94 protein-coding genes and 1 pseudogene (1 of these 95 only partly in view) are annotated in these 115343 nt (G+C 49.7%); 56 read left to right on the top strand and 39 right to left on the bottom strand.

All coding sequences use genetic code 11. The features are described 5' to 3' along the window. The 7 genes from ACJJIO_RS07875 to ACJJIO_RS07845 all read left to right on the top strand — a co-directional run. Positions 1 to 244, top strand: partial view of a DUF3450 domain-containing protein gene (locus ACJJIO_RS07875; RefSeq protein WP_252083573.1) — the 3' portion only. It extends 539 nt beyond the left edge of the window; only the last 244 of its 783 coding nucleotides appear in the window; its start codon lies beyond the left edge, outside the window; it ends in the stop codon at positions 242 to 244. After that, complete coding sequence (locus ACJJIO_RS07870) at positions 241 to 1611, top strand: MotA/TolQ/ExbB proton channel family protein (RefSeq protein WP_444882981.1); 1371 nt, start codon at positions 241 to 243, stop codon at positions 1609 to 1611. Before ACJJIO_RS07875 ends, ACJJIO_RS07870 begins: the two co-directional genes overlap by 4 nt. A gap of 14 nt (positions 1612 to 1625) precedes the next feature. Beyond that, a complete protein-coding gene (locus tag ACJJIO_RS07865; protein WP_152455321.1) occupies positions 1626 to 2153 on the top strand; it encodes a MotA/TolQ/ExbB proton channel family protein in 528 nt (175 codons plus the stop codon). 116 nt (positions 2154 to 2269) lie between these two features. Further along, positions 2270 to 2671 carry an ExbD/TolR family protein gene (locus ACJJIO_RS07860; protein WP_444887391.1) on the top strand — a complete coding sequence of 134 codons (402 nt, stop codon included), beginning with the start codon at positions 2270 to 2272 and terminating at the stop codon, positions 2669 to 2671. Between the two features lie 5 nt (positions 2672 to 2676). After that, the gene (locus tag ACJJIO_RS07855; RefSeq protein WP_444910674.1) at positions 2677 to 3294 is read left to right on the top strand and encodes an energy transducer TonB; all 618 of its coding nucleotides are present in this window, start codon (positions 2677 to 2679) and stop codon (positions 3292 to 3294) included. Between the two features lie 12 nt (positions 3295 to 3306). Continuing rightward, on the top strand, positions 3307 to 4659 hold the full coding sequence (locus tag ACJJIO_RS07850) for a tetratricopeptide repeat protein (RefSeq protein WP_444910673.1): 1353 nt from the start codon (positions 3307 to 3309) through the stop codon (positions 4657 to 4659). Between the two features lie 231 nt (positions 4660 to 4890). Next, positions 4891 to 5541 carry a TonB family protein gene (locus ACJJIO_RS07845; protein ID WP_444910672.1) on the top strand — a complete coding sequence of 217 codons (651 nt, stop codon included), beginning with the start codon at positions 4891 to 4893 and terminating at the stop codon, positions 5539 to 5541. A gap of 44 nt (positions 5542 to 5585) precedes the next feature. Here the strand turns inward: ACJJIO_RS07845 and ilvD are convergent, their stop codons facing one another. From ilvD to ACJJIO_RS07810, 7 genes are all read right to left on the bottom strand, one after another. Further along, positions 5586 to 7421, bottom strand: coding sequence for a dihydroxy-acid dehydratase (gene ilvD, locus ACJJIO_RS07840; RefSeq protein WP_444910671.1), 1836 nt, complete (start codon positions 7419 to 7421; stop codon positions 5586 to 5588). A 126-nt stretch (positions 7422 to 7547) separates the two neighbouring features. Beyond that, positions 7548 to 8870 carry an amino-acid N-acetyltransferase gene (argA, locus tag ACJJIO_RS07835; protein WP_444899645.1) on the bottom strand — a complete coding sequence of 441 codons (1323 nt, stop codon included), beginning with the start codon at positions 8868 to 8870 and terminating at the stop codon, positions 7548 to 7550. 82 nt (positions 8871 to 8952) lie between these two features. Then, a complete protein-coding gene (argE, locus tag ACJJIO_RS07830) occupies positions 8953 to 10116 on the bottom strand; it encodes an acetylornithine deacetylase (protein ID WP_444887387.1) in 1164 nt (387 codons plus the stop codon). Continuing rightward, positions 10094 to 10972: a carboxylate/amino acid/amine transporter gene (locus tag ACJJIO_RS07825; RefSeq protein WP_444903303.1), complete on the bottom strand. Its 879-nt coding sequence runs from the start codon at positions 10970 to 10972 to the stop codon at positions 10094 to 10096. The genes argE and ACJJIO_RS07825 overlap by 23 nt, the downstream gene beginning before the upstream one ends. Positions 10973 to 11149: 177 nt before the next feature. Next, on the bottom strand, positions 11150 to 12850 hold the full coding sequence (locus tag ACJJIO_RS07820) for a thiamine pyrophosphate-binding protein (protein ID WP_444910670.1): 1701 nt from the start codon (positions 12848 to 12850) through the stop codon (positions 11150 to 11152). 198 nt (positions 12851 to 13048) lie between these two features. Beyond that, entirely contained in the window at positions 13049 to 14323 is a 1275-nt protein-coding gene (locus tag ACJJIO_RS07815) for an inorganic phosphate transporter (RefSeq protein WP_252083562.1), read from the bottom strand. Between the two features lie 10 nt (positions 14324 to 14333). After that, a complete protein-coding gene (locus ACJJIO_RS07810) occupies positions 14334 to 15011 on the bottom strand; it encodes a TIGR00153 family protein (RefSeq protein ID WP_252083561.1) in 678 nt (225 codons plus the stop codon). A 144-nt stretch (positions 15012 to 15155) separates the two neighbouring features. Here ACJJIO_RS07810 and tfpB point away from each other — a divergent pair, with 144 nt between their 5' ends. The 4 genes from tfpB (at position 15156) to ACJJIO_RS07790 (ending at position 22535) form a co-directional block, all read left to right on the top strand. Beyond that, positions 15156 to 16931 (top strand): type IV pilus assembly ATPase TfpB, encoded by a 1776-nt coding sequence (gene tfpB, locus ACJJIO_RS07805; protein WP_252083560.1) that lies wholly within the window; start codon positions 15156 to 15158, stop codon positions 16929 to 16931. 98 nt (positions 16932 to 17029) lie between these two features. Further along, on the top strand, positions 17030 to 19873 hold the full coding sequence (glnE, locus tag ACJJIO_RS07800) for a bifunctional [glutamate--ammonia ligase]-adenylyl-L-tyrosine phosphorylase/[glutamate--ammonia-ligase] adenylyltransferase (protein WP_444910669.1): 2844 nt from the start codon (positions 17030 to 17032) through the stop codon (positions 19871 to 19873). A 59-nt stretch (positions 19874 to 19932) separates the two neighbouring features. Continuing rightward, positions 19933 to 20895: a branched-chain amino acid transaminase gene (locus ACJJIO_RS07795; protein ID WP_444899651.1), complete on the top strand. Its 963-nt coding sequence runs from the start codon at positions 19933 to 19935 to the stop codon at positions 20893 to 20895. Between the two features lie 266 nt (positions 20896 to 21161). Continuing rightward, positions 21162 to 22535 (top strand): O-antigen ligase family protein, encoded by a 1374-nt coding sequence (locus ACJJIO_RS07790; RefSeq protein WP_444910668.1) that lies wholly within the window; start codon positions 21162 to 21164, stop codon positions 22533 to 22535. Positions 22536 to 22582: 47 nt separating this feature from the next. Here the strand turns inward: ACJJIO_RS07790 and ACJJIO_RS07785 are convergent, their stop codons facing one another. Further along, a complete protein-coding gene (locus ACJJIO_RS07785) occupies positions 22583 to 23914 on the bottom strand; it encodes a UDP-glucose dehydrogenase family protein (protein WP_444910667.1) in 1332 nt (443 codons plus the stop codon). A 178-nt stretch (positions 23915 to 24092) separates the two neighbouring features. Between ACJJIO_RS07785 and ACJJIO_RS07780 the strand changes: the two genes are divergently transcribed. Continuing rightward, positions 24093 to 24983 carry an ELM1/GtrOC1 family putative glycosyltransferase gene (locus ACJJIO_RS07780; protein WP_444910666.1) on the top strand — a complete coding sequence of 297 codons (891 nt, stop codon included), beginning with the start codon at positions 24093 to 24095 and terminating at the stop codon, positions 24981 to 24983. Here ACJJIO_RS07780 and ACJJIO_RS07775 read toward each other — a convergent pair. Continuing rightward, positions 24980 to 25645 carry a YrbL family protein gene (locus ACJJIO_RS07775; protein ID WP_252083554.1) on the bottom strand — a complete coding sequence of 222 codons (666 nt, stop codon included), beginning with the start codon at positions 25643 to 25645 and terminating at the stop codon, positions 24980 to 24982. The two genes, ACJJIO_RS07780 and ACJJIO_RS07775, sit on opposite strands and share 4 nt — an antisense overlap. Beyond that, positions 25642 to 26760: a glycosyltransferase family 4 protein gene (locus ACJJIO_RS07770; protein WP_444910978.1), complete on the bottom strand. Its 1119-nt coding sequence runs from the start codon at positions 26758 to 26760 to the stop codon at positions 25642 to 25644. Before ACJJIO_RS07770 ends, ACJJIO_RS07775 begins: the two co-directional genes overlap by 4 nt. 174 nt (positions 26761 to 26934) lie before the next feature. Here ACJJIO_RS07770 and waaA point away from each other — a divergent pair, with 174 nt between their 5' ends. Then, entirely contained in the window at positions 26935 to 28233 is a 1299-nt protein-coding gene (gene waaA / locus ACJJIO_RS07765) for a lipid IV(A) 3-deoxy-D-manno-octulosonic acid transferase (protein ID WP_444910977.1), read from the top strand. 46 nt (positions 28234 to 28279) lie between these two features. Here the strand turns inward: waaA and ACJJIO_RS07760 are convergent, their stop codons facing one another. After that, positions 28280 to 29812: a TolC family outer membrane protein gene (locus ACJJIO_RS07760; protein WP_444910665.1), complete on the bottom strand. Its 1533-nt coding sequence runs from the start codon at positions 29810 to 29812 to the stop codon at positions 28280 to 28282. 355 nt (positions 29813 to 30167) lie between these two features. Between ACJJIO_RS07760 and ACJJIO_RS07755 the strand changes: the two genes are divergently transcribed. Genes ACJJIO_RS07755 through ACJJIO_RS07740 form a run of 4 tightly spaced genes read left to right on the top strand, consistent with a single transcriptional unit; the run spans position 30168 to position 34442 of the window. After that, a complete protein-coding gene (locus ACJJIO_RS07755; protein ID WP_444899656.1) occupies positions 30168 to 30818 on the top strand; it encodes a paraquat-inducible protein A in 651 nt (216 codons plus the stop codon). After that, the gene (locus ACJJIO_RS07750) at positions 30815 to 31495 is read left to right on the top strand and encodes a paraquat-inducible protein A (RefSeq protein WP_252083550.1); all 681 of its coding nucleotides are present in this window, start codon (positions 30815 to 30817) and stop codon (positions 31493 to 31495) included. The genes ACJJIO_RS07755 and ACJJIO_RS07750 overlap by 4 nt, the downstream gene beginning before the upstream one ends. Continuing rightward, positions 31488 to 33872, top strand: coding sequence for a PqiB family protein (locus tag ACJJIO_RS07745; protein ID WP_444882965.1), 2385 nt, complete (start codon positions 31488 to 31490; stop codon positions 33870 to 33872). Before ACJJIO_RS07750 ends, ACJJIO_RS07745 begins: the two co-directional genes overlap by 8 nt. 21 nt (positions 33873 to 33893) lie before the next feature. After that, positions 33894 to 34442 (top strand): DUF4136 domain-containing protein, encoded by a 549-nt coding sequence (locus ACJJIO_RS07740; RefSeq protein ID WP_252083548.1) that lies wholly within the window; start codon positions 33894 to 33896, stop codon positions 34440 to 34442. A 187-nt stretch (positions 34443 to 34629) separates the two neighbouring features. Here ACJJIO_RS07740 and ACJJIO_RS07735 read toward each other — a convergent pair whose 3' ends face one another. Together ACJJIO_RS07735 and ACJJIO_RS07730 are read right to left on the bottom strand one after the other, a co-directional pair. Further along, complete coding sequence (locus ACJJIO_RS07735; protein ID WP_444910664.1) at positions 34630 to 35685, bottom strand: glycosyltransferase; 1056 nt, start codon at positions 35683 to 35685, stop codon at positions 34630 to 34632. 38 nt (positions 35686 to 35723) lie between these two features. Then, entirely contained in the window at positions 35724 to 36764 is a 1041-nt protein-coding gene (locus tag ACJJIO_RS07730; RefSeq protein WP_444910663.1) for a glycosyltransferase family protein, read from the bottom strand. A 116-nt stretch (positions 36765 to 36880) separates the two neighbouring features. Between ACJJIO_RS07730 and ACJJIO_RS07725 the strand changes: the two genes are divergently transcribed. The 10 genes from ACJJIO_RS07725 (at position 36881) to ACJJIO_RS07680 (ending at position 45579) form a co-directional block, all read left to right on the top strand. Then, on the top strand, positions 36881 to 37579 hold the full coding sequence (locus tag ACJJIO_RS07725; protein ID WP_444882961.1) for an NUDIX domain-containing protein: 699 nt from the start codon (positions 36881 to 36883) through the stop codon (positions 37577 to 37579). A gap of 85 nt (positions 37580 to 37664) precedes the next feature. Further along, positions 37665 to 38186 carry a DUF1249 domain-containing protein gene (locus tag ACJJIO_RS07720; protein WP_444910662.1) on the top strand — a complete coding sequence of 174 codons (522 nt, stop codon included), beginning with the start codon at positions 37665 to 37667 and terminating at the stop codon, positions 38184 to 38186. 41 nt (positions 38187 to 38227) lie between these two features. Further along, positions 38228 to 39052: a phosphodiesterase gene (locus ACJJIO_RS07715; protein ID WP_252083544.1), complete on the top strand. Its 825-nt coding sequence runs from the start codon at positions 38228 to 38230 to the stop codon at positions 39050 to 39052. Positions 39053 to 39490: 438 nt separating this feature from the next. After that, positions 39491 to 40141 (top strand): hypothetical protein, encoded by a 651-nt coding sequence (locus tag ACJJIO_RS07710; RefSeq protein WP_444889227.1) that lies wholly within the window; start codon positions 39491 to 39493, stop codon positions 40139 to 40141. 73 nt (positions 40142 to 40214) lie between these two features. Continuing rightward, entirely contained in the window at positions 40215 to 40838 is a 624-nt protein-coding gene (locus ACJJIO_RS07705; RefSeq protein WP_252083542.1) for a YqiA/YcfP family alpha/beta fold hydrolase, read from the top strand. Positions 40839 to 40850: 12 nt separating this feature from the next. Then, entirely contained in the window at positions 40851 to 42737 is a 1887-nt protein-coding gene (gene parE, locus ACJJIO_RS07700) for a DNA topoisomerase IV subunit B (protein WP_286036993.1), read from the top strand. A gap of 83 nt (positions 42738 to 42820) precedes the next feature. Further along, on the top strand, positions 42821 to 43591 hold the full coding sequence (locus tag ACJJIO_RS07695; RefSeq protein ID WP_252083528.1) for a hypothetical protein: 771 nt from the start codon (positions 42821 to 42823) through the stop codon (positions 43589 to 43591). A 529-nt stretch (positions 43592 to 44120) separates the two neighbouring features. Then, positions 44121 to 44609, top strand: a complete 489-nt coding sequence (locus ACJJIO_RS07690) for a hypothetical protein (protein WP_252083527.1) — start codon at positions 44121 to 44123, stop codon at positions 44607 to 44609. Next, complete coding sequence (locus tag ACJJIO_RS07685; protein ID WP_444910661.1) at positions 44606 to 44980, top strand: FAD-binding oxidoreductase; 375 nt, start codon at positions 44606 to 44608, stop codon at positions 44978 to 44980. The genes ACJJIO_RS07690 and ACJJIO_RS07685 overlap by 4 nt, the downstream gene beginning before the upstream one ends. Positions 44981 to 45105: 125 nt before the next feature. Continuing rightward, positions 45106 to 45579: a hypothetical protein gene (locus ACJJIO_RS07680; protein ID WP_444889230.1), complete on the top strand. Its 474-nt coding sequence runs from the start codon at positions 45106 to 45108 to the stop codon at positions 45577 to 45579. A gap of 46 nt (positions 45580 to 45625) precedes the next feature. Here the strand turns inward: ACJJIO_RS07680 and ACJJIO_RS07675 are convergent, their stop codons facing one another. After that, positions 45626 to 46543 (bottom strand): LysR family transcriptional regulator, encoded by a 918-nt coding sequence (locus ACJJIO_RS07675; RefSeq protein ID WP_444889231.1) that lies wholly within the window; start codon positions 46541 to 46543, stop codon positions 45626 to 45628. A 121-nt stretch (positions 46544 to 46664) separates the two neighbouring features. On the opposite strand from ACJJIO_RS07675, the gene ACJJIO_RS07670 reads away from it, so the two are divergent. Then, positions 46665 to 47387 carry an SDR family oxidoreductase gene (locus tag ACJJIO_RS07670; RefSeq protein ID WP_252083523.1) on the top strand — a complete coding sequence of 241 codons (723 nt, stop codon included), beginning with the start codon at positions 46665 to 46667 and terminating at the stop codon, positions 47385 to 47387. Positions 47388 to 47422: 35 nt separating this feature from the next. Here the strand turns inward: ACJJIO_RS07670 and mmsB are convergent, their stop codons facing one another. Next, positions 47423 to 48322, bottom strand: a complete 900-nt coding sequence (gene mmsB, locus ACJJIO_RS07665; RefSeq protein ID WP_252083522.1) for a 3-hydroxyisobutyrate dehydrogenase — start codon at positions 48320 to 48322, stop codon at positions 47423 to 47425. 39 nt (positions 48323 to 48361) lie between these two features. Next, positions 48362 to 49873 (bottom strand): CoA-acylating methylmalonate-semialdehyde dehydrogenase, encoded by a 1512-nt coding sequence (locus ACJJIO_RS07660; RefSeq protein WP_444910660.1) that lies wholly within the window; start codon positions 49871 to 49873, stop codon positions 48362 to 48364. A gap of 299 nt (positions 49874 to 50172) precedes the next feature. On the opposite strand from ACJJIO_RS07660, the gene ACJJIO_RS07655 reads away from it, so the two are divergent. Further along, entirely contained in the window at positions 50173 to 51228 is a 1056-nt protein-coding gene (locus ACJJIO_RS07655; RefSeq protein ID WP_444910659.1) for a hypothetical protein, read from the top strand. A 95-nt stretch (positions 51229 to 51323) separates the two neighbouring features. On the opposite strand, the gene ACJJIO_RS07650 is transcribed toward ACJJIO_RS07655, so the two are convergent. Together ACJJIO_RS07650 and ACJJIO_RS07645 are read right to left on the bottom strand one after the other, a co-directional pair. Then, a complete protein-coding gene (locus tag ACJJIO_RS07650; RefSeq protein ID WP_444910658.1) occupies positions 51324 to 52328 on the bottom strand; it encodes an alpha/beta hydrolase in 1005 nt (334 codons plus the stop codon). 384 nt (positions 52329 to 52712) lie between these two features. Next, complete coding sequence (locus ACJJIO_RS07645) at positions 52713 to 53315, bottom strand: GNAT family N-acetyltransferase (RefSeq protein WP_444882947.1); 603 nt, start codon at positions 53313 to 53315, stop codon at positions 52713 to 52715. Between the two features lie 446 nt (positions 53316 to 53761). Here ACJJIO_RS07645 and ACJJIO_RS07640 point away from each other — a divergent pair, with 446 nt between their 5' ends. Both ACJJIO_RS07640 and ACJJIO_RS07635 read left to right on the top strand, forming a co-directional pair. Continuing rightward, the gene (locus tag ACJJIO_RS07640; RefSeq protein WP_444910657.1) at positions 53762 to 55228 is read left to right on the top strand and encodes a DEAD/DEAH box helicase; all 1467 of its coding nucleotides are present in this window, start codon (positions 53762 to 53764) and stop codon (positions 55226 to 55228) included. Between the two features lie 329 nt (positions 55229 to 55557). Further along, on the top strand, positions 55558 to 58458 hold the full coding sequence (locus ACJJIO_RS07635) for a PKD domain-containing protein (RefSeq protein WP_444910656.1): 2901 nt from the start codon (positions 55558 to 55560) through the stop codon (positions 58456 to 58458). Positions 58459 to 58499: 41 nt separating this feature from the next. Here ACJJIO_RS07635 and ACJJIO_RS07630 read toward each other — a convergent pair whose 3' ends face one another. Next, the gene (locus ACJJIO_RS07630; protein ID WP_444887357.1) at positions 58500 to 59801 is read right to left on the bottom strand and encodes an amidohydrolase; all 1302 of its coding nucleotides are present in this window, start codon (positions 59799 to 59801) and stop codon (positions 58500 to 58502) included. Positions 59802 to 60637: 836 nt separating this feature from the next. On the opposite strand from ACJJIO_RS07630, the gene ACJJIO_RS07625 reads away from it, so the two are divergent. From ACJJIO_RS07625 to ACJJIO_RS07615, 3 genes are read left to right on the top strand one after another with little or no spacing between them, the layout of a single operon-like run. Beyond that, a complete protein-coding gene (locus tag ACJJIO_RS07625) occupies positions 60638 to 62995 on the top strand; it encodes an efflux RND transporter permease subunit (RefSeq protein WP_444910655.1) in 2358 nt (785 codons plus the stop codon). Further along, on the top strand, positions 62976 to 63791 hold the full coding sequence (locus ACJJIO_RS07620) for an outer membrane lipoprotein-sorting protein (RefSeq protein ID WP_444887356.1): 816 nt from the start codon (positions 62976 to 62978) through the stop codon (positions 63789 to 63791). Before ACJJIO_RS07625 ends, ACJJIO_RS07620 begins: the two co-directional genes overlap by 20 nt. An 11-nt stretch (positions 63792 to 63802) precedes the next feature. Then, on the top strand, positions 63803 to 64987 hold the full coding sequence (locus tag ACJJIO_RS07615; RefSeq protein ID WP_444889241.1) for a hypothetical protein: 1185 nt from the start codon (positions 63803 to 63805) through the stop codon (positions 64985 to 64987). 69 nt (positions 64988 to 65056) lie between these two features. On the opposite strand, the gene ACJJIO_RS07610 is transcribed toward ACJJIO_RS07615, so the two are convergent. Further along, the gene (locus ACJJIO_RS07610; protein WP_444887354.1) at positions 65057 to 65650 is read right to left on the bottom strand and encodes a TetR/AcrR family transcriptional regulator; all 594 of its coding nucleotides are present in this window, start codon (positions 65648 to 65650) and stop codon (positions 65057 to 65059) included. A gap of 340 nt (positions 65651 to 65990) precedes the next feature. Here ACJJIO_RS07610 and ACJJIO_RS07605 point away from each other — a divergent pair, with 340 nt between their 5' ends. The 6 genes from ACJJIO_RS07605 to ACJJIO_RS07580 all read left to right on the top strand — a co-directional run bounded on the left by ACJJIO_RS07605 (position 65991) and on the right by ACJJIO_RS07580 (position 73380). Then, on the top strand, positions 65991 to 66287 hold the full coding sequence (locus ACJJIO_RS07605) for a hypothetical protein (RefSeq protein ID WP_444910654.1): 297 nt from the start codon (positions 65991 to 65993) through the stop codon (positions 66285 to 66287). 60 nt (positions 66288 to 66347) lie between these two features. Then, a complete protein-coding gene (locus tag ACJJIO_RS07600) occupies positions 66348 to 66659 on the top strand; it encodes a cupin domain-containing protein (RefSeq protein ID WP_444910653.1) in 312 nt (103 codons plus the stop codon). A 412-nt stretch (positions 66660 to 67071) separates the two neighbouring features. After that, entirely contained in the window at positions 67072 to 67380 is a 309-nt protein-coding gene (locus tag ACJJIO_RS07595) for a DUF1272 domain-containing protein (protein WP_444887351.1), read from the top strand. A gap of 227 nt (positions 67381 to 67607) precedes the next feature. Next, complete coding sequence (gene glk, locus ACJJIO_RS07590; RefSeq protein ID WP_252083507.1) at positions 67608 to 68570, top strand: glucokinase; 963 nt, start codon at positions 67608 to 67610, stop codon at positions 68568 to 68570. 314 nt (positions 68571 to 68884) lie between these two features. Next, positions 68885 to 71725 (top strand): TonB-dependent receptor, encoded by a 2841-nt coding sequence (locus ACJJIO_RS07585; protein WP_444910652.1) that lies wholly within the window; start codon positions 68885 to 68887, stop codon positions 71723 to 71725. A gap of 134 nt (positions 71726 to 71859) precedes the next feature. After that, positions 71860 to 73380, top strand: a complete 1521-nt coding sequence (locus tag ACJJIO_RS07580; protein WP_444910651.1) for a tryptophan halogenase family protein — start codon at positions 71860 to 71862, stop codon at positions 73378 to 73380. Between the two features lie 151 nt (positions 73381 to 73531). Here the strand turns inward: ACJJIO_RS07580 and ACJJIO_RS07575 are convergent, their stop codons facing one another. The 5 genes from ACJJIO_RS07575 to ACJJIO_RS07555 all read right to left on the bottom strand — a co-directional run bounded on the left by ACJJIO_RS07575 (position 73532) and on the right by ACJJIO_RS07555 (position 81459). Beyond that, positions 73532 to 73831: a hypothetical protein gene (locus ACJJIO_RS07575; RefSeq protein ID WP_444910650.1), complete on the bottom strand. Its 300-nt coding sequence runs from the start codon at positions 73829 to 73831 to the stop codon at positions 73532 to 73534. A 55-nt stretch (positions 73832 to 73886) separates the two neighbouring features. Beyond that, entirely contained in the window at positions 73887 to 75773 is a 1887-nt protein-coding gene (locus ACJJIO_RS07570; protein ID WP_444910649.1) for a VCBS domain-containing protein, read from the bottom strand. 323 nt (positions 75774 to 76096) lie between these two features. Then, a complete protein-coding gene (locus ACJJIO_RS07565; protein WP_444910648.1) occupies positions 76097 to 78280 on the bottom strand; it encodes a hypothetical protein in 2184 nt (727 codons plus the stop codon). Positions 78281 to 78283: 3 nt separating this feature from the next. Next, on the bottom strand, positions 78284 to 80281 hold the full coding sequence (locus tag ACJJIO_RS07560) for a DUF3857 domain-containing transglutaminase family protein (RefSeq protein WP_444910647.1): 1998 nt from the start codon (positions 80279 to 80281) through the stop codon (positions 78284 to 78286). A gap of 323 nt (positions 80282 to 80604) precedes the next feature. Then, complete coding sequence (locus tag ACJJIO_RS07555) at positions 80605 to 81459, bottom strand: DUF3014 domain-containing protein (protein ID WP_444882929.1); 855 nt, start codon at positions 81457 to 81459, stop codon at positions 80605 to 80607. Between the two features lie 280 nt (positions 81460 to 81739). On the opposite strand from ACJJIO_RS07555, the gene ACJJIO_RS07550 reads away from it, so the two are divergent. Further along, on the top strand, positions 81740 to 83386 hold the full coding sequence (locus tag ACJJIO_RS07550; protein WP_444910646.1) for an alpha-amylase family glycosyl hydrolase: 1647 nt from the start codon (positions 81740 to 81742) through the stop codon (positions 83384 to 83386). 79 nt (positions 83387 to 83465) lie between these two features. Here ACJJIO_RS07550 and ACJJIO_RS07545 read toward each other — a convergent pair whose 3' ends face one another. Further along, positions 83466 to 84308: a universal stress protein gene (locus ACJJIO_RS07545; protein WP_252083498.1), complete on the bottom strand. Its 843-nt coding sequence runs from the start codon at positions 84306 to 84308 to the stop codon at positions 83466 to 83468. A 315-nt stretch (positions 84309 to 84623) separates the two neighbouring features. On the opposite strand from ACJJIO_RS07545, the gene ACJJIO_RS07540 reads away from it, so the two are divergent. The 8 genes from ACJJIO_RS07540 (at position 84624) to ACJJIO_RS07505 (ending at position 91658) form a co-directional block, all read left to right on the top strand. Continuing rightward, positions 84624 to 85346, top strand: a complete 723-nt coding sequence (locus ACJJIO_RS07540) for a thermostable hemolysin (protein WP_444882927.1) — start codon at positions 84624 to 84626, stop codon at positions 85344 to 85346. Further along, positions 85337 to 86815 carry an AMP-binding protein gene (locus ACJJIO_RS07535; RefSeq protein ID WP_444910645.1) on the top strand — a complete coding sequence of 493 codons (1479 nt, stop codon included), beginning with the start codon at positions 85337 to 85339 and terminating at the stop codon, positions 86813 to 86815. The genes ACJJIO_RS07540 and ACJJIO_RS07535 overlap by 10 nt, the downstream gene beginning before the upstream one ends. Then, on the top strand, positions 86812 to 87483 hold the full coding sequence (locus ACJJIO_RS07530; protein WP_444910644.1) for an iron-containing redox enzyme family protein: 672 nt from the start codon (positions 86812 to 86814) through the stop codon (positions 87481 to 87483). Before ACJJIO_RS07535 ends, ACJJIO_RS07530 begins: the two co-directional genes overlap by 4 nt. A gap of 1 nt (position 87484) precedes the next feature. Beyond that, positions 87485 to 88330, top strand: a complete 846-nt coding sequence (locus tag ACJJIO_RS07525) for an SDR family oxidoreductase (RefSeq protein WP_444910643.1) — start codon at positions 87485 to 87487, stop codon at positions 88328 to 88330. A 147-nt stretch (positions 88331 to 88477) separates the two neighbouring features. Continuing rightward, a complete protein-coding gene (locus tag ACJJIO_RS07520; RefSeq protein WP_444910642.1) occupies positions 88478 to 89146 on the top strand; it encodes a response regulator in 669 nt (222 codons plus the stop codon). Further along, on the top strand, positions 89143 to 90486 hold the full coding sequence (locus tag ACJJIO_RS07515; RefSeq protein ID WP_444910641.1) for an ATP-binding protein: 1344 nt from the start codon (positions 89143 to 89145) through the stop codon (positions 90484 to 90486). The genes ACJJIO_RS07520 and ACJJIO_RS07515 overlap by 4 nt, the downstream gene beginning before the upstream one ends. Continuing rightward, positions 90479 to 90865, top strand: coding sequence for a cupredoxin domain-containing protein (locus ACJJIO_RS07510; RefSeq protein WP_444910640.1), 387 nt, complete (start codon positions 90479 to 90481; stop codon positions 90863 to 90865). Before ACJJIO_RS07515 ends, ACJJIO_RS07510 begins: the two co-directional genes overlap by 8 nt. A 10-nt stretch (positions 90866 to 90875) precedes the next feature. Beyond that, positions 90876 to 91658 carry an FTR1 family protein gene (locus tag ACJJIO_RS07505; RefSeq protein ID WP_444910639.1) on the top strand — a complete coding sequence of 261 codons (783 nt, stop codon included), beginning with the start codon at positions 90876 to 90878 and terminating at the stop codon, positions 91656 to 91658. 718 nt (positions 91659 to 92376) lie between these two features. Here ACJJIO_RS07505 and ACJJIO_RS07500 read toward each other — a convergent pair. The 6 genes from ACJJIO_RS07500 to ACJJIO_RS07475 all read right to left on the bottom strand — a co-directional run bounded on the left by ACJJIO_RS07500 (position 92377) and on the right by ACJJIO_RS07475 (position 95736). Continuing rightward, the gene (locus ACJJIO_RS07500) at positions 92377 to 92826 is read right to left on the bottom strand and encodes a GNAT family N-acetyltransferase (RefSeq protein WP_444910638.1); all 450 of its coding nucleotides are present in this window, start codon (positions 92824 to 92826) and stop codon (positions 92377 to 92379) included. A 444-nt stretch (positions 92827 to 93270) separates the two neighbouring features. Then, positions 93271 to 93579 carry a hypothetical protein gene (locus ACJJIO_RS07495; RefSeq protein ID WP_252083487.1) on the bottom strand — a complete coding sequence of 103 codons (309 nt, stop codon included), beginning with the start codon at positions 93577 to 93579 and terminating at the stop codon, positions 93271 to 93273. A gap of 95 nt (positions 93580 to 93674) precedes the next feature. Then, positions 93675 to 94061, bottom strand: coding sequence for a Rid family hydrolase (locus ACJJIO_RS07490; RefSeq protein ID WP_444910637.1), 387 nt, complete (start codon positions 94059 to 94061; stop codon positions 93675 to 93677). Between the two features lie 75 nt (positions 94062 to 94136). Then, complete coding sequence (locus tag ACJJIO_RS07485) at positions 94137 to 94436, bottom strand: hypothetical protein (RefSeq protein ID WP_444910636.1); 300 nt, start codon at positions 94434 to 94436, stop codon at positions 94137 to 94139. 82 nt (positions 94437 to 94518) lie between these two features. Next, entirely contained in the window at positions 94519 to 95037 is a 519-nt protein-coding gene (locus ACJJIO_RS07480; RefSeq protein WP_444910635.1) for a hypothetical protein, read from the bottom strand. Between the two features lie 459 nt (positions 95038 to 95496). Next, positions 95497 to 95736 (bottom strand): hypothetical protein, encoded by a 240-nt coding sequence (locus ACJJIO_RS07475; protein ID WP_444910634.1) that lies wholly within the window; start codon positions 95734 to 95736, stop codon positions 95497 to 95499. A gap of 495 nt (positions 95737 to 96231) precedes the next feature. Here ACJJIO_RS07475 and tnpA point away from each other — a divergent pair. Further along, positions 96232 to 96645, top strand: a pseudogene (gene tnpA / locus ACJJIO_RS07470) (IS200/IS605 family transposase). An 80-nt stretch (positions 96646 to 96725) separates the two neighbouring features. Here the strand turns inward: tnpA and ACJJIO_RS07465 are convergent. After that, positions 96726 to 98246 carry a hypothetical protein gene (locus ACJJIO_RS07465; RefSeq protein ID WP_444910633.1) on the bottom strand — a complete coding sequence of 507 codons (1521 nt, stop codon included), beginning with the start codon at positions 98244 to 98246 and terminating at the stop codon, positions 96726 to 96728. A gap of 51 nt (positions 98247 to 98297) precedes the next feature. Continuing rightward, a complete protein-coding gene (locus tag ACJJIO_RS07460; RefSeq protein WP_444910632.1) occupies positions 98298 to 99848 on the bottom strand; it encodes a hypothetical protein in 1551 nt (516 codons plus the stop codon). Positions 99849 to 101359: 1511 nt separating this feature from the next. Between ACJJIO_RS07460 and ACJJIO_RS07455 the strand changes: the two genes are divergently transcribed. Next, positions 101360 to 103906, top strand: coding sequence for an alpha amylase C-terminal domain-containing protein (locus ACJJIO_RS07455; protein ID WP_444910631.1), 2547 nt, complete (start codon positions 101360 to 101362; stop codon positions 103904 to 103906). A gap of 73 nt (positions 103907 to 103979) precedes the next feature. Here ACJJIO_RS07455 and ACJJIO_RS07450 read toward each other — a convergent pair whose 3' ends face one another. Further along, positions 103980 to 105881 carry an alpha-amylase family protein gene (locus ACJJIO_RS07450; protein WP_444910630.1) on the bottom strand — a complete coding sequence of 634 codons (1902 nt, stop codon included), beginning with the start codon at positions 105879 to 105881 and terminating at the stop codon, positions 103980 to 103982. Between the two features lie 51 nt (positions 105882 to 105932). Then, positions 105933 to 108374, bottom strand: a complete 2442-nt coding sequence (locus ACJJIO_RS07445; RefSeq protein ID WP_444910629.1) for a glycoside hydrolase family 31 protein — start codon at positions 108372 to 108374, stop codon at positions 105933 to 105935. A gap of 185 nt (positions 108375 to 108559) precedes the next feature. Here ACJJIO_RS07445 and ACJJIO_RS07440 point away from each other — a divergent pair, with 185 nt between their 5' ends. Together ACJJIO_RS07440 and ACJJIO_RS07435 are read left to right on the top strand one after the other, a co-directional pair. After that, the gene (locus ACJJIO_RS07440) at positions 108560 to 110065 is read left to right on the top strand and encodes an MFS transporter (RefSeq protein WP_444910628.1); all 1506 of its coding nucleotides are present in this window, start codon (positions 108560 to 108562) and stop codon (positions 110063 to 110065) included. Between the two features lie 177 nt (positions 110066 to 110242). Then, positions 110243 to 111649 (top strand): alanine/glycine:cation symporter family protein, encoded by a 1407-nt coding sequence (locus tag ACJJIO_RS07435; protein WP_444910627.1) that lies wholly within the window; start codon positions 110243 to 110245, stop codon positions 111647 to 111649. Positions 111650 to 111733: 84 nt separating this feature from the next. On the opposite strand, the gene ACJJIO_RS07430 is transcribed toward ACJJIO_RS07435, so the two are convergent. Continuing rightward, positions 111734 to 112141, bottom strand: coding sequence for a L,D-transpeptidase family protein (locus ACJJIO_RS07430; protein WP_252083479.1), 408 nt, complete (start codon positions 112139 to 112141; stop codon positions 111734 to 111736). Then, positions 112138 to 112377 carry a hypothetical protein gene (locus ACJJIO_RS07425; protein WP_444910626.1) on the bottom strand — a complete coding sequence of 80 codons (240 nt, stop codon included), beginning with the start codon at positions 112375 to 112377 and terminating at the stop codon, positions 112138 to 112140. Before ACJJIO_RS07425 ends, ACJJIO_RS07430 begins: the two co-directional genes overlap by 4 nt. Before the next feature lie 627 nt (positions 112378 to 113004). On the opposite strand from ACJJIO_RS07425, the gene ACJJIO_RS07420 reads away from it, so the two are divergent. From ACJJIO_RS07420 to ACJJIO_RS07410, 3 genes are all read left to right on the top strand, one after another. Then, positions 113005 to 113340, top strand: coding sequence for a gamma-glutamylcyclotransferase family protein (locus ACJJIO_RS07420; RefSeq protein ID WP_444910625.1), 336 nt, complete (start codon positions 113005 to 113007; stop codon positions 113338 to 113340). A 135-nt stretch (positions 113341 to 113475) separates the two neighbouring features. Continuing rightward, a complete protein-coding gene (locus ACJJIO_RS07415) occupies positions 113476 to 114012 on the top strand; it encodes a hypothetical protein (RefSeq protein WP_444910624.1) in 537 nt (178 codons plus the stop codon). Between the two features lie 51 nt (positions 114013 to 114063). Beyond that, positions 114064 to 114378, top strand: coding sequence for a hypothetical protein (locus ACJJIO_RS07410; protein ID WP_444910623.1), 315 nt, complete (start codon positions 114064 to 114066; stop codon positions 114376 to 114378). Positions 114379 to 114443: 65 nt separating this feature from the next. Here the strand turns inward: ACJJIO_RS07410 and ACJJIO_RS07405 are convergent, their stop codons facing one another. Continuing rightward, positions 114444 to 115109: an outer membrane beta-barrel protein gene (locus tag ACJJIO_RS07405; RefSeq protein WP_444910622.1), complete on the bottom strand. Its 666-nt coding sequence runs from the start codon at positions 115107 to 115109 to the stop codon at positions 114444 to 114446. Between the last annotated feature and the right edge of the window lie 234 nt (positions 115110 to 115343).

The raw sequence follows: 115343 nt of genomic DNA, 5'->3' as shown, positions 1-115343 counted from the left end.
TACCCTGAACGTAAATGGCCAAGAGCGCCAGGTGAACGTGCTGCAGATCGGCCGTATCGCCCTGCTGGCTCAGACCACCGACTCCTCGATCTCCCTCGCCTATGACAAAGGCCAGAAAGCCTGGGTTGAGATCGATGCTGGCGAATACCGCCGCGCTCTCATGAACGGTCTGAAAATCGCCAAGAAGCAGGCCACTATCGATATCATGACTATGCCGATCGCGGCTCCGGAGGCAGCGCAATGAAATCCTCTATCGCCAAACGCGTACTAGTTGCAGCAGCGGCTGGCCTGATCAGCTTCTCTGCTGTCGCCCAGGAAAAAGCAGCTTCTCTCGATGACCTGCTGAAAATGGTTCAACAATCCAAGGTTGCTGAATCCAAAGAGCACAAGCAGCGTGAAGCTGAGTTCCGTCGCCAAAAGGCCAATCAGCAATCTTTGCTGAAAAAGGCTAAAGACACTCGCACTGCAGAAGAAAAGCGCTCTGCTGAACTGGAAAAGAAATACCAGGAGCAGGAAGTTGCTGTAGATCAGAAACGCCAGCAATTGGACGAGCGCCTGGGCTCCCTGAAAGAGCTGTTCGGCCATATGTCTTCTACTGCGGCAGATCTGCGTGCGAATATCGGTTCCTCCCTGGTTTCCGCCCAGTACCCCAACCGTACCGAATTTATCGACGGTCTGCTGGCCAAGATGAACAGCGCTACCAAGCTGCCGACAATCGAGGAAATCGAGCGCCTGTGGTTTGAGGTTCAGCGCGAAACCGTGGAATCCGGCAAAGTAGTTAAGTTCAACGCTACCGTGATCAAGCCCAATGGTGAGCAGGTTCAGCAGGAAGTTGTCCGTGTTGGTAACTTCAACCTGGTTTCCAGCGGCAAATACCTGGAAATGAACGACGCCTACCAGCTGGCCGAGCTGATTCGCCAGCCAGATGCCAGCTTCCAGAAGATGGCGGAAGGTTTACAGGCCTCTACCGCAGGCTTCAGTGCTTTTGGTATCGACCCGACTGGTCCTACCGGCGGCTCCTACCTGAAAGCCATGATCAACAGCCCCGATATTGTTGAGCGTTGGCACCAGGGTGACATCGTTGGCTATATCATCACTGCCGTTGGTGTATTCGCCATGCTGTTGGCTATCTTCCGCCTGATCGTACTGACTGGCGTGAGCGCCAAGGTAAGTGCTCAGCTGCGCTCTTCTACCCCGAACACCAATAACCCGCTGGGTCGTGTATTGGCTGTTGCGGAAGAGAACAAAGGTGTCGACGGTGAAACTCTCGAGCTGAAGATGGAAGAGGCGGTCCTGAAAGAGCGTCCGGCCATCGAGTCCGGCCTCAACCTGCTGAAGATTATTGCCATGGTAGCTCCGCTGCTGGGTCTGTTGGGTACCGTTACCGGTATGATCGTAACCTTCCAGGCAATTACCATCTTTGGTGCTGGTGACCCCCGCGCAATGGCTGGTGGTATTTCCTCTGCCTTGATCACCACCGTTCTCGGTCTGTGTGTGGCTATCCCCACTGTACTGATGCACACCATTGTTAATGCTCGTGCTAAGCGCGTCCTGCATATTCTTGAAGAGCAGAGCGCTGGTATCGTGGCGGAAAACGCCGAGCGTAAATAAGAGGAGGCGGCAACATGCACGCATTAATCGACGCATGGGCCGCCGTCAACGCCTTTATGGCGTCGGGCGGGCCAGTACTGTTCCTGATCGCCGGCCTGACCTTCTTTATGTGGACGCTGATTTTTGAACGTGTTTTCTACTTTAACAAAGCGTTAAAGAGTGACGTTCAGGGTGCGGTAGACCAGTGGGAAGAGCGCAGTGAGCGCAAATCCTGGGCCTCCCACCAGATCCGCTACGCGATGATCTCCCGGGTTTCCGAGAAGATTCAGGACAATATGGACATGATCCAGGCCTGTGTTGCCCTAGCACCCCTGTTCGGGTTGCTGGGCACGGTTTGGGGCATGATCAACGTGTTCGATGTTCTCGCAATTACCGGTGGCGGTGACGCTAAGCAGATGGCCAGTGGTGTATCCATGGCAACTATCCCGACGATGGCGGGTATGGTTGCGGCCCTCTCCGGAGTATTCGCCAACACCTACCTCGCCCGTAAGGCCGAGCGTGAGACCCAGTTGTTGGAAGATCATCTGACCATGGATCACTAAGCACACATCAGCGAATAGGCCAGCTTATTTGCTGTGAAGGTTTAGCCAAGCCAGAAATTTTCGCCAGGGGCGCTCCCTGAGGGCCCCTGACGAGAAAGTTCGCTAAGAGAGTTGCTATGAGCAAAAGACAAAATACGGCAGAAGAAGAAGCCGGCGCTATTGACCTCACGCCCATGCTGGACGTGGTGTTCATCATGCTGATCTTCTTTATCGTCACTGCGACCTTTATTAAGGAACCGGGTGCTGATGTTGTTAAGCCGGAAGCGACAACCGCAGAACTCAAAGCCACCTCTATTCTGGTAGCGATCAACAATAGTGATGAGATCTGGATTGCCAAAGAGAAAGTTGATGAGCGCCAGGTAAGAATTGTCCTGGAGCGCCTCTACTCGGAAAACCCGAAGGGGTGGTTGGTGATTCAGCCCGATAAGGAAGCGAGTATTGAAAAGATCGCCCTGATTGCGGAAGCAGCCAGGAAGATTGGTATCAAGAAAGTTTCGGTCGCGACAGAAAAGAGTTAACAGCTATGAATCCGGTAAGACTTCTTGGGGCAGGTACGCTGGCAGTAGCCACAACCTTTGGCCTCATCTTCACCATGCATCAGCTGATTCAGGCAAATATGGGCGCTCCAGAGGAAAAGGAGCAGTTCAAAGTTGCCGATGTGGTGATGCCTGAGCAGAAGATTGAAACACAATACGACACGACCAAGCCGGTGAAACCGGAGGATCCTGAAACTCCGCCGCCGGAAATGCCTGAGCCGGAGTTTGAGGAGCCGGACATTGATGGCGGTATCAGTATCTCTGCGCCCAAGGCGTCTGGCGGTGTCAAGCTGTCTGGGTTTAGCTTTGGTGAGGGTGATTACCTACCTATCGTTAAGGTTCAGCCCCAGTATCCGCGCCGTGCCCTGCAGCGGGGCCTGGAAGGCTATGTAATCGTTGAGTATACGGTGACCACCAATGGTTCTGTGCGCGATCCAATTGTGATCGAAGCCTTTACTCTGAATGGTAAGCCCACCTCTGTTTTTAACAGGGCCGCACTCAAGTCCGCGCTGAAATATAAATACAAGCCACGAGTAGTGGATGGCAAGCCGACAGAAGTCCCGAATGTGCGGACTAAGATCAGCTTTAATATGGCTAAGGACTAAGGAGGAAGCACTATGAAGTTGACAAGCATTAGCAAAAGTTTGTCCAAGTTCGCGCTGCGCACTTCAGTAGCGATGCCCTTGATCCTGGCACCAGCGATCAGTGTCACCGTGCTCGAAGCAGCGGGTGTTTCTGCACCTTTCGCCTCTGCCCAGGCGCAGGAGCAAAAAAAGCCTAGCCAGCAGAAGAGCCGCAAAGTTCCAGCTATGCGCGAAGTCGCGTATAAAAAGTTGGAAAAAGCCCAAGAAGCTGCTGATGCAGAAGACTGGGCGGCTGCTTTGGCTGCGTTGCAAGAGATGGATGCGAGCAAGAAACGGTACAATGGCTATGAGATAGCTCAGATGTACAATTTCTTTGGTGTGGTTTACTACAGTACCGAACGCTACAAAGAGGCGATTCCCTACTTTAAGAAAGTGCTGAATCAGGGTGAAAAAAACCTGCCAGTCGCTCTTGAAGTGGGTACCTTATTTACCCTTGCGCAGCTCTACTTCGTTACCGAGGACTACAAACAGGCGATTAATTACCTGAACAAATGGTTTAAGGTTTCCGATCGCATTACTGCTGAGTCTTACGCATTGCGTGCTCAGGCTTATAACCAGGTTGGCAATCAGAGCAAGGCACTCGCGGATATCAATGTTTCGGTATCCATGTATGAGAAAGAAGGTAAAGTGCCCAAGGAAGGTTGGTACGGTCTCCAGCAATACATCTATTTCGAACGCAATGACTACCAGAAAGTAGCCGGTGTGGTGGAAAAGTTGGTTCAGCACTATCCCAAGCCCGTGTACTACAAGACACTGGCGGCCATGTACGGCGAACTGAAGCGTGAAAAAGACCAGCTGCATATGATGGAAGCCGCTTATCTGGCAGGGGCGCTGGAGAAGGATCGGGACCTGTTGAACATGGGGTATCTCTTTATGGGGCACGAAATGCCTTATAAAGGTGCCAAGGTGATTGCCAAAGGCATCCAAGAGAAGAAGATCCCTCGCACTGCTAAGAACTTGGAAACGCTTGCTCAGGCTTACCAGATGGCCCAGGAGTTGCAAAAAGCGATTCCCCAGCTGGAAGCTGCAGCTCAATTGTCTGATAAGGGTGAAATCTACTCGCGCCTGGCAGGGATCTACCTGGACCTGGATCAGAATGAGAAAGCCATATCTATGGGCAAAAAGGCCCTGCAGAAGGGCAAAATCAAGCGTGTTGATACCCTACATATCGTAATGGGTATGGCGAATGCCAACCTGAAGCGCTATGACGCGGCAATAAAGAGCCTCAAAGAAGCCTCGAAGGATGAGCGTTCTCAAAAGTTTGCTAAACAGTGGATGGAGTTTGTAAAGGGCGAGCAGGAGAGGGAAAAGCAATTAGCAATTTAACTGCTTAATTACTTTTTACTTTTCAATCCTCTAGAAGCCGTGCAGAAATGTGCGGCTTTTTTTATGCCTTTGTTTCCTCTTTCAATAATATTAAATGTCGCTATAACCTGTATTTACGAACTATTTGCATTTTTTTGTGAATTGGCTAATGATTAAAGTCAGCTGATCAGCTTTTTCCATTTCGGCACTTGGATGCCTTTTACGCACCCTAATAACAATAGGAGAGGTGTTATGGATAGAGCTTGCACGCCATTTTCCAGCCCCGATTTTTTCCCTACCCATTTGCTTACTGGTTATGCCAAAGGCTTGGCTTACGCAGCCCTGATTACTCTCGGTTTGATTTTTGCAATGAGTCAGTTGATCTCCACTAATTTCGTGGAGCCGGTGGCCAAGCCGCTACCGACAATTCAACCTATAGATATGACCGACAAGAAAGTGGTTACCCAGCAGGAGTATCAGGCTCCACCGAGCCCTCAGGATATTCCTCCACCGCTTGAGCGTACTGAGACGATTAGAAAAGTGGAGACTATAAATACCGTCCCAACGATTACTCCTCCGGTTACTGAAACTGGTAATAATCCAGCTATCGTATCGAGAGAGCCTGTGCCTGTTTATAAGGCTACACCGCGTTATCCGAGCACGGCTATACGCAGAGGTATAGAAGGTTATGTAGTTGTGGAGTTTACGATAAGCAAAACCGGTGCGGTGCGCGATGTGCGTGTTGTTGCTGGCTATGACAGCGCCGGCAATCCAACCAATGTATTTAATCGTTCGGCACAGGCTGCGGCAGAGCGGTTTAAATATCAGCCACAAGTGGAAGATGGCCACCCCGTCGAGCGGTATGGTGTTCGCAATCGGATCACCTATAAACTTGCACAATAAAAAAACGGCCCGTTTGGGCCGCTTTTTAATTTCTGTATATCTGCTTAATCAATTTCCCTTACCGCACCGCGATCGGCGCTGGTGGCGAGTAATGCATAAGCTTTTAGGGCCTTGCTGACTTTTCGGGGGCGCTCTTTTTGGGGTTTCCAGCCCTGCTGGCCGAGCCCTTCCATTTCCTGGCGGCGATTCTCAAGCTCCTCTTCACTGAGGGCAATCTCAATTTTGCGCGCTGGTATATCGATTCGGATTGAATCGCCATCCTGTACCAGCGCGATATTCCCTCCAGATGCAGCCTCTGGAGAAACGTGGCCTATAGAGAGGCCAGAGGTGCCCCCGGAAAAACGTCCATCGGTAATCAAGGCACAGTGTTCCCCAAGTCCCTTGGATTTTAGGTAGCTGGTGGGGTATAGCATTTCCTGCATACCGGGCCCGCCTTTAGGGCCCTCATAGCGAACAATTATCGCTTGGCCTTTCTGTACTTTACCTTCGAGAATATGGGCAACCGCCTCCTCCTGGCTCTCGACAACATGGGCCGGGCCCTCAAATTGCCACAGTATCTCGTCCACACCGGAGGTTTTTACTACACAGCCATTAGGGGCCAGGTTGCCGAATAAAACTGCCAGCCCGCCCTCAGCAGAATAAGCATGCTCGGCTGAGCGAATGCACCCTTGCTGACGATCGGCATCCAGAGTTGGCCAGCGGCAGGCCTGGCTAAATGCGGTCTGTGTGGGAATACCTGCGGGACCAGCTCGGTAGAAGTCATGCACCGATTGCTGATCGGTGCGAGAAATATCCCATTGCCTTAATGCATCGGCCAGTGAACCGCCGTAGGCGGTGGGCAGGGAGGCATCAATTAAACCAGCAGATTCCAATTCGCCGAGAATCGCCATTACCCCACCGGCTCGGTGGACGTCCTCCACATGGTACTTCTCTGTGTTAGGTGCGACTTTGCACAGTTGCGGCACCTCGCGTGAGAGTCGATCGATATCCTGTAAGTTGAAGTCGATATCGCCCTCCTCGGCTGCGGCGAGTAGATGCAATATCGTGTTGGTCGAGCCACCCATGGCGATATCCAGAGCCATCGCATTCATAAAGGCTGCGCGGTTGGCGATATTGCGAGGCAGGGCGCTCTCGTCATTTTCTTCGTAGTAACGCTTGGTCAGCGAGACGATTTCTCGTCCGGCGCGCAGGAACAATTCTTTGCGGTCAGCATGGGTGGCCAACAGGGTGCCGTTGCCTGGCAGTGAGAGGCCCAACGCCTCAGTCAGACAGTTCATGGAGTTGGCGGTGAACATGCCGGAGCAGGAACCGCAGGTTGGACAGGCAGAGCGCTCGTACTCCGCAACCTCTTCGTCAGAGGCTGTATCTGTGGCGGCGATCACCATGGCATCCACCAGATCGAGCTTGTGGTCGGCCAGTTTGGTCTTGCCAGCCTCCATTGGTCCGCCGGATACAAAAATAACCGGTATATTCAGGCGCAGGGCAGCCATCAGCATGCCCGGAGTGATCTTGTCACAGTTGGATATACATACCAGGGCATCAGCGCAGTGGGCGTTGACCATGTATTCCACCGAGTCGGCGATAATCTCACGGCTGGGCAGGCTGTAGAGCATGCCATCGTGGCCCATGGCGATACCATCGTCTACGGCGATGGTATTGAATTCCTTGGCGACACCGCCGGCTCGCTCGATCTCCCTTGCCACCAGCTGCCCCATATCTTTGAGGTGTACGTGCCCGGGTACAAACTGAGTGAATGAATTGGCGATGGCGATAATCGGCTTGTGGAAATCCGCATCGGTCATACCTGTGGCACGCCACAGGGCACGGGCGCCGGCCATATTGCGTCCGGCGGTGGAGGTACGGGAACGATATCTGGGCATGGTACAAGCATCCGGCTGTGTAAATTAGAGCGTCAGCTTAGCAAAAAAAGCCTATATCTGGGATGTTTTCGCGCAGTGCGGATCCACTGCGCTACTTACTAGGATAGGTATTGCGATAGGAGAGAGTTAAGACGTACCGTCCTGGCCGAGCTGTTTGCGCAGAATGCGTGAATTGCGCTGGATGTTGTACAGGGATTTACGTGAGGCTGGCAGATCACTCACCCCGACCTGATCAAACCCCTGTTCGATAAACCAGTGTTCGGTTTGGGTGGTGAGCACATAGAGCTCGCGGATATTGACCGCTCGGGCTTGGCGTTCGAGGTGGCGCATCAGCTTGGCGCCGCGCCCACCGCCACGAAAATCTGGGTGGCTTGCCACGCAGGCAATCTCAGCGGCAGAAGTATCGTCGCTGTCGTCTCCAATAGGGTAGAGAGCGGCACAGGCTACGGGTGTACCATCGACCTCCACCAGGGTGAAATGATCTATCTCGGCTTCGAGCTTTTCCCGTGAGCGTCTTACCAAAACGCCCTGCTTCTCCAGTGGGCGAATCAGGCCGAGAATCCCCCCCACATCGGTGATTCGCGCCCGGCGCACCACTTCATAGCTATCCCGGTAGATCATGGTACCGGCGCCCTCACGGCGAAAAAGCTCCTGGATCAGAGAACCATTCTGGCAGTAACTGAGCAGGTGGACCCGGGCTATACCTGAATTGCAGGCCTGAATGGCACACTGCAGGGTTTTGCTCTGTATTCGGGTGGCGGCTTGCTCGGCCTGAACAATACTGAGCTCGTTGATTGGATTACCATCAAGCATCAATTGCGCCGGCTCGCGGAACAGCACCAGTTTCTCGGCTCGCAGGACTCTAGCGGCCTCTGCGGCTAAGTCCAGGTAATTAATATTGAATAGTTCGCCGGTCAAAGAGGTCCCCAGGGGGGATAGTAGCACCAGTGCGCCCTGGTCTAGTGCCTGTTCAATAGTGTTGACTTCCATGCGCCTCACTGTGCCGGTCCAGCCCAGGTCGACACCATCCAGAACGCCGCATGGGCGTGCAGTAACCAGATTTCCAGAAATTACCTTCAGCGCTGAGCGCGCCATGGGGGAGTCGGGGAGCCCCTGGGAAAAGGCCGCTTCGATATCGAAGCGCAATCTGCCCACTGCGGCTTTTATCACTTCCAAGCTTTCCCGGTCGGTAACACGCTTGTTGCCGTGAAAACGGCCCTCAATGCCGCGCTCTTGCAGGGCGCGGTTGACTTGTGCACGGCAGCCATGCACCACTACCAGGCGGACTCCAAGGCTGGCGAGCAGCGCAAGATCGTGGACCAGGTTGCGAAAGTTGCTGTGTTCGAGCCCGTCGCCGGGAATGCCGACTACCAGAGTGCGACCGCGCAGGTCATTGATATAGGGCGCCGCATGGCGGAACCAATTGAGGGAGGCGTTCTCGTCGGTCACTAATACCTTTCCGTCTGTCGATATATTTGCTTGTGTAAGGGGCGGATAAAAATTTAACTGAAGCCAGGCTGGCCTGAATGGTTTAGAGGCAGAAGCGTCCGATCAGGTTGCGCAATATTTTTACCATCGGCTCTATACGATCGAGCTCCAGGTATTCATCCGGTTGGTGAGCCTGATCTATATCACCGGCGCCAAGCACGATAGTGTCAATATTCATGCTCTTCAAGTAGGGGGCTTCAGTGCCGAAGGCGACACTCTGGGCGCTGTAACCGGTGAGCTTTTCCGCAACCTTGACCAACTCAGAATTAGGATCCTGTTCGAAGGGTTCGGTACCGGGAAACAGAGAAACCATATCGAGATGAATTCTACTGTTGTCGATACATGCCTGCAGCCTTGTATTTAACTCACGGCGCAATTCCAGCAGTGACATACCGGGTAGTGGGCGTACGTCAAACTGTAATTCCGCATGGCCGCAAATTCGGTTGGGGTTGTCACCACCGTGGATGCAGCCAAGGTTGAGGGTAGGTACGGGGACGACAAATCCGGGGTTATTGTACTTTTCCTGCCACTCCCCGCGCAGACGTAATAACTCCCCAATAACCAAGTGCATAGCCTCCAGGGCGTTGGCACCGAGGCTAGGATTGGAGGAGTGCCCCGATTGTCCCGTGATACGCACGGCCTCCATCATCACACCCTTGTGCATGCGAACCGGGCGCAAGCCAGTCGGCTCGCCAATTACCGCGTAGCGTCCTTGCGGTCGCCCTGCTTTGACCAACTCTCTGGCGCCGGTCATTGAGGTCTCTTCATCGGCGGTAGCGAGAATGGTCAGGGGCTGGCGCAGAGGTTTATCGATAAAGCTACGGGCGGCTTCGATGGCCAGTGGGAAAAAGCTTTTCATATCACTGGTGCCCAAGCCATAGAGGCGATTGTCGCGCTCCTGCAGGATGAACGGGTCTGAATGCCAGCGCCCATCGTCGAAGGGAACCGTGTCGGTGTGTCCGGAAAGGATCAGGCCGCCTTCAGCGCCCTCATGTGCGCCGAGGGTGGCAATCAAGTTGGCTTTATTCGTGCTGTCTGGCAGGGGCATCAATTCCACGGTGAACCCTAGGGTATCGAGCCAGTCTGCGAGTTTTTCCACCACCGGGCGGTTGCCCATGTCCAGCGCTGGATCGGTGGCGCTGACACTGGGGCAGGCGATTAATTGTCGAAGCTGGGTCTTTAACTCAGGTACTGCGATAGGCGCCATGGGAATTGTCCCCTATTTTGTTGCGTCGCTCGTTGAGGATAACCGCCAGTGCGATTGCGCATCCACCCAGAGCGAGTCTGGGAATATCCGCATCGCGGTTCCAGATTAACAGGTTTACCAGTAGGCCGGCGGGTACCAGGGCATTGTTCATAGCCGCGAGAGTCGCCGCGGAGACTAGGGTGGCGCCCTTATTCCAGAGGAAATAACCGAGGCCGGAGGCCACAAGGCCGAGCCACAACAATACTCCCCATTGGGTTAGGGTTTGTGGATACCTGGGCTCGCCCAAAAAAGCCCATGCGCATACCGTAATGACTGCCGCACCTAGAAAAAACCAGCCAAATGTCTGCCTGGGCGGGAGAGATTGATCCCGCTGCATAAATTGCTTGTAAGCAACCTGGCCGACGGCAAAACACAGGTTGGCCCCCTGAACCACGGCAAAGCCTAACCAGTAATCGCCACTAGGGGAGTCCCAGCGGATAATGGCCGCCCCGCAGACTGCCAGCATTGCGATGGCCAAATTCCACAGTGATAGGCGTCGCTCAATCAGATCATAAAGCAGTGCAATGTATAGAGGGGTAAATATGGTAAACAGCAGCACCTCAGGCACACTCAGCAGCAGGAATGACTGATAGTAAAAAAGGTACATGGCCCCCAGCTGTAAGGCACCAATGGCCATTAGAACAATGGCGTCGCGAGCACTAGAGCGTCGCCACTTTAACAGGGGCAGAAATACCAGAGCGGCCAATAAAACCCGAGTCATCGCCGAGAAATAACTGTCGACCTGACCGGCGAGGTAAACTCCGATCAGGCTGAAAGAAAAGGCCCAGAGCAGGGTGACAAGGATCAATAAAGGCATGGGAATGCTTTCTCGGGAACGGATGATATGCGGCAAATAGCTAGTGGCTGGTGAGTATTGCGCGGGCGAAGAATAAATGGAAGGGGTTGCCACTTACTGCGATGAGTAGCGTTCAATGAAGCTTGCTCAATCGAAAATGGGGGACAAAAACATCGCCCTCACTGTTTGGAATGGCTGTCATATACTACGATGCGCCCGGCTGTTATTGCGGGCAACTTGGTTGCCCCAACGCAGTAGGTTTACATTGCAGTCGTTGCGGTCGATCAGCACTTCGATCAGGCACAGGCCACTACGCTTCTTGGCCTCAGTGATTGCCTGATCCAGCTCGCCCTGGGTGGTGACCCTACACCCCCAGGCGTTGCCTTCCCCTGCACTAAAAGTCTCGATCAGCTTGGCGTAATCCCAATTCTTAATCGTGTTATAGGGGCCATCGTGGATCTCCACCTCAATGGTATAACCACCATTGTTGATCAGGAAAATAATCGGGTTAACCCCGTAGCGAATCATGGTGGATATTTCCTGGGCAGTGAGCTGGAAGGAGCCGTCGCCAATGCAGGAGATCAGGCGCCCTTTGCTCATTCCGAGGGCGTAGCCGAGGCTGGCTCCCACAGACCAGCCGATGCTTCCATATTGCATCTGAATCTCAAACTGTGCTCCCTCGGGCAATGAAAGCTCCATACCGTTAAACCAGGAGTCCCCAGTCTCCACTAGTAAGGTACTTTTGCGATCGAGCAGCTTCTGTATTCGTGCGAACAGTTGTCTACTGGTGAGTGGTGTGTCGGGTTTACCGGGTTTGGGGATATGTTTAGGGCTGCTCACCCTGTGGTAGGCCTTCAAGGCCCCATCGTTTGCACTTAGTTGTCCTACAAGGGCATTTAGCAGATCCCTCATATGCACATTGCTGTAGCAGGTGTCCCCCAGTTGAACAGAAGTAGGTTGCACCAGGATGGCTTTATCACCCTGAAAACACAGCTGATGGCCCGTTGTTGTGTAATCGGTAAACAGGGGACCTGCAAATAATAGAGCATCTGCTGTATCCACAATCTCACTGCATCCAGGGGTGCTCACAGGGCCCCAATAGATACCCATAAAGCTCTCAAGGGTCTCGGGAAGTAGACCCTTGGCATCGGGCATTGAGGCGAGACCATATTTACAGCTATGGGCCAGATCGCACAGGGCTTTTTGCGCACTGGCTGCACGCACCCTGCTGCCAGCAATTAAAACCGGGCGCTCGGCACCATTTAAGAAATCGACGATATGCTTCACAGCGGCGGCGAGGGAGTCGGGATCGCTGGTAGGGCGCCGGGCAAAGCCGCGCGGAATTGGCGCCGAGGTTGGGGCATTGGCGACATTGGCGGCGACCTCTATATACACTGGTTTGCGCCGCAACATGGCGGTATCCAGTGCGCGATCTATAGCGGCCGGTGCCAATTTGGGGTGGTGGATGATTACGGTCTCGGCGGTGACGTAAGAGTACATCTCGCGCTGATAGCTGTAGTTCACTTCGCCCAGAGTGTGGTGCAGGTACTCCCACTCGGCTTCCGAATTGGTATTCGGGCCCCCGGAAATGGCAATCAGAGGGAGATCCTCCGCATAGGCTCCTGCGACTGCGTTGATCATGCTGAGCCCGCCAACAGAAAATGTGACCACGGCTGCGGCGGGTCCCTGGGTTGCCCGAGCGTAGCCGTCAGCGGCATAACCTGCATTCAGCTCATTGCAGCAACTGATCATCTTCAGGTCTGGCTCCAGCAGTAGCTGGTCGAGCAATACCAGATTGTAATCGCCAGGCAGGGCAAAATAGTGGCGAATACCCACATCCTTCAAGCGCTGTGCCAGGTAGGTGCCAACGGTCCAATGTCTAATGTCACGTGTCGTCATGTGGCGATATTCATTCTCAGCCGGTGATCGCTACTCGGCTGGCGGGACGGTTTCGGATAGATCTGGGACAGCTTAGTTCAGTTTCTGAGAGGGTGATGAGGGGGGGCTCTGGCCAGGTAGCAGAACAAGAGCGGTTCGCTTGAAATAAAAAAGGGAAGCTGAGCTTCCCTTTTTTTGATGGATATTGCGCAGCCGCAATTAGCCAAACAATCCCTTGAAGAAGTAGAAGAACAGGATTGCAATTCCAGCGCCAGCGGGCAGGGTAACTACCCAGGAAGCGGCGATGGTGGTAATCATACGCAGGTTCAGCGCACCGATGCCACGGGCTAGGCCAACACCCAGTACCGCGCCCACCAGGGTATGGGTGGTGGAGATGGGCAGGCCGGTGCCGGAGGCCATAACCACGGTAGCAGCGGCGCCGAGTTCTGCAGCAAAGCCGCGGCTGGGCGTTAGCTCAGTAATTTTACGGCCAATAGTCGCCATTACTTTAAAGCCATAGGTGGCGAGGCCCACCACAATACCCAGGCCCCCAAGCAACAGAATCCATGAAGGCATAGTTGCCTTGGCGGTTACTGCACCCACTTGGATGGTATTGACTACCGCCGCCAGTGGACCAACGGCATTGGCCACGTCGTTAGAACCATGGGCGAAGGCCATGGCACAGGCGGTGAAAATCATCAGGATCGCGAAGACACGCTCCACATTGGCAAAGCGGTTTTCTGCTTCGATGGAGGTGTCACGCTTGATACGCTTGAGCATGGTGACGCCAACGCCTGCGACCAACAGACCTACAATCGCGGCAATACCGGCGTCCTGCAGGAAACTGAGCTTGATATCTGCGTCTTTGAGAACGTGCTTCAGACCCTTGGTCAGGGTCACCATAGCGATCATCCAGCCCACGGCGAACATATAAAAAGGAATGTAGCGCTTGGCGTTGGCAAATGGATCCTCGGTATCGAGGATCAGGCGTTGCACGCTGCGGAACAGCAGGAAGGAAATAGTACCTGCCAGCAGAGGGGAGACTACCCAGCTCGCTACAATGCTACCCACCTTGCCCCAAGCCACCGCATCGGGGGAGATACCCACTGCGGAAAAACCGACAATAGCGCCGACAATGGAGTGGGTGGTGGATACCGGCCAGCCTAGGATACTGGCCACCAGTAGCCAGGTGCCGGCGGCGAGCAGGGCGGACAACATGCCGTAGACGAGCAGTTCGGGCTGCGAGGCAAAGATTTCAGAATCGATAATGCCTTTGCGGATTGTGGCGGTTACCTCACCACCGGCTAAATAGGCGCCCGCAAACTCGAAAATCATGGCGATGACAATCGCCTGTTTGATAGTCAGTGCTCGCGAGCCGACTGAAGTGCCCATGGCGTTGGCGACATCGTTGGCACCAACACCCCAGGCCATAAAAAAGCCCGCGACACAGGCCAATATCAACAGAATATGGCCATATTGACTAAGAATTTCCACGTTGAACCCCCTAACGTGCCAACAACAACTGCAAACGGTTACCCACGCTGTGGGCACGATCGGCCAGTTCGCCGATCCATTCAATCACTCGGTAGAGGAACATCACATCCACCGGCGGTAGGTCTTTCTCAATAGTGAACAGGGAGGCGCGAATTTCGACTTCCAATTTATCCGACTTACGCTCCAGTTCATCCAGCTCTTCGGTCATACGCTTGGCGATGGTCACCTCGCGCCCGGCAAAGCCGCTCTCCAGCAACTCATCCAGTTCATTGATCGCGCGCAGGGCCTGGGCGGAAGTGGCCACGGCGCTCTCTACAAAAGTGGTCATCAGAGACTGCAGACTCTCAGGGATCTGCATTTTTCTACCGACCGCCAGCCCGGCAATATCCTGCGCTGTGTTGGCCACTTCGTCTTGGGCGTGCAGCAGCTCTAGCAGGTCGGAGCGGGAGACAGGCATAAACAGGCTGTCTGGCAGGTGCAGACGCAGGTCTCTCTTGATGTCATCGGCGCGATTCTCTGCTGCAGAGATACGCAATTGAATCTGCTCCGCTTCTTTCAGGTCGCCTTTGATGAGGGCGTCGAAGAAGGGGATCAGGTCGGCTGAAGCCTCGTGGGCCGTAGCCATATGCTTCTCGATCGGCTTGATCGGTGAGCGGCCAAACAAATTGGCAATATTCGACAGGGCCATGGTTAGCTCCATTGCTCAGGGTGCGAAACGGCGGCATGGTACCCCAATCGGAGCCACTTCGGTATTAGTGCGTTAACGATGCACTGTCGGCTTTGATTGATAGGGCTACAATGCGTCGTCATATGAGAATAAGGGGGCATGCCGATGACAGAGAGTAGAGCGGCGGACAGGCTGCTGGATTTACGTGGATTACTGGAGGACCTCGTTGCCCAGGGCTACGTGAGCAGGCTGGATGCGAACCGTATTGTGGGTACTCCGCGCACTGCGGAGCAGGCACAGATGCATCCGCTCAGCTATATCGCCAGCTGCGATCTGGCCAGCCAGAAGAGCCCAGGCACTTTACTGGGCGACGAGCTACTCAGTGCCTGGCTGGCGGAGTGTGCGGACCACCCCCTCTATCATATCGACCCGCTCAAAGTGAATGTGAGCGCGGTAACCGAGGTAATGAGTTTCCAGTTCGCCAAGCGTCACCAGATTTTGTGTGTCGAGGCTGGTGCAGAAGAGTTAACCGTTGCCACGGCCCAACCCTTCACCCACGGCTGGGAGGAGCAGCTGGAACATACTAGTGGGCGTCGGGTGCGGCGGGTGGTGGCAGATCCTGCAGATATCAAGCGTTACTGTGTGGAGTTTTACTCCCTGGCGAATTCCATTTCCGGCGCTAGTGGACTGCAGGGTACCTCTGCAGCGAATAATTTTGAGCAGCTGCTGGAGTTGGGCAGCCTTAAAGACCCGGAGGCCAATGACCAGCATATCGTTAATATCGTCGACTGGTTGTTACAGCACGCTTTCGATCAGCGCGCCAGTGATATTCACATCGAGCCGCGGCGTCAGGTGGGGCGTATTCGTTTTCGTATCGATGGGGTACTTCATCCGATCCATGAACTGCCCGATCAGGTCAATGCGGCGGTAACCAGTCGTCTAAAAATCCTTGGACGAATGAATGTGGCGGAGAAGCGCAAACCTCAGGACGGCCGCATAAAAACCAAACGGCCCGATGGCAGCGAGGTGGAGCTTCGCCTCTCCACTCTGCCCACCGCCTTTGGCGAGAAGCTGGTGATGCGTATTTTCGATCCCGAGGTACTGGCGCGCTCTTACAGTGACCTGGGGCTCTCCGGCACCGATTTGGCCCGCTGGCAGACGATGCTGGCGCGGCCCAACGGCATTGTGCTGGTTACGGGCCCTACCGGCTCGGGTAAGACCACTACCCTATATACCGGCCTCAAGCAGCTCGCCACCAGTGCAGTGAATGTCTCTACCGTGGAAGATCCTATCGAGATGGTGGAGGAGAGTTTTAATCAGACTCAGGTCCACCATTCTATCGGCTTCGATTTTGCCGCGGGCATCCGTACCCTGATGCGCCAGGACCCGGATATCATCATGGTGGGGGAGATTCGCGATCTGGAAACCGCGCAGATGGCGGTACAGGCAGCGCTCACCGGCCATTTGGTGATCTCCACTCTACACACCAACGATGCTCCCACGGCGGTTACTCGTCTGTTAGATTTGGGATTGCCTCACTACCTGCTTAAGTCCACCATCCTCGGTGTGATGGCCCAGCGCCTGGTGCGGACTCTCTGTCCTTCGTGCAAACGTGAAGACACCATCAATGAGGCAGACTGGCATTCTCTGGTTCGTCCCTGGAAAGCGCCTCTACCCGAAAAAGTGTATGCCCCCGAGGGCTGCCTGGAATGTCGTAACACTGGCTACAAGGGCCGCCAGGGGATCTATGAAATCCTACCGTTTAGCGAAGCGGTGCAGACCATCGTCACCCCCGATTGCGACCTACAACAGCTGCGTCGCCAGGCTATGCGCGAGGGTATGAACAGTCTGCGTCTGTCGGGGGCCAAGAAGGTGGCTACTGGCCTGACTACGGTGGCGGAAGTATTGCGTGTGGCACCGCCTCCGGATATCGCTTTTTAATTGGGCCCAAATTCCCCAAGTAGTTTGAGTTTAAAAATTGTGGGGCGGGAGAGCTGCCCCTGCAGAATTCCACTTTTGGAAATAAGGATCGATTTCCCATGATTGATAGCGCCATCTGCCCCGAACCCCTGCGCCCGCAACTGCAGAGTCTGTGGCAAGACTGGCGCGAGGCGGCGGGCCCGGCATTGGCGGCTGAGGCAGAGGCGTTGTTACAAGATAAAGCGCTTGGGTTGGCACTGGCACGCAGTTTTATCGGTTCTGAATTCTTTTATCGACAGTGCTGCCGCCAACCGGATTTCCTCTTGGAACTACTGCAACAGGATGATCTGGGCCTGCAATTGCCTTGCTTTGATAGCGATGAAACTTTAGATCTGGCCCTGCGGCAGCTGCGCAACCGAGCGACCGCCGAGGTTATTTTCCGCGATTTTGCCGGTCAGTGGGATATTCCCAGGGCCTGCCTGCGTCTCAGTGAGCTGGCAGAGCTCGCTATTAGCACGGCTTTGCAGTGGCACCACCGCCAGCTGGCACAGCGTTATGGTGAGCCCCGGGATAAAAGTGGGAGGGCGCAGTCTTTGGTGGTGCTGGGTATGGGTAAGCTGGGCGCGCGCGAGCTGAATCTCTCCTCGGATATCGATCTGATCTTCGCCTATCCCGACCCCGGTCATACCGATGGCGATCAATGTGTGGAAAACCAGAAGTTTTTCCAGCGCTTGGGTCAGCGTCTGATTAAATCCCTGGATGCCATCACGGCGGAGGGCTTCGTGTTTCGTGTGGATATGCGCTTGCGCCCCTATGGTGACAGCGGCCCATTGGTGAGCCATTTCGCCGCTCTGGAAGATTATTATCAGACCCAGGGGCGCGAGTGGGAGCGTTACGCCATGGTCAAGGCGCGTCCGGTGGCTGGCGATCAAAGCGTTGCCGCCGAGTTGATGGAGCTGTTGCGGCCATTCACTTACCGTCGCTATATTGATTTCAGTGCTATTGATGCCTTGCGCGAGATGAAAGCGCTGATACAGCGACAGGTACGCGCCCGTGGGTTGATTGACAATATCAAGCTGGGGCGCGGAGGTATTCGCGAACTGGAGTTTATCGTGCAGGCTTTCCAGTTGATCCGCGGTGGACGTGTGCCGGCGTTGCGAGAGCGCAATTTGTTAACAATCCTGCCTTTGCTGGAAGCTGACGGCCATGTGGAACCTGGTGTCGCCGATGAGTTGGGCAACTGCTACCTGCTGCTGCGTCGGGTGGAGCACGCCTTGCAGGCTTATAAAGACCAGCAGACCCAAGCGCTGCCGCAGGACCCAGCAGAACGCGAGCGGCTCGCATTCGCCCTTGGCCGCGACAACTGGGATCAGTTGTCCAGGGAGTTGGCTGGCGTTCGCAATGTGGTGGAGCGAGAGTTCGACACGGTTATTGCACCGCCGGAGGAGATTGCCGAGCCTCATGTGGCGGAAGAGTGGCAGGGATTGTGGAGTAGCTGTGGCGATGAGAGTAGTGAAGAGATCAATCTGCAGACTCTGGAGAATGCAGGTTTTAGCCCGGCGCCGGAGGCTCTGGAGGTGCTGCGGGATCTCAATCACTCTCCAATGGTAGTGGCACTGCCTGCATCTTCGCGTGAGCGCCTGGATCACTTTATGCCCTTGTTGCTGGCCGCAGCCAGTTTGCAGGAAAGGCCGCTGTTGGTGCTCGGTCGGGTACTCCCTCTGGTGCGCTCAGTGTTGCGCCGCAGTGCTTACCTGGTGCTCATCAATGAGAACCCCCCGGTACTCAGCCAGCTGGTACAACTGTGCAGTGCCAGCCCACGAATCGCCGAGCAGCTGGCGCGTCACCCCATCCTGTTGGATGAACTACTGGATTCTCGCCGCCTGCTGGCACCGGCCACGGCTGAAGATATTGCCGATGAGCTTCGCCGCGAACTGCTGCGTGTCGATCCAGCAGATCTGGAGCTGCAGATGGAAACACTGCGCTATTTTAAGCAGAGCCAGAGTCTGCGTATTGCCGCTCAAGAGGTCAGCGGGGCATTACCACTGATGAAGGTAAGCGACTCTCTCACCTGGCTGGCGGAAGGCATATTGCAGCAGTCACTCAGCCTAGCCTGGGCGCAAATGGTGGATAAATATGGACAGCCGGCCGGCGCCACAGCTGAAGATATGCACTTTGCCATTGTCGCCTACGGTAAGCTTGGGGGGCTGGAATTATCCCACGGCTCCGATTTGGATATTGTTTTTGTGCACGATGCGGACCCCCAGCTTGCTACCGACGGCGCAACCAGTATCGACAATTTGCGCTTCTATACCCGCCTTGCGCAGCGCCTGATTCATATCCTGCAAACCCGTACCCTGAGCGGACCGCTATATGAGGTGGATACCCGTTTGCGCCCTTCGGGCAATTCGGGCCTGTTGGTCACCTCAATGAAAGCCTTTGAAAAATACCAGCGCGAGAGCGCCTGGACCTGGGAGCATCAAGCGTTGGTGCGCGCCCGCCCGGTTGCGGGTAGCGAACAGCTCTGCAAGGACTTTGAGGCCCTGCGCCTGAAATTGCTTTGCGAGCAAAGAAATGAGGGGAAATTGCGCGAGGAAGTGGTTGGGATGCGCGATAAAATGCGCTCTCACCTGGATAAAAGCAATGATCAAAATTTCGACCTCAAGCACGGCCCGGGCGGTATTGTCGATATTGAATTTTTGGTTCAATATGCTGCTCTGGCCTGGGCGCAAACTGCGCCCTCGATCGTGCGATATACCGATAACATTCGCATTCTCGAAAGTCTGAATGACGCGGGCCTGATGCCGGCCAAACAGGTCGAGCATCTGATCGACGCCTACAAAGCCTACCGATCTGAAGGTCATCGCCTGGCACTACAACAACTGCCAGGGACAGTGAGCGATGACCGTTTCACAGCGGAAAGAAAGACCGTTCTAACAAACTGGCAGCAATTACTCGGTTAAAACCGGCTTGGTCCTGCTGCCCGATTAAACTGTTTTTCAGGATTAGTGGGAGTTGCCCTATGTCTTTTGCCGACCGTGATGGCGTTATCTGGTTTGACGGTGAGTTGGTTCCCTGGCGCGATGCGCGCGTGCACGTCCTAACCCATACCCTGCACTACGGCATGGGTGTTTTTGAGGGGGTGCGCGCTTATGAGACCGATCGCGGAGCCAGTATCTTTCGCCTGCAGGATCATACCCGTCGTTTATTTCGCTCCGCGAAGATCATGAATATCCCTATGCCCTATGAAGCGGATGAGCTGAATGAGGCTCAGCGTCTTGTAGTCAGGGAAAATAATCTCCAGCACGCCTATTTGCGCCCAATGGTATTTTACGGCTCTGAGGGGATGGGGTTGCGTGCAGAGGGCCTTAGTACCCACGTAATCGTCGCCTCCTGGGAGTGGCCCAGCTATATGAGCCCAGAGGCATTGGAGCGTGGCATCAAGGTCAATACGTCCTCTTATACTCGTCACCACGTCAACATCAGCATGTGCAAGGCGAAGGCCAACGGTAATTACATCAACTCAATGCTGGCCCTGCAGGAGGCGATTCGCAACGGTTGCGAAGAGGCGTTATTGCTCGATCCAGAGGGCTATGTGGCCGAGGGCAGTGGGGAAAACTTTTTCATCGTCAGGGATGGGATTATTTATACCCCGGAGCTGACCTCCTGCTTGGATGGCATTACCCGGGATACGGTGATTGAGTTGGCTAGGGAGTGCGGTTACCGGTTGGTGGAGAAGCGTATTACACGCGATGAGGTTTATATCGCCGATGAGGCCTTTTTTACGGGTACCGCCGCAGAGGTGCTGCCTATCAGTATGCTCGATGGCCGCTCCATCGGCAGTGGTCGCCGCGGCCCAATCACCGGTCGTTTGCAGGGACTTTATTTTGATGTAGTGCATGGTCGCAGTACTGCGCACCGGGGTTGGCTGAGTGATGTAGATGACACCGGCCTTCATGACACAAGCCATATTGCTGTCGCCTAGCCCACCAGATTTGGGCTAAGTCCAGATCCTCCCAACTTCAGGTGGAGGGCACTTTAGAGTGCCCTCCCTGATCACTCTCCAGGGGAAAGTAGTACCCTGCTTGTTGTTCTCGTAGAATGTTCAAGTAAATTATCCCTTTGTACTCAATGGGTGTCTGCCCATTACAGACTTGGTGTGAATCGAAAGCGTTGCATAGCGAATTCAATCTTTGCCCTTGTTTAATAGAGTGCTGGTTAATAAGTCATTAAGGACTGTGGGAGTTATTGGTGTTACCAATTAAAAACTTTGCGAAGGATTGGAAAGGCATTTTTGCTCAATTTTGGCAGCGCAATGAGCTGATCGATATATCTACAAACTTGCAAATGCTAGGAGGTGCTCTGCTGCTTTTATATGCAGCACTATTTCCTTTGGGGAGCGATTTTGCAGATACCGCTAAAACTCTATTTATTATTCTTACTTTTTGGGTACTTTTTACCCGCGGAAGAAACTGGCTCAACTCACCAGTCGGATGGTTCTTCGCTGCTGCTTTATTAGTTCAGATGTTGTCCTGGACTGGTATGTTGATGGCATACCCAGAATGGGCTGAGTCTTCCCCGAAATTTCACCGCCTGGGGCAGTGGTTTGTATTCGCTGCCATAGCCTGCTGGTTGGGCGGCAGTACTCGCAATACTTTAATTCTCTGGTTGACGGCACTACTAGCTCTCCTTTTGGCTCCCTGGGTAGCGGGAGGGGGATTTGCTGAGTGGTTAGATGGGGCTAGGGGACAGCGAGTCGAATTTGGTTTCCATAATGCCCAGCATACCGCCATTCTTTTTGGTGTTGCACTGTTGGGCCTAGCCGTTTTCTCTCGTCGCTTATTTAGATATTCAGGACTGTTATCCATATCGAGCTTAACCTGGGCCGTTGCTGTTGGTATATGTGCTCTGGCTGTGCTTTATTCACAGACTCGTGCGATTTGGTTTGCTTTAGCGGTATCTCTATTCACTCTCTTAATCGTTTGTGTGGTTATAGTTCTTCGCAAGCAGGGTAAGGGAGTTTGGTTGCGCCTAATAGCTTGGGGGACGGTTATCGGTGTGGTCATGATCGCCCTTTGGGTGAAAGTTGGGGATGTGGTGAGCAAGCGCCTCGGGCTTGAGAGGAACACCATTGATGCTTTACTTTCAGGAAATCTTGAGTCGATACCTTATTCTAGTATCGGTGTCAGGATCCATAGCTGGCACTCTGCGATGAATTGGATAGCTGAGCGCCCATTGCTTGGCTGGGGCGGTAAAGGTCGACGTCTCGTTATTCAAAATCTGCAAGGTATGCCATCGGAGTTCAAAAATACTATTGGGCATCTACACAATAGTTATCTTGATTTACTGGTGAACTATGGAGTTCTGGGCGCGTTGGTATGGGGAGTCCTCAATTGCTGGGTATTCATATTGGCTTATAAAAGCTGGCGCAGGGGTGTTTTACCTGGCGACTTCTTCTTATTTTATATCGGTTTTATGATTCTCTGGCTGATTGCGAATTGCTTTGAATCCTATCTTTTTTACTCCAGTGGCCATTTTATTTTTGGCATAGTGGTTGCTGGTATTGCAACCCATATTTTTCGCTGCAGGAGTGAATTTAGGTCTGAACCTGGCCGGAACCTCTAAGAGAGAACCTGAGGGGCTAAGCCCCTCAATGTCTTCTTGTAGGGCACTTATACTTTCGGGCGTCCCACACAATAATAGTCCATGCCACTCTCGGCCATGTGCTGGGGTTCATAGAGGTTACGGCCATCAAAAATAACCGGACTATTTAACGCATTGGTAACAGTCTTAGCATCAATGGCCTTAAATTGCTGCCACTCGGTAGCGATAATCAGGGCATCTGCCCCAGATAACGCAACTTCTTTAGTGCCACAGAGTTGCATGTCTTCGCGCACACCGTATATCCGTTGGCACTCCTCCATTGCCTGAGGATCAAAGGCTTGAACCTTTGCCCCGAGCTGCCAGAGCTGCTCCATCAAGATACGGCTGGGCGCTTCGCGCATATCGTCGGTATTGGGTTTAAAGGCAAGCCCCCATAATGCAAAGGTTTTTCCTCTAAGGTCCTCGCCAAAATGCTCGGTAATTTTTTGTAGCAGGTAGCTTTTCTGGGTTTGGTTACGCTCCTCCACAGCATTCAAAATACCCGGGAGTACCCCCATTTGAGTTGCTGTAGAAATCAATGCTTTCACATCTTTGGGAAAGCATGAACCACCGTAACCGATACCGGCGTAGATAAACTGGTAGCCAATGCGGGGGTCAGAGCCAATACCCTGGCGTACCTGCTCGATGTCTGCGCCCACATGATCGGCGATTTGTGCCATCTCATTCATAAAACTGATTTTGGTGGCCAGCATGCAGTTAGCTGCGTATTTGGCCAGCTCCGCACTGCGAACATCCATGGTGATGATCTTTTCATGGTTTCGGTTGAATGGCGCATAGAGCTGGCGCAGTGCATTCTCTGCGGTGGTGCTGCGAGTACCAATAATGATGCGATCTGGTCGCATGCAATCGCTCACTGCAGAACCTTCTTTAAGGAACTCTGGGTTTGATACGACTTCGAAGGGAATATCTTCGGCATTACGTGCAGCCAGCCGATCGGCAATGGCTTTGCCCACTAAGTCTGCAGTGCCAACGGGAACCGTAGACTTATTGACGATCACCTTGGTGTCGCTCATATAAGTGGCGATAGATTCGGCCACTGCCAGCACATGGCGAAGGTCGGCTGAGCCGTCCTCGTCAGGAGGGGTTCCAACGGCGATAAAGATGACTTCCCCGTGCTCAACGCCCTGTGACGCATCAGTGCTGAAATTCAGCGTTCTATTTTTTAAGTTGCGCTCAATCAGCGGGGATAGACCGGGTTCATAGATGGGAATGATCCCTTTTTTCAGATCCTCGACTTTCTTCTCATCGATATCAATGCACAAAATATTATGGCCAACTTCAGCCAAAACTGCGGCCTGAACCAAGCCGACGTAACCGCTGCCAAATACCGTTACATTCATGAGTATCCAATTTCCTGTCACTGGAGGGGCTGTGCCGCCCAAAAATATGCGCGCTAGTGTACCAGATATTTGCCCCTAGGCCTTGGGGCACAATCGGCATATCCCGTGCCCTCATATTCGCCGACAAGTGGGCAATAAGCTATGCTTGCGGCCTTTTATAGGTAGGGGTTCATTGGCTTTGCAGCTGAAGATATGGCGTTTTCTCGATGGTAACCGGGCGCATGAGAAACAGAGTGCGGCACTGGTTTGTGGCCTGGGTAAAAGTTTTGCTGGGCAGGTACAGAGTTTTGATATCCCTGCAGAGTTGAGCGCTTCGCGCATATTCCTGGGATGGGCACAACAACTCGATCAGCTGCCTAAACCGGATTTCCTAATTGGAACCGGCCGCAAGAGCCGTATGCCGATGTTGGCCGCGCGCCGCCGTTACGGTGGTCGCGCAGTGTCGATAAATCGTCCGCAGCTACCTTTTGGCTGGTTTGATTTTGCGATTGTGCCGGAGCACGATCGGCCACCACCTCTGGAGAACATTATCCTAAGCCAGGGTGCCCTAACGGAGCCTCTACCCGATATTGGTCCTCAGGCTGGGAAGGGATTAATTTTGCTCGGTGGACCGAGTAAACACTACTCCTGGGATCTTCAGGCTATCCGGGCACAGATAGAGCCATTGATAAGACAACCCCTTGATTGGCAGATTTCCAATAGCCGCCGAACGCCAGGTGGTACATTGGAAGCCTTGTCCGAGGGCAATGCCTGCTTTATCGATTGGCGCTCATGTCCTCCCGGTTGGATTCAGGAGCAGATGGCCACGACTGAGCAGATTTGGGTGAGCGAAGATAGTGTTTCCATGCTGTTTGAGTCCTTACAGAGCCGCGCGAGGGTGGGGGTAATTCGGGTTCCCGGCCGGGATAAGTCCAATAAGGTCCGAGCTGCGGTACAGAGGTTGATCGATCAGGGGGTCGTCAGTGAACACTTGGAAGAAGTGTTAGCGCAGCCGCCTCGCCAGCCTCTGGATCAGTACCTTTTATGTGCCAGGGCACTATTGCGCCGCTGTGGACTATTGGCCAATTAGCCTTTCAGGCCGCGGGCTTCAAACTTTCGCCAGGGTATCTTCTTATCGGAGACTTCCCACTCCACGCGCAACCACATACGTTGGATACGGCGGTGGATATAACGCCTGGCAAAGAAACTGGAAAATTTCGGTAGTGGCAGGAACGAGGCGCAGCCCAAGCCATCGATAAGGTAAATCTGCAAACGCCCGTTTTCTCGGCGTAAGACTAGGTTGTGCGCGATCAGGTTTTTGGTCAGTACGCCGTATTCCAAGAGCCAGCTGGCAAACTCTTGTAGTGCTATACGCACCTCTTCATCCAGGCCGTGTTTGTTTAAATATTGGCGTAGGGTAGGTGCCGGAGTTCCGCTCTCATCTAAGATCATATCGGTCACTGCGGCGGGGCCGAGACTGGTCTGCTGGATTCCATACCAGCGGGGTAGGTGCTGCCACAGTCCGGCGCTATCCCGTTGAAGGGCACTTTGGCTATAGCCCTCCTGCTCACGCAAGTTATCGTCAAAGCTATCCAGGCCGCGTCCACGCTTATACCAGGGGGCCCTATCCAATAGTATTTGAGTGCGTCCAGGGCGCATCACTTTGACGCACAAGTGAGGCTCCTGGGGATGCTGATAGCAAAAGCGATTGCCTCCACTGGCGAAGGGTTCACGATTGTTCAAATCTATCATGGCGCCATATTTCTCTTATTGTTGTTAAGCATAGTGCGATAGATTTCCATGGTGTGGGCGGCTTGTCGCTCTAAGGTAAAGGCTTCTGTGAGCTGGGGTCTTTGTTGAGGAGTGTCTAGTATCTCCAGGGTCTTCTTGAGGAGCATTTGCCTGTCCCCTTTATTGACCAGACCCTGTGGGAAGCAGGCCTGCAGGGATTCCGCCGGGCCGCCGATATCATAACCAATAATCGGTGTGCCTATTGCGGCGGCCTCGATAACGGTGCGGCCAAATGGCTCCGGGCGTTGTGAGAGATTGAAAACCAAATTGGACTGCTTGTACCAGTAGCGAATATCAGAGCGATGCCCAACAAAGCTGACACGATCCTCTATCCCCAGATTTCGTACTTTTTCTTTTAGTTCTTCTTCGTAATGGGCTTTATTCGCTTCGCTGCCACCGAGGATTACTCCATGAATATGGGGGTCTAAGGGGGCGAGTTTAGCAATTAGCTCAATAAAATCTTCCTGACCTTTCCAGCGGGTCAAGCGTCCCGGCAATAACAACCAGCGTTTCCCTTGGAGCTGTGGAAACTTCAGACAAGTCCGCTCCATCCAGTCAGCTGGGAGACAAATTTGGGGGTGAAACTCTTTGGTATCGACCCCGCGATAGACAATCTGAGGGGGCCTCTGTAGGTCATTAGGGTAGTTCTCCAGCAGGTAATCGTTTACGCACTGTGAGATAGCGATAACCTGCTCGGTTTTTGCCATGATCGCACTGTAGCGGTTGGTCGAGTAGAGCCCGTGCGCTGTGCTCAGCAGCCGGGGACGTTTGTCCACGGGCATTTTTTTCCAGGCCAGGTAAGTAAGCCAGGCGGGTACCCGGGAGCGAACGTGCAAGATATCTGCATTTAATTTCTGCAGCAGATTACGCAAAGGGCGCACTTGTAGCAGGCTGGTGAGGGACTTTTTATGGATTGGCAGGGTGATATGCTGTGAGCCTTCACGCTGTAGCTGCTCCACCATACGGCCGCCACTGGAAATGACAATGGATTCATGGCCGGCATGGACCAGTGCACGGGCAAAATCCAGGGTTCCCCGCTCAACTCCGCCCGAGTTTAAGGCGGGCAGTAGTTGCACAACTTTCAAGTGACCAGCTCCGAGTTACCAAGAAGAAAATGTTCTGCCAATGATATGATGGCCAGGTTTTGGCTTCCTGGCAGGGAACTCATTATATGCAGTGAAGCCTGACCCAGTACAGCTGGCGGTACGTCTTGCCAGTATTTGTTTTCTCCCCGTGAAGCACTTTTGTCGATGCGAGTTCTGTATAACGTTATTTTTCGAGCGGCGATGCCACTTATTTTGCTGCGTCTGTGGTGGCGCGGTCGCAGCCAGCCTGAGTATCGGCTGCGCCTTGCTGAGCGCCTGGGAAAAGTGCCGAAGCGTCTTAGTTCTGCGCCTTTACTCTGGGTGCACTCAGTGTCCGTGGGGGAAACGTTGGCGGCGATACCGGTGATTACCCAGCTGGCGGCTCGCTACCCTCAGTGGCAGTGGCTGGTGACGACGAGCACCCCCACAGGTTCTGAGCGGGTGACTGAGGCGCTGCGCCCTATTCTTGGCGGCCGTTTACTGCATTACTACCTGCCTTACGACCTACCTGAGTGTCTGACGCCATTCCTGCAGGCTTTGCGTCCGAATATGCTTGTCATTGTGGAAACTGAGTTGTGGCCGAATCTCCTGCACTTTTGCAGAAAGCGCAATATACCGACGCTGCTGGCCAACGCTCGGCTCAGCGAGAAATCTGCGCGCGGCTATGGAAAGTTTCCAAGATTTACCCAATCGATGTTGGCAAATCTGGATAAGGTCGTCGCTCAGTATGATGTGGATGCTCAACGCTTTGTTAAGTTGGGCTTGCCGGCACCGCGGGTGCTGGCCAGTGGCAATATCAAGTTCGATCTGGATATCGGTTTAGGACTGGTTAGTGAGGCCCAGGCCCTGGCTCACCAGTGGCGTGGGCCTGAGGGGCGCAAGGTGTGGCTGGCTGCCAGTACCCATACCGGTGAGGATGAAATTATTCTGGATGCCTATCGGGCATTGCTAAAGACCAGTGAAAATTTACTGCTGGTGTTGGTTCCCCGGCACCCACAGCGCTTTGCAAGTGTTGCAAGGCTCTGTCAGGAAAGGGGCTTCCAGGTGGTTAGGCGCAGTGAAGGCCGGGTGCCATCTGTCTGTGATCAAATACTCCTGGGGGATACGATGGGAGAGCTGCTGAGCTTCTTTGGAGCGAGTGATATGGCCTTTGTGGGTGGCAGCCTGGTTCCTGTGGGTGGGCACAACATGATTGAGCCGGCAGCCTGGGGGATACCGGTGGTATGCGGGCCTTTCCTGCATAACTTTTCCACCGTTGCCCAATTGCTAAAAGATGCTGGCGGCATGGTGATTGTCAAAGATGCAGCGAGCATAGCTGAGCAGCTGGGTCTTTGGTTGAAAAATGATCGCCAACGTATGGCTGCAGGGCAGAATGCCAGAGTGGTGGCGCAGGAAAATAGTGGTGCTTTGCGACGTCTGCTGGATGAAATTGAGATTCTGATGCCTGATTTGGAAGATCAGTGAGTGGCTCAGAGTCCACTCACTGGTAGAAGTATTACTGATAAAGTGCTTACTTAGAAGGAGCTGGAGTGCCGGGAGGACTGGACTCGCCCACACGGAACACATTGTGTGCCGGATTCAGCATACTATCCAACTCCTGAAGATCTTTTGGTGACAATAGCCCCGCCACCTGTTTGAGATTCAGGGTGTTGATGATGTAGTCGTAGAGGGCGTTGGCATAGTCCGTCTGAGACTGAAACAGGGTACGCTGGGCCAGCAGTACATCGACGATATTACGCGTGCCTACCTCGTAACCTGCCTGGGTGGCATCCAGTGCACTCTTGGCAGAGACCACCGCCTGTTGCCGCGCCGCCACACGGGAGACATCGGTTACTACCGCACGGTGCAGGGTGCGGGTCGACTGAATAGTGTTGCGTTCGGTCAGATTGCGCAGATCCTGGGCCTGGAAGGACAAGTTGCGCGCCTCGCGGCGATTGGCGCTAATCAGGCCGCCGGTATAGATGGGAATATCCAAGGTAATTGCTACGGTAGTATCGCGGTTGTCTAAATCGCGAGGAAATGTCGTACTTCGGTTTCGGGTTCGAAATTCTCCATCAAAAATTGCCCTCCTGGTTTGGTCACCTTCCGAGGTGAATTTATTGTATGAGACTGAACCGGTAAGTGTAGGCAGGTGCTCACTGGCAGCCGAGCGGGCGCTGTAGCGAGCTGCCTCGGCATTCAATCGCGCAGCTTTGAGGTCGAAATTATTGGCCAGGGCAAAGTCGACCCAGTCGGCACGATCCGCCGGGACCGGCGGCGCCACCTGGAAACTCTCTATTAACGGAGCAACCTCATCGTGATAGCCGCCAGTTAATACAGAGAGGGCGTCAAAGGAAGAGAGTAAGTTATCCTGTTCCGTTAAGCGGCGGGCAACCGAGCTATCGAAAGCCGCTTGGGAATCATAAACGTCGGTGATTGCCGTCAGCCCCACCTCGAAGCGCTGCTGGGTCTGTTCCAGCTGCTTGGCCAGAGCCTTTTCCTCAGAGACGGCCGCTTCCAGCACATCATAGGCGCGTAATACATCGAAGTAGGCAGTCGCTACGCGGATCATCATATCCTGCTGGTTGGCGCTGTACTCTGCTGTGGCCCGTTCAGTTAGTTTCTTACCTTGCTGATAGCCAAACCAAGCGGGGGCATCAAATATCGCTTGGCTCAGGGTGGCATTGTAAATCCTATCGTCAAAGGTGCCTGTGTCTTTTTGAAGAAAATCAATGAGTTCAACATTCTCAACGTCATCTACATCGTCATTAACGGGTTCTGCTTGACCTGATTGATAATACTCGTGATTTCTCGCCGCCTGGATTTGAGCGTTCACCTGCGGTAACAAAGGTGCACGCAGCTGGTTTTTTGCCTCTATTCCAGCATGGTAGGCGGCGCGGTCTGCAGCCAGCTGGGGATCGTTATCCAGCGCCTGCATATAAATATCCCACAGGGTGTCGGCCTGGGCCTGCATGGCGCCGAAGCCCAGCAGGGTGGCGGCGATTAGTTTCTTCAGTGGACGCAACTGGCGGCCTTTCGGCACTTTGCGGTTACTTCTTTTCATCTGTTTCAACTTCCTGTGGCGGGTGCGGTCTTCAAGCTTCTGTCAGTTCTCTGGAGCGGCACTCGAGTTTTGGTTCTCGGTGGGTTCCCTTGGCTCGCATGGTCCGATGTTGCTGCCAGTCTCCCCAATTAGCAGTCGCGAGAGTGTACCCGCGGCCAGTCTAAGCGTCGAGGCGACGCTTTCGGCTTTTTGGTATATCTTCGTTAAACCGACGCGAATGTGCGTTTACCGGTATCTGCCTGGCAGTATCAGGGCAGCATTGAATAGGGCAATGCCCCTACATTGCAATAGACGCGCCATGGAAGTATTTGGATGCGGCAAAAATTGTGCAGAATAAGGCAAGGACCTCTGGCACATGGATCAGCTGCGCATCAAAGAGCCAATACCCTGGCAGCGTGCCTGCCACGAGTGCGACCTGTTATTGACCGGCAGTCTGGCACCGCCCGGTCAAAAGCTGGTTTGTCCCCGGTGTCGCTGCACACTGCACCGCAATAGCAATCACAGTGTCTATTACACTATTGCCCTGAGTCTCACCGGGCTGTTGTTATTTATTCCCTCTGCCAGCCTGCCATTACTCAAATTCTCAATTTTCTCTTTTGGTGCCGATAATACCCTATTGAACGGGGTTCACTCCCTCTACAAAGCAGGATTTATCTGGCTGGCGTCTCTGGTTTTGTTTTGCAGCGTGCTGGCGCCCCTGGGCAAATTTCTGTTGTTGTTATTTATTTGCTGTGGCAGTGCCTGGAGGCTTTTGGATCGAGCGGTTGCCTTTGCCGTACGCTGGTATCAACACATCAAAGAGTGGGGCATGCTGGATGTCTATATGCTGGGTATTCTGGTGGCATTAATTAAATTGAGAGACCTGGGCAAAATGGATGTGGAGCCGGGGCTCTACTGCTTTGGTGCCATGATGTTAGTGGCAAACCTCTCCTCTCTTAGTTTCGACCAAAATGCCATTTGGCAGCGAATTGCGCTGCGGCGTGTCCTGCGTGAGGCGGCCACATGAGTGCCCCGCAGAAAGCCCTCCAAAATGGAATGAGCAGCTGTTTGAGCTGTCACCAGCTGATTATTTTACCGGCCCGGGGAGGGCGTTGCCGCTGCCCTCGTTGTGGTGCGAGTGTTTATGGACGCATTGATGGCAGTTTGATGCTTACCTGGGCACTGACAATCACCGGTGCCTTGTTGTTACTTCCAGCAAATATCCTGCCGATTATGAGTGTTGTTTACCTTGGCGCCGGTGAACCCAGCACAATTATCAGCGGTGTAATGCAACTGTATAACAGCGGTATGTGGGGCATCGCTCTCATTGTCTTTGTGGCCAGTATCGCCGTGCCGGTAATGAAACTATTGGGATTGGTACTGCTCTTGGTACAGATCCAATTGCGATTGCATTTTGTGCCCTCTCAAGCGATGAAAATATATCGAGTGGTTTCCGGAATCGGGCGTTGGTCGCTGCTGGACCTGTTTATGATTTCTATTCTGGCGGCGCTGGTGGACATGGGATTTATCGCCCGAGTGGAAGCAGGGCCGGGTAGTACCGCTTTTGCCTCGGTGGTGGTGGTCACCATGATGGCGGCGCGTTCTTTCGATCCGCGCCTAATATGGGATGCCCATGATGGCGACCTGTATGCAACCGCGGTAGAGCCGGAAACGGCTCACAGGAGTGCGGCGGAGAATGGCTGACAATACGCCAGTGGATAATGACACCATAGAACCCAGCGCCTATGAAGGCCCTCAGCGGGGACAAGTGCGCAGGAGTCGCGGCCTGCCGCTTGTGTGGATATTGCCACTGGTAGCGGGTTTGATTGCCGCCTGGTTACTTTACCAGGATATGGCTGAGGGGGATGTGCACGCGAGCATCCTATTTCACTCCGGCGATGGTCTGGTGAAAGGCAAAACGGTGGTGAAATATTCCGGTGTGGATATCGGCATAGTGCAGGATGTGCGCCTGGTACCCAATGCCAAAGAATTAAATGGTGCCGACGGTGTTTTGGCTGAAGTCAGTCTTAACCGCAGTGCCGAGTACCTGTTGGTTGAAGGCACCGAGTTTTGGGTGGTGAAGCCGGAGCTCTCCATTACTGGTATCAGCGGATTGGAGACTTTGCTATCGGGTAATTACATTGCGGTGGAGTCCGGCAGTGGCAAGCGTAAGCGGGAGTTTGTCGCTCTGGATCGTCCACCGGCATTTATACGCGGCGACGGTTTACGCGTGGTACTGAAATCCCGCCGGCTCGGCTCCCTCAGCCGGGGCTCACCGGTGTACTACCGTCAGTTACGTGTGGGGCAGGTGGCCGATTACAGTCTCGACGAAAATGGTAGAGAAGTCAGTATCGAATTATTTATCCGGCGCGAGTACGGCTATTTGGTGCATCGTGGCAGTCGCTTTTGGAACAGCTCCGGGATTTCGATTGAAGGAGGGATCAGCGGTATTAGTATCAACCTGGAATCTCTCGCCGCTCTTTTTGCCGGTGGTGTCAGTTTTTACACGCCGGAATCCCAGCGCCAGTCGCCATTGGCGGTCAATGGCACAGAATTTAAGTTATATAAAAACTTCGCTGCCGCAGATGCGGGTATTGCCGTCACTTTAAATTTTGACCGAGGTGTCGATGTGACACCCGGTAGTACCAAGGTGTATTACCAGGGCATCAAAGTGGGTGAAGTCAGTCGCGCTAAAGCCAACAAGAGTATGAATGGAATGGAAGTACGTGTCCTGATGGACCCGGCGACCGATGACCTGCTCAGTGAAAATACTCGCTTCTGGTTGGCGCCGCCCACTTTTGATTTTAGCGGCGGCTTGAATGAATTAATTCAGGGTAACCGTATCGAGGTAGATCTGCGTCGGGGGAAGCGTTCTCAGCGCACTTTTTCCGCGCGGGCTTCGGCACCACAAATGGACCCTAGGGTCCCTGGACTGCATTTACGCCTCACCTCCCGCAACCCGGGCTCACTGCAGCGCGGTGCCCCCGTATATTTTCGCCGTATCGAAGTGGGCAAGGTACAGGGGATGGAATTGCGCAGAGATGGCGAAGGCGTAGAAGTGTATGTGGTGATTGAACCGCGCTATGCACACCTGGTTAGGCCAGGTGCCCGATTTTGGAATATCAGTGGATTGCGCGCTAGTGCGAGCCTGAGCAGTGGTATCAAAATACAGGCGGATTCGTTGATGTCTTTGTTGCGTGGTGGTGTTGCTTTTGGCATCCGGGGTGGGGAGTACGAAAAGGGTGGACCTGCGCAAAATGGCGATCAGTTCCCTCTGTATCGCAGTCGCGAAGCGGCGATGGAAGAGGGCATTGAAATCAGTATTAATTTACCCAGCGCTGAGGGGCTTAAGGAAGGGGCTCCGCTGCGTTACAAAGGTGTGCAAATTGGCGAAATAACCCGCTTGCGCCTCGGCAGGGATCTTGGTGAAGTTCAGGCACGAGCAAAGCTCTACCATCGCGGTGGCAATTTTGCTCGTGCCGGCACCCGTATCTGGGTGGTGTCCCCGCAAATTGGTATCAGTAAAGTCGCGCACCTGGACACACTGATTACCGGTCGTTACCTCGCCCTGGAGCCCGGCGGCGGGCCGCCGGAGACAGAGTTCTACGCCGAGCTTCAGGCCCCGAAGGAGGATCTTGCCGAAACTATGAGTCGACCCGGCCTGACGGTAATACTCGATGCAGCCAGGCGCGGTTCTCTGGTGGCCGGCAGCCCCGTTTATTATCGGCAGGTGCAAGTGGGGGAGGTTACTGGCTTTGAGCTGGGAGAGTGGGCGGACCGGGTATATATCTTTGTGCACATCGAGCCAGAGTATCGCCCGTTGGTGCGTGAGCATACGGTTTTTTGGAACGCCAGTGGTGTGGATGTGAATTTTGGGCTGAAAAGTGGTCTTAATGTTAATACCGAGTCTGCTCAGGCTCTAATTAAAGGGGGCATTGCTTTCGCCACGCCCGAGCCGCCATTTATGGGGTTCGAAGTGGAATCCGGTAGCCACTTTCCACTCTACCCACGGGCGGAACCCAAGTGGTATAAGTGGAGCCCCAAAATAGAGCTTTATAATTATTCGGAACCGGTCAAATAAATAACAAGGTAAGGAGCATTTATGCGTTATATAACCATGGGATTAATGACTCTGCTGTTCTTGGCCGGGTGCCAGGAAATGCAAGTGGAGCGGGTGAGTACGGGGGCCCAACCGGTGGCTTTTTCTACCTATAAATGGGGGGTGACGCCACTCAATGATGCGGATGCCTCAGCACAATTGGTAGAGCTAGACGAGGAGATGCGCAACTCAGTGGCGGCGCAATTACAGCAGCGCGGTTACCGAGAGGTGGCCCAGGACCAGAATGCAGACATGGTCGTGGATTATCAGGTGGCTGTGGTTGATGAATTTTTTTCCGGCGATACACGAGACCCAAGCTGGGACAAGCAGTTTGATAGCAATGCACCCCAGGATGTCGTGGAGCTGCCGCCGCTCACCGATGCTCCGCTGGTAATTATGAGTGTGGGGATTGGTCGCCCCGACGGCGCGATAATTTGGGGGGGCAGGGCCAGTGAACTCCTGACTCGCCCAGACAGTATTGAGCAGCGTCAGCGTCTGATCTCACGGGGCGTGTATGAATTGTTGAGGGATTTGCCTCAGGCCTACCAGTAAACTGAAAAATTATCGGCTCTTTATAATCCCTCCAACTAACTCCTCATCGCCGGCCGTTGGCCGGCGAAACTCCTCAAAGATCAGAAAACTACCAGTTACTATTTTTTACTGGCCTGTTTTTTTGCGGCCCGCACAGGCAGGGCTGCAAAAAATTACTTTGAAGGCAGTCTGCAATTTTTGCTAAGGGCTAGGGGCGCCCACGTTGCATCAGGGTTTCGTAGAGTTCAATATAGGAATCCACGATAAACTGCTTCGAGTAGCCATTCGCATACACTTCCGCAGCATTCTCGATCAGACTCTGGCGCAACTCTGGGTTATCCAGCACGGAGCGGATGGCTTTGGCCAAGGCATCAGCATCATCGATAGGTGTGATCAGGCCGCTATGACCATCGCTGATAACTTCCCCGGGGCCTTGGGAATTGGTGGCGACAATGGGGCATCGGTGTGCCCAGGACTCCATCACAATTGAACCCAGCCCCTCGTGCCGTGATGGGCATACGAACAAATCTGCGGTGCGCATCAGGGTAGTGACGTCGTTGCGCCAACCAAGGAAGCGCACGCGCTGGTCCAGACCGAGTTTATGGCACAGGGCTTTCAGGTTGGACTCTTCGGGACCTACGCCGGCGAGCCACAGGGTGGCATTGGGTATTTGCGCCAGAGAGTGCAGCAGGACTTCGAAGCCCTTGTTGATGTGCAGACGGCCTGCAGCGAGGATGAGGGGCTTGTCTTCCGGCGTATCGAAACTGTTGCGTGGTAGCGGTTCTACTGGAGTTTCATCGGCAAAATTGGGGATATGAAAAATCCGCTCCCTGGGAATACCACCATCAATCATATGCTGGCAAATACCCTTGCTGATACCGATCCAATAATCTGCGTGTCGGTAGTACTTCAGGTTGTAGTAGTGGCCGAGCCGGCTGACCAGTAGATAGTTTTTTGAGTTGGGAGTGATAATAGTGGCACGCCCCATCCAGGTCATAACGATGTCCGGCTGCCAGTTATTCAGTGCCTCGCGATAAACTCTGCGGCCTAGAAAATCCAGTTTGCCACCAAACTTAAAACCTTCGGTTTCAACCCCATTGTTACGCAGCGCTTGCACACGGTGATCGTGGTTGCGGATAAAGGCTTTCTCATTAATCTCAGTGCGCGGGTTCAAACCGCTCACCAGGCGCACGAAAAAATTTTCCGCACCGCCGTGCTCGGCACCGGCGAGGACCTGTGCCACTCGAATTGGTTTGCTACTCATAAATCCAACGTATTCTGTGTAATTCTTCCGGTGGCCCGTTATTTCAGCGTGCCATCCAAGTTGATATCGCGGGCCCAGGCGTAGTCGTGACTAAAGGGCTGTAGGCTGGTGGCCTCAACAATGTACTGGGCGTAAAGCTTCGAGTTCATTTCGGTGTGGAAAAATTCCCGGGCTTTAGCTGCCCAAGTACGGCGCTTGGCATCATCACCATGGAAATCGCGGATTTTTTCCAACAGGTCCTGCTCATCAGAAAAGTAAACTACGCTCTCTGGGGGCAATAGTTCGTCGAAGTGCAGCTTGTCACTGGTGAATTGCAAAATACCATTACCGGCAAGCTGGGCCATTCGCGCAGAAGAGTACCAGTAGTGGGTGTCTTGGCGATTAAAATTCAGTCCCATTTTAGTTTGCGCGAGTGCGCGATCGTAGTCTCGTCCCCATACTGGCGCTTCACCAAAGCTGCCGTAGGTTTTGAAGTTCAGTGAATCTCCCAGGGTATCCTTGAGATTTTTTACCATTTGCAAGCGCTTGGTGAAATTATTGCTGTTGCTACAAAACAGCAGATCAATAGACAGATCAGTGCGTTCGGCATTATTGAGGTTTTCGATAGAGGGTTCGACCGGGTTGGGCATATGGTAAACCCGGGCGTTAATGCCCTCAAAAATACTCAGCTCGCGACGGCCGGTGGAGACGAAGATGGCATCGGCCACTTCGGCGCGATGTTTGATACGCTCAACATTGCTGGGCACGAACAGTGGATCGTTATTGCAGTGTGCGATTAGGCAATTGGGCTGTTGTTGCTTGATCGCCTTCAGGGTGTCGTTACTGATCATGTCGCAGTGGCCGGCGATGATCAGGTCGGGCTCAAATGCTTCAATCGTTTCTAACAGGCGGCGATTGGCTTTGCTCACCCCTAGGTCGCGGATTCCGAAGGGCGCTTCGAAGGCTGCCACATCCCGGTCGCTGAACACCTGCGTATAGTGATCGTTTTTGATCAGGCCAAAAGTCAGTTTCTGTGCCCAGCTAACCCGCGTCTTACCGTAACGGCGCAGTTGCTGGTAGGCGATATTGAGCACTCTCATGGTGGTGCGGTCTCTAAAAAAATCCAGGAAGATATTACGTATGGCCGCTTGCTAGAGAGGCTGGTACGGTGGGCGCAGAGTATAACAGCTGCATCCCGGTCATATAGTGTTCGAGTATGCAGACCCCACTCGCGCAGAAGGTCAGCGAACTAATGTCAAAAATGAAGAGTCAAAAGGGGTTGTCCCCAGAGTTTTCCGCAGATTCTGTAGAAGTTGTTTCCAGGGAAACGGTTTATAAGGGATTTTTTTCCATGTTGCGGCTACGGCTGCGCCATCGCCTTTTTCGTGGTGGCTGGAGTGAAATCTTTACCCGGGAGCTGTTTGTACGCGGTCCGGCAGTAGGGGTATTGCTCTACGACCCTGAGCGAGACCTTGTTGCGCTTACCGAGCAGTTTCGTATTGGCGCCCTAGAGCGGCCGGCAGGCCCTTGGTGTCTGGAAGTGGTGGCCGGCATGGTGGAAGCCGGGGAAGACCTAAAAGATGTAGCTCGGCGTGAAGTATTGGAGGAAGCGGGGCTCAAAGTGCAGGAATTGCACTTTATCCACAGTTATATGCCCAGTGTTGGCGGGAGCTCCGAACGGCTACACCTGTACTGTGCGCTGGTGGACTTGAACTGTGCGGAAGGTTACTTTGGTTTGGAGCAGGAAAACGAAGATATCCGCTTGCGGGTGTTTTCCAGGGACTCGGTACTCGCCGCCATGGCGGGGGACTATGCTCCAGGAGAGAACCCTATCGATAATTCGGCCACCATTATTTGTATGCAGTGGCTGCAGTTGAACCGGGCAAAATTAACAAAACACAGGCCAACTGCCTGACCGTCACTTGCGTTACGCAATGTTACCTGCGTATAGAGCAAACTGAGATCTGAGTCACGGCGGCCAATGAATTGGAGTGTTGATAATGGCTCTACTGGGAGAAGCGAAGGTGCGGCAGCAAAGGAAGTTGAAAATGTCGCCAAATGGCAACGCTAGGGCGGTGTATCGAGTCGATCTACCGTCTTATCATGCCGATTGTGACGCCAACTACCTGCGCTTGAGCAAATTGTTGCCTGAGCTTTCACAAAGAGCGCTTTGGCGCTACCAGTTGCCCGGCGGCACTCTGGTGTTGAGAGTAGTGGAGCGCTCCAGATATACCACGGAGGTGTCTCTGGCGGCGGAGGTAAATCTTAACGAGTGCCAATGGCTGGAACCTCCCGACTTGACTGTACGCCTCTACCACGATGCGTGTATGGCGGAGGTGATTAAAGCCAATGGTCGCGGGCCGGTGGGTGGTAAAGGAGTGGATACCGCCTATCCCAATCCCCGTATGCAGCATGCAGATGAGAGACCCCAAGCCAATCGCTTCCTTGGTGAATGGTTGGAGTACTGTCTTGCAAATGGTCGTGCAGAATTTGAACTGGTGTTGGATGGCCAGAGATTTTAATTCTGCTGCAGAACACACGGATGTGAACACAAGGTGAGCAAGTGATTCGCGAGCACAACAAGTCGGATTCACCCCTGGGGGTGACTTCGCACCGTCTTATCCAGATCACAGATCCACATATCGGCAGCAGGCCCGATTATCAATTATTGGGTCTGGATACCGGCCACACCCTCGATGAAGTTTTGACCTCTCTCCAAAGCAGGCAGCCCCATGCCCGGGCTCTGGTCGCCACTGGCGATATCAGCGCCAATGGTTCTGAGGCATCCTACTGCCGGTTCTTAGAAAAGACCCGCATACTTTCCATGCCCTGGTACTGGCTGCCCGGCAATCACGATGTGAGTGCCCGCATGAAAAAACTGGCCCCCAATCGCTGTATCGATTTGGTCTCCTTGGGGGATTGGCGCCTGCTGCTGTTGGATACCAGTGTGACAGGGCAGATTTGTGGTGGCTTGGACAGCGCGAAACTGGAGCGCCTTCAGTTGCTCCTTTGGGAGACTCGCGATCACCCGGTGATTATTATGATGCATCACCAGCCGGTCCCTGTGGGGAGTAAGTGGATTGATGGCCATATGCTGCGCGAAGGCTGTGAGACATTTTTGCAAATAGTTGATCAGGCCCCCCAGGTAAAAGCCTTGGTTTGGGGGCATGTACACCAGCAGTTTGACAGCAACCGAGGCCATCTCGGTCTGCATGCCACTCCCTCTACTTCGGTACAGTTTACTCCCGGCAGTGGCCCCTTCGCTGTCGACGAAGAGATGCCCGGCTACCGCTGGTTTGAACTGTATAGCGATGGCTCCTACGAAACCGGTGTGGAGCGGGTGGCTATCTCCAAGTATTGTGTCGATCTCGCCTCATCCGGTTATTGATTTAAGTCAAACCGCTGCGAATTCGCAGCGGTACTTTCACTAAAGCTCTCAAGTCTTCCTCCTTGCTATTGGCTCCCCAGTAAAGAATGCAATGTTTTCGGAATAGGCAGCAAACAGGTCACTGCCTATTGGTAACAACCATTCCTATTTTGCGCGACCTGAGCACAATGTATTTTCCCCTCTCTTTTTCAGCAAAAAAACCAAATAAAACCATTCTTAACCAATCCCCTGTGTTTTTCCCCTATCCTCCCCGTACAATGAGATTACCTGTATTGAGCGGTGCTTTTTGAATATGGGAAAAGCGTGGTGAAAGGTGAGCCAATAAAGTATTCAAGTGTGGTTTCTAGAATTGCCGAGGTTTGAAGCCTAACGGTGATAGATAATGTGATTGGAGCCTCTCGCCGAATAGATATTTTTCGGAAATTCAGGAGCTTGTAAATGCAACAATTATTTTCTATACCTCTCCTCGCAATTTTATTATTGATTACGGCTTGTAGTCAGCAGTCCACTTTACAGGATCGTAGTGATGGTCTGGAAGCACGCCCCAGCCAGCTCGATGAAGTCGCGGCAGCTTTCGCCTTGGATCTCAGTGGTGCTAAGGTTTATATCGCACCGGTTCAAATTGACTACACCAAGCGATTCTCCTCCCTACCCAGGCGCCAATATCGGGAAAAAGATTACGAGCTGGACCATAGGGATCTACAGCGTTTGAATACACTGTTGGCGCAGAGCTTTAGTAATAAGCTGCTAAAACCGCGCAATGCCCAGCAAGTGTCGGAGCAGGCGGAAGCCGACTACACCCTATCCCTGTCACTGCAAGATTTTTCCCTGGCTGCACCGCTAGATCCATCTCCCTGGACTTGGCGTGTCTATACAGAGCAGAGCGCCTACGCACAGCTGGTAGGTACTTTGTACGATCGTAACGGCAGCGCAGTAATGCATTTTCGCGATCGGCGGGATATTGGTGAGAATTTCGGTTCCTCTGGGCCGGGTGGACGGCTGGAACGTTTCACCAGTGTTACCTTTTGGTCAGATATGCGTGTGGATATTCGCCGGGCTTTTGCTAGCTTGAACAGATCGCTGCTGTAATCGGTCTCTGGAAGAGCAGGAACTGTGAGGAGGCCAGCCCCATTGCTGCCGTGGGGCGCTATAATCCCCGACTATGCAAACACAAAATCTCAACGGAAGGCCACTGCTGATCTATCTGCACGGCTTTCTTTCATCGCCTCAGTCCTTTAAATGCCAGCTGATGCGGGACCGGTTGGCTGCCAATCACCCACAGATCATTTTCTGTGCGCCACAAGTCTCCCCCTATCCAGGAAGTGCTCAGCAATCATTGCTGCGCCTATTGGATGGCTTCTTTGACTCAGACAACTGCGGCCCAATAGGGTTGGTTGGTAGCTCTATGGGGGGATTCTGGTGTACCTACCTAGGCGAGCGTTACCATTTGCCAGCGGTGTTGATCAATCCGGCCGTTCGCCCATCCCGCTTTATGCCGGCCTACGTCGGCCAGGTGTTACAACCCTACAGTGGTGAGTCGCAGGAGTATCGCCTAAGCGGTGCGGACGTTGATACCATGGCGCAATTGGAAGCAGAGATACCCAGTCCACTGCTGAGCCGCTATTGGCTTTTGGCACAGCGAGGCGATGAAACCCTCGATTACCGCGATGCAGAGTCTTTCTATCAAGGGCAGCGTCAAACTGTCGAGGAGGGGGGCGATCACAGCTTTCAGGGCTTCGCGCGTTACTGCGATCCCATTGTCGAATTTCTATTTAACCAGCAGTAATTTATAACCATTATGGCCAATTATTCCGCCGAAGATATTGAGGTACTCACAGGGCTGGACCCGGTGCGAAAGCGCCCGGGCATGTACACAGATACCACCCGCCCCAACCACCTCGCCCAGGAAGTGATTGACAACAGTGTCGACGAAGCGCTTGCCGGGCACGCGAAAAAAATTGAAGTGGTATTGCACAAAGACCAATCGCTCTCGGTTAGCGATAACGGTCGCGGTATGCCGGTGGATATTCACCCGGAACAGGGGCGCCCTGGTGTTGAAGTGATTCTTTCCACCCTGCACGCTGGTGGTAAGTTCTCCAACAAAAATTACCAGTTTTCCGGTGGTCTACACGGTGTGGGTGTTTCTGTAGTAAACGCTCTTTCCAAAGTGTTGGAAGTGACCATCCAGCGGGATGGTAAGGTGCACCGAATCGGTTTCAAAGATGGGGAAAAGGCCTCGGATCTTGAGGTTGTCGGTAATTGTGCAAAGCGCACCACAGGCACCAGTGTACGCTTTCTGCCCGACCCCAAGTATTTTGATTCCGCAAAATTCTCCGTGGTGCGACTGCGTCACCTACTGCGCGCCAAGGCGGTATTGTGCCCCGGCCTGACGGTCACTTTTATTAATGAGCAGGACGGTGAATCAGACGAGTGGTACTACGAGGACGGTCTCAAAGACTACCTCGCCGCTGCCAATCAAGGCTGGGAAATCTTGCCGGTCGAGCCCTTTGTGGGTAGCTTTGCCGCTTCTACCGAAGCGGCAGACTGGGCAGTGCAATGGCTGCCGGAGGGCGGTGAGATTACCGCCGAATCCTACGTTAACCTGATCCCCACCGCCCAGGGCGGTACCCACGTGAATGGGCTGCGCGCGGGCCTTCTGGATGCCATGCGTGAGTACTGCGAGATCCGCAATTTATTACCCCGTGGTATTAAGTTGGGCCCTGAGGATATCTGGGGGCAATGCTCTTACGTACTCTCCGCCAAACTGGCAGACCCGCAGTTCTCCGGGCAGACAAAAGAACGCCTCTCCTCCCGTGAGGCCACCGCGTTTATTTCTGGCGTGGCCAAGGATGCGTTCAGCCTGTGGCTGAACCAACATACGGAAGAGGGTGATAAGCTTGCCGAGTTGTGCATTGGTAATGCACAAAAACGAATGCGCTCAGCAAAAAAAGTCGCGCGTAAGAAAGTCACTCAGGGGCCCGCGCTGCCGGGCAAGTTGGCGGACTGTTCCAGTGCCGATACCTCCCGCTCCGAACTCTTTCTGGTGGAGGGGGACTCCGCTGGTGGTTCCGCCAAGCAAGCGCGGGATCGCGAGTTCCAGGCCATCATGCCGCTGCGCGGTAAAATCCTGAATACTTGGGAAGTGGACTCCGCAGAGATTCTCGCCAGCCAGGAAGTGCACGATATTGCAGTGGCGCTGGGTGTTGATCCAGGCAGTGACAATCTGGAAGGGCTGCGCTACAACAAAATCTGTATCCTCGCCGATGCCGACTCCGATGGCCTACACATCGCCACACTACTCTGCGCTCTGTTCTTACGTCACTTCCGTCCGCTGGTAACTAACGGTCATGTCTATGTCGCCATGCCGCCACTGTTCCGCATAGACATCGGTAAAGATGTTTACTATGCGCTGGATGAATCAGAGAAGCAGGGTATCCTCGATCGTATAAGCGCAGAAAAGAAAAAGGGCAAAATACAGGTGACTCGCTTTAAAGGTCTGGGTGAAATGAACCCCATGCAGTTGCGTGAAACCACCATGGACCCCAATACCCGTCGCCTGGTGCAACTGTATATTGATGCCGGCGATGACAGCAATCAGCTTTTGGATATGCTCTTGGCTAAAAAGCGTGCCGGGGATCGCAAGCAGTGGCTGGAAAGTAAAGGGAATCTGGCTGAAGTGGGTTAAGCCCTAATTAATCGCTGATCTATTTTTCTTAGGTTGCCTTAGTTTACTAGGGCAACAATTTAAAGCGCTATGGAAGGTATTTTGTGAAATTAAGCCATTTATTTATCTTTTTTATTTTTTTCGTTTCTCCTTTAGCCGGGTTGGCAAAAGATATTCAGTCTTTACTTAATCTGGAGATAGATAGTTTTATAGCAGAACTAAAAGGCGAAGATAACTTAGCCTTATCCAAAGCTGCTAATCGTATAACAGGATCTGGATTAAGTGATGAACGTTTATTTGATGTGGCTGAACAGGTTCTCCTAGAAAAACACCAGGCGAATATGACAGTTGCTCAACGCGATGAGCAAGTGATTAGTGAAATCGTCAATTTATTACGTACACTTTCATCATCTGGAAATACAAAATATTCACCCACTATCAATAAGATAATGCGTGAAAGTGGTAATCGTGCGATTAGAAATCGAGCGAAGCATGTGCTGACCAAGTTTAGTTTTTATCAAAAGCGCAATGCATTGATGCAAAATATGGAAGGCCATGTAGCTACTAATAGCTTGCATACTACACGCTTACTAAATTTGCTCAATAGTAACGATATGATCATGCAGCGGTTTGCCGCTGAGGAAGTTGTCCGCGATGGAGCTGCTGAAACCGTAATTCAGGAGTGGTTTTATAAGGCAGTAGAAAAGGATGTTAGGCAGCCTGTAGACAAACTACATATCGATACACTTGCCTGGTACTGCAAAGCTCTAGGTACGGTTAATAAAAGTGAGTACAAGGAATTCCTGAGTTCTATCGCTGATGATAGAAATGTACACAGAAAAATTAGAAGACACGTGAAGAAAATTCTCGGCTAGGTAGCTGCAACTGAGCGAGATGCCTTTGTCATTTCGCTCACAACTCATCTTTCATTCTCCTCTCTTGTTTTTTCTGTCGGCATAGAAATATGTTTAACAAATATGCCGCGATTTTTTTAGGATGATATATTTCACCTCTTCCTTCTCACTTTATCCTTGGTGGATACTTTTACTTACTAATTTGAACTCTCTGAAATTTAATGGCAGAGGGACTATTTTTGCTTTTATTTAAAGGTTATGTCGTTGGCTGGTTGTATATAGGGTGCTCAGGCGTATAAGTAATTGTTTCTGATTGGTGAGACCTGTTAGATGACAACAATATTAGAGTTTTGGATGCGTTAACCATCTTCTTGTTTTCTTAAAGGTCGCCAGTCTTCCAGACGCCTATAAAGAGGAAATAAACGTTCTAAGTTAGGCGATTATATACTTTTGGTCGTAGAGCGTTATCTGTTGGTATACCTGTAAAAGCTAAGAGTTGATTCTAAAGTTATTTAAATTACCGTCTTATTCGATGGGGTAGAGTCGGATTATGGTGTGGGATACATTAAGTGCTGTGGGCGAGCTTGTTGGAGCCTTCGCAGTTGTCGCGTCCTTAGTCTATCTTGCTGCTTTAATAAGAGTTCAGAATAAAGAATCCAAAATTGCTTCTATGCATGAGATATCTATTGCTCATCGAGAAGCTGTGGCGGCAATTTGTGAAGGTCCGATGGCAGATGTTTTTGCGAAGGCGATGAAGGATTTTGATTCGTTATCTAGTGCTGACACTTTGAGAATCATTGGTTTTGTATATCGTTTTTTTAAAATTTGGGAGGAGGCCTATTTTCAATATAAGGCAAACAGGCTGGATTTTACTATCTGGGACTCAATGACTCGTCAATATACTGCATATTTATCGATGATTCCCTTTAAGAGGATATGGGAGTTGCGATCTGAATATGTAGCTCCTGAATTCCGTGATTATGTAAATTCTAGAAAGCCAGTAGATTTAGTTTTACCCAATGCAGTCAGTAAAAAGTGATTCCCTTGTCCGCTGTGGAGATACAGGAGTTTCATTCCGATGGTTGCAGTATCTTTCCTGATGGCACTCTTGAACAGAGTGAATTATGGCTTGATTGCTGCTATGCCCATGATCATGCCTATTGGAAGGGGGGAAGCAATTCGCAGCGGCAAGAGGCTGATCGTGACCTAGAAGTTTGTGTTGCCAAAACTGGGGAGAGGGAAGTTGCGTTGTTGATGCTGGTAGGGGTTAGAGTTGACGGGACGCTATTCTTGCCAACCTCATTCCGTTGGGGCTATGGTTGGCCCTATTTGCGGGGTTATAAAGCCTTAACAGAAGAAGAGCTGGATGCTATTGAACAGCTGCAAGGATCTTTACCTGGGTCGTTTTAGATAGTCTAATAATATTTTTATTCAATATATAAGATTAACTCTATGGTTTTTGCTCTCTCAAGGATACTGGGAGCTAATGGTGATATGATCAATAATCAGAAGGTTTCTTAAAAGGGATTTATAGCGTGGCTTATTTTCGTGGTGTTTTATGGTTCTGCATTACCCTGAATATACTGGTCTTTGCTTATCTGGCCTTCCTCTTGGGCTGGAATGTTGGGCTTCTTGAAGTTTTACTGGGAATCATTCTTGCTAATTTTCCTTTGCCTTTTATGGTTCGCTGGTGTGAGCGTATGGCCAAGGATTTAAAGGGGTACTGGATCAACTTTATTCCCTATATAAGCCCCGTATTGGTAGGGTTTGGTGGCTCAGCGGTCTATATTAATGCAGCGCTAAAAGGTGAAAAGGTATTTTGGCTTTATTTAACTGTGCCTATGGCACAGGCAACGGCTTTTTGGGTACTCCTGGCACTGGTCTTTTGTATTTACCCGTTCATTAATACTGAAAGGCAAGAAGTGGTAGAACCTGAGTATAGTAGCAGCGCTGAAAGCCCCGCAGACATTTTGAAAAAAGAGCAGGAAAGGACGGATGAAATTGCTTAGTGTTTGTAAGCATTACTGTATATAGGTTCATATCTTTTATTGTTGATTAGTCTTCTGCTGGTTCCCTTTTCAGTAGCTGTCCATACTCTTTGGAGAAGTGGTTTTTTAGCCATTGCATCAGGCTACGTACGCGAACTAATTGATGGCGCAGCGGGGGGCAAACCATAGAGAGCTGGGTGGACTCTGACCATCCAGGCAAAATTTCCTGTAATTTACCTTTTTCGATATCTGCTTGGACGTAGATGTCTGCCAGGCGAGTTACACCAAGTCCTGCCAGTGCTGCAAGGTGCATCGCCCGGCCGCTGATCAGTTTGATACCCTGTTCCACCTCAATCTTATGCCTGGTCTTACCACGCGTTAGCACCCACTGATCAACACTGCCGTAAATTAGGGGTACTTTCGAGAGGTCCATGGGCTTTAGAATTGGGCCACGCATTTTGATAAAATCCGGACTCGCAACATAGCGGGTTTTGATACTGTGCAGTTTGCGTACTACGAGGGTGGAATCTGGCAGCTGCCCCATACGTATTACTAAATCGTAACGATCCTCAATGAGATCGACACGCACACTGGAAAAATCCAGCTGTATTTGTATTTCGGGATAAGTTTTCTGGAACTTAATGACTAGGGGGGCAATGATCTCCTCGCCGATAATCCCACCCACCGCATTGATACGAATTTTCCCCTTTATTTCCTCTTTGGCATGTGTTGCCCACTCTGCGGCACTATCTAGTTGCTGTATTGCCTGCTTGCATCGCTGGTAATAGCCTTCACCGACCTCAGTAAGCCGCAGCTTACGGGTGGTACGGTGTAACAGTTGAACACCCAGGGTGGACTCTAATTCGGAGACTTGTTGGCTGAGTGTAGCTTTGGAGAAACCTGTATGATCCGCAGCAGCAGTAAAACTGCCCCGCTCAGCCACAGCAATAAAGGCGCGTATGGCTCGCCAAGAGATATTGTTCATTAATTCCAAACAATGATTTCACATTAGTTGAGTTAATAGACGTAATTCTAAATTCTATACTGCCGATACAAAAGGGTTATCCCGAAGTCTTTAATCATTGATTGCAGAAGAGAGAGTCAGTATGTCTAAGCCATTGATTGTAATAACAGGTGCCAGCTCTGGAATTGGAGCATCAATAGCTCAGCATATGTCGGATGCCGGGCATCCGTTGTTGCTATTGGCGCGTCGTCTGGAAAAATTAGAAGCGATGAATTTACCGAACACCCTCTGCAGACAGGTCGATGTCACCGATCCTGCTGCGTTATCTGCAGCAATTCAGGAGGCTGAGACTCTTTATGGGCCTGTAGATTGTTTGGTGAACAATGCCGGTAAGATGTTGCTAGGGAACATAGAGACCCAGAGTGCTGAAGAGTGGCGGGAGATGTTTGATGTCAACGTGCTCGCCTTGATGAACTCCATGCAGGCTGTTTTGGCCGATATGAAGTCTCGTGGTCGCGGTACTATCCTCAATATCAGCTCGATTGCCGGAGTGAAGACATTCATCAATCATGCTGCCTATTGCGGAACCAAGTACGCAGTGTCGGCGATTAGCGAAACCGTGCGTGAAGAGGTTGCCGCAAGCGGAGTACGTATTATGGCCCTATGCCCAGGAGCTGTGGAGACAGAGCTACTGAGTCATACCACTTCTGAAGAGATTATCAAAGCTTACGAAGAGTGGAAGGCCTCCATAGGTGGCGCCATTAATGCAGAGGACATCGCTCGTACGGCGTTGTTTATGTACAGCCAGCCCCAGAATGTGAATATCCGCGAAGTGCAAATAGCCGCTACAGGCCAGGATCGATAGATGAGTTAGATCGGGAAAGAGGGTGAACAATCTAGCTATTGGTCGGCCTCCTTCCTGAAAATTGTTTGGATACTGGAGAAATCCAGTTCTTCATTGCCCTTCAGACTGTGTAAGCCAAATAGATTTCTGGCTAGTGAGCCGAGCGGTGTGTAGCTTTTGCTATTGTCGGCGGCTTGCTGAGCAAGCCCCAGATCCTTACACATCAACCCCACTTTAAAGCCTCCACGATACTGATTGCTAGCGGGCACACTATCCATAACACCGGGATAAGGATTATAAGTTTGTAGGGACCAGTTGGCGCCCGAGCTTTTCGCCATGATTTCAGTTAGCACTTTGGGATCAAGGCCGTTATCCACCCCCAATTGGAGTGCCTCGGCGGTGCCAATCATATGAATAGCCAGCAACATATTGTTGCAGATCTTTGCCGTTTGCCCAGCTCCGGCAGGGCCTGCAAAAAAAACATTGGCCCCCATATGCTGTAGAACTGTTTTGGCTCGCTCTACATCCTCGTGCTCACCGCCACACATAAAGCTGAGAGTTGCGGCAGCTGCCCCTTTGACTCCGCCAGAAACAGGAGCCTCTATTGCATGAAGGCCTTTATTTCGTGCGGCGTTAAGTAGGCGTTTTGAGCTGCTTGCTGAAATTGTGGAGCAATCAATAATTAAGGATCTCTCTTCGATAGCTTCCAGCAGATGATCTTTTTCAATATAAAGGCTCTCTACCGCAGCACTGCTGGGTAACATACTAATAACAAAATCTGCTCCCTTCACCGCTTCTGTTGCTGATGAACATTTTTCAACTCCCTGTTCTACAGATTTCTGAAGCAACTCCTCTACTGGATCGAAACCTCTTACACGGAATCCAGCTTTGATTAAGTTAAAAGCCATTGGGGCACCCATATGCCCCAGACCAAGGAAGGCTGTGATTTTATTCATGGCAGTATCCAAAAAATTAAATTTTATTGGTATGTGCAGTTACTTTAACTGTATCGTCATATTTGCCTGTTCGGCATGTTCAATATCTGAATCGAACCAGCGGGCTGTGATGGTTTTTGTTTCGGTATAAAAACGCACGGCCTGCTTACCATAAGCGTGGAGATCCCCATAAAATGAACTGCGCCAGCCAGTAAAGCTAAAGAAAGGTAATGGAACCGGGATAGGCACATTGATTCCTACCTGGCCCACAAGAATTTCATGCTGATATTTACGTGCGGCTGCACCGCTGGCAGTGAATATGGAGGTCCCATTGCCGTAAGGGCAGTCATTCACCAGTTTTATTGCATCATCTAAGTGATCTACATTCACCAGACATAACACTGGCCCAAAAATTTCATCAGTGTAAATTGACATCTCGGTAGTAACATTGGCAAATAATGTAGGGCCAACCCAGTTACCATGGGGATATCCATCCACTGTAATTTTTGAACCATCCAGAAGGCAATCCGCCCCTTCTTTTTTGCCCGTCTCGATATAACCCAGCACACGTTCCTTTGCAGCAGGTGAAATTAAGGGGCCGTAGTCGGATTGTGGATTCTTCCAATGCCCGGGTATTATCTTTGCCATCGCATCCTGTATATCAGGAATCCAACTTTGCGCTTCACCCACTAATACCACAACCGAAATAGCCATGCATCGCTGACCGGCAGCCCCTACAGAAGAGCCGATGATATTGTTAATAGTGGCATTTTTATTTGCATCAGGCATCACTACCATGTGGTTTTTTGCCCCGGCAAAGGCCTGTACTCTTTTTAAATATTGAGTGCCTGTTTGATAGATATGGCGCCCAACTGGCACGGAACCGACAAAAGATATAGCTTTAATATCCGGATTTTTTAGTAAGAAATCTACCTGCTCGCGACCACCATGGATAACTTGTAGAACCCCTTTGGGTGCTCCTGCCTGCTCAAATAATTCAGCCAGTTTGCAAGGTGTAATGGGGTCTTGTTCAGAAGGTTTAAGAATAAAGGTATTGCCACAGGCAATCGCTAGCGGAAACATCCACAACGGTATCATTGCGGGAAAGTTGAATGGCGTAATACCGGCGCAGACGCCAATGGGTTGAATATAGGAATAGCAATCTATAGCACTGGCAACGTTTTCAACAGTTTCCCCCATTAGCAGGGTAGCAATATTGGCGGCATGCTCAACCACCTCAATGCCTCGCCAAACATCCCCCTTGGCATCTTCAAATGTTTTACCGGTTTCCTCTGCGAGAATCTCGGCCAGGGCTTCTTGGTGCTCTTTCAGGAGAGCTTGGTACTTGAGCATAATACGTGTTCTAGTAGGAACTGGGGTGTTCCGCCAAGAAATGAATGCCCGCTTGGCGGCGTTGATTGCCTGGAGTTGTTCGGCCTCAGTGGTATAGGGGGCTTGGGTTAAAACCTCACCTGTGGCGGGGTTTGTCACATCCAGCCACTCCTTGGTATTGGACTGCACCCAGTCGCCGTCAATGAATAGAGGAAGGCGTGAAGGGATGGATTTATTCATATTATTTGCCTTACCAGTAACCGGTGGGAAATTGCCAAACAGTTTAGGCGTTGCCTGAGTGAAAAAAGAGGTATTTTACGCCGCTTCTTGAGATGAAGAATATCGATGAGAGTTTTAGCTGAGGAGCTTCCAGCTTTTGTTTGCAATATTGAATTTTTGTGCGCACCTTCTCAACCTGAAAAATAGCCTGCTTGTTTTCAAGCTTTGTCCGTAATCATGCTGTTAGTATGCCCTCTCTGTAGATTTGTAGTGAATTTGTGAGGTTTTCTATTCATTTAGTTTAAGAAAGAGGGTAAACGGTGTCTTATAGAAAAATATTTCAGGTATTCGTTTTATTTCTTATGGGATCTTTCAGTTCCTTACTATCGGCAACCACTTTGGAGGATCTCCGGGCCCATACACCTACGTCAGATAAAACCTGGGCAGAACAATGGTTTTACAATATTGCTGTGCCGGATGTTGGATACTTCAAGATAAGTCTCCAAACCTATATTGCCCCTGATTTTGTTGCGCCTGCACCTAAAGCCTATATCCACTTGGCGTTTTCACCTAGAAGCGGTGTTGAGGTCAAATATGATATTTTCCGGGACGAAGTGATTTTGTCTAATCCAGATGGCTCCGATGGTTTTTATTACGAGGTTCCAGGGGTCGTTGTGGCAGATGAGGAGGGTCTTAGAGTAAGTCACTCAGACTTTAATTTTTCCATGTATTGGGCCGGGGAGCATCATCATTATTGGCATGGTTTAAACCCAGGTCAGACACCGTTCGGTATTATTCCAGAGCTGCCGGGAGTTGGAGGAAGATGGTTTCTCTATACAGTTGGGACTCCTATTGAATACAACTTTAGTGATGCAGGTCAGTCCCTAATAGGGCAGGGGTTTGCACAGCTGGATAAGGGATGGTATGACAAAGAATCCAGTGCCGGAATGATCTATTCAATGGGCCTGTCAGATGAACTTTACTATATGTTTACCGGAGCAAAACTGGGAGAGTCTAATTTCGAGATGTGGGCAGGCCGATATATTTCAGATGAGTATGATCTGATTTTTCACCCAGCATTTAATAATCTCTCCGTAAAGAGGGAGCTGGATGCTTGCGCTGGTCGTCTCAAAGTTGAGCTAAACAAAATAAAGTATAAGTTGGTTATGGAGGCGCAAGCAGATATTAATAGCTTTTATCCACTATTGTTTCCTTCGGTTATCATCTTTGGCGGTGAGCAAAGGTATATGAAATCCATGCAGGCTAATATTAACTTCTCTTTGTATAAAAAGGGAGATTTGGTTGAGTCTGTCCAGATGCCTCAGGGGCTTTTAGAATTTAGCGGCCCCTTAGCTTGTGAAGATTTCTTCAACTGAAATGTGATATTTTTCAAGGAATAGCTAATTGTCTTTTTTAGCAAGGCCGAACTAGTGAGTTTCGCCTTGCTACTTCCTATACTAGGCCAGCAGGTTTAATGGTATTGAATAGTGATATTACTTGCCTTGGGAAGCCAATCCTGTAAAGCGCTATGCTCAATTTCCCCAATAACCGCCATACTCGGGTGATTTCTATCTTTCAGGAGCACTATTTTGATATGGTCCTGATGCAGGTTTTGAAAGTGATCATAGGGTGAAATTGGGTCAGTATTGGAAGCAAATAAAAGCACGGGCACAGGAGTGTTGGTTAGTAAAGGTTCAATTTGTGTTTTCAGTAGGCTTATATTGGCTTCCTCTAGCGCCATTGACGCTCCTATTTTTATTTCTTTTTCAGAGAATGCTCTACTAAGTAGGGGAAAATTCTCTTGGGCATAATTATAAACAGACTGGTCAAATTCCAACATGGGGGCTTGTAATATTAGGCCGCTGATATCTTGTCGAGATTGAGCGATTCTCGCCGCAGTAAGGCTCCCCATGGAATTACCAAGAAGATAAATGTTTTTACTTTCTATCAGGCCTTTATGGATAAGCTCGTCAATTAGCCTGTTAATCACTTCGCTATCACCAACGCCATATTCCTTACGGCCTTCAGATTCACCATGGCCGAGTAGGTCTGGAATAACCACCTGAAATCCAAGGAGACGAAAATATAATGCTGAGTGAAGCATGAATTCTTTTGAGATTCGGAATCCATGTAAAAGAATGATGGTCCCAGAATAATGTTTGTTCAGGACTTCTTTATTTATAGATAGATTAACTTGACTGGTTTGATTGCCAGAGTCAGTTTCTATGGAGTATTTAATTTTACCCTTTTCAAGGGGGGCAGCAAAGAAATAGCTAATGCACAAGTTTCTTAGCTTGTCACAGTAGTTATTTTTATGGAATCCCCATGATTTTATCTGCTCATTTGAAACTACGTGGTCGTAAGGGAAGCTTTTTGAGCTTGCAATATAATTTCTGATGTTCACTGCGCAAGATGATATAAATAAACAAATTGATATGGTCAGAAGCAGTTTTATTGATTTCATTTTAATAGGCATAAATTGTCACTAAAATCTAGTGTTAATCAAAAAAATAAAGTGCCATGAATTACGTTTGTATCAGTAGCGGCGCACTACATGTGGTTAGGCTAAATTGATTCAACTTTTGGCAATTGCTCATTTCTCTAAAATTTATGTAAGCAAAGTTTCACTTTTTCTTTGATTGCTTTAGGAGAGTTTAAAGCTTTTCCAGCTGGCGTTGTTCCCGATCGACTTTGCCTGTAGTTAAATAGATCTATGAATATGCTGACCGGAAGGTCACCTATGGGTGAAGTTGATAAGGTAAGGGGAGGTTGTGAACTTGCAAAAGGAAATTGTTCGGCTTTTAGAGGATGGCGGCAGCCAAATAACCTTTGCTAACCGCCATGAATATTAAGAGTGTATTTAATTTAGGTTAATTCCGGCCTCCCTGGAGGCCGTATCAAAGCCGTTGGCTTGTCGGCCAGCCTGCAAATCGAGTGTATAAGTTAATAGGGTGTAGTCTTTCGGATCGGCTTTACAAATAAATCCCATCGAACGGGCAAATGTCTGCACGCGTTTATTGTCGGCGGACTCAATGGAATAAATTCGCTGCAAGCCCTGTTCTTTTGCGCAGTCGATCAGGCGCTTTAACATTAATCGACCTAGCCCCAATCCCTGCCAATCATCGCGGACCACAACTGCGCACTCGCAGGCTAGCCCGTCTGCATCTACGGCGTAATGTGCGGTAGCAACGGCCCTCTGCGCATGGTCGCTGGTGCAGAGTGCAATAAAGGCCTCATGAACTTGATGGTCGTTATCGGTGAGTAGCTCAATCAGCTTTTGGCTGGCTTTACAGCTGCCGCCGATAAAGCGGTCTCGCCGGGTTTCTGGAGATAAGTCTTCTATCAGTTCTTTCTCCAGTTGGCTATCACTGCGGCAGATGGGGCGTATTGATACCCTGCGCCCATTACCGAGAGTAATTAGTTCTATCTGGTGCTCATTACTGACATTGCTATTTTCTGACATGGCTGTGAGTATCCCGGCAGCACCTGGCTGCATCATCTTTGGTTCGCAACGGGGGTTGGATATCACAAAGATAGACGCTCAAGTTGCGAACGTGGAACTATGTTACGCTCGCTTGGCCTGGGTCCCCAACAACCCCTTTGTCTATGCCTATGAAGAGCAGTTTTAGCCGAGAGAACTATACAGTCAGTTTCATTATGTTATAGTGCTGCAGCTGATTTTTCTCAGCTGCGTCATTTGTAGGCCGGTGATCTACCGGTATCCCCCCGTGAACTTTTCTAAATTCTTCCCGGAACCCTCTACTGAATGCCGCGCGCCGGCTGGCCGGTGAATTGACGGCTGTGTGCATCGAGCCTCACTTGCTCTGGATGCCAACTCCGATTTTTCTATTTGCTCCTTCGTGGTGCGAATGTGTTTGATTGCGCCCAGGGCGCAGTTTGAGGTTATTTATGTTGTTTGAAGATCTGGGCCTTGCCCAGGAGATTGCCCGTGCCGTTGTAGAGCAGGGCTATACTGAGCCCACGCCAATCCAGGCCCAGGCCATTCCGGCGGTAATGAAGGGCAGTGATATTATGGCTGCAGCCCAGACGGGCACGGGTAAGACCGCCGGTTTTACATTGCCGCTGTTGCACCGCTTAAGCCAGGGAGAGCGTGCCAGAAAAGGGCAGGTGCGCGCATTGGTACTCACCCCAACTCGCGAGCTGGCCGCACAGGTGTTTGATAATGTGCAGAGCTATAGCCAGTACCTGCCAATGCGTCATGCGGTAGTTTTTGGTGGAGTGAAGATCAATCCCCAGATTTCCCGACTGCGAGGCGGTGCCGATATTCTAGTGGCGACCCCTGGTCGTCTATTGGACCTGCACAATCAAGGGGCAATCCGCTTTGATCGCCTGGAAGCCTTGGTCTTAGATGAAGCAGACCGCATGTTGGATATGGGCTTTATCCATGACATTAAGAGAGTGCTGAGGATCTTACCGGCCAAGCGTCAGAATCTACTCTTCTCGGCAACCTTTTCTCCTGAGATTCGCCAGCTAGCCAAAGGTCTGGTGAAGGACCCGCTGGAGATTGATGTCAGCCCGCGAAACTCCACTACCAAAACAGTACGACAGAAGCTCCACCCTGTGGATAAGGCTCGAAAAACAAAACTGTTAAGTCACCTGATTCGAGAGAATGGCTGGCATCAAGCACTGGTATTTAGCCGTACCAAACATGGGGCCAATCGGCTGGTGAAACAGCTCGAAGGAGATGGCATCCTGGCAGCGGCTATTCACGGTAATAAGAGCCAAAATGCGAGAACCCGGGCTCTGGCGGATTTTAAAGCTGGCAAGGTGCAGATCCTCGTTGCGACAGACATTGCTGCACGGGGTATCGATATCGATCAATTACCCCAGGTGGTAAATTTCGACTTGCCCAATGTTCCTGAAGATTATGTTCACCGTATCGGTCGTACAGGACGTGCGGGCGCCCAGGGGCAAGCCATGTCCCTTGTTAGTGCCGATGAAATTAAGCAGCTTCGCGATATCGAGCGCTTAATTGGTAAGCCAATTCCCCGCGAGGAAATCGAGGACTTTGAGCCAGATCATCAGTTGCCAGCCTCTGGCAACCCCAAGCGTGGCGGCCAGCAAAAACCTGGCGCCAGTAAACGCCCTGTAGGTTCCCGAAATAATGAGGGCGGACGAGATGCTCGTGGCAATAGCGATGAGCGCCGTGGTAATCGCGGAAGTGGTCGCGGTAAACCAGAAGGACGTGGAACCGTTGGTCGCAATAGCAATGCCACCGCAGGTAAAGGAAGCAATGGAAATCGCTCCGGCGGTACTGGCAGGGCTCGCAGCGCTGAATCGGGTCGCAGTGATGGCCAAAAACCACAGAGAGCTCCGAGACGCCGCCCCAGTAGAGGGCGTTCGGAAAGCGCTTAGCATTTTGAGTTGTTGGTAATAAAAAAGCGGCCTAGGCCGCTTTTTTTGTCTTTATTCGCTTTCACTTTTTTACCTTTCGTTAGAGTTATTGAGCTAAAAAATTATTTATTTCGAGTGTGTATTATGGATAGTATATTTTTTCTGTTTTTATTTTATATTGCACCGTAAGCAATAAAGATAATCTACACCTGGTTTTGGAACCAGCGTCTGCTTCTCATTGATTGTCCTTAATGTTTATTCCGAAGTTGATAACACTTCATATTCATAATCCTAGTTTGTGCTAAATTGCCCCCGCTTTTAAAGGCTAATTTACACAAGGAGATGTTGTTGTGAAGCTTAAATCACTCACAAAATATTTTGCTCTTCCCTCTGTAACATTTCTACTTACAGGTACTGTGAGTGCTGAAATTCAATTTCAGCCCACAGAATTTCACTCGTATGGATCAAAAACAGAGGCCATCGCTATTGCTGATTTAAATAATGATGGACTTGATGATGTTGTACTAACTACATCGAGTAATTTTGATCCAGAAAATGACTTTAAGCTAAAAGTGTTTCTACAGGACGAATTTGGTGGCCTGACTGAGTCTATTGATTACCCCCTTGCAGGTGGAGAGGCAAGTCTGCCTCAGTCTATTACCGTAGGTGATCTTGATCACGATGGTTTGAAAGATGTTATTGTCGGAGTTGGTGGCGGCGTAACTGAGCTATACCTGCAAGATCCTGCGAACGGTTTAGTATATGCGGAATCTTTGGATAACTCCTATTCTGAGCGAGTCGCAATTGCCGACCTTGGCAATAATAATAAAGGAATCCTTGGAGTTAGTTGGGAAGAGAATGGTGCTGTAATAACCCATAAAGTAGGGGAGCCACCTACCTTTGTGAGTACCGCTAGCGATCTAGCTATTGAAAGTCCAGGGCAGGTGGCACTGGGTGACGTGGATGGAGATGGTATAACAGATATTTCTCTAATTGCTAACGGTTCCCCCCAAAGTAGATTGGTTGTTCTAGCGCCGGATGATTCTTTGAGGTTGAATGAAATTACTAGTATTGAATTAGATGGAAATGCTGATGTCAATTATGATTTTAAAATAAAAGGAATCGCCATTGGCGACCTTAATAATGATGGCCGCAATGATATTTCAGTATCAATAGTTGGTGTGGGGCAGAATAATTCAAGAGTCGCTGTATATTACCAGGGAGAAGATAGCTTATTACAGCAACCTGAAACCCACAGTTTTGGAGGTCCTCCTGGAGAGCTTTTAATAAAAGATATTGATAATGATGGCCTTGCTGATTTAGTTGTCTTGCCAGCCAGTGGAGAGTTCTTAAGTATTTATCAGCAGCAAGATGATGGTACCTTGGCTTTGAGTGAACAAATTGCCATTCCTGGTGCAACTTATACTAGCCCCCAGAGTATGGCTAGTGGAGATATCAACGGGGATGGTATTGCGGATATCGTTGTTGCAAATCCGTTACAGGGATTGGTTATATTAAAAGGTGGTGCTGGGCATATCAACCAGCCACCCAAGGCGATCGCTGGTGAAAATCAAACTGCTGAAGGTAATTCGGCGGTATTGCTCGATGGTACTCTGTCTTCAGATTCCGACGGCAGTATTGTGGCTTACCGCTGGACACAGATTTCCGGTACTCCTGTTATCTTAGATGACTCTGGTAATGGTTTCGCTAGCTTTACCGCACCCTCCGAAATTACTGGAGTTGTACAGGAGTTAATTTTCGAGCTGGAAGTTGAGGATGACAAGGGTCTAAAGAATGCTAGCAAAGTGGTGGTTAGTGTTGGAACTAATTTGGCTCCTATAGTTTTGCTAGATCCAATAACGTCAGTTGTTTCTGGTGAAGAGGTTAAATTATCTGCAAGCAGTTCTTATGACCTTGATGGCTCAGTTATTAACTATCATTGGCGACAGTTATCAGGCTTGCCAGTTGAACTGAAAAATCTTGATGATGGAACCGTTTCATTTGTCACCCCAGTATTTTCTGGGGATAAAAAATATTGGAGGATTTTTGAGTTTGAGATTGAGGTTGAAGATAATGGTGGTTTGAAGAGTAAATCAATAGTTCCTATCTTTGTTGAAAGCATCGTTTTAGCTGCCCCTTATATAATCTCGAGTTACCAATTCGTTGACCCAGGTGAGGAAGTCTTGCTTCAAGGGTGGGTTGGGGATAATGACGGCCATATTGTAGATTATCGCTGGCGTTCACTCTCCGATATGGATATAGAATTGACAGCCCACGCCGACGGTAGCGCAAGCTTTATAGCACCCCAAATTCCTTGGGATGCAGAAATTACCCTGAAGTTTGAGCTTGAAGTCGAGGATAACGATGGCCTTACAGCCACGGGTTTATTTACTGTAATTGTTAAGCAGAATATGCCCCCAAATATTGGTGCTGGAACTATGAGAGTGGTTCAACCGAATACAAATGTGACTTTAGATGGTTCCTATTCAAATGATCCAGATGGATATATTGTGAGCCAACAATGGGAGCAAGTATCGGGTCCACCCGTTGAATTAGTAGACGATAATAATTTAATTGCCAAGTTTAAAGCTCCTGCAGAACCCGCTGTATTGTCATTTAAATTGAGTGTCACTGATGACAGAGGGGCGATAAGTCAAATGACCGTCAGCGTAGATGTTGAGTCAGCTCCCCCCAAAGTAATAAGCACTACTCAAGAAGTTGAGCCCGGTGAAAATGTCTTACTTGTTCCTGGCATTTCTTGGGATGTCCCTGGTGCGCATATTGTCGACTATCGCTGGAGTTCCCTCTCCGATAGGGGTATTGAATTGATAACTCACGCTGATGGTAGTGCGAGTTTTATAGCACCACAAAACCCGGGAAGTGAGTTTACTCTGGAGTTTGAGCTGGAGGTTGAAGATAACAATGGCCAAATAGTAACGAGTATATTTACGGTAATCGTAGAAGGAAATATTCCACCGTTTATGGTTGTTGCATATGGGGCTGTTGGCGGTGTTAAGATTAATACAATTTCGACCTTGAGCGGTGGGGCTTCAAGAGATCAGGATGGAACTATTGTGAGCCAGAAATGGGAGCAGGTATCTGGCCCTGCAGTTGAATTGATTGATGCGGACAAGCTGACTGCTTATTTTATGACACCAGCAGAGCCCGCCACTTTGTCTTTCAAATTCAGTATTACGGATGATGATGGAGCAACAACTGAAAAAACTATAACCTTAGAGGTTGAGGAGTAGATAATATTAAAAGTGAGCCCCAAGAGGGGCTCTTTGTATAATTACTGTTTTTTATAGTTTGCCATATAATCCAAAGTTAACAGGGTCAGCGCTTCAGTACCCTTACGCAAAGCATCTTCATCCACATAGAAAAGCGGTGAGTGATTGCTTGGGGCTTGGCTGGCATCCTGATCTCTTGGAGTTACCCCCAGGAAATAGAATAAGCCTGGGATTTCATTAGCGTAGTAGGAGAAATCCTCAGCTCCAGTAATTTTCGGGATTTCGATTACGTTCTTTTCGCCAACAACAGACCTCAAAATAGGCAGGGCCATTTCTGTCAGCTCTGCATTATTTATTGTTACCGGATAGCCCTCCAGAATCTCCACATCCGCGCTTGCCCCGGAGCTTTCAGCAATTAACTTAGCAGTGGTTTTTAAGCGTTTGAAAATTTCTGCACGGTTATCCATATCAAAATTACGGATGGTGCCGTTCAGATAGACACTGTCGGGAATGATATTGTTGCGGACACCACCGTCAATACGTCCGAAGGAAACGACTGCGGGCTCTTTAGTGATATCGATCTGGCGGCTGACAATGGCTTGGGTGCCCATTACGACTTGTGCAGCGGCGACAATAGGGTCCACTCCACTCCAGGGGCGTGAACCATGGGTTTGGCGGCCGTTGATAGTAATACGGAACTCATCGGCAGCGGCCATAAGCGGGCCCGAGCGATAGCCGATGACACCGGTGGGTAGTGAGGAAGTGACATGCTGGCCAAAGGCCACGTCCGGCTTGTACTTCTTGAAAATGCCCTCTTTGAGCATTAGCTCTGCGCCACCTTCTTCATTGTCCGGTGCGCCTTCCTCTGCAGGCTGGAATATAAACAAGACGTTTCCAGCCAGCTCATCGCGAAGGCCTGTCAGGACCTCGGCAGCGCCCATCAGCATGGCCACATGAGTATCGTGGCCACAGGCATGCATAACGCCAACATCTTTACCCTGGTAAGTGGTTCTGGCTTTGGAAGCGAAGGGCACATCGGTTCTCTCGGTGACTGGCAGAGCATCCATGTCCGCGCGCAAGGCAACAGTTGGCCCCGGTTTGCCGCCTCTCAAAAAGCCCACAAGGCCGGTATGGGCGATATCGGTTTCAACCTCAAGGCCCAGTGCACGTAGGTGTTTTTCAATATATTTGGCTGTTTCAAATTCGCGATTGCCCAGCTCTGGGTTCTGGTGCAGGTGGCGACGCCACTCAATTACTTTGGACTCAGTATTTTCCAGCAATTGCTGAGGCTTAGGGTCGCTTGCAAAGGTATGGGTAGCCAGCAACGATGCACCGATTGCGATGGGCAGGAGCAGTTTTTTCACAGCACAATTCCTTCATTCTCATTATCGTCGCCCGATTCTAACCCAGATTTTGCGCAACCGACTCCCTCGAGCTGGTTTGCCTTTACATATTTTGAAATTCCGTTGTTGACATGATGAACCGAACGGTTCAAGATGTTCTGCATAGATTGTGGAAAGAGCTGTAACCACAGGGCAATGAGGATGACAGGAGGTTCTCAAGATTTTCACGAGACTGGGTGATACTGATTGGTCATGGATTTGGCAAGCTGTTGTGCTCTGTTTCAGTAGGCACAATGGAATATCGAGCAATATCTGCGGGGTCCAAGATTATTGGTATTGCTGACCAATCATTTTGGACCTTAATGCGCGATTAAAGTAATGATTGGGAAAAATCAGAATGATTTAACTTGTAGAGTGCTCTATTTTTTTCTTAGAGGATAATTAACGAGTTAATTTATAGTGATAATAATAGGCAGGTTACTAATATATCTGTATGTCTTAGGCATATATAAATAATTATTCTATTTGTTGTTAGATTTACATCAACGTAAATTTGATATTTTCTTAACTCTGAAACCCTTCGGCAATCGCCTCTGTATTGGGGAGAGTAAGCTCTGCTTAATGATTGATTACTGCTAATTAAAAATAAGTGGTTCTTATAGCGTATAAAGTGATGATTTCTTATTGATGTCTCGGCCATATTTACGGTTTGGCTGATGGCATTAGTGTGCCTTTTTATCAAATTTTGTAGCTGATCATATTGGCTACTACGGGATTCTGTGGCCGTAAGTAAATACCCATTTGCTTAGGTTGTTGATTAATTATTTTCTATCAAGTTGTTTGAAGGAGCTGATTTAATGTCATCCCCCCAATTACCCTCGAATTGGGTCAGCCGTTATGCGGATTGGCTTATTCGATATCGATGGCTGGTAGCCATTGGCGCACTACTGTTAGCCTTCTTTGCGGTAAGCGGAGCAAGATTTCTGGGTTTCAACAATGATTACCGGGCATTCTTTAGTGAAGCTAATCCTCAACTACAAGCTTATGAGCAAATCCAGCGCACTTACACCAAGAATGACAATATTCTGTTTGCGGTAGTGCCTAAAGACGGAAATGCCTTTTCCAATGATGCCCTGGCAGCCGTAGAGGAGATGACGGAGAAATCCTGGTTGTTACCTTATGCGCTGCGGGTGGATTCAATTACCAACTTCCAGCACACCATTGCCGAGGAAGATGATCTCCTGGTACAGGACTTGGTGGAAAATGCCAGCAATTTAGATGCAGAAACCCTGGCCTCTATCAAGGCTGTAGCGCTGGCAGATCCCACCTTGAAGGAGCGCCTGGTAAATAGTGATGGTTCCGTTACAGGGATAAATATCACCTTCCAGCTTCCACAAAAATCCATGCATGAAACCCCTGAAGCGGCTGAAGCTGCACAGGCATTGATGGAAGAGATTGAAGAAAAATACGATGTAGAGGTCTATGCGACCGGTATTATTTTACTGAGTAATGCATTTTTTGAGGCCTCTCAGTCAGATATGAGCACCTTAGTTCCGCTCATGTACCTGGTGATTATTGCAGTTGTATTTTTGTTGGTGCGGAGCTTCAGTGCGACTTTTGCAGCGCTGTTGGTTATCGTCTTCTCCATGGCCGCAGGCATGGGTTTGGCCGGTTTTATCGGTGTTAAATTGACACCGCCATCCGCTTCTGCGCCCACCATTATTATGACTCTCGCAGTGGCGGATTCGATACATATATTGGTGAGTCTGTTTGCTGCAATGCGCCGTGGACTAAGCAAGCACGATGCAATTAAAGAGAGCTTGCAGCTCAACATGGGGCCTGTGTTCTTAACTTCGATCACTACCGCCATTGGCTTTCTGTCGATGAACTTTTCCGATGCGCCTCCCTTCCACGATCTGGGTAATATTACCGCGATGGGTGTGATGGTGGCCTTCTTCTTATCGGTTACCTTACTGCCTGCATTGATGGCGATACTGCCGGCCAAAAGTCGCGCCAGTGAATCCAAAATTGGACGCTCCATGGATACTCTGGGAGATTTTGTGATTCGCCGTCAGCGCCCGATACTACTGGCGGGAGTAATTGTCTCGTTGGGATTATTGGCAATGATTCCAAACAATGAGATTAATGATGACTTTGTTGGTTACTTTGATGAGTCTGTGGAGTTTCGAACTGATTCAGATTATATCAATGACAACCTCTCTGGTATTTACCAGCTGATTTACTCGATCGAATCCGGTGACAACAATGGTGTTAGCAATCCGGAGTTTCTTGCCAATCTGGAGCGTTTCACTGAGTGGATGCAGGCCCAGCCTGGGGTGCGCCATGTCAATACCATTGGCGATACTTTCAAGCGCTTGAACAAAAATCTGCATGCTGACGATCCTGCCTACTACAGGTTGCCTGAAGAGCAGGAATTGGCAGCCCAGTATTTGTTACTGTACGAGCTGTCTCTCCCCTATGGCTTGGATTTAAATAATCAGCTGAATGTGGCTAAGTCGTCGACGCAGATTATTGTAACTCTCGATAATCTCAAGTCGAAAGAACTCAAATCGGTAGCTGATGCCGGCAGTAATTGGCTGGAGAAAAACATTGGTGTAACTGCCTATGGCGTAGGTCCGGCGATCATGTTTGCCAATATTGCCGAGCGCAATATGGAGGGCATGTTGGTGGGCACTCTGGTTGCGCTGGTGTTAATTTCTGCACTGATTGGTATTGCCCTGCGCAGTGTCAAACTCGGTTTCTTAAGCTTAATTCCCAATTTGTTGCCGGCCGGCCTGGCATTTGGCCTCTGGGGTGCACTGGTAGCTGAAGTCAATGTGGCTGTCACTATGGTGACCGGTATGGCACTGGGTATTGTGGTAGATGATACAGTGCACTTCCTCAGTAAATACCTGCGCCAGCGCCGTGCAGGCTATAACGTGGAGGACGGACTGCGTTACGCCTTCTCTTCAGTGGGTGTAGCGATAGTTGTGACCTCAGTCATTCTGATTGCCGGATTTATGGTGTTGGCCCAGTCCTCCTTCGGTATGAATTCTTCCATGGCACTTCTGACCGCAATTTGCATTTTGATGGCCTTGCTGGCGGATTTCCTACTTCTTCCGATTCTCTTGATGAAGCTCGATGCCAAGGCATACGACCCCGCTATTACCCCTATTGAAAATAAGGAGCAAAACTATGCAACCCAGCCGCTCTAATAAACCGTTTTTGACACGGGCCCTAGCAGGTGCCCTGGCTCTGGCAGCTTTCTCTGTTTCTGCCAGTGAACTGGACCTGGCCGCAGAAAAAGGTCTGGAAATTGCCAAGGAGGCGGACCGCCGCGACTTGGGATTCGGTGATCTTAGCAACAGCCTTACAATGACCCTGCGCAATAAATATGGTGAGGAGAGTGTGCGGGCTATGCGCACTAAAACTCTGGAGCAGAAAAACGACGGTGATAAATCCCTGGTGATTTTTGACAACCCTCGGGATGTAAAGGGTACAGCATTTTTGTCCTTTACCCATAAAGTGGGCTCCGATGATCAGTGGCTCTATTTACCTGCTTTAAAGCGAGTAAAGCGTATTTCCTCCAGCAACAAGTCTGGCCCATTTATGGGTAGTGAATTCTCCTATGAAGATATCGCCTCACAGGAGGTGGAGAAGTACACCTACAAATATTTACGCAACGAGTCTTTCGATGGCCGCGATCACTTTGTTCTGGAGTTGGATCCGGTTGATCCTAAATCTGGTTATTCCATTCAACACCTTTGGGTTGATACAGAGGAGTACCGCGCATGGAGAACGGATTACTATGATCGAAAAGGGGACCTGATGAAGACCCTTACAATTTCCGACTACAACCAGTACGGCGATCAATACTGGCGAGCCAATAAAATGGAAATGGTTAATCACCAGACCGGTAAATCCACGGAGTTGTTGTATGGCGACTGGGTATTTGGCAATGGTTTTACCGATCGCGACTTCACCAAAAATAGTCTCTCCAGGGCGAAATAGGGATTGCGCCCATGGTTAACCAAAAAATACTCATTTTGTTGCCACTATTGGCGGCGCTGAGTCATACGGCTGGAGCGGATGAGTTGAGCGGTTATGCGGGCCTGGAGGCCCGCGCATTCACCGCAGCCCCTTTGGATTCAGCACAAAGTGATGCCGGTCTTTCTGCGTCTTTAAATCTCGAGTACTACCGGGATTTTGACGATGGAAACCAGCGTGTTGTGGCCAGTGTCTTTGGGCGCTGGGACAGTGAGGATAGCGATCGCAATCACGCGGATCTCGGCGAGCTTTACTGGTGGAAAGCTTACGATAGTTTCGAGCTTTACGCCGGGGTGCGCAAAGTATTTTGGGGAGTTACTGAAACCGTGCACTTGGTGGATGTGATTAACCAGGATGATGCACTGGAAAATATCGACGGTGAAGACAAGCTGGGCCAACCCATGATTAACCTCCTGATGGAGCGTGATTGGGGAACACTGGAAGTGTACGGTTTACTGGGTTTTCGCGAGCGTCAATTTGCTGGCCGGGAAGGGCGATTGCGTGCGCCGCTGCTGGTGGATGAGGATGCTGCGGTCTATCAATCTGACCGGGAGGAGAAGCATATAGATTGGGCCTTGCGTTACAGCCATGTACTTGGAGATTGGGACCTGGGCCTCAGCCATTTTTCCGGTACTAATCGGGATCCATTGTTATTGCTTACGGAAGATGGCTTGCTTGCGCCTTACTATGCACAGATCGATCAGACGGGTGTGGACATTCAAACTACCCGTGGAGATTGGTTGTGGAAGTTTGAAGCTATTTCATTTAAACCTCGCGGTGAAGATCGCCAGACAGCGGCTGTCGGTGGTTTCGAATATACATTTTATGGTATTGGCGAAACGGTCTCAGATCTTGGGGTATTAATGGAGTATCAATTTGATGATCGTACCGGACCTTGGTCTACGGCCAGTCAAAATGACATTGCGATAGGTGCGCGATACGCTCTCAATAATACTCAGGATACGGAGCTTTTATTTGCCGTAAGCACCGATTTGGATAACGGTAGTCGTTTTTCCAATCTGGAACTGACCCACCGACTTAATGATCGCTGGTTAATGGAAGCAGAAGCGCGTTTTTTCGGTAATGCCGATGAAGAAGACCCTACCTACAATTTGCGCAACGACGACTATTTTCAGTTGGAATTACGTCGCTATTTTTAAAAGTTAATTCTCACAGGAATACCCCCATTCCCACCCCAAAGAGGCAAGAAGTTTTGGGGTGGGCTTTTTTTAGGGAAGTGTATACTGGTCCAGAATTGTGGATAGCTGTTGGTAACTGTTTTTGCCTGCTGTGGTACTGCCCGTGCCTTTATTCAGGGCCACTACGCCACGGCTTACCGCCATAACCATCGCGGCGAGGGCGGCACAATCGACACCGGCCTGCAATTGGCCATCGTCAATAGCCTTTTGCATACGGGTTTCGATCCGGTTCAGCATATCATTGGTACCCTTGGCTACCAGGTCAGCGAGAAATCCTTCACTGGCACCCACCTCCATTGCTGCCATAGTAGCGATACAGCCTTCAGGAGTTTCAGAGCTCTCCATACCAGACTGAAGCATTTCCAGGAAGCCGCCCATGGCTGTGCGGAAGTTCGGGTGGTTCAAGGTATCCATAGCATCGCAGGCGTATTGGGTGTGGAAATGTTCCAGACAGCGGCCATACAACCCTTCCTTGCTTTGGAAGGTGTTGTAGATACTGGATTTATTCAGTCCCATGGCCGATTCAAGATCCGACAAGGAAGTTGCTTTGTAGCCTTTTTCCCAGAAAACGCGCATGGCCTTGTCTAGTACTTGTGACTCATCGAACTGCTTGCGCCCACTCATTTATCGTTACCAAACCTCAAAAAAATGATAGTGACATATCAATCTGGGGTGGGCAAGACGAGAGGGGGAGAGTCTCGAAATTATAGGGGTAAATAGGTTTTGGCATGAATAATCCAGCGGATTTGCCGCTCCATGAATAGGTGGTCAGCTTATTTTGTACAAAGGCCTGGTGCTGACTAATGGGCCCCTTTTAACTGGTTGCTCTTAAGTGACCAGCTCGTCTTAACCTTTGATTGTTGTTGCCCCGAGGTGGAGTCAGGGCTACCTGCTTGCGGTTCCTAAAAATAGATATTTAACCTATGATTTCGGCCGCGAATGAATAGAGAAGGAATAGGAAATTATGGGTATTTTTGATAAAGCCAAGGAACTCGGTGAAAGGGTCAATGAGTCCGTAACCGCTTTTAGCAGTGATGAAGTAATAGCCAATACCGTTATCAAAGCGGTTGAGAAGCAGGAGAAGGTGAATGCCATTCTCAAAGCCAGGGGATGCAATTATCGTGTTGCGGACATCGATCTGGGGATGGGCATTCCACCAACAGTGACTTTTGGGGTGAGGCGAGTTGATGAGCTGGCAGAAAAAAAGGCTAATGAAAATGGTGTCATGACTTCACCTGCGCCTGAAGAACCCGCCTTATAGTTACCGACTCTCTCAATGACGGTTCCGGAAATTTTATAAAGCGATATTGGAATAAACATTATGAGAATAGTGCGTAGCAGAAAATTTACCGGTAGTAAGCCCTGGGAATCGCAACTTATCGCAAATATGAACGGGATTACCACTAAACTGCATTGGACTAATAAACCTTATATTTGGCATATCAATGATGGCCAGGAAGTCTTTGCTGTTCTCGATGGTCAAGTAGAAATGTTTTACAAAGTGGCAGGTAGAACCGAATCGGAACTTCTTGGACCTGGTGATATATTCCACGCTTCCGAGGGTACGGAACATGTAGCTCATCCTGTTGGTGAGGCTCGCATTCTGGTTGTGGAATCTGAGGGAAGTGTTTAGATAAATCTTTTTCTTTCTGAAAAAAACACATTTTACTAGAAATTATTCTTGATTATGTGCGACTGTGATTAACCCTTACGAAGCTGATTGCCTAGGTCGGGAAGCGAAATATTAACTGCTGTGTATTCCGTTCCGCACGTATATGACGGATTATGACGATTTATTGTCATTTTTATACCATTATTTTTGCAAAATTTGCGATAATATTGGCGGTTTTCTTTGAGCGTTCTTATTTGTCCCGGTTGGGAAAGCAGTCTGTATTTTTTGCAAAAAAAAGGGTGGTTTTTTCTTTGCCTGATATGACGAAATATGGATCACCTAAAAATTTCGGATTGGTAAATTTATCCACATAAACAGTAAGTAATGAAAACGATTGTTGTCAAAAATTTCTAACCAATAAAGGGAGTCTAGAATGCTGGAATTAAGACCGAATTGTGAGAGTTGCGATAAAGATCTCCCCCCTAATTCTGTAGAGGCGATGATCTGTACTTATGAGTGTACCTTTTGTAAGTCCTGTGTTGAGGAGATTTTGAGCAATGTCTGTCCCAATTGTGGTGGTGGATTTTGCCCTCGTCCGGTACGGCCGCAAGTGGCGAGACGCCAAGGGGTGGGGATTCAATTTCAGCCTGCATCGCAAAAGCGGGTTTTGAGTCGCTACAGTAAAGAGGAGATGCGAGATTTTGCTGCATCGCTGAAGGCGGTAGCCCCAGAGGCGCGCTAAAGTTTTGCTTAAACTTAAATAAGCTCTTTCCTGTGACCAATCAAAAGCTTGCAGTCTAATTATTGTGGTTACTCGGTATTTTACTGCAAATATGTCAGAGGCTCTCTGGGTTAACCGGTTTCTTTTTGGGTTGAATGGTCCGGTAGGAATACTTTTGGGGCTGGCAATATCTTCTCTGACACCGTAACTTATATTCCTTTTTTTTGGGGATCTGAACAGGGATAACTATGACGAGTATCGTAGCGGATATCGGCGGCACCAACGCCCGTTTTGCGATAGCCAAGCCAATTGCAGAGGGCTATCAGCTAGAGGGGCTGAAAGTAGTGGACTGCAAACGCTTTGAAGGATTTGATGCTGCGTTGCAGCATTGGCTCGATAGCCTCGATCAACCCAGGCCAGAGAAAGTGTGTATTGCTGCTGCAGGCCCGCTGGAGAAGACTCCCTCTGGAAAGCGCGTTTATATGACCAACCTGGGCTGGAGCATTGATGCAACGGCCCTGGCCGAGGAATTTCAGTTCCCCCATCTGGAGCTGATTAATGATTTTGCCGCGCTGGCTCAGTCACTACCGCGCCTGTCCAGTAGTGATTATACCGTGCTGAGGGATGTGCCTCGTCCACAGGGTGCGCCCATGGTAGTACTGGGTCCGGGAACCGGCCTTGGCGTGGCAGGCCTAGCCGAGGCAGATGGCCGCTATCATGTGCTTGCCGGCGAGGGTGGCCATGCCAACCTGACAGTATCCACTGAACGCGAACTGCAACTGCTACAGATCCTGATGAAGAGCCGCTGTCCGGTTTTTAATGAGTGGGTTCTTTCTGGCAGCGGATTGGTGAACCTTTACCGAGCCGTGTGTGAGTTAAATGGCCGTACTCCTGAGGCACTGACACCGCCGGATGTGAGCGCCCGTGGCCTGGATAATACCGATCCTATGTGTCGTGAAACCCTGCTGGATTTCCTCAATTTCCTTGGCAGTGCCGCGGGAGATGCTGCGCTGTATATGGGGGCTCGCGGTGGTGTTTTCCTGGGAGGGGGCATCCTGCCTCGGATCGCTGAGCTACTGCCAGAAAGTGAGTTCGAACAGCGCTTCCTTAACAAGGGTCGGGTTGCACCGTGGCTGGAAGCCGTGCCGGTATATGCCTTGAATGCCGGTTACCAAGCTCTAATCGGTGCTGCGGTGCAGTTAGAAGGCTGATTTGCCTATTTTGCCCCTGAAAAGAGGAGATCAACCATTTCGGGGGCGCTACAAAAATAGTTGAGAGGATACTCAGGACCCCCTTACCCCTGGCCTCCAGGAGGTTTCACAGTGTTGAAGCTATAAATCCCTTTTTCGCCTTTCCTGTCAGGTATCTTTTACGTTAACTCTATCGCGTACAATTAAGCGGCATTGCCGCGTGACAGCAGTCACAGTTTCTCCCACCTCCTCCCCCCTCAGGGGAGGATGTTATGGATTAGGGGCCGCCCTAGGATGCAGGGTCTCAACATAACGATAAGTCCAGGGAGAAGATGATGAGTCTATCCAATAAAGGTAAAGGGGCGCTCAGACCCACTTTGCTATCTGCTGCCATCGCGGCCTCCGTGTCCACCTCGGTTGGGGCCTATGCGCAGGAGCAGGAAACACTGGAAGAAGTAACAGTTACCGGTATTCGCACCAGCGTTTTGGACTCCGTTGAAGCCAAGCGCGCCGCCGATGTGGTGGCCGATGTGGTAGATGCGGGCGCTCTGTCATCTCTTCCCGACCAATCAATCGCCGATGCCTTGGGCCGCTTGCCCGGCGTAACCACCGTGCGATCCAACGGTCAGTCCTCACAGCTAAATATCCGCGGTATGAACGGCGACTTCCTGCAGACCACCCTGAATGGTCGTGAGCAGGCCTCTACCAGTGGATATACCGAAAGTACTCGCTGGATATCTTTTGACCAGTACCCAGCTGAGCTGATTAATCAGGCCGCGGTCTACAAGACTCCGAAAGCCTCTCATATTGAAGGTGGTGTAGCGGGCTCTGTAGAGCTGAAAACAGCCAATCCTCTCGACGCCGAGAAAGAACACAACTTTAATGCCAATGTGCGTATGTCGTTTAACGACGCAGCAGACGATGTCGGTGCCGACGAATTCGGTGAGCGCGTCACGCTGTCGTACATGGGTAAATTTATGGATGACAAGGTGGGCGTCGCCCTGGGTTATTCCCACCTTGAGCAGCCGAACAACTTTACCAAAGCTCGTGCAGGTGCTGACGATCAGCTCGGATATTTCACTGGAACTACGGAAGATGAAGAGGAAGTAAATGTACCTCGAGCCTACCAATGGCAGGCTGGAACAGGTACAGATACTCGCGATGGCTATCTGGCCAGTGTTGTATTCCAGCCTACAGATAACTTCAAGGCTCAGCTTGACTATTTCAAGTCTGAATTTGAACGGATTGATACTCGCCACGGTATTACTGTTGGCAATTTAGAAAAGACCGATGGTTACACCCTTAATGGAATGGTAAATGGGGGAGTTGCAACCTCAGGCACGGCAACTGTCACCGATACAACTATTGGTCCCTGGTTTGAAGCGCGCTCTGAAGATCAATCCACCCAGGCAGACAGCGACAGTATTGGCTTGAATTTGGAGTGGAGTTTTGCTGATCAGCATACTTTAACTTTCGATTATTCATACAGCGAAGGCACCAAGACTCGCAAGGACCAGATTGTGTCCATGCATGCGTATGATTTGGGGTATGACGGTAGCGGTGAACTGGAGACTTGGCAGGAATCGGCAAATCAAAGCTTTGCTTACTCAATGAAAGGTGATGGTATACCTTCAGCTGCTTTTACTGGGGTAGATTTTACTGACCTGGATACCATGCGTCTTTCTCGATATGAAGAGTATCCTCACGAGTACACTGACGAGGTTGAAGCCTTCAAACTGGACTACCAATTTGATTTGGAATGGGGAGCGATCGCCTCTATTGAAGCTGGTCTTCGTTACTCTGAGAGAACTTTTGATTCTGACCGTGGAACCTTCCTGTATGGTAGTCGCGATGGGCAGTATAACGGTTACTGTGAAGACAACCTTTCAGAAATTGAATGTATGCCACAGGAGCTGGATGGTTTCGTAAAAGTTCAATCCGTTGAAGGTGCTCCCGATCATTTCGTTATCACTGACATGGATGGTCTTGCGTCAAGCATTTTTGGTGCTGGTAACTACCATGGTGTAAAAACTTTCAGTAATGGTAAGGATTGGACTTACATTGAGTCCGGTGCAGTAACTGAAGAAGTGTTCGCCTACTATGCGATGGCGAATATTGATACCCAATTGGGAAGTATACCCGTAACCGGTAACTTTGGAGTGCGTGTTGTCGAAACAGACGTTAAATCAAAGGGTATCCAAAAAATAGGTGATGGCCTTGGTACCGCGATCACTGATGATCTGGGTGTGACTAGCACCGACTATGGTCATGTCGAGTATGGCCCTGAATATACTGATACCTTGCCTTCATTAAATTTAAACTTTGAGTTATCAGAACAAGATTACATTCGCTTCGCTGCTGCAAAAGTTATGGGGCGCCCACCGGTTGGTCAGCTAAAGGGCGGTGCAGGTTCTTGGAACTCAGCGGGAGAGAATGATTATAATGTTTGGACCAAAGGATCTCCCTACCTCGATCCCTTCCGTGCGAATCAATTTGACTTAGCTTATGAACACTACTTTGAAGATGGTGGCGCGGTTACTGCAGCAATCTTCTGGAAAGATATCGAGAGCCTGATCGAGAAGCAGTATATTTACCTCGACAGCCAATCTGAGCGTACAGCCTTGTTTGAATCTTTAGGTATCGATGTTCCGGAAGGCTTTGAAGCTGGTGCATTTGAAACCTACGTGAATAATAATAAGGGTGGCTATATTCGCGGCATTGAGCTGGCTGGTACCAAAACCTTTGATCAGCTCCCAGGAATTCTATCTGGGCTAGGTATGACCGCTAGTTATTCTTACACAGAAAGTGAGACTGAGGTTACCGGTGGTAATCTCGCTGGCGAGACAATGCCTTTGCCAGGCCTGTCTGAGAACGTCTGGAGTACTACAGTATTTTGGGATGTTGGGAACTTCAGCAGTCATGTAAATGTGCGCTATAGAGACGAATTTACAGAAGTAATGCCAATCCCTGGTAGCTCTACAGTAGTTCCGGCTCGTGAATATACAACTGTGGATGCACAAATATCCTATGCCTTTGATAATGGTATTGATGTTGTTTTATCCGGTAATAACTTGACGAATGAAGCTGATGTGAAATCTTATGGCGTAGATGGCGTCCTCGGTGAATACACTGAGTTTGGGCGTCAGTTCTACCTCGGCTTGAATTATAGCTACTAAGTATCGCTGATTCTTTCGGTGTAAAACTGAAGGTGTGATAAGAAACCGCCCGCTGAGCTACGCTTGCCGGGCGGTTTTTTTTAAATATTAAAGGGCCCGACAATAAGTGCGGTGCCGAATTTTTGAGAGTCGCCATGAGCAATCAATGTAAAAAAATAATTATTCTTGGCGGGGGTACCGCTGGCTGGATAACCGCCAATCTGATGGCGACCCATTGGCAGAATAAAGGGTTTGAAATCACCCTGGTGGAATCACCGGATATTGGAATTATCGGTGTGGGGGAGGGATCAACTCCGCCACTAAAGGGTTTTATGGAGACTATAGGAGTTAGCGAATCGGAGTGGATGCCTGCTTGTAACGCTACTTACAAGGTCGGTATTACCTTTAGGGAGTGGTCGGTCAAACCGGGCTTTACCGAGTATGTTCATCCCTTTGTCGGCCAGCCGGACCAATTTACTATCCCGGCATTTTTTCATAATAGTTATCTGCGCAGGAAGGGGGTTGACCTGGAGGGACACCCGGACCACTTCTTTCTGGCCACAGAGATGATCCGACAAAAATTATCTCCAGTCGCACCGGAAAACTTCCCTTTTGAAATTGCCTATGGTTACCATTTTGATTCTGGTTTATTGGGCCAGTTCCTGCGGGGTGTTGCCGAAAAAAAAGGCGTTCGCTATAAGGTGGCGACAGTGGCTGGCGCCATGCTCGATGCACAGGGAAATATTGATCACCTGAAAACTACTGATGGTGAGGTTCTCAAAGCGGATCTGTATGTGGACAGTTCCGGCTTCCGTGGAAGTCTTATACAACAATCCTTGAAGGTTCCTTTTATTAGTAGCGCTGATAGTCTGTTTAACGATTCTGCGGTTGTATTTGCTACGGACCAGGAAAGGGAGTATGCACCGCACACTATTTCTACTGCGATGAAATATGGCTGGGCCTGGAAAATCCCACTGACTAATCGCAATGGCAACGGCTATGTTTATAGCTCTCGCTTTGTCGACGATGACAAGGCAGAAACGGAATTTCGTGCTCACTTGGGGTTGTTGGACAGTGATGTCGAGGCGCGTAGATTAAAGTTCAAGGTGGGACGGGTTGCCCAACACTGGGCCAAGAACTGCTTGGCGGTGGGGCTCTCTCAGGGCTTTATTGAGCCTTTGGAGGCAACGGCGTTGGATATGGTTCAGGAGACTGTTGTGCGCTTTATAGAGGCCTATAACAATGGTGATCATACAGATAAGTATAGAGATGACTTTAATAATCGTATCAGCGCTCGTTTTGATGCGGTGCGGGACTATATCGTCTGTCACTACCGTATTAGTTCGAGAACAGATACGGATTATTGGATTGCCAATGGCACTAATGAAAAGATATCTCCCTCCCTGCGTTCAATCTTGATGTCCTGGATGGCAGGCAAGAATATTACTGATGAACTACTGGATCAAAAACTGGATGTCTATTTCCCGAATGTATCCTGGAATTGCCTGTTGACCGGGAAGGGTGTTTATCCGAGCCAGGAGCAATTACGATCGGGGAATGAACTCGCACATAAGTATAAAATTGAGGAGATCAAGGATTTTAATCGCCGTTGCGCCCTTAATTTTAAATCTCATTTACAGCAGCTTCATTTATTGTCGTTGGGAGATGGTGGCTGAATTAATGGGAAGTGTAAAAAGCCCTGCAATAGGCAGGGCTAAAAATCGATAAGAAGTAAGTGCTTAGGTTTAGGATTCCACTTTCACGATCTAAAAATAATTTGCAAAAGAAACTCAAGCGCTGGTTTGCTGTTAGGGTAAGCCATCCGGATTATTCCTCTACTGCGGCTTTAAGTTTTTGTGTTTCCCGGATGTGTAGCATACGTCTTTCACCACGCTCACCGCGAATCTTTATTCGGTCTCCAGATTTCATGCCCTTGCGTTTTAATTCATCTACTTCAATAAAATAGTAGTGGCCACTTTGCTCATCTTTCAAGGCGAAGCGTCTTTCTACTTTCCCAGTCTCAAAATCTTCAGAGATGATTTCCTCCAGGGTTCCAGTTACAACCTCTTCTGCTTGAGCAAAGAAAGTGAGAGTCAACCCCGCGATCAGTGTAAAAATTCTTAACATAATATTTATCCTTTTAATAACCATTCTGATTGGAATAGATCAAGTTGCTCAGAAACTATTGTCCATAGCTTACATTAACAACAGCTGATTTACTGGAAGAGTTCTTAGATTTATATGTAATTGAGAGCCCAATTTTTGAGTCGGTAAAGCTGTCACCTGGTTGTTCAAGTACAGCAACATGGTTGGATGTTCTACCATTAAGATAATGAACGGTTACTGAACCTTCAAATTGTGATCGTGGGTTAAGTATATCGTGAGCTATGTGATAGTTGACGTAATAATGATTTCCGCCATTTTGGCTGCCAGCACTTTCTATCTTCAGCTGTTGAGGCAGAGAGCCGGATAGCTCTCCGGCTGTTAATTCAATGGCTTCTAATTCTAAATCTTGGGAGGAGGGGACAACTTGCTCAACAGTTTTGGTGTACTCAGGAAAGAGATCATACCATTTCATATACTCTCGGTGAGCACTGCCAAATAATCTTGATTGGGATCGGTTGCCCATGAGGGAGCCATCAGTACCGTATTCGCTATCACCACTGTCGTTAGTGTCTCCATCATTATTACTGTCGAGGCCTGCATGGTTGAGGCCAATATTGTGACCTAATTCATGTCCCATAACATTTTGATCAGAGAAGGAAGCGACCAGGCTCATACCACCTCCGACACTGGCGATGCCTGCACCGACAAGACCTGCTCTGTAAGATGCATTTGGGTAAATAAAAACTTGATGACGCCAGTTGCGCAGATTTAGGGGTTTGCCATTCTCATCAAAAAGATTGTCTGTTGCCCATTGATAAGCCTTATCACGCCATTCAAAGCCACCATCTGTATACTCCCCTTCTTGGCCGGCCTGTGCTCGGGCAACAGCATTTTCTATACTCAAGATTCCGCCATTTTCACTATCGGGAATGTCGAAGACGATGCAATCCAGTGAAGTTTCTTCCTTGCCTTGCTCACCGTAACAATAGTGCTGTAATGACTTATCCTTGACACGATGGCGAAGGAACTTGAGTTGTCCGAAAGAGTTTTCTCTATAAGCATTATCGAGTGAATCTACATCATTGAATACAGTGTTAGCTATATGAGTAAGATCGCCCTGGTCTGTTGCAGCCCCATCGGAGAAGTTCATTAGAATAAATACAATGCTGCTCTCTGTCGGATCTATAGTAGCTACAGTAAATGTAACCGACTGCTCTACACCATCCGTTAAGTGGAATTTGATGGTATCTTCTACTGTTTCACCTTCTTTCAAGTTATTAGTGTTGTTATTAAGAGTGTAATCCCAGCCTCCGTTATTGGAAACTTTAAATTCGCCATAATTGCCAGAGAAGGTGCCTTCGACAAATTTCGGAGTATCGCCATCGATATCCTCTATTATCATAATTCCTTGAGCGTGCTCCCTACTATCTACAACCATTTTTGCGAGAGGTGAACCTGGATCAAATGTATAGGGATCATCAGTTCCAGTTATGGATATGGTTATGGTTGTGGTTTCTTCGTTACTGCCAAAACCAACTGTGAACTTATCTGTGGCAATTTCATTAGCACTTAGTGGATCAGCAAGTTTACTATTTAGAGAGTAGTTCCAACTGCCATCTGAGGAAACTTTGAGGTTGCCATACTTTCCCTGAAGGTTTGACTCCTCAAAATTTTGATTGGCTTTAGAGCTATCACTCAACTGGCCGGAAACTGAGGTTTTTATATCTTCAGTGACAATCCCTTCACCGCCAGTGATCACCCCTGGTGCATCCTTATCACTGTCTGTGTCTGTGTCTGTGTCTGTGTCTGTGTCTGTGTCTGTATCAGTGCCTGTACTTGTATCACCACTTACAGGGTTGCCACCATTGTTACTGTCATTATCGGAGCCTCCCCCTCCCCCTCCACAGGCTGTAAGAAAAGCGGATAAACTTATGGCTGTAAGTAACTTTAATGACTCGTTCATGTCTGTCCCGATCGATTCGATTACATTTGGTATAATTCGGACCGAATTATAGGGAGGCCAGCTTATTATTCTGTGAAGTCAGATAAATATTTGAGGTTTCTACGGAAAGCTATGACACGGGTAAATTCTGGATATCCATAGTATGAATAAAACACATATTACTCCGCGAAATAAAATTTTGTTCTGAGTCTGTACTCATGCATTTAATTGAATTTATGTGCAAGAAATATGCAATGCTTCACTTGAGTGTCAATAATGTTCTAAGAGGGGAGTAAAGTGACCAAACTCTTTTTGGTCACTTATTCTAGATGTGTTTTGAGTGACTATTCTTCAGTAGATAAGAGACTTATTAACTCTGCGACTTCTATTTGGTTGCAATATTGTGATCTTTGACACTTTTGCAAAGTCGTTTTTATGGTTTTGTTGCCACTTTGTTCTGTGGCCAATTTTAAATAATGCAGGGCCATTTTAAGGTCATAATTTGTGATCTCTCCCGCACTATATGCTTTGGCCAGTTTTAGGGAGGCGCCGGTATGCCCAAGCTCGGAAGCGCTTCGGTAATGACTTAGGGCTCGTTCACTGTTGGCGGCTACGCCTAGTCCTTTCTCATACATGCGCCCCTGATTATAGAAACCATACTTAGAGTTATGTTTAGAGGCGCGCTCAAACCATGCTAGTGCTTCAGCATAATTCAGCTGATCCGTATCTTGAGAAAGATATAAAAGCCCGAGGGCATTCATTGCATCGACAGAACCTGCTTCGGCGGCTTGCGTCAGGTAAGTCTTAGCCTGCTGTAGATCTTGGCCCACTCCCTGACCATTTTGGTAGAGTAAACCAAGATTGTAGCTGGCTCTTGTGGATCCCTGGCTTGCGGCATATTGGTAGATTTTAGCTGCGCGCTGGTAATCCTGTTTAACACCCACACCTAGAGCGGAGGCATAACCTAGGTTGGTTACACAATCGAGATTGTTTACTTTTGCACAGAGGGCATACCAGCCATAGGCACGATCGTGATCGGTTCGTACAATTTTTCCTCTGGAGTTGAATAGACCCATACGTAATTGTGCAGGCAAGTGCCAACGAAGGGCTGCTGCTTCGATGTCTTTCAGCGCAGAAAGTGCATCTTGTGGTTGTTGGTAGAGACCATTCTCTTTAATTTTTCCCCTTAGATATAAGGCTGCGGGAAAGCCGGCCTCTGCGGATTGTTGTAGAAAATACATGCCTTGATGGCTTTGATTTTCGTCTGCCACTTCAAGCAGGTACTTGCCATAGTAATACTGCGCTGGAGGATAGTTTTCTTTAGCCGCCTGGCTGATCAGGTTTGTGAAAATTTTCTGTTGCCCAGGCTTATCTTTTAGGTGGGTGCCCGCCTGCTCTAGTAGTGCCGGGGCATAGCCTTGCTTTGCGGAAAGCTGCAGGTAATGTGCTGCCAAGTCAGCTCTTGGCATATCGTATTGATCAGATGCTAATAGCAAGGCCATTGCGTACTCGGCTTCGCCCCGTTGTAGGGTTTCCGCTGCGCTTGCCAATAACTGGCTGGTCAACTCCGTGTCTACTTCTATTCCCAGGCCGATGGTAGTGATATAGGCAAGCATAATTTTGCCTTCCTGCAGCCCCAGGTCTGCGGCGGCAACAAAGAGTTGTGCGCATTCATCCACTGCGAACTTTGTACTGTTACCCTCAAGGCACAAATTACCAAGGCTGATATTGGCAGTGAGCGAGCCCATGCCAATGGCTTTCAAGTAGGTTTGTTCGGCCTGCTGGAAATTCCCTTCGGCTTCTTGAACCTGGCCTACAGCGTGTAGAGCAGAGTAGTCAGAATCTGCCAGAGGTAGCAGTATATTTTTATATAGGGCATCGGAGAGACCCGCGAATGGGTATTGGATATCGAGCAAGCGATGTAGAAAACGGTTATTGTCAAAATAAATTTTTCGGACTTTTCCGTTATTGGGGTCTCGTATATTGTAAACCCGGTATAGACCACTGCGACTCGCGGCAAATTCAAAATAGCTATCGAGTATTTCAAAACCGGAAATATTGAGTAGGTCTTCGGCATCGCCCCAGCTGGCCACTTCATAAGCGCTATAGAAAGTATCACCTCTGCGCGTTGACAGTATTCCTCTGGCAATAAAATTAAAAATATTTTGGTGGTAGCTGGCGAGTTCGTCATTACCAATGGACTCATAGCACTCTGTGGCACTCAGGTGCGGCAGCAGAGAAATACTATTGAGCTGGGTAACTTCTTGCCAATTTACCTCTGCACAGCTTTTTTGGCCTGTCTCTAGCGCAGTCATTTCTGCCTGGTAACGCCCCTGCGCTTCTAGTGAATTGAGAGATTGAGGAGACTTTAGGTACTCGCTCCAATAAATGGGGTATTGCACAGATTCGGGTGCGAGTACCACTTGTCGGGTCAAGTCCTGTAAGGGATCGACCGGTGTATGTATTGTTGATTGTGAGGCACAGGAGGCCAGCAGTAATAGAGTGAGAACAAAAAGCAGCTTCTTCATGGCTTACTTCCTGATCAAAGATTTAATCAGGTTTTTCATTTCCTGGCTCTTATTGCGATTGGAAGAAGCTTCCCCTTTGGCCCAGAATTTATATTGCAGCGCTCTGTCGAGCTTATTGAACTCGGCTAAATATTCAGGCACCTCCTGTGGCTCTACATGATCGACTTTGGATTTAAAGTTGTAGACCACCTGGAGGGCACTGTTCTCCAGTTTGGCGCTGCGAGTGAAGTTGAACCAGGAATTATCGATCGTGGTTGTGCCCAATTCCTCCTGCCAGAGCAACTCCCCTTGAATATTCACCCTTGCACTCTGCTGAATATCCACGGGGTGTGTCAGGGCCAGCGGGCTCTGACGAATGGGGTGCTGAGGCTTGGATAAATAGGGTACCAAGGCGGAACCATACAGGGAAAATATCTTACGTGCGGAACTTATCTGGGCAAAGTCACCAATTTGATAGTGCTCGGATACCACTAGCTGGTTTTCCTGTAGGCTGTCTTTGTAGGTGATCTCGGGGCTGGTGTTCACTCCCGGATAATATCCGGCAATAAAATTGGTGTAGCTATTTTTGATTTGCTCTGTGTCTGCAGAGAGGAAGAACTGGCGCACCTGCTCTGCTTTACGATGAGAGAAGCGGGAGTTTACCTGGAGCTCCGCACGATTTTCTGCCGCATTGATATCGTATTGTTCTTCGATACGAGCACTTAGATTGGCAACACTTTCCGAGCTTGGGTTTACGGTTTTTAGCGCGTTAGTATGCTTTGCAATAGGGAGTGCCAATTCATAGTTGAAAAAGCCTTTGCTCTCTATATCAATCCCCTGGCCTGAAGCCGTGGCATCCACCCAGTATTCCCGGTCATTCAGTTCGATCAGGTTTATCACATGGTTAAAAGTCTCCGGGGAGGGAATATCCTTGCCGATATCCCGCCCGCGGGAGGAGGACACGAGGGCGGGATAGGATTGTACCCCCAAGTGGGCGAGCATACTGGTCAGCAGTAGGGCCTTATCTTTACAGTCCCCGTAGCGTTTCTCCAGAGTTTCCTGGGGTGTTCTGGGTTGGTGGGAATTGATACCCAGTTCAATGCCAAAATAGCGAATATCTTCCTGTACATACTCAATCGCCTTGCTGACTGCCGCCTCCAACCCCAGCTGCGCTCGCCAGTTATCCAGTTTGTTTTTTAATGACTCCGGTAGTGTGCGATCGATCTGATAAAGGTTCTGGGCCCAGTCATTAACCTGTCCCCAGTTGTCGTAGCTGGAGTATTGGAAGTAATTGAGCGGATCGTGCCAATATGGATATTCACTTTCCATCGGCACTCCGGCCACATCGCGCAGATCGATGGTATAGGTGTGATTGTCCTGCAGGTGACTTTGCTGGACAGAATATTCGCGCTTGTTAAATCGGTAATTTAGCTTCTTGTCGCTGCTAATTTTTACAAAACGACGATCTACTGCCTGGGGCCAGGAGAGGTACAAACGGCCAAAATCACTACGGGCAAAAATCGGGTTGCTGCCCTCAATGGTATAGGCGTAGCTGATAATATCACCGGGGCGAATATCTTCCAGTATATACAGCGCATTCCATTGTTCGGAGTAGAGTTTATTGGCGAGTTCCTGCTCAGACTGGAAAAGCTTGAAACCATCCTTTTGCAAGCGATTAAGGTGTTCGCCGTTTCGCTGTACACTGATATCGTGCACCTGCAGCCTTTGGAAGGCCGGATAGAAACTGAAGTTCAGCTCGGCAATTTCACTGACCCCCTGCTGATTCAGGGGTTCGACCACGATCTGAAAGTAATACTGTTGCTCTTTTCCCCTGTGACGAAGCTGGGAGTTGGATAGGTGCACCCGCACACTGCCTTGCGATGGGCGTTTTGACTCTACTGGTTCTAATATTTCCACCCACTCGGGAGTAGTACTGAATAAGAGCTCCGGGGTCGCCTGGGCGAGTGTGGTGACAAGGATTAGTGCGGCGGCCAGCAGCTGACCGGGGAAGCGATATTTCAAGGTGAGCCTCAATAGTTTTGCAATGGGCGCTAAAAAGCCCTGATTAGGATACCGAGGGCGCTAAAGCTGAAATGCAGGTAATTACCGGTTGGCCCCAGCAAACCGGTAGCTCCTCCTGAGCTTCTCAAGCGCTGCCTGTAAATCTTGGAACAGCGCCGGGCGGCGGTACTCCGTTAACCGCCAAGTGTGCCGATAAATATACCCCATGCCTGAGACAGAATATATTGAGTAAGAGGTTGGTCTGTGTGGGGGTATAAACGACGAAGTGGAAGAGTCGGTATCACCGAGCCCTTCTCTGTAAAGGCCCGGTGATCTTTGAGAGATTATTGGGACTGTTCTGGCTGCTGAACCGGCATGGCCTCCAGTTTTTGCTTCAGTTCCTTGAGTTTTTCCTTCACTCGCGCGGCATTATCCGGGCCCATGCGAATCATCAATTTTTGTACACCGGGCAGTTTTTCAAGCTTGGGATCGGCAAACTTAAAGTAGACCGATGGGCGCACCAGCTTGATAGGACCTTCAACTTCAGGGGCTGCCAGTACCTTATCGATAGCTTCAATCACCACCTGGTGAAAGGTTTTATTGCGCATGCCCAACTCGCCGTAGGCCTGCGCCAAGCGCGGATACCAGTACTGGTAAAGGCCCACTGCAGTATCGGTATCCATTGAGGCGAACAGGCGCACAGGCTTATCGTAGCGACGGTAATTGTCCGGCGACAATTGGTAGCCCTCTATCGAGGAGCCGGTAACAACAATAGGGCCGCGTATGGTTTTCAGTGGGCGGTGCTTGTGGATCAGGTTTCCTCGTGCACCGGAGTTGACCGCAGCCACCCATTTGCGAATCACCTCATCGTTTACCAACCAGCGCGACAGGGCGTTGTCTGGGGCCAGGCTCATCAGGTCGTCATAAGCGGCCTTGTCGCTCTCATTGAGTGGAGGCGGTGGTTCCCTGCTGGGCTCTTCCACCGGCGCGGGTTCCTGAGGCTCAGGCGTGGTGGCCTGTTCCTGGGGTTGCTCCAGAGTTTCTGGCTCCGGGGTGCTTTGGGGTTCTTCAATAATTTTGGTAGGGGGAACTTCTTTCTTTTTTTCCTCGCCAGTCCACAGCCAATAGGCTGCCGCGGCGACGACGATCACCACAATAATTCCGATGATCCACCCATGCCTAGACTGTTGTTCCGACATTCCCTGCCTCCTTTTGCTGCTATCAGAATGTGACCCTTTGACCACGGCAAAGCCCTTCGGTTTCTCCGTGGTGTCTGGGTTTTACCTTACTCTCCGCCGCAGCCGGTCGCAAAGGGGATTTGCTTCGCTTTTTGCCTATTGCGAAAATCCTGTGCGTCTGCTGTTTGCGAAAGTGACGAAAACAAGTACTGGCTACGCCCCCACTTGGGAGGATGTAGGAATCCCATTGCCGATTAGAGTTGGCTGGTGAAAATGTGCGCGGCGAATAAGTGAGAGAGCAATGGTTAAATTTACCAGCTTATTAATAGGTCTGTTTCTGGGAACTGTGCAGGCAGCGGCGGCCGAGGGGCCAATTGATCCCTTTTGGCGCAACGCCACCATCTATTTTATGTTGCCGGACCGCTTTTATAACGGCGATAAGGGCAATGACTTTCCCTACGGGCGCAAGGATGACGGGGCCCATCTGCGCGGATTCGCCGGTGGCGATCTGCGCGGGGTGATCGAAAAAATTGAGGCGGGCTATTTCAACGATCTGGGGGTAGATGCTATCTGGATGTCTCCGGTCATTGAGAATATCCACGGTCACAATGACGCTGACAAACGCACCTATGCCTTCCACGGCTACTGGCCCAAAGACTGGACCGCAGTGGATGCCAACTTTGGCACTGAGGTCGAGTTAGCGGAGCTGATAGAGGCCGCGCACAAGCGCGGTATTCGTGTGTTACTCGATGTAATTCTCAACCACACCGGCCCGATAACCGCAAAGGACCCGGAGTGGCCCGCTAGCTGGTTACGCAAAGGCGAGCAGTGCGACTGGTCTGATTACGCCGGCAACGTAGAGTGCGCGATCCACGCCAACCTCACCGATATCCTCACCGAGAGCGATAAGCCCGTGGCACTGCCGCCGCAGCTTGTGGATAAGTGGCAGCGCGAGGGCCGCCTGCAGCAGGAACTGAGCGAGCTGGATGCATTTTTCGCACGTACCGGCTATCCGCGCGCGCCCAAGTATTACCTGATCAAGTGGCTGACCGATTGGGTGCGGGAATACGGTGTGGATGGCTTTCGTGTGGACACGGTAAAACATGTCGAGCCCGAAGCTTGGGCAATTCTGAAAAAAGAGGCGGATCTGGCTCTGGCTGAGTGGAAAGCAAAACATCCACAGCAAAAACTCGATGATCGCGATTTCTTTATGCTGGGTGAGGTTTATCACTTTGGTGTGAATAACTATGGTCCCACCGTTGGCCGTGTTTACGATTACAGCGATCAACAAGTGGATTTTTACCAGTATGGTTTCGATAGTTTGATCAACTTCGATTTTGCCCAGGTGGCCGGCGAGCCCGCGGAGAAAATTTTCTCCAGTTATTCCAGCGCATTGAATTCTGGTGCGTTAAAGGGCTTGGGGGTGCTCAATTATCTGGGCTCTCACGACGACCACCACTCCTTCGATCGCGAGCGCCAACAGACCCGCATTGCCGCCAGTAAACTGATGCTGGCACCGGGGGCGGTGCAAATTTATTACGGTGATGAGCTGGCGCGCCCCATGACCGATGCCCGCGCTTTTGGCGATGCGGCCATGCGCAGCCCCATGAATTGGGGTGACCTGAAAAAAGCTGAAACCCGTGCACTGCTCACCCATTGGCAGAAGCTCGGTCAGTTCCGCCGAGCACACCCCGCCCTGGGCGCTGGTGTGCACAAGAAACTCGCCGATAACCCCTACACCTTTGCACGCACTTTAGCCGGGGAGCAGCCGGTGGTGGTGGCAATGGAGCTGCCCCGTGGGGAGAAACGCATTTCTGTAAAAGGTGTGTTTACCGATGGTACGGTGTTAACAGATTACTATTCCGGTGAGCATGCAAAAGTTGAGGGTGGCAGTGTGACTTTTAATACCGGTGGGGATCTGTTGCTGCTTTCAGCTAAATCAAAGTAGTCCTGGTTTTTAACCGGCCCAAGAAAGAAAAAGCCCAGCAAATGATTGCCGGGCTTTTCGCAGAAGTTTCGAACTGGATTTACACTTCCGTGTTGGTGAATTGGTTGCACACCATCACATCCACGTCCAACTGGCCGATCACCCGCTCGGCGGTATTTCCGCGCAACAGCGAGCCGGTTTCACCGAACTGGTTGAGAGTGCCCATTACCACCAGATCCGCATCAACTTCCTTAGCCACCGCTTCCACTACATCGCTGGTATAGCCCTGCTTCACATGAATGCGGTGCGTGGGTACGCCGGTTTTATCGGCGAGCTTGGCCAGTGCGCCGCGATCTGGGTAGCGCATGGAGTCCAGATAGGCATTTACCAGGTGCAGCTCGGCGCCGTAGTGGCCGGCAATATAGGTGGCGCGCTCACTGATCTGGCGGTTTAGCTGGCGCTGCTCCAGGGTCTTCGCCTGATAGTTGACGGTGGCCAGCACCACTTTGCGCTCGGCCTTGGCGCCGGGGCGAATCAGTACCACCGGGCAGCGTGCGGTTTTCAGCACTCGCCATTTGGATTCAGCGAAGGTAAAGCGGCGGCTGGATTTCTTGTGCACTGGCAGGTAGATCATTTCCGCATCGCAGCGCTTGGCCTCCTGCACAATGGCCGCCTGCCAGTCGCTGGACCAGCACACAGTAATCTCGCAGGAGAGACCGGCCTCGGAGATAGGTTCGCGGATCTGCTCGCGGAACCAGGATTCATCGCGGAATAGGTGGTCGTTCACTGCGCGGGTATCTACTGCTTCGCCATCCACCGCGACAAACACTGCCAAGCGGGGCTGGGGCTTGCGCCCGCGGGAAGTGGTCAGGGCGCGTTCCAGGGCCACATGTCTGTCATCGTTGGGGTCCACGACCACGAATACGGTGTTTTGCTGCTCCATCTTTCCTCCAGATCAATGGGTCTTTCTGGTCCCTGCCTTATGCAGTTGACTCCTGGGTCTAAGTTATCACGGAGAGGCTCTGGCGCGGGGAATTTGTCGTCTCAATACGAGGAAAAGCGCGCCAGATAGGCCTTGCTAGCGGCGCATGATGAAGTAAAGGAGAAAGTCCGTATTGAGCCAGATCAAGACCTGCCGACGGTTTGGCAAGCACTGACTGGGGGAGGGATACATGGCGAGTTTTTCCAGCGTTTCTTAAGTTTGCCTTAATTTTGTCTCCGTAGACTCTCGCCGTGACACTCCCAAAGAGGGTTTTCAATGGCGCTACAAAGACATTATCAATACCTGGACCAGAGTGCGTTGCCCAAGCGCAGGCTGCGGCGGCGCAAACTGGATTTCGATCTGACCCGTATAGGGCAGGCAGGCCACAGCCGGGTGCAGGGATTTATCGCGCAGAAGTTTGCCGATACCTATGGTGCGCAGGTGAACCAGTTTGCCCCGCTATTGTTATCCGCCTGGCAGGAGAGCGCGTTCAGTAGTGCCCTCGGGCTACGCCGCGCCGATAGCGGATCTCTATTCCTGGAACAGTATCTCGACCATCCGGTGGAACAGGAGATTGCCGCCTTCAGTGGGGGCTCGGTAAAACGCACGGAGATTGTCGAAATCGGCAATTTGATCTCTACCAGCCGCGGTGGCAGCCAGATGCTGTTCCTAATGTTGTTTGAATTATTTGCCGCCGCCGGTGTGCATTGGGCCATTTATACCGCGACTGCGGAAGTGCGTGGCCTATTGCAGAAATTAGTGGGTCGGCAGACGGTTTTATGTGAAGCAGACGGCCGGCGTTTGGGGGATAACCTGGACGAATGGGGTCGTTATTACGAGTCGGCTCCGGCGGTGACCGCCATCGATATGGTCGCCGAGCATCGCGCCCTGCTGGCAAATCCCCGCACCCGCGAGACTCTGCTGGCCTGTCGCCCTTCGGCACAGGCCATGTCGCCTGTGCTCACAACCTCGGCGGGAGGGGCCAATCTATGCAACTGATAGATCAAATTCGCCAGCAGGCGGTGAATCACCCCGAACAGCTGGCGCTGCGGGGCGAGGAGTGCACATTCAGCTATGGGCAGCTGCTGGCGGCCGCCGAGGAAATCGCCGAGGACCTGCAGGCGCGCGATATCCGCATACTGGGGCTCTACGCCGACAATGGTCCCAATTGGTTGTTGGTGGATCTGGCCTGCCAGATAGCGCAGATCACATTGGTACCGCTGCCGGTTTTCTTTTCCCAGCAGCAGCTGACACATACCCTGCGCGTGAGTGGCATGCAGGCCCTGTTGAGCGATAGCTGCGAACGCTTTACCGCGCTCGAAATGGTGGGGCAGGCGCGGGCTGAGTTGGCCGGTATGGCCCTGATCGATATCCATGCGGAAGCGACAGCGGCGCTGCCGGAACACACTGCCAAAATTACTTTTACCTCTGGCTCTACCGGCACGCCGCGCGGTGTCTGCCTGTCAGCCCGAACCCAGTTCACAACCGCCAATGTACTGGCACGGCAACTGCAGCCTCAGGGCAACCGTGTGCACCTGTGCCTGCTGCCTCTGGCCACCCTGCTGGAAAACGTGGCCGGGGCTTACAGTAGCTGGCTGCGTGGTGGTGAGGTGGTGGTGCCGACTACGGCGCGCCTGGGCCTCAGTGGCAGTTCGGGGCTGGATGTAGCCCAGCTGGCGAGCTGCATCGATGAGTATCGTCCCCACAGTGTGATCCTGCTGCCGCAAATGCTGAAAGCGCTGCTGGAACACAGTGAGCGCAACGGCTGGCAGCCGCCGAGCTCACTGCGCTTTGTCGCCGTGGGCGGCGGTAAGGTCTCGGACCGGCTGTTGTTGCAGGCGCGCAGTCTTGGCCTGCCGGTTTATGAAGGCTACGGCTTGTCCGAATGTGGCTCGGTGCTTGCGCTGAATGTACCCGGCGCCGATCGCCCAGGTAGCGTGGGGAGACCCTTGTCTCACTGTGATATCGCCATTCGCGATGGCGAGGTGATGGTGCTTGGTCCCCGTTATTTGGGGTACCTGGATAGTGCCGAGGGTGGTGAAAGCCAGTGGCTCGCCACCGGTGATTTGGGTGAGTTAGACGCACAAGGGTTTCTGTACATCACCGGACGTTGCAAGAACATCCTGATCAGCGCTTTTGGGCGCAATATCTCGCCGGAGTGGATTGAGAGCGAGGTACTGCTGGAGCCGATAGTGCAACAGTGCGTGGTGGTCGGCGACGCTCGTCCCCACTGTGCCGCCCTGATTTTTGCACGCCCCGGCAGCAGCCGTGAGCAGCTCGACAGCTGGTTGCAGGCGGTGAATCGCAAATTGCCGGATTACGCCCAGGTGCGCACCTGGACCGCACTGCCGGCGCCATTAACGTTTGCCGATGGCCTGCTCACCGCCAATGGCCGCCCGCGCCGCGATCGTATCGCCGCGCAGTTCCAAAATTCTATCGATAGCCTTTATGGAGGTATCTCCTCATGAGTTTTTACAATCTTCTTGAACAGCAAACTGCCGACGCCCGCCAGTCTCTGATGGAGGTACCTTTTATCCAGCGCGCCGCACGGGGTGAGATTGCCTTGCAGGAATATGTGGCCTTCCTCACTCAGGCCTATCACCACGTTAAGCACACGGTGCCTCTGCTGATGGCCTGTGGTAGTCGCCTGACTCAGCAACAGGAATGGTTGCGCGTAGCGGTTGCGGAATATATCGAGGAGGAAACCGGTCACCAGGAATGGGTGCTCAACGATATTGCCGCCTGTGGCGGCGATGCGGAAGCGGTGCGCAACGGCCGCCCCAACCTGAGTACCGAACTGATGGTGTCCTACGCCTATGACAATATCGCCCGCGGCAACCCTCTCAGCTTTTTCGGCATGGTGCATGTGCTTGAAGGCACCAGTACCGCCGTGGCCACTAAAGCCGCGCGCGCCATTCAGAAAACCCACGGACTGCCAAACAAAGCGTTCAGTTATCTGCTTTCTCACGGCGATCTGGATATCGGCCATGTGGATTTCTTCAAGGGGCTGATGAACCGCATCGATAATCCCGATGACCAGGCCGCGATCCTGCACTGCTCGCGGGCTATGTACCACCTGTATGGGGATATTTTCCGCGAACTGGACAACCCCTTTAACGTGCAGGAGGCCGCTTGATATGACAGCAAAAGAAACGCTCACGGTGCTGGTCACCGGCGCCAGCGGCGGAATTGGCTCGGCCATCAGTCGTCTGCTAGCCGAGCAGGGCCACCGGCTGCTACTGCAGGGGCGCAATGCCGCGCGCCTGCAGCAGGTAAAAGCGGAGCTACCTCACAGCGACCGGCACCAGGTGTTGGTAGCCGATCTGTGTGACCGGGCCGCTCGCGTCGAGCTGGTGCGCAGCTGCAACCAATTACTGGCTGGTGTGGATGTGTTGATCAACAATGCCGGTATCGCGTCCTTTTCCCTACTCAGCGATATCGGTGATGCGGAACTTAGTCAGCTGCTGCATACCAACCTGATCGCGCCCATGGCGCTGACTCGCGACCTGCTGCCAATACTGCAACGCAGCGAAGGCGCCGCGATTATTAATATCGGCTCGGCCTTTGGTCATATCGGTCATCCGGGCTTTGGGGCCTATGGTGCCAGTAAAGCGGGGCTGCACGGCTTTACCGAAACCCTGCGCCGGGAGTTGGCGGACAGTAAGGTACGTGTGCATTACCTGGCGCCCAGGGCGGTGGATACCCCTCTCAACAGTGACGCAGTCAACGACTTGAATCGGGCACTCGGTAACAAGTCCGACTCGCCACAATTTGTCGCCGCCCAATGCCTGCGTCTGCTACAGAGTAAACGTGGCCGCAGGCGTTTTATCGGCTGGCCCGAACGCCTGTTTATCAAGGTCAATGCGCTCCTCCCCTCTCTGGTAGATAGCGCGCTGGCAAAGAAACTGTCCCTGGTTCGCCAATTTGCCCGCGGGGAAACTCCGCCAACAGTACAGGATAAGACGGCTCCCAGCGCGCTCTGAGCGCGCCGGCCTTTTCATTCAACAACCAATTCAACAACCGCTCCCGCGCCACCCACTGCCCCGGCAAAGGCACTATGCTCTGGCGGTGGGTGAGGGCGTTGCACCGCGCTCTCCTTACCTGTTTTCATTGCTGAAGAGTCCAGGCCAATGCGCATCCTGCTGATCGAAGATAACCAATCCCTGGCCGAGGGGATGGTCACCGCCCTGCAGAGAGGGGGCTATGCCGTTGATCACGCGGCCCGCGGCAGTGAGGGCATTGCTCTGGCACAGGCGGCGATACCGGATGTGATTATTCTCGATCTGGGCCTGCCCGACCTGGATGGTGTGGAGGTGTTGAAACGGTTGCGGGCAAAATCGATTCGCTCGCCGGTATTGATTCTCACCGCCCGCGATGATCTCCCTTCTAAAGTGCAGGGCCTGGATGCCGGTGCCGATGACTATCTGACCAAGCCCTTTGCGGTAGACGAGCTACTGGCGCGCCTGCGTGCTCTGGAAAGGCGCGGTGGCAGCGGTCTCAGTGCGGAAATCCTGATTGGCGATGTGGCCATTAATTTATCCAGCCATACCGTGGCTAGGGCTGGGCAGGAAATAAAACTGTCGCGACGGGAATTCAGCCTACTGCGTGCCTTGGCCGAGCGCCCGGGCCATATTCTCAGTCGCGAACAGCTGGAAGATAAGCTGTACAGCTGGGGCGAGGAGGTTTCCAGCAATACTGTGGATGTGCATATCCACAATTTACGCAAAAAAATCTATCCAGAGTTTATTCTGACCATTCGCGGCGTTGGCTACAAACTGGAAGCGGCTGGCGGCGCATGAAGTCTATCCGTATTTTTCTGCTGATCGCGTTGCTCAGCATCATCATGCTGGTCAATTTTGTCTCGGCGCTGCACGGCTACCGCGATACCATGGCGGAAGCGCAGCGTCTGTTTGACCGCCAATTAAGCGCCTCCGCCAGGTTATTGGCAGATATGCCGGTGGCAACAGGGGCCGAGCGGGTGGTGGCCCAGCCCGAGGCTATGGTGATGCAGGTGTGGTCTGAGGATAAGAAATTACTGGTGCGCTCCGCCGATGCCCCGAAGCAACCCCTCAGTGAATTTGCCGTTGGCTTTAAGGAAATAAATTTCTCGGGCTATCGTTGGCGCAGTCTCGCAGAATACTTTCCCGATAATGGCCACTGGATTATCGTTGCCGAGAGATCTGACCTGCGTTACCAACTGGCAGAAAAATTGGCGATTGCCGCAGTACTACCGATACTGTTGGGCCTACCGATTGCCGGGTTGCTGATTTGGTTTGTAGTGGGGCGCGGCCTTTCCAGTTTGCGCAAACTCGCCGAAGACCTGCACAGTAAACGCGCCGAAGACCTGACACCACTGTCAGAGGGTAGCCCCCCACAGGAACTGCTCCCGGTGGTGCAATCCATTAATGCGTTACTCGCGCGCCTGCAGGCCTCTTTTGAGCGCGAGCGACGTTTTTCCGCCGATGCTGCCCACGAACTGCGCACGCCCATCGCCGCCATACAGGTACACGCGCATAATCTGGAGAGTGATTTTAAGGGGGCAGGGCAAACAGTAATGCCCCAGAGTCTGGTCAAGCTGAAAGATAGTGTTCAACGTATGGCGCACCTGGTAGAGCAAATGCTGGATTTATTCCGCACTACACCGGAACACTACCCGGCGCGCTTTGAAATACTCAATCTTCATGCCCTGGCCCGAGAGGTATTGGCAGAGGAATACCCGATCTTTGCCCAGAGAAAGCAACAGGTAGAACTGCTGGGCGGTAGGGTATTTCTGCGTGGCGACCGCTTCGCACTGACTATTCTTTTAAAAAATCTCCTGCGTAATGCGGCGAAATACACTCCTGAGGAGGGTCATGTGCAAGTGAGTACCCGGTTAATCAGAGGGGATATTCTTCTACAAGTGGAGGATTCCGGGCCGGGGATTCCAGAGAAAGAGTACCCTAGGGTTTTTGAACGGTTCTACCGAGTGGGTGGCGACCGCCATCAGAGCACTGCCCCCGGTTGCGGATTGGGCCTTTCCATTGTGCAGCATATCGCACGCCTTCACGGAGCTTCAATCGAACTCGGCCAGTCACATTTTGGCCATGGGCTTTCAATAACCGTGCGTTTTAAAAAAGCAAAGGAGAGCAAGGATGCTTAGTTGCTTACAAGGGCGAAGAAAAAACTATAACAAGCAGAAAAAGAGTGGTGCCTTGGCTGCTGGCATTTGGATCTTGGTTTCAATTTTATTGAGTGCCTGCGCTCCAGATACCAATAAACCCACTGTGAAATTAGAAATCCACAACCATCTTTTTAACCCTTCAGAACTGATAGTACCCGCTGATACGGAGATTAAACTGGTGATCTACAATCGAGATGCCTCTCCAGAAGAATTTGAGAGTTACCAGCTCAACCGAAAAAAAGTGATCATGGGCAATAGCAAGGCAGTGCTATTTATTGGCCCTTTGCCCGCGGGAGAATATCTGTTTTTTGGTGAATTCCATCCCATAACGGCTCAGGGAAAAATTATCGCACAGTAGCGAAAGGCTTATGTTGTTAACCTCTGTAATGGTAGTACTGCGGGAAGTGTTGGAAGTGGCGCTGCTGCTCAGTGTGCTATTGGCGACTACCCGAATACTGGATCTTCGCGCCCGCTGGTTTTATATCGCGCTATTACTCGGTGGATTGGCTGCAATCGTCTATGGTGAAAACCTTGCGCGAGTCTCCCAGGCAATAAATGGTACAGGCCAGGAGCTGGTGAATGCCGGAATATTAATCATAATCTATATATTATTAATAATAGTCACCACCTTGTTGTTACTTAACTGGCGTAAGCAGCAATACCATTTATCCATCATACAGGGCACTATGCTACTGGCTGTCACACTCGCGATTATGCGAGAGGGGTCAGAAGTTTATGTTTACCTCACTTCCTTTTGGCTGCACCCACCACTCTTACCCTCTGTAATAATCGGTGCATTACTAGGTGCTGGTATCGGCTATAGCTTAGGTGCATTGCTTTATTATTTTTTATGTAGCCTGCCACCAAAATATACTTTGGGGATTTCCTGTATATTACTCATCATCTTGGCTGCCGGAATGATCCTACAGGCTGCGCAATTATTTATTCAAGCAAATTTACTGCCTGGGCAAGAGCCCCTTTGGGATAGCTCCCAACTATTAAGGGAGGACTCAATCCCCGGACAGCTACTCTTTGCTATAGCTGGTTACGAAGCAACACCAACCCCTCTGGAAGTAATGGTCTACGCAGGCAGTATTTTTCTTATGCTGTGCGTGCTTGGGGGTGTTTATTATAGGTGTTCCAGAGATTAGCTAGTGGGCAGATAAGTTATTCCATGTGGGTTTATTTACGCCTTTTCTTATTGGGGGAATTCTCGTAAATATTGTCTTTCATTCTTATGGCCGAATCATCCGTGTTTTCAAATAACACATATTCGCGCAATCTTGCTTTGAGACAGAGTGTATTAAATTTTGCGGCTGGTGTGTGCTTAGTGTTCATAATATAGCTTGAAATATATAGGTCTTTTAGGCCCCATTTTAATCTACACATGGGCTTCCATTTTCATGGGATTAGTCCTCTCATGAACACTATCTCTCTATTAAAGTCTATTTTTGTCTGCACAGGGAAGAGCTGTCCCCTTAGGCCAATTAAGGTGGAGGGCAATATAGGAGATACACAGAGAACAACCCACTCAGGACCAAGATCCAGCGTGATATTAGCGATATATAAAGTTAGCAAGCTTAATCCTGCTAAAACAATAAAGATAACATAGTAAGAGTTTCTCTTAATAGTTACTGTGCCATCAGTGATGATACATTTTTTGGATAAATTCATGGTCTACTAACTACTAGAATTTAAAATATGAAGTCTTCTACATAGTGGTTTTATCGTATATTTTATAAATAAAAATATGTATCTGACACTGATAGGCTAGTCAGCATACCTTAACAGTTTATAAAATCATTAAGCAGTTTAACCTGCTAAATATGAACCCTGCCGCAATCTGAAATATATATCGAAGAAGTGCCCTTAAGTGTAATGGAGCTCCATAATCGTTTCATCGAACTCATCCTGATCTACGACTTTAAATCCAAAACGCTCGAAAAAAGGTTTCATGATGTCATGTCCCTCAACATAACAAATGGATATAGAATTAAAGCCTTCAAGTTTTTTTATTTCTGCTAATACGAGTTTCACTGCTTCTGAACCGTAGCCTTGACCTTGAAAGCTGATGTCAATCAATAATTGATCTATAAAAATTTCGTTTGGTTTACCATCCTCATGATTTGGGTAATATTGGATAAAGCCAATGGGCTTGTCTCCAAGATAAACGCCTCGATTGATATAATGATCATAAAACTTGGATGCGGCAATAGCTTCTGATGGAAGAGCTACATAGTTTTCCTGCTCTTTTTTGATGTCAAGGTCAATCATATCGACCCAGTTATCTCTTGTTATTTCTCGTAAGTTAATACTCAATGATATAAATCCTTTTTATATACAATGGGAAGATTAATGTTAATGTATAGAGGTGGAACACAGAGCAGTGAGTGCCTTTGTTCTACATTATTATGGGTTTACTTGAATCACTAGCTGCCGTTCTATGGTCTAAATACTTTCTTAGGCACTTGGCTTTATTGAGAGCTTTGCTTCTCAACTCGTAGTTATCACAAGCATATACATCAATTTTTTGAACAGGTAATAAGCTTCGCGAGAATTTCCTTGGCTTTCTTTTATCAGTGAAAGATTATAGATGGTTTCAGTCTTTGATTCAGAGATACAGTCATTTGTCTCATAAAATACATATGAGGCTACTATTATAAGTGGAGCCAAACAAATTAATACAAGAGTTCCATTCCTCATTATAATTTTCACCGTTGGTGCTGCCTGAGCAGTCCTCAAGGAGCCAGTAAGAATTCCAATTTACTGCCTGCGATTATTAAGTTTTTGTGCTCGAACATTCAGTTGGTAATCTCCAACGCTAGACAGCAAGCACACAACACCGCAAATGAAGGCGAAGAAGGCTAGAATCCAAAAAAAGACAGGTTGATCTTTGACTGTTAAAAGAATTTCTTCTGGACGGAAATTTCCCTTTGTTAGGAGGAATTTTCCATCCAGCACAAGCCAAGGAATTAGCCCTAAAAATATACCTGAAGCTATCAGCAAGTTGATAATTGGCGGCTGATGAGATTGCCTAGGGGCTCCGAATTCTATTAGTGCTTTCCAGTTCATATAAAATCTTAATACAGGGATAAGGTGGCGGTTCGGGTAATATTAACGCGTCGTAAACTTGTTCAGTGACGGGTGGAGCGTACTTCAGCGAATTTTTATATCTGGCCCAATACACAATCCATTTCTGTTTCCACAAGCCACGCCAGATCTATAAAGCGACTTACCTCAACAAATGTGCAAGCAGGCTTTATTGTAGAAAATAGCTCTCCATGTGCTTTTGCTGCTTCTTCCCAGCGGGATATATCGGTAAGCATGATGCGGGTTCTGATTATACCCGTCGGTTTTCCACCTGCTTCTAGTATGGCCTTCATCGAAAGCTCCAGACAGTACTTCGTTTGAGCATACACATCACCAATGTAAGCTGTCTGGCCATCCTTGATAGGTGCCGTACCAGAAACAGAAATTAGGTTTCCAACTCGGCACGCTCTGGAAAAGCCTATCGGCTCTTCCAGATGAGAACCTGAGGAGATTAGTTTTCTCATGTTTCCCTACTTGAGTAAAACACCCACTGTAACGCAGTGAGTACAGGCCTGTAAGGTCAAAGTTACTTCTGCACATTACAAGGAACGAACAGCGAATAGTTTTCTTATCGTAACAGTATTTAACCAAACAATAACAGATGCTACTGCAAATTGACCTAGCGAGTGGAGAAAGAGTTTCGGCCAGAAATCTATTTCCTCAGTTAACAGTGGGTGCCAAACATATACAAGAGTCAAGTTTCCTGGGAATAGAAATATCTTGTACCCAGGCATACCGCCGCCCCAGACATTCCAATTTAGCGCAAATGCAATGAGCCCAATTACTAACACTAAAGCACCGCCATAAATCGCGATGGTAGTCGACTTGAATTTACTCATCGTGCATCATATCCCTTAAAGTAGAGGTATGGTTTTGTGAGCGACCTGCTACTTATGATTTTTAGACAACTACTGATCGTGATTACCCAATTACTAATATGCCAAGCTTTTCAGGGGTCACTTTACTACACCAAAGTATTAGGTGCTCCCCAGCGTACAAAATATCTTTTGGGTCGAATCTACAATTATTCAGCTTTTTGTCTGCATCATAAAATTTGGTTACGTCACTTTCTGAAAGCGACACGTTTTCTATTGTTTCAGCCAGAATTTTTTCATGCCTATGGTCGATGATTGCAGTACTTCCACCACAATATTCCGAAAGCAGCCTTGCTTCCGGTAGTGAGAGGTTAAAAATTGATTCGGCTTTTTCAGAGAGCATCGAGTCAAAATCAATCATTACCATCCCCGAGTGTTGATATGTACTTTCTTCCTGTGCGTACTTGTTCAGGGCATCAAACCATGGAAAGACCATTTCAGTCTTCTGCTTGATAAAAGGAAGAAGTGGTTTCTTGCCGATTTTATGCTCTACTGGCTTTGACTCAACCAATAGTGTATTAATTTCTAATGTATTAATAGTCCAGAAAGTAGAAATTAGGCTCACGAAGTCACCTTTTGCTCAGCGCCTCTCATAACCGACAACTGAAGCGCAATTGATCTGTTGGTTAGGTATAAATTAAAGAACGTCTCTTTATAGGGTTAACTGTAAACACCTTGAAAATAATACTGTTGACAGAGGTAGTAGAAGAGTCACATGAGCACCATGAATTTTGCCTGTGAGGAATAATATTGCAGCCGAAATAAATAGGAACTGCGAAATAATGGCTGTGATACAGCAGTTAAAAATTACTCGATAGTTTCTCTTCCTGTTTTTGAAGGCTTTATAAATGGTAAAAATTGAAAGCGCTATAAATGTCAAAATGACTGTTAGGGTAAAGGTGAATGAAGCTATAAATACATTCTTTATTGTTGAGAAATCCATGCGTACACCTAGCCTCTACTCTTAATGTTAACGTGAGGTGTAGAATCAAACCGTACCTTTATCGGTTGCAAAATAACATTGTTATATTTTTGAGACATCAAAGTACTCATACTGGATTATACTAATTTTTACACCCAGTTCATTTGATATTAATTTAAACTGGTGTCCCACTGTTTTAGATGGATCTTTCAAGAATAGCTGTGTAACCAAAGGTTCTTGAGTCTTACCATTGGCTGCAATATGCAAAGCGATATCACAAGAAAATTTACGAAATTCATCGGTTTCAAAAGCCCAGTCATCTGAGCAAGCAAATTCGATCATTACGCCTATCCGATTATGGTGATTATAGGTTTCAATAAATTTGGCCATATCAAATACTGTGCTTCAAGTACTGGTTGGTGAAGTTGATGGTTTTTTGAGAAAAAACGGGCTGCTTTACCGAGCTTTCTTTCTCTGGTTTGCTAACCGTTGAACTTACGACAGACTACTTTTTTGCTAGCCATATTTAGGCTGGAAATGATTTTATTTCTTGTTGGAGTCCTGTTTCTTATAGTTTTTACTGCATCTTCTTCAAACTCTATTTGATTTCACTGCATATTGAAATTACCCCCTTGTTCCGAGACTGGGTCTACTCATTGTTTTTTCATGTCCATGGTAAGTGGACTCTTTGAGAGCTCTCTGCAAAAGCGTATCGAAATCTAGAGTAAGCTGTCTTGAGGAGGGTCCTTAATCTGCACATACCTCCACTTAACTGGTATGGAGGTATGTGCAAAAGCGGGTGAGGCTCCGATGTGAGATAGGCAGTGCCAAGCTCACGTGAAGCATTATTGCAGGTATCACGTGGTATTTGTGCCTAAGTATCAAAAGAAAGCATTATTTGGGACATTGAGACGGGAGATCGGAGCGATATTTCGAGATTTATGCCGTCAAAAGGGTATTGAGTTTGTTGAAGGGTATGAAATGAGAGATCAACTTCATAAGTTGTTAATGTTTCCTCCTAAATTCAGTGTTTCCAATACGGTTGGGTTTTTGAAAGGGAAATCTGCGATCCAGATAATTCGGAAATACAAGCATGTACAGAGAAATGTTACAGGAAGACACTTTTGAGCTCGGGGGTACTGCGTCAGTATAGTAGGGCTGGATGAGCAGATGATCCGAGAGTGCATCAAGGATCAAGAAGCTGAAGAGTGCCGTCAAGAGCAGATGCAGCTGGGCGGAATTGTAAACTAGCCCCTTTTGCGGGCTTTCACCATACCACCCGCTATGCGGGTGGTTGGTGCTTGTAATTTTTTATATGATAAAAATTGTATTTAATGATCTTTCCATTTTTGTATGTAAATAAAGGGAATTTTTGTGGAAGAAAAAAACCGTTTGTTTTTTGAGCCTTGTGGGTCAGCGCCAACCAAAATGGGGCTATTATTTTGTACCACACCTCCTTTTAACCATTCCCCATTTTGAGCCACATGGATATTATTAATCCATAAGTGCACCTGACCATTACCATCATATGCACCAATGATATGATAAGCATCAGTATCATTTAAGTTCGTCACAGGATAACTAGCATAGTAATACTTTGAATTTACTCTTACTGCAAAACGTAGCACTGTTGTGGATATTCCTGGTGGATTATGTAGCTCTAAGCCAAATCCTCCATTGTCTGTTTTACTGATTAGGCTACTAGTTTCTCCATCTGGTAAATCAAGATGATCAAAATTGACAACAGTGGCGAGAAAATAACCCTCTCCTGGATTATTATCGGCATCATAAAACGTAATTGCATCTTGTTCGGTTGCTCTGAAAACTACAGAAGTTCCATAACGATCTTCTCCCAAGCCAAGATACTCCACATAAGGTATACCATCGAATGGTATCGCTGAAGGGGAATTAACGCTTATATTGTAACCATCAATAGAATTTTTCTTATAAAGTAAAGTGTCTCCGTCCGCTCTCTGATTGTACCATTGAGCTAAAAGAAGCCCATTATTATCACTGATAACCTTGCGAGCCTTATCGAGATCGTAATCAACTGTCATTACATCTACATCTTCCCTCATTGCAGCAATATAAACCTCCCCAAAAATTTTGGGTATAGTATAGGTGCTAACTAATAAATTCAGGGATTTGGCATAAGAAATAAATGAGTATATGTTTTTGCTTCTATACTCAAATTCTACACCATGAAAGCCACTGTTTTTAGCTGCGAGTATTTTATCTTGTAATCCTTTTATACTATTTGCTTCTTGGTTACCGAATAGCTCGCTAAGCTTAATATACGGTCGTAAATGTGAAAATTTATCATTTAATAATTCGTTCACTCTCTTAAGGTGATGCCTTCTATCGTTGAATGCTCTAATAAAAACAGGTCTTTTAAATGAGCCATAGCCTCTAAGATCGAGAACAGAAAGTAGATTATGAGCAATGTCACTTTCCTGAGAATTTTCTTTGATTTCAATAAATAGTATTTGATCTCCACTTTTAAGTGTTGGATCAAGGAGTACCGTATCTAGCGGGGCGCCTTTCTCATCCGTAGTATTATCATGGTCAACTCTAACTGTGCCATTATGCTCGATAACATCTAATTCAATCATATCTGCACCCAAAAGTTGGGCTTCGTGAATTTTGCCAATAGTTTTTTGTGTGCTTTCGCCTGCATTAGATGATTTTATGTAACAATTGTGGCAAGAAATTGCAACTTTCTTACCATAGGGCGTGACAGCTATATTTCGATTTAGGTCCTGCCAAAAAGGATTATTATTTGCAACAGATTGAGTCGTATATACTGTAAAGAATAATAAGGTGCTAATATAAATAAATAAATGCTTATTCACAATCAATAATCTTTCCATGTGTTAAATTGTAGATTTTTGGTTGGCTTATTGTTATTTGATTTCCTGATGTCCCATGCAGTTAAATATATTGGAAGCTGTGACTCCGCCTTGAATGTCGAGATTGGTAACTTCATCAATAACGATATTACCTACAGGGCAGCCCTCATTAAAAAGTTGTGCGTCGATTAGTAGTTCATTTGATTGAATATAAGAGTCCGAGAATCTGGAGACTGAGATTCCCATATTTGTATTTGTTCTTATGCCTGCTGTCGTATTATGATGAACTGATGCACTTGTTCCATAATCGGTATTGCTCCCAAACCAAGGTTTAGTTCCGACACTTAAAATTACTCCAAAATGTGAAGAGCGACTTGACCAAACTTTATTGTATGAGATATCGGTGCCAGAAAAATTAAACTTCGCATTGGAGTCAAAGTTCGATAGTTGATCAATAACAATTCCACCATATGCTGAATTCCCAGCGTTAACAATACTATTTGCATAAATAATAGATTGTTGGGTTGCGTTACCTGACCTAAACACTACGATTCCCACATCGGTTGCATCAATAATATGATTTCCCGTAACATAAGTATCTTCGCAGGCAACACGAATTCCATCGGTATAGACTCCACCTGAATAATGCTCTGCGCTGTAGGAAGTTATTAAGTTATTTAAGATACTTAAGTTTTTGCAAGGATTTAATTCTGCTGAGCCCCAGGAGGAAATATTTGCACCTCCTGATGAATTTGAAACTCTGTTGTTTGAAATTGTAATGTTGTCGCTAGTGTTTGTACCATTATAACGTCTTACGTGAATATTTAATTTCAGCCCATCTGGTGTGTAGCGATCCCATTGCCCATCAACCCAAATGCTGGATAAAGTGCTGCCAGACAAAGGGATAATCATGGCAGTGTTGCTGTTAGTATTTCTAATTAATCTTGCCATTTTAGCATAATGATCAGCGCTTGGGTTACCAATAGTAGTCAAATGAATGTTTTCTGGGATGATTATTGGCTCATTAACTAATACTACTGCACGCTCTTCAAGAAAAACAGTAGATCCTGGTAACGCATTATCCAATAATTTTTGTAGCTCCGAGCTTGTACCGCCGGAAAAATAATTATTGCGTGTTGTAGGTGGCTGGATTACAGGGTTTGTTCCCCATCCTTCCAGTACATTATTGCATAAAGTTACTGTTCTTGAATTGGACTCGGTAAATGCAACGTTGAGAGTATCCGTAACGAGTTGACTCCAAGATGTTCCGCTATTTAGATTTTTAAGGTCTCTAAGGTAGTTTCCAAGAAGTGGTTCCATGCTATATACGCTACGGTGAAGAATTAGAACTTTATCTTCATAGCTATAATTTTTATTTATGAATTCATCAGAGGTCAAAAATCCATATGCAATTCCTCGCAGTCTTGGTGCGTTACAAGCATTTTCAGAAAAGTGTATGTTAATGTAATGATTCCACCCATTTGTATCTGGAGATCGACCTAGTACTTCAGAGTATAATTTTGCAATCCATTGTGTTGGTACATCAGCGATTGCGTTATTAGTAGAAAGTAACATGATAAGTAAGGCGCAGGTCTTTTTTGTCACTTATATTCCTTAGATTAATTCCATTTTCTGTTGAATGGTAAAGTATAAGCTAAATCGACAGCATAAACGACACGCGCCGGTCTATCAAAAATTCCAATTAGTTCCAGTAATTTTACACTTTTCGTGGTAGGGTATTGATGTGAAATATCGCATCATCAATATAGCTCTTTGACGGTTTGCCAATTCTCATTCCTTTCGGAAAAGAGTATGGTTTTATTCTACCGTGTGCGGATATACCAAAATATATTCATTTGGCTAGATCCTTGCACTTCTTTCCACTCATCAAGTCAGACAGACACATGCCGAGCTGCAGAGCAGAAGAGTTTGCTACGATAGGTGGCGAAAACCAGGTACAAGAAATGGCCAATAAGAATACGTGCTATTTTTCATTTAAATATTCTTAAGAGCTTAATTCAGCCTAATTTTTTATATGGTGATAATTACGGCCACTAATATCCTGATTGCTATTTCAGAGGTGGCTTTACATCAGTTTCTGAAAAGTAAGCTAAATCATCGGCTTAAATTAATTGGTACTGATGTAATATTTTAGATGGTGGTCATGGTAACCACTACTCTAATAGTCACGTGTTGGCTTAAGATATTGATCTCAATTATTTTTTCTTGTATCTGGCTTGATCCAGAAATAACAACCACAAAGAGCTAAAAATCTTGGTCAAATTGATCGCTTATGTGAAAAGGATCTGAGTTATTCAGGTGCTACAGCAATGGTTATTATTAAGCAGAATGGGTGGCCTTGAAAAAGAGGGTGTTGAAAATTTTGAGGGCTGTCTACAAGCGGTAGGTTAGAACCCTATACTGTTTGAGACTACAACAAACCTTGTGTAACTAGGGCTATAATTACTTTGGCTATCATAAGTTGATTTCTACCAGCTTAAGTCACTTGATTTAAATGCTGGGTTTTAAGCCCTCCATCCTCACTGATTCATCATTAACTTAATAGCTGCCACCAAAAAATAATTTTGTTGTTTTTTTGAGCACCGCACCGCTTCTCATGTCACTAAGTTCAAATCCCTGCAGATAAAACTACTACGCCCCCCTGAAGGGGGATGTGTGCGTTAGTACCATTTCTTTACTCTGCAATAGGTCACACCCCAGAGAGGGTGGGCACTTGTGTCAGAGTCGCTAGGTTAGAAGCACTCTTTGAGTTAGGTATAACAACAATAACTAGGTTGATCTATTTCCTTGCCTGTCATCCTCTGGCAATCATTTGCTCACACGGATACCAGCTTTTCGCTTGGATGTATCTTGCTGCTGAGCCTAGCCGTGATGCCTGGCAATTTGAACCTCATATTGACTGTTGTGCCCTTGGCTTCTTTTACCTTTGTCGGAAGAACCTTTCTCAGGTTCAGAGCTTGCTATTTCTCAACCGGTGACTTTGGTATTCAAATCCAGGAAATCTAGTCTCCTTGATTCGCTCATTGTGTGATTGAGGGCTCAGATACCTGGCTTTTAAAAAATAACAGCGAAAAGATGACTAAGAGAAAGCAATAATGAACAGTTCATTTCCCCTAAAAAGGCTACTGGCCAGTACAGGCCTTGTAGTTGGTACACTATCAAGTGCCCACGTTAATGCCGGTACCGCTTTTGTGCATTTATTCGAGTGGAGCTGGAATGATATTGCCAGTGAGTGCGAGAACTTTCTCGGGCCTAAGGGTTTTGATGCGGTACAAGTATCTCCACCCAATGAGCATATTAGCCTGTCCACCTGGTGGGCGCGCTATCAGCCAGTGACTTATACCAACTTAACCAGTCGCAGCGGTACTGAGCAGGAACTGCAAAGCATGATCAATCGTTGTCATGCAGCAGGTGTAAAAGTCTATGCCGATGCGGTAATTAACCATACGGCGGCCTGGAATGGCGGTGGCACCGGTTGGGGAGGCACTCAGTGGACCTTGCTGGACCATCCGGAGTTTTCTGATAACGACTATCACTCCGATTGCACCATTAATAACTACAATGATGCTAATCATGTGTGGAGCTGTTGGTTGAGTGGTTTGCCAGATTTGGATACTGGCTCCAGTTATGTGCAGGGAAAACTCGCTGGTTACCTGAGTAAATTAAAAGGCATGGGAGTTGATGGCTTCCGTATTGATGCCGTCAAGCACATGTCCCCCGGTGATTTACAGGCAATTGTGAATCAAGCTGGCAACCCCTGGGTATTTTCAGAGGTTATTGGTGCTGCCGGTGAGGCCTCAGAAATCCAGCCTTACAATTATACTTTTCTAGGTCGGGTTACTGAATTTAAATATGGCACCGATGTAGCCAGCAACTTTAACGGTCAGATTAAAAATCTTGCCACTATTGGTGAAAGCTGGGGACTGCTCTCCTCCAGTGATGCCGTTCATTTTATTGATAATCACGATCGCGAGCGGGGCCATGGTGGCGGTGGGAATCTGACTTATCACGATGGAGCCAAATACAATCTGGCCAATGTCTTTATGCTCGCTCACCCCTATGGCTACCCCAAGGTAATGTCCGGGTATAACTTTACCGATACCGACATTGGCCCTCCCAGCAGTGGCCCGAATAACTGTCAAAATGGTGCCTGGGTCTGCCAGCATCGCTGGGGCAATATCGCCAATATGGTAGGTTTCCGTAACTATACCAATGGCACCGCCATGAATAATTGGTGGGACAATGACAACAACCAGATTGCCTTTGGCCGTGGCGACAAAGGGTTTGTGGTGATCAATAATGAGGGGGGCTCTCTGAACCAGATGCTCTACACCGGCATGCCTGCAGGGGATTATTGCAATGTGTTGGCGGGCGATAACGAGTGCAGTGGCGATGTGATTACTGTAGATAGTAGCGGCTATGCCACCTTTAATGTCGCTGCTAACTCTGCCGCGGCAATTCATGGTGGGCAATTGGCGACGCCTTGTGACGATTGTGCTGAACCTGGTTTCCCCAGCCTTTACTTTCGCGGTACCGCCAACAACTGGGGTAGTACAGCATTCGAACAAGTGGGCGATAATACCTGGCAATTAGTTGTGAACTTTGATGGTCAGACGGACCAACGCTTTAAGCTGGATATTTATGGTGATTGGACAGAGAACTACGGCGATGATGGTGCCGATGGTACTTTGGATAAGACCGGTGCAGATATTTATACCTCTGTGAGCGGTAATTACCGAATCGAAGTCAACGACCAGAGCCTGAGTTACAGCCTAACTGAAGTTTCCTCACAGCAGGCACCGGTTGCGGTTGTCACTCCCTCAGCAGTTACCGTTACGGTCAATGAAAGTATCACGTTGGATGCCAGCGCTTCTAACGATACCGATGGCAGTGTCGTGTCTTATAGCTGGAGTAGTGGAGGCAGCAACGCTAGTACCTCCCTGAGTTTTGCCAACGCTGGAACCTATACAGAAACCGTAACGGTAATGGATAACGATGGCCTGACTGACAGTGCCACTGCGGCCATTACTGTGACTGATCCCAACGGAGGTTATGCACAGAACTTCACGGCACTGCATTTTCGGGGAACGCCCAATAGCTGGGGCACCCAGGCCATGACTCTGATGGCGGATAATATCTGGCGTACTACGGTTGTATTTGATGGCAGTAGCAACCAGCGTTTTAAATTTGATGTAAGCACTAACTGGGATGAAAATTACGGGGACAACAATGCCGATGGTTCTCTGGAGCAGGGAGGCAATGATATTTATACCAATGTGGCTGGTACTTATCTTGTTGAAGTGAATGATAAAACACTCAGTTATACCCTGACTTGTGTGGATTGCGGCAGCCATGCCTCTAATTTTTCCTCTCTACACTTTCGTGGAACGCCAAATAACTGGGGAGCTGAGGCTATGCAGTTAGTGGCGGACAACCTTTGGGAAATTTCAGTTAACTTCGATGGTCAATCCCAGCAGCGTTTTAAGTTTGATGTGAGTGGCGATTGGAGTGAAAACTATGGTGATAGTGACTCTAATGGAACTTTGGAGCAGGGTGGTTCTGATATTTACACCTCCGTTACAGGGAACTATAAGGTGCAGATGAATGATCAGACCTTGATTTATAGTCTGGTAGCCCAGTGAATATTATCTAGTATTGATACAGAAAACCCGGCTTCGATCCGGGTTTTCTGTAATAAAAGACTGTATTTGCTAGTCAATTGTCAAGTTTGAAGATATGGCCTTCAAAGGGGAGAAGATTAAGGGTTATTCTGCCTTGGCCGTTTTGGATAACCAGCTGTTGCTTCGCATTGTTGATCTGCCCTTCTAATGCATAGCTGCCGTCTTTCAGTTTCCACTGTTTAAGTAGCTCATTGGGGATCAGCAGTTCGAATTTGCTGGCCTCTCGATCAAAATTTGCAACGATCAAGAGTTTTTCTGTTTTATTCCAGCGCGCAAAAGAAAATTGTTTTTCCCCATAGCCGCTATCCTGTTTGCGGTTGTAGCTGTGCAAGTCTAGATAATCGCCAAGTAAGGCCGGGCTCTGTTTGGAGAAATTAAGCAGGCGCTGGTAGAAGCTGCGCAATTCTTTTTCTTCTTTTGTCAGCAGAGCAGTGTCAAAAGCGCCCTCATTATTCCAGCGGCGCACACTGGGTACTGACCAGTAGTCGAAAATGGTGGTGCGGCTGGCTTTACCGAAGCCGGCATCTTTGTTGGCGGGCTCTCCTAACTCCTGGCCAAAGTAAACCAAGGTAGGGGCTGGAGAGAGCGCGGCAGACACCAGCATTGCAGGTTTGCCAGCCTCTGGGTTGCCAGAAAATTGTGGGCTGGCAATACGCTGCTCGTCGTGGTTCTCAATAAAGCGCAACATATGAGAGGAAATATCTACCAGGCTTGCCTGTACCTCTGCGATTTTATCTGTGCTGCCCTTGTTCTCCATGACCGCACGAATAGCGTCGTAAGTGCCGACTTTATCGTAGAGGTAATCCATTTTGCCCAGATGCAGATAGTCCCGGTAGCGCTCTGGAGTATAGATTTCGGCAAGTAACAGTGTGTTGGGGTTGCGCATTTTGATGGAGGAATTCAGGTAGCTCCAGAATTCTACCGGTACCATACCGGCCATATCATAGCGGAATCCATCCACGCCAAAGTCCAGCCAGTAGTGGGCGATATCGCGGAATTTTTCCCAGGTGTCCGGGACTTTCTTGTCTGCCCAAAACTGGGCGTGGGCCCGGTAGTCACGCTCGGCATATTCCTGGGGTAGCTCAGAAAAATTCTTGCTGTCATCGGGACGAACGCCAAAATTAATTTTGACGGTTTCATACCAGTCGTGCATGGCAGGTTGTGCACGGCGCGCGCCATTACCGGTCCATTTCGCTGGACTCTCTATAAACTGCCCATCGACAAGATCATTGGCTTCGCCATTGAGAGGCTGATAACTGTCTTCTGCAACGGGCACGCGGAAGTCTTCTCCCACCACATAGTAGAAATTGTTGTTGCGGGCGTAGGTGACCTGGGTGTTGTCGCCAGCTCCAAAATCCTGTGCGCCTTGGGGTTTATCGAGAGAATGATAGGCGCGGGCTACATGGTTGGGCACTATATCGATAATCACTTTCAGACCGGCCGCGTGGCTGCGTTCCACCAGTGCACGGAATTCCTGTAATCGCTCTGCTGGGTTATTGGCCAGGTCCGGGTTTACGCTGTAGTAATCCTTGATGGCATAGGGAGAGCCGGCGCGGCCTTTGACCACATCTGGATCATCGTTACTGATACCGTATTCCGTATAGTCGCCAACGAGCGCGTGGTGTAGGGCGCCGGTGTACCAGATATGGGTGGCGCCCAGCGCGTGGATTTCATTCAGTGCTTTTGGGGTAAAGTCGGAGAACTTACCTACACCATTCTCTTCGAGTGTGCCCCAGGGTTTGTTGGTGCTGTTAGTGTTGCCAAATAAGCGCGGTAGCACTTGGTAGATAACGGCTTTTTTCTCCGCAACTTTTTCAGCGGGTTGTAATTCTTCCGGGCTGCTCTCCTGGCTGCAGCCGGCAGTGCCGAATAGAGCAGCACCTAGTAATGAAGCCGAAATGAGTTTGGCAATAAACAGGGAATGTAACTTCTTCATTGTTTCCTGATGACTTTAAATTTTTTTGTCAGTGAACAGCGGTTTGCTGAATTATTGATTTTTGAGCACTAAATCCAGCGGTTCTTTATGCCAGTCAAATTTAACCAGCAGTTGCTGCTTGCGCTTGTTGTACCAGGCCCCACGGGGTGTCTGAGCAAAGTCTTTTTCACTGTCGAAAATAGGCAGGGACTTGCCGGTAATATTGAGCTGCACGGGCACTTGTTGCCAGTTGTGAATCTTTAAAGTGACCTTGCGGGACTCCGGCATACCGGTATAGCCCTCGCCTTCACGCCTAAAGGAAAAGGATAAACCCTGCTGTTTGTTTTCTGCTGAGAAATGCAGCTTCTCGTATTTGCCTTTTTCAAAAGCTTGCGCGGTAGCACCATCATCCTCATAAACATAGCGCTCAGATTTTGCTGCTGATGGGTGCGCGTAGTAATCCAAGGTCAGGTTTTTACTGGAGTAATCACGACTGCTGTGAATACCGTCAATGGTGGGAATAATGGCGCCGGCCCGCACCAGTACAGGAATAGTTTTCAGGTTCACTTCTACCAGGGCCTGATCGCCAGAATATTGTTCATCAGTCCAGTAATTGAACCAGGTGCCGCCGGGCAGTTTTACCGCGACCTCATCCACATCTTCTTCCACGACTGGGGCAACGAGGAAATCCTGACCCCACAAGTAAGCATCCTTGTAGTCCAGTAGGGACAGATCACTTTCGTTTTCGAAAAACAGCGGGCGCATCAACGGTATGCCGGTCTGGCTGTTTTCGAAGGCGAGGGTGTAGTTGTAGGGCAGCAGGCGATAGCGCAGTTTTACATATTCGCGCAGGATGTCGCGGGTGCGGCGGTCGTGGAAAACTGGCTCGGAAGCAATATGCTCCTGGGCGTGCGGGCGGTAAACCGGTTGGAATACGCCGTACTGTAACCAGCGGATGTAGAGTTCACGGTCAAATTTCTCACCACCGGCAAAGCCACCCAGGTCTGAATGGGTGTAGCCAAAGCCCAGCAAGCCCATACTCAGAGCCAATTCCACCTGGGGCTGTAAGCCACCCCATTCCCGAGCAACGTCGCCGGTCCAGGGGATCATGCCGTAGCGCTGGGAGCCGGCAAAACCGGCGCGCATCATAATAAAGGGGCGGCGTTCAGGGTGTTTTGCCGTTTGGCGTTCGTGTAGTAATTGTGCCCAGGCGTGGCCGAAGGCGTTGTGGATTTCATCGGCCATACCGATTGCGTGAACGGTATCGGAGGGGTGAACTTCCGGTTCACCCAGGTCGCCCCACCAGCCAGCTACGCCCTGTTCCAATAACCCGTCGTAAATATTCCAGAACCAGTCGCGGCCATCTTCGGAGAAGACATCAATCAAGCCGGTATTGCCGAAGTAGAAATCAAAACGCTTGGGCTCTCCGGCTAGGTTTTTGGCCAGGGCATTATTCGCCACGGCTTCCTGCCAGCGCTCGGAGGTGGAGAGGACAAAAGGCTCGGTCACCAGGATGGTATTGATACCGCGTTTTTTAAGGTCGGCCATCATCTTTTCTGGTTCGGGAAAGGCTTCCTTGTCCCAGGCCAGGTTGCCCATATGGCCTTTGATATCCGGGCCAAACCAGTAGAGGTCCAACACCAGGGCGTCCAGGGGGAAATCTTCTTCGGCAAATTTATCCACGGTTGCGCGGACTTCAGCTTCGCTGTGATAGCCAAAGCGGGAGGCGAAGTTACCCAAGGCCCAACGGGGGGGCAGGGGCTGTTTGCCGGTGGTGGATACATAATTTTCCAGCAACTGTGGATAAGTCTCACCGGCTACCACGATGTAAGCGGTGCGCCCGGCTACGGCTTCAAATTGCAGGATATCTTTTTCGTTTGCGCCCAGATCCAGGGTGCCGGTGGCAGAGTTGTCGAACAGCAGAATGTATTTGTTGCTGGACAGTACTGCTGGCAGGGAAAAATACATCTGGTTGGATTCGGTGGTGTATCCGTAATGGGCACGGTTATACAGTGGCAGGCGTTGACCGCGACGGTCCATCCCCATAACCCGCTCTCCGCCGCCCAGCAGTTTTTCCTCTGGCGACAGTGCGAAACGGAATCCGCGCATCGTCTCGGTGGCAAAGAAGCCACGCTCTTCACTCAGGATTTGTTCGCTACCGCGCAAGTACTCGATTCGGAAGGGAGACTTGTGGATGACTGCAGTAAGCGAGCCAGTGCGGTAAACGAGCTTGTCCCCTTTTTGCTTCAGCGTAGCCTCGGGTCGGCCGGCAGAATCGCTGGCCAACGCAAATGAGGGCAACTGCTTCAGGCCTTCGCGGCGATAGTGCACCGATAGCGCTGACGGACCAACCGGGGTGAGGGTGACCTCGCCCTCACTCGTCTGTACAGTTAGTGAGTCTTCGCTCATGGTGTGATCGTGGTAGTTGCGCTGTTCAGCGGCCAGGGATTGAGCGCTCAGGCAGAGTGTAGCTGCGAGGCACACCAGGCGCAGGAGTGGGAGTTTTAGGATCATCGCGCGGGACTTCAGTTGCTTGATTAGGATTCACTGGTTTTTGTTGGCCCGACGCGTACGCTGGGCCTGAGTTTATCCTAAAGCGCAGAATCTGGCCCGCATCCTCCCCGCTGGGGGGAGGATGGAGGTCTGTGGTGGGCGTGTCAGAATGGCAAAATAAGCATAACGAGAGATGCGGTGACCCTATGAGCCAATCAGAGCCCAATCCTATTCAACAGCCCCGTCTGCCCTTCTGGCAGGTATGGAATGTCAGTCTCGGCTTTCTCGGTGTGCAGTTTGGCTTTTCCCTGCAAAATGCCAATGCCAGCCGGATTCTTTCAGATCTGGGAGCGGACCTGCACTCTCTGTCGCTGTTCTGGATAGTGGCACCGCTCATGGGACTTATTGTGCAACCTATCGTGGGCTCGGCATCGGACCGGACCTGGAGTCGCTTCGGTCGCCGCAACCCCTTTATCCTTTTTGGTGCCATCGCCGCAGCCCTGGGGATGGCGTTTATGCCCAATGCCGGGATTGTGGTGGCGATAGTGGCCCCAATTATTTTCGGCGGCGTTATGTTGGCCCTGATGGACGCGGCCTTTAACGTGACCATGCAGCCTTTCCGCGCCCTGGTGTCCGACATGGTGCCATCAGAGCAGCGCACCCTGGGGTACTCGATACAGTCTTTGCTGATTAACATTGGCGCCATCTTCGGCTCCATGTTGCCATTCATCCTGACTAATGTGATCGGTCTGGAAAATACTGCCCGTGCGGGAGAGGTGGCGCCCTCCGTTATATGGGCTTTCTATATCGGCGCCACAGTGCTGCTGGGCAGTGTGTTGTGGACTGTGCTGCGTACCAAGGAGTATCCGCCAGAGCAGTACAATGCCTATAAAGGTCTCGACTCCGCGCAACTGGAGCGGGAACGACTGCAAAAAGCCCCACTGGCAAAGCGTTTGATCGGTTTTTTCCAACTGCTAATTAAAATGCCGCGTACTATGCGCCAGCTGGCCCTGGTGCAATTTTTCTCCTGGTTTGCCCTGTTTATTATGTGGGTTTACACCACGCCAGCAATCACTCAACACGTTTGGGGAGTGGAAGCCAAGTGGTTTGATCCCGCCTATCTGGAAAGTGTCAAAGAAATTCCCGCACATATCGCTGCCGCTAAGGGTGCTGCCGGTGACTGGGTTGGAATTATTTTTGCTGCTTACTCCCTGTTCGCAGCGATCTTCTCCATTGTCCTGGCCCGTTTGTCTCAGGTACTGGGGCGTAAGCTCACTTATTCCCTATCGCTGGCACTGGGCGGTTTGGGATACATCAGCTTCCTGTTCTTCCAGGGGGGCGATCCCACACAGGTGAATCTGTTGATTACAGAAGTTTCCGTACCCAGTGGCGCCCTGGGATTATTGCTACCGATGGTGGGTGTGGGCATTGCCTGGGCCGCTATTCTGGCGATGCCCTATGCGATCCTCTCCGACTCGCTGCCGGCGGATAAGACCGGTGTTTATATGGGGATTTTTAATTTCACTATCGCCGCACCGCAGATTGTTTCCGCCCTGGTAGCTGGCTTGATATTGAAAACAGTTTTCGAAAACCAGGCAATTTACATCATTGTTTTGGCGGGGGTGTGTATGTTGCTTGGCGCTATATCGGTGGCGCTGGTGAGGGAGAGTTCAGAACCCGAGCCCGCATTAAAGGCAACTACTACAGCTTGATAAAAAGTTGTAAAAGATTGTTAGAAAAGCCCCTGTTAGGGGCTTTTTTATTGCCGGGATTCCAGGTTTTCGCAAAGTTTTCGCATTTATGGGTCTACGGAATTTTATGGCAGCATTTTGACAGTCTGGTGTGAGCGTACCTAGACTGGGCGGATCTCACCGGAAATGAATTAACTTATGTCGATATTCCCTGCAATTGATCAGGCATTAGAGGCTTTTGCCAGTTTTGTCTGGGGTCCCCCCTTATTAATGCTACTCGTTGGTGGCGGCCTCGCGCTATTAATCTATTCTCGTGGCCGTCCCTACCGCCATCTTGGGCACAGTATTGGGCTTTTAAGTGGCCGATATGATGACCCCAATGACCCTGGCCAAGTGAATCATAGCCAAGCGCTATCCACAGCGCTTTCGGGAACCCTGGGACTTGGCAATATTTCCGGGGTTGCCATCGCAATTACGATTGGTGGGCCTGGGGCGATTTTCTGGATGTGGGTAACTGCCCTGGTGGGGGTGGCTACCAAGTTCTATACAGCGACGCTGGCGGTGATGTTTCGCGGTCGCGATGCCTCCGGGGAACTGCAAGGTGGCCCCATGTATGTTATTCGCGAGGGGTTGGGCCGACGCTGGATGCCGCTCGCGGTACTGTTTGCCGTGGCGGGACTCTGCGGTATGTTGCCGGTGTTTCAGTCCAATCAAACCACGCAGTTACTGCGCGAGTCTTTTGCTGAGCCCTTGGGTTGGGTAGCGCCCGGAGGTTCACTCACTTTTGATTTTGTTATTGGCTTATTAATTGCTGTTGCATCGGCCTACGTTATAGCCGGTCGTATCCAGCGTATCGGTAAATTCTCCGCAAGAGTAGTGCCGGGCATGGTGCTGCTTTATTTGGGCATGACCCTTGTGGTAATTGCCAGCTTCTGGGAGCAGGTACCGGCAGCATTTGCGCTAATTTTCTCTGATGCTTTCAGCGGTCAAGCTATTGCTGGAGGTACTCTGGGTTCGGTAATCACAGTAGGGGTGAGCCGGGGCGCATTTTCTAATGAGGCGGGTATAGGCACAGAGTCTTTGGCCCATGGTGCAGCGAAAACCCGTGAGCCCGTTCGAGAAGGCGTGGTTGCCATGCTGGGCCCCATTGTAGACACACTGGTTATCTGCACTTGCACTGCCCTGGTGATACTACTGACTGGCGCTTGGCAGCAGGAAGGGGATATTGCCGGCGTTACCCTGACTGCACAGGCATTTTCTCAGGTATTTGGGCAGTTTGGTCCAATTTTGCTACTGCTAATGGTCCTACCACTGGCTTTTAGCACCATCGTCACCTGCTGGTATTACGGTATGAAGTGCTATGTTTTTCTTTTTGGCTGCCGCTGGCAGGGCCTTTATACCGGGCTCTATATGATACTGATTGTATTGGGTGCGGTGGCTTCTCTGAGCGCGGTCAACAGCATTATTATTGGCATGTACGCCGTAATGGCTGTGCCCACTATGGTTTCCACATTACTGCTGGCACGGCATGTAAACCGTGCAGCGCATGCGTATTTCACCCGTATGGAAGTCGCAAAGCGGGAGGGGGCAGAGGCCTCTCAATAGCAGACGTTTTTCCAGGCAAAGAAAAAGGCGGACTTAATAGTCCGCCTTTTTTATGGTGCCTTTTCACAAGTGTCTAGATTTTACCTAAGGTACAACGGATACCTTTGTGCCGACTCTGGCGTGGCGGTAGAAAATCTTCGCCATATGCCAGGGGATGCGGATACAGCCATGGGAGGCCGGGTAACCGGGTACATAACCGGCATGCATGGTGACTGGGCCATTAATCCGCATCATGTAATCCATTGAGGCTCCGCGGAAGCGAGACCCGGCAGGCTTGCGATGGCGGCGTACATCCACATTACTGCGCAGTACTTGGCCACGAGAGCTTATATAGTGACCGTACAGGTTGGAGCGGTGGCTGTATTTCTTCTGTGAAATACGAAAGTTACCAGTAGGAGTTCGATGGCCTGGTTTCCCGGTAGAGACCGGGGACATGCCGGCGAGACGTCCTCCCTTATAGAAGTAGGCCATCTGGTCACTTAAGTCGATCACAATACGCGGTGTACCTTGTACATGGCCTTTAAACCACATATGCCGGCTATTTTGTGGTTGAGCTTGTTGGTATCTGCCATATCGAGAATATGCCCTTTGGTTCCTGCTGTATCGAGAGTAGCTCCTTTGATTCCTATTGTATCGGGAGTGTCCCCTATACTCTCTCCGGTACCTGTAATCCCTGCTATATCTGGAGTGCCGGTCATAATGCCCTCCATGCCCCTGATGAGCGACATACCTTGGGCCCTGGCGGGAATAGGGATTGGAATAATCCGCAGCATAGGCCAGGGGGGCCAATATTGCCGATCCAACAACCATTAGCGCAGCGGCGAACGAAGCGTTTTTACGTAGAGCTCCTTGTACTTTTTGTAGGGATGATTTCTGTCGTGTAGGTATAGTTTGATGGTTTTGCAGCGAAGGTCGGTTATGCATTACACACCTCTCTATTGCCAGTGGGCCGTGTAAACAACCATGGATTTAGAGCCTGACCATTGCCTGCCAGGGTGCGGTATCCCTAGCACCCAATCAGAAGCACGGCGCAGGTCAGAGATTTCCCCAAAGCAGCTCCCCGTATACTCGGCCTCAGCTGCGGGATGGGTTAGCACAGGTTTTCACCAATGCAGGTCCAAGGGATGGTAAGGTCCGTGTCTTGGGCCAGTCACATCAAAAAGGAATAAGTGAATTGCTGGTTATTAATCTCACAGACATTTGCAAGAATGGTTTGCGAAGGGATTGATAGGCGTTAGAGCTCCAATCTGAGGAATTATCTTAAAGAGATTTCTTCAGCGGGGTCTTTAGCCGATAAAGTATCAGCGGATTTGCCACATTAGTGAACTTTCATTAGCGGGATCAGGGGTTAATTTATGGAGCGTTTATTTTCCTACGGCACTCTTCAGCAAGAGAATGTACAACTGGAGACTTTTGGCCGTAAGTTACAAGGATCTGAGGATACTTTAATTGGTTACCAGCTTTCTGCAATAAGAATTATAGATCCACAGGTTGTGCAAACTAGCGGCAAGGAGTTTCACCCCATACTGAAGTACACAGGGCATTCTTCTGATACGGTTGAGGGTACAGTCTTTGAAATCTCTGCCGAAGAGCTTGCTCAGTCTGATGCCTATGAAGTGGATGCCTATCGGCGGGTTGCCGCCAAATTGAAATCTGGTAAAGAAGCCTGGATTTATACTGAGGCGAGCTAAAGTAATCATTTACTAAGAAAGTTAATCTTTTAATAGGGGGCATAGGGAGGTGTTTCACAGGGGAGAACGGCCGAGGGGATGCGGATACTGCAGATCAGACCAGGTTTTTCTCGGTTTCTCTGTGAATCAATAGATATGAAACAATATTTCGATAAAGGCAAGAAGGGCCTGGTTGACCTTTCCTGTAAAGTGCCAGCTGAAATCACCGGCAGTTTAAAAGTTTTTCAAGAAGTAGTTGCCGGACTGCCAATATTTTCTTCTGCGGAGCGCAGTGAGAATTTTGTGCAGAGATACGATGAAAAGCACTACTTTGTGATTCCCTATAAGCTCTCACAAACTGGCTTTACTCTGCACACAATGCGTTGTTTGCCTGATGATGCCCCAGAGGTAAATGATCTATCCAAACGCCGAATATTTCACTTTCCCAACTCCCATTATGAGGGGAGTTTACGTAAATTTATGGTGGAGAGCGCCGTAGAGTTATCCTTGGAAAGGGGAAATTCTGGAAAGAGTTCTCTCGAAAGACTGGCGGATGATATCGACAAACTCGATAGAAAATTGACCGTTGGTATGCTGTTAGTTGGGGGTGTTGCCGCAGTGTTTAATCCCCTGATCGGTGCCGGGCTGGCAGCCAAGGCGGTGCTGCCCGGTATGAGAGGCCTGGTCAATTAATTCGGCTTGCGCCCAGCCGGAGAAAAGCTATCGGAATTACAGAGCAAAAAAATGCTTCGTCAGGCAGAGGAAGATGTTGCCAAGCAGTTTTCCGAATCGAATACCCTCAAGGTGATCAATCCTATTCTGCAAGAATTGGAATTAGCGCTGAGAACCACTGAAGCCCAGCACGACCCATTGACCGATCCCAATTTAGCTGATGGCTCAATCCCTGAGCTAAATAGCGAACACTGGCGCGAGTTGACCGAGCGAGCGGTTTATCATGTATATAAGGATGTGTATCGAGATAAGAGACTGGCCAAAAAGGCTCAATTGGGGCCGGAGGACTTGCGCTGGTTTGAGGTATTGTTTGTGGGGATAAAGTAGCTTTAGAGTTTTTTAGAGATAAATTCAGCAGCCGATTTGGCTGCTGAAAAAAGTAAGAGCGGTCTTTAGAAATTGTAAGTCAGCGCTAGGGAGGAGAGGCTGGGCTTTTGCTCATCCATTTCGAAAATAGTGTGCTCCAGGCTTAGGCTCCAGTTGTTGTGGTTCCAACCAGCGGAAACACCATAATAGAGGTCGCTACCATCAGTAGACTCACTATTAGCTAAACTCTCATTATAAGAAATATCATCAAATACTTGAGAGAAGTCATCATTCCATTCATATTTTGCATTGAAATTTCCCTTTCTTTTTAATTCTGCATCCCATGTTTGATATCCAGCACGAATGCCAGCATAAAAATTTTTACTGACATCGGTGGAGAGGAACATGCCCAGCATTTTAGTTTGGGCGTTAAGTACGGCCTTATAGCTATAGTCGTAATAGTAAGTTCCGTTCATGTCAGGAATTACATCATTATCACTTTTCTTAGCTTCAGCCTCGCCTAAGTCTGCATAGCCGCCTTCAATGGCAAGAAAATTATTGAAGCGGTATCCCAGTGTTAAAGACCAGCCGTTAGGATCTGAGAGTTTTGTTCCGAACAGTTCCTGAGCTTCTTGTGAAGAAACATCTGTATCTACCTTTCCATAAGATGACTTAAGGTAGAAGCTGTTTTCTATTGCCATAGTATTGGATGCGGAAAGAGCGATAACGGAGCTGAGAATAAATCTTTTCAAAGGATATCCTTACATCAATATAAAAGACCACCTACCTGGATAAGTAGGCAGCGGTGAGTATTTTGTGGTGATGAATTGGCAGAGAGGTGAAGTATCAAATTCTGTAATGCATTTTTTGAAGTTTGGTAAATGCGTACCAGTTATCAATTTTGGCGCATAGTGCAGCATTAGGTGCGCTTAGTCAATAATCATCCATTACTATCGATTACAGTCTCTTGAAAAGTCAATTTCTCT

It is taken from the genome of Microbulbifer mixtoriginis (SeqCode), assembly GCF_052467235.1.
The sequence above is the reverse complement of the archived record's forward strand: the minus strand, read 5'-3'. Positions and strand labels throughout refer to the sequence as shown.

Coding starts and splice junctions, on each gene's coding strand:
- ACJJIO_RS07870 (WP_444882981.1), top strand. CDS start 241: ATGAAATCCTCTATCGCCAAACGCGTACTAGTTGCAGCAGCGGCTGGC.
- ACJJIO_RS07865 (WP_152455321.1), top strand. CDS start 1,626: ATGCACGCATTAATCGACGCATGGGCCGCCGTCAACGCCTTTATGGCG.
- ACJJIO_RS07860 (WP_444887391.1), top strand. CDS start 2,270: ATGAGCAAAAGACAAAATACGGCAGAAGAAGAAGCCGGCGCTATTGAC.
- ACJJIO_RS07855 (WP_444910674.1), top strand. CDS start 2,677: ATGAATCCGGTAAGACTTCTTGGGGCAGGTACGCTGGCAGTAGCCACA.
- ACJJIO_RS07850 (WP_444910673.1), top strand. CDS start 3,307: ATGAAGTTGACAAGCATTAGCAAAAGTTTGTCCAAGTTCGCGCTGCGC.
- ACJJIO_RS07845 (WP_444910672.1), top strand. CDS start 4,891: ATGGATAGAGCTTGCACGCCATTTTCCAGCCCCGATTTTTTCCCTACC.
- ilvD (WP_444910671.1), bottom strand. CDS start 7,421: ATGCCCAGATATCGTTCCCGTACCTCCACCGCCGGACGCAATATGGCC.
- argE (WP_444887387.1), bottom strand. CDS start 10,116: ATGGCGCCTATCGCAGTACCTGAGTTAAAGACCCAGCTTCGACAATTA.
- ACJJIO_RS07825 (WP_444903303.1), bottom strand. CDS start 10,972: ATGCCTTTATTGATCCTTGTCACCCTGCTCTGGGCCTTTTCTTTCAGC.
- ACJJIO_RS07820 (WP_444910670.1), bottom strand. CDS start 12,850: ATGACGACACGTGACATTAGACATTGGACCGTTGGCACCTACCTGGCA.
- ACJJIO_RS07810 (WP_252083561.1), bottom strand. CDS start 15,011: ATGGCCCTGTCGAATATTGCCAATTTGTTTGGCCGCTCACCGATCAAG.
- tfpB (WP_252083560.1), top strand. CDS start 15,156: ATGACAGAGAGTAGAGCGGCGGACAGGCTGCTGGATTTACGTGGATTA.
- glnE (WP_444910669.1), top strand. CDS start 17,030: ATGATTGATAGCGCCATCTGCCCCGAACCCCTGCGCCCGCAACTGCAG.
- ACJJIO_RS07795 (WP_444899651.1), top strand. CDS start 19,933: ATGTCTTTTGCCGACCGTGATGGCGTTATCTGGTTTGACGGTGAGTTG.
- ACJJIO_RS07785 (WP_444910667.1), bottom strand. CDS start 23,914: ATGAATGTAACGGTATTTGGCAGCGGTTACGTCGGCTTGGTTCAGGCC.
- ACJJIO_RS07775 (WP_252083554.1), bottom strand. CDS start 25,645: ATGATAGATTTGAACAATCGTGAACCCTTCGCCAGTGGAGGCAATCGC.
- waaA (WP_444910977.1), top strand. CDS start 26,935: ATGCGAGTTCTGTATAACGTTATTTTTCGAGCGGCGATGCCACTTATT.
- ACJJIO_RS07760 (WP_444910665.1), bottom strand. CDS start 29,812: ATGAAAAGAAGTAACCGCAAAGTGCCGAAAGGCCGCCAGTTGCGTCCA.
- ACJJIO_RS07755 (WP_444899656.1), top strand. CDS start 30,168: ATGGATCAGCTGCGCATCAAAGAGCCAATACCCTGGCAGCGTGCCTGC.
- ACJJIO_RS07750 (WP_252083550.1), top strand. CDS start 30,815: ATGAGTGCCCCGCAGAAAGCCCTCCAAAATGGAATGAGCAGCTGTTTG.
- ACJJIO_RS07745 (WP_444882965.1), top strand. CDS start 31,488: ATGGCTGACAATACGCCAGTGGATAATGACACCATAGAACCCAGCGCC.
- ACJJIO_RS07740 (WP_252083548.1), top strand. CDS start 33,894: ATGCGTTATATAACCATGGGATTAATGACTCTGCTGTTCTTGGCCGGG.
- ACJJIO_RS07735 (WP_444910664.1), bottom strand. CDS start 35,685: ATGAGTAGCAAACCAATTCGAGTGGCACAGGTCCTCGCCGGTGCCGAG.
- ACJJIO_RS07730 (WP_444910663.1), bottom strand. CDS start 36,764: ATGAGAGTGCTCAATATCGCCTACCAGCAACTGCGCCGTTACGGTAAG.
- ACJJIO_RS07725 (WP_444882961.1), top strand. CDS start 36,881: ATGCAGACCCCACTCGCGCAGAAGGTCAGCGAACTAATGTCAAAAATG.
- ACJJIO_RS07720 (WP_444910662.1), top strand. CDS start 37,665: ATGGCTCTACTGGGAGAAGCGAAGGTGCGGCAGCAAAGGAAGTTGAAA.
- ACJJIO_RS07710 (WP_444889227.1), top strand. CDS start 39,491: ATGCAACAATTATTTTCTATACCTCTCCTCGCAATTTTATTATTGATT.
- ACJJIO_RS07705 (WP_252083542.1), top strand. CDS start 40,215: ATGCAAACACAAAATCTCAACGGAAGGCCACTGCTGATCTATCTGCAC.
- parE (WP_286036993.1), top strand. CDS start 40,851: ATGGCCAATTATTCCGCCGAAGATATTGAGGTACTCACAGGGCTGGAC.
- ACJJIO_RS07690 (WP_252083527.1), top strand. CDS start 44,121: ATGGTGTGGGATACATTAAGTGCTGTGGGCGAGCTTGTTGGAGCCTTC.
- ACJJIO_RS07675 (WP_444889231.1), bottom strand. CDS start 46,543: ATGAACAATATCTCTTGGCGAGCCATACGCGCCTTTATTGCTGTGGCT.
- ACJJIO_RS07670 (WP_252083523.1), top strand. CDS start 46,665: ATGTCTAAGCCATTGATTGTAATAACAGGTGCCAGCTCTGGAATTGGA.
- mmsB (WP_252083522.1), bottom strand. CDS start 48,322: ATGAATAAAATCACAGCCTTCCTTGGTCTGGGGCATATGGGTGCCCCA.
- ACJJIO_RS07660 (WP_444910660.1), bottom strand. CDS start 49,873: ATGAATAAATCCATCCCTTCACGCCTTCCTCTATTCATTGACGGCGAC.
- ACJJIO_RS07650 (WP_444910658.1), bottom strand. CDS start 52,328: ATGCCTATTAAAATGAAATCAATAAAACTGCTTCTGACCATATCAATT.
- ACJJIO_RS07645 (WP_444882947.1), bottom strand. CDS start 53,315: ATGTCAGAAAATAGCAATGTCAGTAATGAGCACCAGATAGAACTAATT.
- ACJJIO_RS07640 (WP_444910657.1), top strand. CDS start 53,762: ATGTTGTTTGAAGATCTGGGCCTTGCCCAGGAGATTGCCCGTGCCGTT.
- ACJJIO_RS07625 (WP_444910655.1), top strand. CDS start 60,638: ATGTCATCCCCCCAATTACCCTCGAATTGGGTCAGCCGTTATGCGGAT.
- ACJJIO_RS07620 (WP_444887356.1), top strand. CDS start 62,976: ATGCAACCCAGCCGCTCTAATAAACCGTTTTTGACACGGGCCCTAGCA.
- ACJJIO_RS07615 (WP_444889241.1), top strand. CDS start 63,803: ATGGTTAACCAAAAAATACTCATTTTGTTGCCACTATTGGCGGCGCTG.
- ACJJIO_RS07610 (WP_444887354.1), bottom strand. CDS start 65,650: ATGAGTGGGCGCAAGCAGTTCGATGAGTCACAAGTACTAGACAAGGCC.
- ACJJIO_RS07605 (WP_444910654.1), top strand. CDS start 65,991: ATGGGTATTTTTGATAAAGCCAAGGAACTCGGTGAAAGGGTCAATGAG.
- ACJJIO_RS07600 (WP_444910653.1), top strand. CDS start 66,348: ATGAGAATAGTGCGTAGCAGAAAATTTACCGGTAGTAAGCCCTGGGAA.
- ACJJIO_RS07595 (WP_444887351.1), top strand. CDS start 67,072: ATGCTGGAATTAAGACCGAATTGTGAGAGTTGCGATAAAGATCTCCCC.
- glk (WP_252083507.1), top strand. CDS start 67,608: ATGACGAGTATCGTAGCGGATATCGGCGGCACCAACGCCCGTTTTGCG.
- ACJJIO_RS07585 (WP_444910652.1), top strand. CDS start 68,885: ATGAGTCTATCCAATAAAGGTAAAGGGGCGCTCAGACCCACTTTGCTA.
- ACJJIO_RS07580 (WP_444910651.1), top strand. CDS start 71,860: ATGAGCAATCAATGTAAAAAAATAATTATTCTTGGCGGGGGTACCGCT.
- ACJJIO_RS07575 (WP_444910650.1), bottom strand. CDS start 73,831: ATGTTAAGAATTTTTACACTGATCGCGGGGTTGACTCTCACTTTCTTT.
- ACJJIO_RS07570 (WP_444910649.1), bottom strand. CDS start 75,773: ATGAACGAGTCATTAAAGTTACTTACAGCCATAAGTTTATCCGCTTTT.
- ACJJIO_RS07565 (WP_444910648.1), bottom strand. CDS start 78,280: ATGAAGAAGCTGCTTTTTGTTCTCACTCTATTACTGCTGGCCTCCTGT.
- ACJJIO_RS07555 (WP_444882929.1), bottom strand. CDS start 81,459: ATGTCGGAACAACAGTCTAGGCATGGGTGGATCATCGGAATTATTGTG.
- ACJJIO_RS07550 (WP_444910646.1), top strand. CDS start 81,740: ATGGTTAAATTTACCAGCTTATTAATAGGTCTGTTTCTGGGAACTGTG.
- ACJJIO_RS07545 (WP_252083498.1), bottom strand. CDS start 84,308: ATGGAGCAGCAAAACACCGTATTCGTGGTCGTGGACCCCAACGATGAC.
- ACJJIO_RS07540 (WP_444882927.1), top strand. CDS start 84,624: ATGGCGCTACAAAGACATTATCAATACCTGGACCAGAGTGCGTTGCCC.
- ACJJIO_RS07535 (WP_444910645.1), top strand. CDS start 85,337: ATGCAACTGATAGATCAAATTCGCCAGCAGGCGGTGAATCACCCCGAA.
- ACJJIO_RS07530 (WP_444910644.1), top strand. CDS start 86,812: ATGAGTTTTTACAATCTTCTTGAACAGCAAACTGCCGACGCCCGCCAG.
- ACJJIO_RS07525 (WP_444910643.1), top strand. CDS start 87,485: ATGACAGCAAAAGAAACGCTCACGGTGCTGGTCACCGGCGCCAGCGGC.
- ACJJIO_RS07520 (WP_444910642.1), top strand. CDS start 88,478: ATGCGCATCCTGCTGATCGAAGATAACCAATCCCTGGCCGAGGGGATG.
- ACJJIO_RS07515 (WP_444910641.1), top strand. CDS start 89,143: ATGAAGTCTATCCGTATTTTTCTGCTGATCGCGTTGCTCAGCATCATC.
- ACJJIO_RS07510 (WP_444910640.1), top strand. CDS start 90,479: ATGCTTAGTTGCTTACAAGGGCGAAGAAAAAACTATAACAAGCAGAAA.
- ACJJIO_RS07505 (WP_444910639.1), top strand. CDS start 90,876: ATGTTGTTAACCTCTGTAATGGTAGTACTGCGGGAAGTGTTGGAAGTG.
- ACJJIO_RS07495 (WP_252083487.1), bottom strand. CDS start 93,579: ATGAACTGGAAAGCACTAATAGAATTCGGAGCCCCTAGGCAATCTCAT.
- ACJJIO_RS07490 (WP_444910637.1), bottom strand. CDS start 94,061: ATGAGAAAACTAATCTCCTCAGGTTCTCATCTGGAAGAGCCGATAGGC.
- ACJJIO_RS07485 (WP_444910636.1), bottom strand. CDS start 94,436: ATGAGTAAATTCAAGTCGACTACCATCGCGATTTATGGCGGTGCTTTA.
- ACJJIO_RS07475 (WP_444910634.1), bottom strand. CDS start 95,736: ATGATCGAATTTGCTTGCTCAGATGACTGGGCTTTTGAAACCGATGAA.
- ACJJIO_RS07455 (WP_444910631.1), top strand. CDS start 101,360: ATGAACAGTTCATTTCCCCTAAAAAGGCTACTGGCCAGTACAGGCCTT.
- ACJJIO_RS07450 (WP_444910630.1), bottom strand. CDS start 105,881: ATGAAGAAGTTACATTCCCTGTTTATTGCCAAACTCATTTCGGCTTCA.
- ACJJIO_RS07445 (WP_444910629.1), bottom strand. CDS start 108,374: ATGATCCTAAAACTCCCACTCCTGCGCCTGGTGTGCCTCGCAGCTACA.
- ACJJIO_RS07440 (WP_444910628.1), top strand. CDS start 108,560: ATGAGCCAATCAGAGCCCAATCCTATTCAACAGCCCCGTCTGCCCTTC.
- ACJJIO_RS07435 (WP_444910627.1), top strand. CDS start 110,243: ATGTCGATATTCCCTGCAATTGATCAGGCATTAGAGGCTTTTGCCAGT.
- ACJJIO_RS07425 (WP_444910626.1), bottom strand. CDS start 112,377: ATGTCGCTCATCAGGGGCATGGAGGGCATTATGACCGGCACTCCAGAT.
- ACJJIO_RS07420 (WP_444910625.1), top strand. CDS start 113,005: ATGGAGCGTTTATTTTCCTACGGCACTCTTCAGCAAGAGAATGTACAA.
- ACJJIO_RS07415 (WP_444910624.1), top strand. CDS start 113,476: ATGAAACAATATTTCGATAAAGGCAAGAAGGGCCTGGTTGACCTTTCC.
- ACJJIO_RS07410 (WP_444910623.1), top strand. CDS start 114,064: ATGCTTCGTCAGGCAGAGGAAGATGTTGCCAAGCAGTTTTCCGAATCG.